The sequence below is a fragment of the Streptomyces sp. NPDC003016 genome, assembly GCF_053591455.1.
In genome coordinates, this window is record NZ_JBSFTV010000030.1 from 1 (window position 1) to 105098 (window position 105098).

Annotated in this window: 103 protein-coding genes, 1 tRNA gene, 4 pseudogenes and 1 riboswitch; of the genes and pseudogenes, 62 read left to right on the plus strand and 46 right to left on the minus strand. The window is 71.7% G+C overall.

The window, feature by feature from the left end:
* The 10 genes and pseudogenes from ACWDZ4_RS24305 to mshD all read right to left on the minus strand — a co-directional run.
* Positions 1-448 (minus strand): annotated as a pseudogene (locus ACWDZ4_RS24305) (phosphate ABC transporter permease PstA); the annotation flags it as partial.
* Entirely contained in the window at positions 445-1446 is a 1002-nt protein-coding gene (pstC, locus tag ACWDZ4_RS24310; protein ID WP_451510501.1) for a phosphate ABC transporter permease subunit PstC, read from the minus strand. The pseudogene ACWDZ4_RS24305 and the gene pstC, both read right to left, overlap by 4 nt.
* A 97-nt stretch (positions 1447-1543) precedes the next feature.
* Positions 1544-2677 carry a phosphate ABC transporter substrate-binding protein PstS gene (gene pstS, locus ACWDZ4_RS24315; protein WP_451510502.1) on the minus strand — a complete coding sequence of 378 codons (1134 nt, stop codon included), beginning with the start codon at positions 2675-2677 and terminating at the stop codon, positions 1544-1546.
* 374 nt (positions 2678-3051) lie between these two features.
* Positions 3052-3522, minus strand: a pseudogene (locus ACWDZ4_RS24320) (NUDIX hydrolase); the annotation flags it as partial.
* Positions 3519-4565 (minus strand): CHAD domain-containing protein, encoded by a 1047-nt coding sequence (locus ACWDZ4_RS24325; RefSeq protein ID WP_451510588.1) that lies wholly within the window; start codon positions 4563-4565, stop codon positions 3519-3521. The gene ACWDZ4_RS24325 and the pseudogene ACWDZ4_RS24320, both read right to left, overlap by 4 nt.
* A gap of 94 nt (positions 4566-4659) precedes the next feature.
* On the minus strand, positions 4660-6900 hold the full coding sequence (locus tag ACWDZ4_RS24330; RefSeq protein ID WP_451510503.1) for an RNA degradosome polyphosphate kinase: 2241 nt from the start codon (positions 6898-6900) through the stop codon (positions 4660-4662).
* A 213-nt stretch (positions 6901-7113) separates the two neighbouring features.
* Complete coding sequence (locus ACWDZ4_RS24335) at positions 7114-8127, minus strand: ABC transporter permease (protein ID WP_451510504.1); 1014 nt, start codon at positions 8125-8127, stop codon at positions 7114-7116.
* Complete coding sequence (locus tag ACWDZ4_RS24340) at positions 8124-9029, minus strand: ABC transporter ATP-binding protein (protein WP_451510505.1); 906 nt, start codon at positions 9027-9029, stop codon at positions 8124-8126. Before ACWDZ4_RS24340 ends, ACWDZ4_RS24335 begins: the two co-directional genes overlap by 4 nt.
* Positions 9026-9412 carry a GntR family transcriptional regulator gene (locus ACWDZ4_RS24345; protein WP_451510506.1) on the minus strand — a complete coding sequence of 129 codons (387 nt, stop codon included), beginning with the start codon at positions 9410-9412 and terminating at the stop codon, positions 9026-9028. Before ACWDZ4_RS24345 ends, ACWDZ4_RS24340 begins: the two co-directional genes overlap by 4 nt.
* Before the next feature lie 97 nt (positions 9413-9509).
* Complete coding sequence (mshD, locus tag ACWDZ4_RS24350; RefSeq protein WP_451510507.1) at positions 9510-10436, minus strand: mycothiol synthase; 927 nt, start codon at positions 10434-10436, stop codon at positions 9510-9512.
* A gap of 321 nt (positions 10437-10757) precedes the next feature.
* Between mshD and ACWDZ4_RS24355 the strand changes: the two genes are divergently transcribed.
* Positions 10758-12605: a bifunctional metallophosphatase/5'-nucleotidase gene (locus ACWDZ4_RS24355; RefSeq protein ID WP_451510508.1), complete on the plus strand. Its 1848-nt coding sequence runs from the start codon at positions 10758-10760 to the stop codon at positions 12603-12605.
* Positions 12606-12710: 105 nt separating this feature from the next.
* Here the strand turns inward: ACWDZ4_RS24355 and ACWDZ4_RS24360 are convergent, their stop codons facing one another.
* The 5 genes from ACWDZ4_RS24360 to ACWDZ4_RS24380 form a co-directional block, all read right to left on the minus strand.
* The gene (locus ACWDZ4_RS24360; protein WP_451510509.1) at positions 12711-14165 is read right to left on the minus strand and encodes a sensor histidine kinase; all 1455 of its coding nucleotides are present in this window, start codon (positions 14163-14165) and stop codon (positions 12711-12713) included.
* Positions 14162-14881, minus strand: coding sequence for a response regulator transcription factor (locus ACWDZ4_RS24365; RefSeq protein ID WP_451510510.1), 720 nt, complete (start codon positions 14879-14881; stop codon positions 14162-14164). Before ACWDZ4_RS24365 ends, ACWDZ4_RS24360 begins: the two co-directional genes overlap by 4 nt.
* A 67-nt stretch (positions 14882-14948) precedes the next feature.
* Complete coding sequence (locus ACWDZ4_RS24370; protein WP_451510511.1) at positions 14949-15971, minus strand: S1C family serine protease; 1023 nt, start codon at positions 15969-15971, stop codon at positions 14949-14951.
* An 89-nt stretch (positions 15972-16060) separates the two neighbouring features.
* A complete protein-coding gene (locus ACWDZ4_RS24375) occupies positions 16061-17089 on the minus strand; it encodes a LacI family DNA-binding transcriptional regulator (protein ID WP_344497919.1) in 1029 nt (342 codons plus the stop codon).
* A 24-nt stretch (positions 17090-17113) separates the two neighbouring features.
* Complete coding sequence (locus tag ACWDZ4_RS24380) at positions 17114-17923, minus strand: response regulator transcription factor (RefSeq protein ID WP_451510512.1); 810 nt, start codon at positions 17921-17923, stop codon at positions 17114-17116.
* A gap of 276 nt (positions 17924-18199) precedes the next feature.
* Here ACWDZ4_RS24380 and ACWDZ4_RS24385 point away from each other — a divergent pair.
* From ACWDZ4_RS24385 to ACWDZ4_RS24420, 8 genes and pseudogenes are all read left to right on the plus strand, one after another.
* Positions 18200-19093: pseudogene (locus ACWDZ4_RS24385) on the plus strand (alpha/beta hydrolase).
* 33 nt (positions 19094-19126) lie between these two features.
* Positions 19127-19381, plus strand: a complete 255-nt coding sequence (locus ACWDZ4_RS24390; protein ID WP_344497917.1) for a MoaD/ThiS family protein — start codon at positions 19127-19129, stop codon at positions 19379-19381.
* Positions 19382-19391: 10 nt separating this feature from the next.
* Positions 19392-20702 carry a hypothetical protein gene (locus ACWDZ4_RS24395; RefSeq protein ID WP_451510513.1) on the plus strand — a complete coding sequence of 437 codons (1311 nt, stop codon included), beginning with the start codon at positions 19392-19394 and terminating at the stop codon, positions 20700-20702.
* Between the two features lie 81 nt (positions 20703-20783).
* The gene (locus ACWDZ4_RS24400) at positions 20784-21482 is read left to right on the plus strand and encodes an LmeA family phospholipid-binding protein (RefSeq protein ID WP_451510514.1); all 699 of its coding nucleotides are present in this window, start codon (positions 20784-20786) and stop codon (positions 21480-21482) included.
* A gap of 164 nt (positions 21483-21646) precedes the next feature.
* Complete coding sequence (locus ACWDZ4_RS24405) at positions 21647-21730, plus strand: putative leader peptide (RefSeq protein ID WP_355254274.1); 84 nt, start codon at positions 21647-21649, stop codon at positions 21728-21730.
* A gap of 185 nt (positions 21731-21915) precedes the next feature.
* Entirely contained in the window at positions 21916-22755 is an 840-nt protein-coding gene (locus ACWDZ4_RS24410; RefSeq protein WP_451510515.1) for a sulfurtransferase, read from the plus strand.
* A gap of 36 nt (positions 22756-22791) precedes the next feature.
* Positions 22792-23079, plus strand: coding sequence for a DUF1416 domain-containing protein (locus ACWDZ4_RS24415; protein WP_450262901.1), 288 nt, complete (start codon positions 22792-22794; stop codon positions 23077-23079).
* Positions 23080-23170: 91 nt separating this feature from the next.
* On the plus strand, positions 23171-23431 hold the full coding sequence (locus ACWDZ4_RS24420) for a DUF3099 domain-containing protein (RefSeq protein WP_451510516.1): 261 nt from the start codon (positions 23171-23173) through the stop codon (positions 23429-23431).
* Positions 23432-23435: 4 nt separating this feature from the next.
* Here ACWDZ4_RS24420 and ACWDZ4_RS24425 read toward each other — a convergent pair whose 3' ends face one another.
* Positions 23436-23798, minus strand: a complete 363-nt coding sequence (locus ACWDZ4_RS24425; RefSeq protein ID WP_451510517.1) for a DsrE family protein — start codon at positions 23796-23798, stop codon at positions 23436-23438.
* Between the two features lie 104 nt (positions 23799-23902).
* On the opposite strand from ACWDZ4_RS24425, the gene ACWDZ4_RS24430 reads away from it, so the two are divergent.
* The 6 genes from ACWDZ4_RS24430 to ygfZ all read left to right on the plus strand — a co-directional run bounded on the left by ACWDZ4_RS24430 (position 23903) and on the right by ygfZ (position 28589).
* Entirely contained in the window at positions 23903-24691 is a 789-nt protein-coding gene (locus tag ACWDZ4_RS24430) for a hypothetical protein (RefSeq protein WP_451510518.1), read from the plus strand.
* Entirely contained in the window at positions 24688-25464 is a 777-nt protein-coding gene (locus ACWDZ4_RS24435; RefSeq protein ID WP_451510519.1) for a hypothetical protein, read from the plus strand. Before ACWDZ4_RS24430 ends, ACWDZ4_RS24435 begins: the two co-directional genes overlap by 4 nt.
* The gene (locus ACWDZ4_RS24440) at positions 25461-26306 is read left to right on the plus strand and encodes a hypothetical protein (RefSeq protein WP_451510520.1); all 846 of its coding nucleotides are present in this window, start codon (positions 25461-25463) and stop codon (positions 26304-26306) included. The genes ACWDZ4_RS24435 and ACWDZ4_RS24440 overlap by 4 nt, the downstream gene beginning before the upstream one ends.
* Before the next feature lie 222 nt (positions 26307-26528).
* Positions 26529-27092, plus strand: coding sequence for an FABP family protein (locus ACWDZ4_RS24445; RefSeq protein WP_451510521.1), 564 nt, complete (start codon positions 26529-26531; stop codon positions 27090-27092).
* 68 nt (positions 27093-27160) lie between these two features.
* Positions 27161-27598, plus strand: coding sequence for a Fur family transcriptional regulator (locus ACWDZ4_RS24450; RefSeq protein WP_451510522.1), 438 nt, complete (start codon positions 27161-27163; stop codon positions 27596-27598).
* Positions 27599-27608: 10 nt separating this feature from the next.
* Positions 27609-28589 carry a CAF17-like 4Fe-4S cluster assembly/insertion protein YgfZ gene (gene ygfZ, locus ACWDZ4_RS24455; RefSeq protein WP_451510523.1) on the plus strand — a complete coding sequence of 327 codons (981 nt, stop codon included), beginning with the start codon at positions 27609-27611 and terminating at the stop codon, positions 28587-28589.
* 59 nt (positions 28590-28648) lie between these two features.
* Here ygfZ and dtd read toward each other — a convergent pair whose 3' ends face one another.
* Positions 28649-29074, minus strand: a complete 426-nt coding sequence (dtd, locus tag ACWDZ4_RS24460; protein ID WP_451510524.1) for a D-aminoacyl-tRNA deacylase — start codon at positions 29072-29074, stop codon at positions 28649-28651.
* A 116-nt stretch (positions 29075-29190) separates the two neighbouring features.
* Here dtd and ACWDZ4_RS24465 point away from each other — a divergent pair, with 116 nt between their 5' ends.
* The 4 genes from ACWDZ4_RS24465 to ACWDZ4_RS24480 all read left to right on the plus strand — a co-directional run bounded on the left by ACWDZ4_RS24465 (position 29191) and on the right by ACWDZ4_RS24480 (position 33080).
* Positions 29191-29814 carry an RsiG family protein gene (locus ACWDZ4_RS24465; RefSeq protein ID WP_451510525.1) on the plus strand — a complete coding sequence of 208 codons (624 nt, stop codon included), beginning with the start codon at positions 29191-29193 and terminating at the stop codon, positions 29812-29814.
* A gap of 74 nt (positions 29815-29888) precedes the next feature.
* Entirely contained in the window at positions 29889-30854 is a 966-nt protein-coding gene (locus ACWDZ4_RS24470; protein WP_451510526.1) for an asparaginase, read from the plus strand.
* A gap of 117 nt (positions 30855-30971) precedes the next feature.
* Positions 30972-32219, plus strand: a complete 1248-nt coding sequence (locus ACWDZ4_RS24475; protein ID WP_451510527.1) for a GNAT family N-acetyltransferase — start codon at positions 30972-30974, stop codon at positions 32217-32219.
* 117 nt (positions 32220-32336) lie between these two features.
* Positions 32337-33080: an HAD family hydrolase gene (locus tag ACWDZ4_RS24480; RefSeq protein WP_451510528.1), complete on the plus strand. Its 744-nt coding sequence runs from the start codon at positions 32337-32339 to the stop codon at positions 33078-33080.
* Positions 33081-33808: 728 nt separating this feature from the next.
* Here the strand turns inward: ACWDZ4_RS24480 and ACWDZ4_RS24485 are convergent.
* On the minus strand, positions 33809-34789 hold the full coding sequence (locus tag ACWDZ4_RS24485) for a zinc-binding dehydrogenase (RefSeq protein WP_451510529.1): 981 nt from the start codon (positions 34787-34789) through the stop codon (positions 33809-33811).
* Positions 34790-34885: 96 nt separating this feature from the next.
* On the opposite strand from ACWDZ4_RS24485, the gene ACWDZ4_RS24490 reads away from it, so the two are divergent.
* The 7 genes from ACWDZ4_RS24490 to ACWDZ4_RS24520 all read left to right on the plus strand — a co-directional run bounded on the left by ACWDZ4_RS24490 (position 34886) and on the right by ACWDZ4_RS24520 (position 42413).
* The gene (locus tag ACWDZ4_RS24490) at positions 34886-35497 is read left to right on the plus strand and encodes a TetR family transcriptional regulator (RefSeq protein WP_451510530.1); all 612 of its coding nucleotides are present in this window, start codon (positions 34886-34888) and stop codon (positions 35495-35497) included.
* Positions 35498-35544: 47 nt separating this feature from the next.
* Entirely contained in the window at positions 35545-37623 is a 2079-nt protein-coding gene (locus ACWDZ4_RS24495; RefSeq protein ID WP_451510531.1) for a HelD family protein, read from the plus strand.
* A gap of 362 nt (positions 37624-37985) precedes the next feature.
* On the plus strand, positions 37986-38729 hold the full coding sequence (locus tag ACWDZ4_RS24500; protein WP_451510532.1) for a hypothetical protein: 744 nt from the start codon (positions 37986-37988) through the stop codon (positions 38727-38729).
* A gap of 533 nt (positions 38730-39262) precedes the next feature.
* Entirely contained in the window at positions 39263-39832 is a 570-nt protein-coding gene (locus tag ACWDZ4_RS24505; protein WP_451510533.1) for a hypothetical protein, read from the plus strand.
* A 258-nt stretch (positions 39833-40090) separates the two neighbouring features.
* The gene (locus tag ACWDZ4_RS24510) at positions 40091-40960 is read left to right on the plus strand and encodes a helix-turn-helix domain-containing protein (RefSeq protein ID WP_451510534.1); all 870 of its coding nucleotides are present in this window, start codon (positions 40091-40093) and stop codon (positions 40958-40960) included.
* Positions 40957-41199 carry a DUF397 domain-containing protein gene (locus ACWDZ4_RS24515; protein WP_451510535.1) on the plus strand — a complete coding sequence of 81 codons (243 nt, stop codon included), beginning with the start codon at positions 40957-40959 and terminating at the stop codon, positions 41197-41199. The genes ACWDZ4_RS24510 and ACWDZ4_RS24515 overlap by 4 nt, the downstream gene beginning before the upstream one ends.
* Before the next feature lie 191 nt (positions 41200-41390).
* Complete coding sequence (locus ACWDZ4_RS24520) at positions 41391-42413, plus strand: hypothetical protein (protein ID WP_451510536.1); 1023 nt, start codon at positions 41391-41393, stop codon at positions 42411-42413.
* Between the two features lie 103 nt (positions 42414-42516).
* On the opposite strand, the gene ACWDZ4_RS24525 is transcribed toward ACWDZ4_RS24520, so the two are convergent.
* Positions 42517-42990: a nitroreductase family deazaflavin-dependent oxidoreductase gene (locus ACWDZ4_RS24525; protein ID WP_451510537.1), complete on the minus strand. Its 474-nt coding sequence runs from the start codon at positions 42988-42990 to the stop codon at positions 42517-42519.
* 137 nt (positions 42991-43127) lie between these two features.
* Here ACWDZ4_RS24525 and ACWDZ4_RS24530 point away from each other — a divergent pair, with 137 nt between their 5' ends.
* The 4 genes from ACWDZ4_RS24530 (at position 43128) to ACWDZ4_RS24545 (ending at position 45248) form a co-directional block, all read left to right on the plus strand.
* Positions 43128-43631 carry a DinB family protein gene (locus ACWDZ4_RS24530; RefSeq protein ID WP_451510538.1) on the plus strand — a complete coding sequence of 168 codons (504 nt, stop codon included), beginning with the start codon at positions 43128-43130 and terminating at the stop codon, positions 43629-43631.
* A 117-nt stretch (positions 43632-43748) separates the two neighbouring features.
* Positions 43749-44165: a helix-turn-helix domain-containing protein gene (locus ACWDZ4_RS24535; RefSeq protein WP_451510539.1), complete on the plus strand. Its 417-nt coding sequence runs from the start codon at positions 43749-43751 to the stop codon at positions 44163-44165.
* Positions 44166-44190: 25 nt separating this feature from the next.
* The gene (locus ACWDZ4_RS24540; RefSeq protein WP_451510540.1) at positions 44191-44778 is read left to right on the plus strand and encodes a hypothetical protein; all 588 of its coding nucleotides are present in this window, start codon (positions 44191-44193) and stop codon (positions 44776-44778) included.
* 125 nt (positions 44779-44903) lie between these two features.
* Positions 44904-45248 carry a DUF2516 family protein gene (locus ACWDZ4_RS24545; RefSeq protein ID WP_451510541.1) on the plus strand — a complete coding sequence of 115 codons (345 nt, stop codon included), beginning with the start codon at positions 44904-44906 and terminating at the stop codon, positions 45246-45248.
* A gap of 72 nt (positions 45249-45320) precedes the next feature.
* Here ACWDZ4_RS24545 and ACWDZ4_RS24550 read toward each other — a convergent pair whose 3' ends face one another.
* The 3 genes from ACWDZ4_RS24550 to ACWDZ4_RS24560 form a co-directional block, all read right to left on the minus strand.
* Positions 45321-46703, minus strand: a complete 1383-nt coding sequence (locus ACWDZ4_RS24550; RefSeq protein ID WP_451510542.1) for a PP2C family protein-serine/threonine phosphatase — start codon at positions 46701-46703, stop codon at positions 45321-45323.
* A 249-nt stretch (positions 46704-46952) separates the two neighbouring features.
* The gene (locus ACWDZ4_RS24555) at positions 46953-48011 is read right to left on the minus strand and encodes an NlpC/P60 family protein (protein ID WP_451510543.1); all 1059 of its coding nucleotides are present in this window, start codon (positions 48009-48011) and stop codon (positions 46953-46955) included.
* A gap of 196 nt (positions 48012-48207) precedes the next feature.
* Positions 48208-49014 (minus strand): class I SAM-dependent methyltransferase, encoded by an 807-nt coding sequence (locus ACWDZ4_RS24560; RefSeq protein ID WP_451510544.1) that lies wholly within the window; start codon positions 49012-49014, stop codon positions 48208-48210.
* A gap of 168 nt (positions 49015-49182) precedes the next feature.
* On the opposite strand from ACWDZ4_RS24560, the gene mshA reads away from it, so the two are divergent.
* The 3 genes from mshA (at position 49183) to ACWDZ4_RS24575 (ending at position 52270) form a co-directional block, all read left to right on the plus strand.
* Entirely contained in the window at positions 49183-50529 is a 1347-nt protein-coding gene (gene mshA, locus ACWDZ4_RS24565; protein ID WP_451510545.1) for a D-inositol-3-phosphate glycosyltransferase, read from the plus strand.
* Positions 50522-51025 carry a YbjN domain-containing protein gene (locus ACWDZ4_RS24570; RefSeq protein ID WP_451510546.1) on the plus strand — a complete coding sequence of 168 codons (504 nt, stop codon included), beginning with the start codon at positions 50522-50524 and terminating at the stop codon, positions 51023-51025. Before mshA ends, ACWDZ4_RS24570 begins: the two co-directional genes overlap by 8 nt.
* 252 nt (positions 51026-51277) lie before the next feature.
* Positions 51278-52270: an LAETG motif-containing sortase-dependent surface protein gene (locus tag ACWDZ4_RS24575; RefSeq protein WP_451510547.1), complete on the plus strand. Its 993-nt coding sequence runs from the start codon at positions 51278-51280 to the stop codon at positions 52268-52270.
* Between the two features lie 145 nt (positions 52271-52415).
* Here the strand turns inward: ACWDZ4_RS24575 and ACWDZ4_RS24580 are convergent, their stop codons facing one another.
* Positions 52416-53783, minus strand: coding sequence for an MDR family MFS transporter (locus ACWDZ4_RS24580; protein WP_451510589.1), 1368 nt, complete (start codon positions 53781-53783; stop codon positions 52416-52418).
* 132 nt (positions 53784-53915) lie between these two features.
* Between ACWDZ4_RS24580 and ACWDZ4_RS24585 the strand changes: the two genes are divergently transcribed.
* Positions 53916-54677, plus strand: a complete 762-nt coding sequence (locus tag ACWDZ4_RS24585) for a phosphoglyceromutase (protein ID WP_451510548.1) — start codon at positions 53916-53918, stop codon at positions 54675-54677.
* Between the two features lie 117 nt (positions 54678-54794).
* Complete coding sequence (locus ACWDZ4_RS24590) at positions 54795-55136, plus strand: hypothetical protein (RefSeq protein WP_451510549.1); 342 nt, start codon at positions 54795-54797, stop codon at positions 55134-55136.
* Between the two features lie 125 nt (positions 55137-55261).
* Here the strand turns inward: ACWDZ4_RS24590 and ACWDZ4_RS24595 are convergent, their stop codons facing one another.
* On the minus strand, positions 55262-55420 hold the full coding sequence (locus ACWDZ4_RS24595; protein WP_451510550.1) for a hypothetical protein: 159 nt from the start codon (positions 55418-55420) through the stop codon (positions 55262-55264).
* A gap of 101 nt (positions 55421-55521) precedes the next feature.
* On the minus strand, positions 55522-56205 hold the full coding sequence (phoU, locus tag ACWDZ4_RS24600) for a phosphate signaling complex protein PhoU (RefSeq protein ID WP_344497861.1): 684 nt from the start codon (positions 56203-56205) through the stop codon (positions 55522-55524).
* 190 nt (positions 56206-56395) lie between these two features.
* Here phoU and ACWDZ4_RS24605 point away from each other — a divergent pair, with 190 nt between their 5' ends.
* Together ACWDZ4_RS24605 and ACWDZ4_RS24610 are read left to right on the plus strand one after the other, a co-directional pair.
* The gene (locus ACWDZ4_RS24605) at positions 56396-57721 is read left to right on the plus strand and encodes a sensor histidine kinase (RefSeq protein WP_451510551.1); all 1326 of its coding nucleotides are present in this window, start codon (positions 56396-56398) and stop codon (positions 57719-57721) included.
* The gene (locus ACWDZ4_RS24610) at positions 57718-58398 is read left to right on the plus strand and encodes a response regulator transcription factor (protein WP_344497859.1); all 681 of its coding nucleotides are present in this window, start codon (positions 57718-57720) and stop codon (positions 58396-58398) included. Before ACWDZ4_RS24605 ends, ACWDZ4_RS24610 begins: the two co-directional genes overlap by 4 nt.
* A 137-nt stretch (positions 58399-58535) precedes the next feature.
* Here the strand turns inward: ACWDZ4_RS24610 and ACWDZ4_RS24615 are convergent, their stop codons facing one another.
* Positions 58536-59207, minus strand: coding sequence for a DUF461 domain-containing protein (locus ACWDZ4_RS24615; RefSeq protein WP_451510552.1), 672 nt, complete (start codon positions 59205-59207; stop codon positions 58536-58538).
* A gap of 590 nt (positions 59208-59797) precedes the next feature.
* Here ACWDZ4_RS24615 and ACWDZ4_RS24620 point away from each other — a divergent pair.
* The 6 genes from ACWDZ4_RS24620 (at position 59798) to ACWDZ4_RS24645 (ending at position 66522) form a co-directional block, all read left to right on the plus strand.
* Entirely contained in the window at positions 59798-60280 is a 483-nt protein-coding gene (locus ACWDZ4_RS24620; RefSeq protein WP_006380568.1) for a CarD family transcriptional regulator, read from the plus strand.
* 323 nt (positions 60281-60603) lie between these two features.
* On the plus strand, positions 60604-61383 hold the full coding sequence (gene ispD, locus ACWDZ4_RS24625; protein WP_451510553.1) for a 2-C-methyl-D-erythritol 4-phosphate cytidylyltransferase: 780 nt from the start codon (positions 60604-60606) through the stop codon (positions 61381-61383).
* The gene (gene ispF / locus ACWDZ4_RS24630; protein ID WP_451510554.1) at positions 61373-61876 is read left to right on the plus strand and encodes a 2-C-methyl-D-erythritol 2,4-cyclodiphosphate synthase; all 504 of its coding nucleotides are present in this window, start codon (positions 61373-61375) and stop codon (positions 61874-61876) included. Before ispD ends, ispF begins: the two co-directional genes overlap by 11 nt.
* 193 nt (positions 61877-62069) lie before the next feature.
* Positions 62070-63473 carry a cysteine--tRNA ligase gene (gene cysS, locus ACWDZ4_RS24635; protein ID WP_451510555.1) on the plus strand — a complete coding sequence of 468 codons (1404 nt, stop codon included), beginning with the start codon at positions 62070-62072 and terminating at the stop codon, positions 63471-63473.
* Positions 63474-63531: 58 nt separating this feature from the next.
* Positions 63532-64488: a 23S rRNA (guanosine(2251)-2'-O)-methyltransferase RlmB gene (gene rlmB / locus ACWDZ4_RS24640; RefSeq protein WP_344497854.1), complete on the plus strand. Its 957-nt coding sequence runs from the start codon at positions 63532-63534 to the stop codon at positions 64486-64488.
* 306 nt (positions 64489-64794) lie between these two features.
* Complete coding sequence (locus tag ACWDZ4_RS24645; RefSeq protein ID WP_451510556.1) at positions 64795-66522, plus strand: DoxX family membrane protein; 1728 nt, start codon at positions 64795-64797, stop codon at positions 66520-66522.
* 166 nt (positions 66523-66688) lie between these two features.
* On the opposite strand, the gene ACWDZ4_RS24650 is transcribed toward ACWDZ4_RS24645, so the two are convergent.
* The 3 genes from ACWDZ4_RS24650 to ACWDZ4_RS24660 all read right to left on the minus strand — a co-directional run bounded on the left by ACWDZ4_RS24650 (position 66689) and on the right by ACWDZ4_RS24660 (position 69301).
* Positions 66689-67411 carry a nucleotidyltransferase family protein gene (locus ACWDZ4_RS24650; RefSeq protein WP_451510557.1) on the minus strand — a complete coding sequence of 241 codons (723 nt, stop codon included), beginning with the start codon at positions 67409-67411 and terminating at the stop codon, positions 66689-66691.
* 98 nt (positions 67412-67509) lie between these two features.
* Positions 67510-67926: a hypothetical protein gene (locus ACWDZ4_RS24655; protein WP_344497851.1), complete on the minus strand. Its 417-nt coding sequence runs from the start codon at positions 67924-67926 to the stop codon at positions 67510-67512.
* Between the two features lie 238 nt (positions 67927-68164).
* The gene (locus ACWDZ4_RS24660) at positions 68165-69301 is read right to left on the minus strand and encodes an ABC transporter ATP-binding protein (protein WP_451510558.1); all 1137 of its coding nucleotides are present in this window, start codon (positions 69299-69301) and stop codon (positions 68165-68167) included.
* A 177-nt stretch (positions 69302-69478) separates the two neighbouring features.
* On the opposite strand from ACWDZ4_RS24660, the gene ACWDZ4_RS24665 reads away from it, so the two are divergent.
* Together ACWDZ4_RS24665 and ACWDZ4_RS24670 are read left to right on the plus strand one after the other, a co-directional pair.
* Positions 69479-69555, plus strand: a tRNA-Thr gene (locus tag ACWDZ4_RS24665).
* Positions 69556-69880: 325 nt separating this feature from the next.
* Positions 69881-71323 (plus strand): FG-GAP repeat protein, encoded by a 1443-nt coding sequence (locus tag ACWDZ4_RS24670; RefSeq protein WP_451510559.1) that lies wholly within the window; start codon positions 69881-69883, stop codon positions 71321-71323.
* A gap of 99 nt (positions 71324-71422) precedes the next feature.
* Here the strand turns inward: ACWDZ4_RS24670 and ACWDZ4_RS24675 are convergent, their stop codons facing one another.
* Entirely contained in the window at positions 71423-72814 is a 1392-nt protein-coding gene (locus tag ACWDZ4_RS24675; protein ID WP_451510560.1) for an NAD(P)/FAD-dependent oxidoreductase, read from the minus strand.
* 162 nt (positions 72815-72976) lie between these two features.
* Here ACWDZ4_RS24675 and ACWDZ4_RS24680 point away from each other — a divergent pair, with 162 nt between their 5' ends.
* Positions 72977-73891, plus strand: a complete 915-nt coding sequence (locus ACWDZ4_RS24680; protein ID WP_451510561.1) for an aminoglycoside phosphotransferase family protein — start codon at positions 72977-72979, stop codon at positions 73889-73891.
* On the plus strand, positions 73888-74364 hold the full coding sequence (locus ACWDZ4_RS24685) for an N-acetyltransferase family protein (RefSeq protein WP_451510562.1): 477 nt from the start codon (positions 73888-73890) through the stop codon (positions 74362-74364). The genes ACWDZ4_RS24680 and ACWDZ4_RS24685 overlap by 4 nt, the downstream gene beginning before the upstream one ends.
* Here the strand turns inward: ACWDZ4_RS24685 and ACWDZ4_RS24690 are convergent.
* Together ACWDZ4_RS24690 and ACWDZ4_RS24695 are read right to left on the minus strand one after the other, a co-directional pair.
* A complete protein-coding gene (locus ACWDZ4_RS24690; protein WP_451510563.1) occupies positions 74274-74921 on the minus strand; it encodes a phage terminase small subunit in 648 nt (215 codons plus the stop codon). The two genes, ACWDZ4_RS24685 and ACWDZ4_RS24690, sit on opposite strands and share 91 nt — an antisense overlap.
* A gap of 20 nt (positions 74922-74941) precedes the next feature.
* Positions 74942-75517, minus strand: a complete 576-nt coding sequence (locus ACWDZ4_RS24695) for a TetR/AcrR family transcriptional regulator (protein ID WP_451510564.1) — start codon at positions 75515-75517, stop codon at positions 74942-74944.
* Positions 75518-75626: 109 nt separating this feature from the next.
* Here ACWDZ4_RS24695 and ACWDZ4_RS24700 point away from each other — a divergent pair, with 109 nt between their 5' ends.
* A complete protein-coding gene (locus ACWDZ4_RS24700) occupies positions 75627-76496 on the plus strand; it encodes an alpha/beta fold hydrolase (RefSeq protein WP_451510565.1) in 870 nt (289 codons plus the stop codon).
* A 30-nt stretch (positions 76497-76526) separates the two neighbouring features.
* On the opposite strand, the pseudogene ACWDZ4_RS24705 reads toward ACWDZ4_RS24700, so the two are convergent.
* Positions 76527-76787 (minus strand): annotated as a pseudogene (locus ACWDZ4_RS24705) (NAD(P)-binding protein); the annotation flags it as partial.
* A gap of 206 nt (positions 76788-76993) precedes the next feature.
* Between ACWDZ4_RS24705 and ACWDZ4_RS24710 the strand changes: the two are divergent.
* On the plus strand, positions 76994-77683 hold the full coding sequence (locus ACWDZ4_RS24710; RefSeq protein ID WP_451510566.1) for a pentapeptide repeat-containing protein: 690 nt from the start codon (positions 76994-76996) through the stop codon (positions 77681-77683).
* Positions 77684-77712: 29 nt separating this feature from the next.
* Here the strand turns inward: ACWDZ4_RS24710 and ACWDZ4_RS24715 are convergent, their stop codons facing one another.
* The 3 genes from ACWDZ4_RS24715 to ACWDZ4_RS24725 all read right to left on the minus strand — a co-directional run bounded on the left by ACWDZ4_RS24715 (position 77713) and on the right by ACWDZ4_RS24725 (position 80491).
* Complete coding sequence (locus ACWDZ4_RS24715) at positions 77713-78216, minus strand: hypothetical protein (protein ID WP_451510567.1); 504 nt, start codon at positions 78214-78216, stop codon at positions 77713-77715.
* A 374-nt stretch (positions 78217-78590) separates the two neighbouring features.
* Positions 78591-79241, minus strand: a complete 651-nt coding sequence (locus ACWDZ4_RS24720) for a response regulator (protein WP_451510568.1) — start codon at positions 79239-79241, stop codon at positions 78591-78593.
* Between the two features lie 14 nt (positions 79242-79255).
* On the minus strand, positions 79256-80491 hold the full coding sequence (locus tag ACWDZ4_RS24725) for a sensor histidine kinase (protein WP_451510569.1): 1236 nt from the start codon (positions 80489-80491) through the stop codon (positions 79256-79258).
* Between the two features lie 224 nt (positions 80492-80715).
* On the opposite strand from ACWDZ4_RS24725, the gene ACWDZ4_RS24730 reads away from it, so the two are divergent.
* Together ACWDZ4_RS24730 and ACWDZ4_RS24735 are read left to right on the plus strand one after the other, a co-directional pair.
* A complete protein-coding gene (locus ACWDZ4_RS24730; RefSeq protein WP_451510570.1) occupies positions 80716-81273 on the plus strand; it encodes a GlcG/HbpS family heme-binding protein in 558 nt (185 codons plus the stop codon).
* 141 nt (positions 81274-81414) lie between these two features.
* Positions 81415-82989, plus strand: a complete 1575-nt coding sequence (locus ACWDZ4_RS24735) for a M1 family metallopeptidase (RefSeq protein ID WP_451510571.1) — start codon at positions 81415-81417, stop codon at positions 82987-82989.
* Between the two features lie 151 nt (positions 82990-83140).
* Here ACWDZ4_RS24735 and ACWDZ4_RS24740 read toward each other — a convergent pair whose 3' ends face one another.
* Positions 83141-83716: a TerD family protein gene (locus ACWDZ4_RS24740; protein ID WP_451510572.1), complete on the minus strand. Its 576-nt coding sequence runs from the start codon at positions 83714-83716 to the stop codon at positions 83141-83143.
* Between the two features lie 170 nt (positions 83717-83886).
* Here ACWDZ4_RS24740 and arfB point away from each other — a divergent pair, with 170 nt between their 5' ends.
* Positions 83887-84312 carry an alternative ribosome rescue aminoacyl-tRNA hydrolase ArfB gene (arfB, locus tag ACWDZ4_RS24745; protein ID WP_093800286.1) on the plus strand — a complete coding sequence of 142 codons (426 nt, stop codon included), beginning with the start codon at positions 83887-83889 and terminating at the stop codon, positions 84310-84312.
* A gap of 106 nt (positions 84313-84418) precedes the next feature.
* On the opposite strand, the gene ACWDZ4_RS24750 is transcribed toward arfB, so the two are convergent.
* Entirely contained in the window at positions 84419-84919 is a 501-nt protein-coding gene (locus tag ACWDZ4_RS24750; RefSeq protein ID WP_451510573.1) for a flavin reductase family protein, read from the minus strand.
* 319 nt (positions 84920-85238) lie between these two features.
* Between ACWDZ4_RS24750 and cdgB the strand changes: the two genes are divergently transcribed.
* Both cdgB and ACWDZ4_RS24760 read left to right on the plus strand, forming a co-directional pair.
* On the plus strand, positions 85239-86906 hold the full coding sequence (cdgB, locus tag ACWDZ4_RS24755) for a diguanylate cyclase CdgB (RefSeq protein WP_451510574.1): 1668 nt from the start codon (positions 85239-85241) through the stop codon (positions 86904-86906).
* Positions 86907-87016: 110 nt separating this feature from the next.
* Positions 87017-88036 (plus strand): carbohydrate-binding protein, encoded by a 1020-nt coding sequence (locus ACWDZ4_RS24760; RefSeq protein ID WP_451510575.1) that lies wholly within the window; start codon positions 87017-87019, stop codon positions 88034-88036.
* A gap of 18 nt (positions 88037-88054) precedes the next feature.
* On the opposite strand, the gene ACWDZ4_RS24765 is transcribed toward ACWDZ4_RS24760, so the two are convergent.
* The 4 genes from ACWDZ4_RS24765 to ACWDZ4_RS24780 form a co-directional block, all read right to left on the minus strand.
* Positions 88055-88906 carry a class II fructose-bisphosphate aldolase gene (locus ACWDZ4_RS24765; RefSeq protein ID WP_451510576.1) on the minus strand — a complete coding sequence of 284 codons (852 nt, stop codon included), beginning with the start codon at positions 88904-88906 and terminating at the stop codon, positions 88055-88057.
* 57 nt (positions 88907-88963) lie between these two features.
* Positions 88964-89890, minus strand: coding sequence for a 1-phosphofructokinase family hexose kinase (locus ACWDZ4_RS24770; protein ID WP_451510590.1), 927 nt, complete (start codon positions 89888-89890; stop codon positions 88964-88966).
* Between the two features lie 163 nt (positions 89891-90053).
* Positions 90054-91199 carry an N-acetylglucosamine-6-phosphate deacetylase gene (nagA, locus tag ACWDZ4_RS24775; protein WP_451510577.1) on the minus strand — a complete coding sequence of 382 codons (1146 nt, stop codon included), beginning with the start codon at positions 91197-91199 and terminating at the stop codon, positions 90054-90056.
* A complete protein-coding gene (locus ACWDZ4_RS24780) occupies positions 91199-92158 on the minus strand; it encodes an ROK family protein (RefSeq protein WP_451510578.1) in 960 nt (319 codons plus the stop codon). Before ACWDZ4_RS24780 ends, nagA begins: the two co-directional genes overlap by 1 nt.
* A gap of 248 nt (positions 92159-92406) precedes the next feature.
* Here ACWDZ4_RS24780 and ACWDZ4_RS24785 point away from each other — a divergent pair, with 248 nt between their 5' ends.
* The 3 genes from ACWDZ4_RS24785 to otsB all read left to right on the plus strand — a co-directional run bounded on the left by ACWDZ4_RS24785 (position 92407) and on the right by otsB (position 94898).
* The gene (locus tag ACWDZ4_RS24785; RefSeq protein WP_451510579.1) at positions 92407-93624 is read left to right on the plus strand and encodes an ABC transporter substrate-binding protein; all 1218 of its coding nucleotides are present in this window, start codon (positions 92407-92409) and stop codon (positions 93622-93624) included.
* Between the two features lie 70 nt (positions 93625-93694).
* Positions 93695-93964: a DUF3263 domain-containing protein gene (locus ACWDZ4_RS24790; RefSeq protein ID WP_451510580.1), complete on the plus strand. Its 270-nt coding sequence runs from the start codon at positions 93695-93697 to the stop codon at positions 93962-93964.
* A gap of 64 nt (positions 93965-94028) precedes the next feature.
* Positions 94029-94898, plus strand: coding sequence for a trehalose-phosphatase (gene otsB, locus ACWDZ4_RS24795; protein ID WP_451510581.1), 870 nt, complete (start codon positions 94029-94031; stop codon positions 94896-94898).
* A gap of 157 nt (positions 94899-95055) precedes the next feature.
* On the opposite strand, the gene ACWDZ4_RS24800 is transcribed toward otsB, so the two are convergent.
* Together ACWDZ4_RS24800 and ACWDZ4_RS24805 are read right to left on the minus strand one after the other, a co-directional pair.
* Positions 95056-96450, minus strand: a complete 1395-nt coding sequence (locus ACWDZ4_RS24800; protein WP_451510582.1) for an alpha,alpha-trehalose-phosphate synthase (UDP-forming) — start codon at positions 96448-96450, stop codon at positions 95056-95058.
* 64 nt (positions 96451-96514) lie between these two features.
* A complete protein-coding gene (locus ACWDZ4_RS24805) occupies positions 96515-97465 on the minus strand; it encodes a glucosyl-3-phosphoglycerate synthase (RefSeq protein ID WP_451510583.1) in 951 nt (316 codons plus the stop codon).
* Positions 97466-97642: 177 nt separating this feature from the next.
* Positions 97643-97770: riboswitch (SAM riboswitch) on the plus strand.
* Between the two features lie 17 nt (positions 97771-97787).
* Here ACWDZ4_RS24805 and thrC point away from each other — a divergent pair.
* The 5 genes from thrC to ACWDZ4_RS24830 all read left to right on the plus strand — a co-directional run bounded on the left by thrC (position 97788) and on the right by ACWDZ4_RS24830 (position 103356).
* A complete protein-coding gene (gene thrC, locus ACWDZ4_RS24810; RefSeq protein ID WP_451510584.1) occupies positions 97788-99092 on the plus strand; it encodes a threonine synthase in 1305 nt (434 codons plus the stop codon).
* 73 nt (positions 99093-99165) lie between these two features.
* A complete protein-coding gene (locus ACWDZ4_RS24815) occupies positions 99166-99441 on the plus strand; it encodes a MoaD/ThiS family protein (protein WP_451510585.1) in 276 nt (91 codons plus the stop codon).
* A gap of 420 nt (positions 99442-99861) precedes the next feature.
* Positions 99862-100065: a cold-shock protein gene (locus tag ACWDZ4_RS24820; protein WP_005315736.1), complete on the plus strand. Its 204-nt coding sequence runs from the start codon at positions 99862-99864 to the stop codon at positions 100063-100065.
* A 314-nt stretch (positions 100066-100379) separates the two neighbouring features.
* Positions 100380-102002, plus strand: coding sequence for a chaperonin GroEL (gene groL / locus ACWDZ4_RS24825; protein WP_344500203.1), 1623 nt, complete (start codon positions 100380-100382; stop codon positions 102000-102002).
* 190 nt (positions 102003-102192) lie between these two features.
* Complete coding sequence (locus ACWDZ4_RS24830; RefSeq protein ID WP_451510591.1) at positions 102193-103356, plus strand: S8 family peptidase; 1164 nt, start codon at positions 102193-102195, stop codon at positions 103354-103356.
* 251 nt (positions 103357-103607) lie between these two features.
* Here ACWDZ4_RS24830 and ACWDZ4_RS24835 read toward each other — a convergent pair whose 3' ends face one another.
* Together ACWDZ4_RS24835 and ACWDZ4_RS24840 are read right to left on the minus strand one after the other, a co-directional pair.
* Positions 103608-104432, minus strand: a complete 825-nt coding sequence (locus tag ACWDZ4_RS24835) for a hypothetical protein (RefSeq protein WP_451510586.1) — start codon at positions 104430-104432, stop codon at positions 103608-103610.
* A gap of 291 nt (positions 104433-104723) precedes the next feature.
* The coding region (locus ACWDZ4_RS24840) for an alpha/beta fold hydrolase (RefSeq protein ID WP_451510587.1) at positions 104724-105098 on the minus strand (375 nt) is incomplete at its 5' end.

The window sequence follows — 105098 nt, forward strand, 5'->3', positions numbered from 1 at the left end:
CGACCTGCTCCAGGGTGCCGAGCAGGGCGTGGTAGATGCCGCCGCCCTCGTCGGTGTCGAGCAGGCCGCTCATCGAGTGGGTGAGGAAGTACCCGTCGATGACCTTGATGCCCTTGGTGACCGTCACCCAGGCCAGGGAGAGCAGCGGGACGAGGGCGAGGATGAAGCAGACCCAGACGACGCTGGTGGCCACGCGGTCCTTGCCCTGGCGGCTGCCCTCCACCTTGGTGGTGATCGCGAAGGTGGCCAGTACGAAGAACAGGGCGGCCAGCATGCCCCACTGCACGCGGCTGTGCCAGCCGGCGACGAGGCCGAGGCCGATGCCGGCCGTGACGGATCCGGCGGCGATGGCGGCGGGGGCCCAGCGGGGGAGGCGGGCGTGGGCGAGCGACGCGTGGAGCGCGGGGGAGGCCGGGCGCTTGTCCGTGGTCGGGCTTGTCAGGCTCATGCGTTGGCCCCCGAGTACTCCTTGCGGCGGCCGATGATCCAGCGGGCCGCGCCGTTGACCAGCAGCGTGATGACGAAGAGGACGAGACCGGAGGCGATCAGGGCGTCGCGGCCGAACTCGTCCGCCTCGTTGAACTTCGCGGCGATGTTCTGCGCGAAGGTGCCGCCGCCCGGGTCGAGCAGCCGGCCGGAGATGATGAAGCTCGGGGAGAGCACGACGGCGACGGCCATCGTCTCGCCGAGGGCGCGGCCCAGGCCCAGCATCGAGGCGCTGATGATGCCGGAGCGGCCGAAGGGGAGGACAGACATCCGCATGACTTCCCAGCGCGTGGCACCGAGGGCCAGGGCGGCCTCCTCGTGCATCTTCGGCGACTGGAGGAAGACCTCACGGGTGACGTTGGTGACGATCGGCAGGATCATGATCGCCAGCAGGATGCCGACCGTGAAGAGGTTGCGGGCGACGCCGTCGCTCGTCTTGTCGAAGATGTAGGTCCAGCCGAGGTACTCGTCGAGCCACTTGTTGAGGCCGTCCAGGTACGGGACCAGGAAGACGGCGCCCCAGAGGCCGTAGATGATGCTCGGTACCGCCGCCAGCAGGTCGACCACGTACGCGAGCGGTGTGGCCAGCCTGCGCGGGGCGTAGTGCGAGATGAACAGTGCGATGCCGATGGCGATCGGCACGGCGATGGCCATGGCGATGACCGAGCTGACGACCGTGCCGAAGAGGAGCACCGCGATGCCGAACACCGGCGGGTCGCCCGCCGGGTTCCACTCGGAGGTGGTGAGGAAGTTGGCTTCGTCCTTCGAGACGGCGAGGCCGGTGCGGTAGGTGAGGAAGGCCGCGATGGCGGCCATGATCACCAGGAGCGCGATTCCCGAGCCGCGGGACAGGCCGATGAAGACGCGGTCACCGGCGTGGCTGCTGCCCTTGGAGGCCAGCGTGGTGCCGGGTCCGGGCGGGGGCGGGGAGGGCGAGGTGGTTTCGGTTGCTATATCCATCGGTTTTCTCCGGTCTGCGGAGCCGGTGGGGGCTCCTGGCGGCGGTGCACCGGAAGGCGCGGCCGGCCCCGGGCGGCGGGGCCGGCCACGGCCGGGGTCAGGAGAGGGTGGGGATGGTCTCGCGGACCTTGGCCGCGATCTCGGCCGGGATCGGCGCATAGCCGGCGTCGGCCAGGACCTTCTGGCCGTCCTCGCTGGCGGCGTAGTTCAGGAACGCCTTCAGGGTGGGCAGGGTCTCGGCCTTGTTTCCCTTGTCGCAGGCGATCTCGTACGTCACCAGAACGATCGGGTAGGCGCCCTCGGCCTTGGTGGCGTAGTCCAGGGCCAGGGCGAGGTCCTTGCCCTGGCCCTCGATCTTCGCGGCGGCGATGGCCTTGGAGGCGTTGTCCGTGGTGGCCTCGACCGGGGCGGAGGCGCCGGTGTCGATCTTGACGGTGTCCAGCTTGTTGGCGGTCGCGTAGGACAGCTCGAAGTAGCCGATCGCGCCGTTGGTGTCCTTGACGTTGGAGACGACGCCGGAGGAGCCGTTGGCGGCCTGACCGCCCTTGGCCGGCCAGGACTTCGACTTCGGGTCGTACTTCCAGTCCTTCTCGGCGGCCGTGCTCAGGTACTTGCCCAGGTTCTGGGTCGTACCGGACTCGTCCGAGCGGTGGAAGGCCTGGATCGTGCTGGACGGGAGCTTGGCGTCCGGGTTGAGCTTGGCGATCGCCGGGTCGTTCCACTTGGTGATCTTGTTGTCGAAGATCTGCGCGAGCGTCTTGGCGTCGAGGACGAGGTCGTCGACGCCCTCCAGGTTGTAGCCGATGGCGACCGGGCCGCCGACCATCGGGAGGTTGATGCCCTGGCCGCTCTTGCAGATCTTCTTCGACTCGGTGACCTCCTCGGGCTTGAGCGCCGAGTCGGAACCGGCGAAGGAGACCTGGTCCTGGTTGAACTTGGTGATGCCGCCACCGGAGCCGATGGCCTGGTAGTTGATCTCCACGCCTTCGCAGGCGGCCTGGAAGTTCTTGACCCAGAGGTCCATGGCGTTCTTCTGGGCGGTCGAGCCGGCCGCGAGGAGCTGGCCCTTGGCGTCGTCGCACTTGATGGTGCTGGCGGCCTTGGTCTCGCCGGAGCCGCCGGTGGAACCGCTGTTGTCGTCCGAGCCGCACGCCGTGAGGACCAGGGCGCCGGAGACGGCGAGGGCGCCGAGCGCGGTGGCGCGAAGCCGGTTCTTGCGCTGAAGCTTCACTGTTCGGGTGTTCCTTCCAGGAGCCGCCGGTCCTGTGTGGTGGCGGCGTGCGAAGAGGTAGGTGTTCTCGGGTCCCAGCTACCCAGTGGGGCGGCGTCCTGCGACGTGCCTCGCACCGCGTACGTCCGAAATTAGGCAGAACAGGTGAAGCCACCGGCGGGGGAGGGTGAACGGGAGGTGAACCGTGCCGAACGGTGTGGTGCGCGGGGTGCCTCGCGGCGGGGAGGAGAGGGGTGGGGTGCGGATCGGTGGCCGGGGGAGGCTCCCCTGCGGGTGATGCCCGAAACGCGGGGTTATACTCCGCTGCGCGGTGTTTCCCGCCGGTCCGTCGGCTCGTCCGCTCTCCGGTTTTCCTGGCCTTCCCGGTCTTCCCGGGCCGTGCGCAGGACGCGGAGAAGGGCGGCGACCAGCTTTCCGTCCCTGTCCCGCGTCAGTCGCTTTTGCGCCGCGTCGGGACGCAGCCACAGCACGCGGTCCACCTCGTCGTTCGGCTCGAACGAGCCGCCGGTGGCCTCTGCCGCCCAGTAACGGACCACCTTGGGGCGGCCGTCGGCCGTATAGCGGACCGAGGGCAGTTCCGGCCCCGGGGCGCAGGTCATGCCGGTCTCTTCCCGCACTTCGCGGACCGCCGCGTCCCTGGCGTCCTCCCCGGACTTGAGCTTGCCCTTGGGGTGCGACCAGTCGTCGTACTTGGGGCGGTGGACGAGGCAGATCTCCCAGGGGGCCTCTTCCGCGCGCACGGAGCCGAGAGCCCGGGGAACGCCGTCGGACGGCGACCGGCGCCACAGCACGCAGCCCGCGGCGAGCACGGGGCCGGGGTCCGGGGCGCCGGCCGTGCCGGTCATGGCGCTGTCGCCGCCGTCCGCTGCCACACCTGCTGGAAGGCGAAACGGGCCGCCTCGACCTCGTGGCGCTGGTCGGCGTGGAGGACGCCCAGGGCGTACGCCGTCGCCGGGGCGATGCGCGGGGTGCGGGCCGCCGACGCCGCCGCGCCGGCCGCCTCCGCCGCGTCCCGGTGGCGGTCGAGCGCCTGCGCCGCGAGGCACGCGCCGGCGGGGGCCGCGGGGACCGCGAAGGTCTCCTGGGCGTAACGGTGCAGGCGCAGCAGGAGCCGTACCTGGTGCCAGGGGGCGTCCTGCGCCTCGCTCGTGGGCGTGGCGGCCAGGCCGTGGACGAGTGCCTCCGCGTTGTACGGGTGGGCGGCGCGCCCCAGCGGAAGTGCGGCCACCGCCTCCTTGAGCCGCTGTTCGGCGCCCACCGCGAGCGGTGCGAGCACCTCGGCGGCGGGCGCGGCGGCGGCGGGCCCGAGCGGAACGTCCGAGGCCAGTAAGGCCACGGCGTCGGCGACCGCGTGGAACCGCGAGGAACCCAGCGCCTGCAGAGCGGCCGAGTGCGCCCGTGTCCTGGCCAGCGTCAGCTGCCGCTCCAGCAGCGCGCCGGCCCGCGCCGCGCCCACGGTCAGCGTCCCGCCCGGCTGCGCCCGCGACGCGGCGCTCCCCCGGGCCCCCGGCGTCGCGGAGGTCCCGCCGCCCGCCCCGCCGCCCGCGCCCGAGAGCCGGTTCAGCGCCTCCAGCAGCCGGTTCAGCCGCCCCGCGTAGGCGTGCTCGCGGGCCAGGGTGCCCGAGAGCCAGGCCAGCTCGCCGCGCAGGGTGTCCGCCCACCCCGTGTCGGTCAGGGGCCGGAACGTGTGCAGCGTCCCGCTGATCCGGCGCGCCGCGCCGCGCAGCGCGCGGGTCGCCTCGGCCGCCTCCGCCGTCCCCTGCGGGTCCTGGCCGCTCTCGCGGTGCAGGCGCAGGGAGCGCAGGAAGTCCGCGGCCAGGGAGTGGAGGTACGGAGCCAGGAGGTCGCGGGCCAGGAGGTCACCGGCCCGGAGCTCCTGCGCGCGCAGCCGGCTGGACAGGTCCTCGGGGGGCAGCGCCTCGCCCCCCGCCGGCGGAAGGACGGGGCCGGTGTCCGGCCGGGGGCGGGTTCGGGATGCGGTGTCACGGTGTTGCACGCCGGCGCCTCCGGGCCTCTATGAGCATTTCCTGTACGTGCCGCAGCGGCTGTCCCTCGGCGTCCGTCGCGTGCCGCGTCCAGTTGCCGTCGGGGCCGAGGTGCCAGGAGGACGTGGTGTCGGACATGCCGGTTTCCAGCAGCCGGCTCAGGGTCGCGCGGTGGGCCGGGTCGGTGACCCGGACCAGTGCCTCGATGCGGCGGTCGAGGTTGCGGTGCATCATGTCGGCGCTGCCGAACCAGACTTCGGGCTCACCGCCGTTGCCGAACGCGAAGAGCCGTGAGTGTTCGAGGAAGCGGCCGAGTATGGACCGGACCCGGATGTTCTCCGAGAGGCCGGCCACTCCGGGACGTATCGCGCAGATCCCGCGCACCCAGATGTCGACCGGCACGCCCGCCTTCGCCGCCCGGTAGCAGGCGTCGATGACCGCCTCGTCGACCATCGAGTTGACCTTGATCCGGACGTACGCCGGACGCCCCGCCTGGTGGTGCGCGGCCTCCTTGTTGATCCGGGCGACCAGGCCGTCCCGCAGCGACTTGGGCGCGACGAGCAGCCGGCGGTACGTCTCGCGGCGCGAGTAGCCGGAGAGCCGGTTGAAGAGGTCGGAGAGGTCCGCGCCGACCTGCGGGTCGGCGGTGAGCAGGCCGAGGTCCTCGTAGAGGCGGGCCGTCTTGGGGTGGTAGTTGCCCGTACCGACGTGCGAGTAGCGGCGCAGGGTCTCGCCCTCCTGGCGGACCACCAGGGAGAGCTTGCAGTGGGTCTTGAGGCCGACGAGCCCGTACACGACGTGGCAGCCGGACTCCTCCAGCTTGCGCGCCCACTTGATGTTGGCCTGTTCGTCGAAGCGGGCCTTGATCTCGACGAGGACCAGGACCTGCTTGCCGGACTCGGCGGCGTCGATCAGGGCGTCCACTATCGGCGAGTCGCCCGACGTCCGGTACAGCGTCTGCTTGATCGCCAGCACGTCCGGGTCGGCCGCCGCCTGCTCCAGGAACGCCTGCACGGAGGTGGAGAAGGAGTCGTACGGGTGGTGCAGCAGGACGTCGCGCTCGCGCAGCGCCGCGAACACGTCCGGCGCGGACGCCGACTCGACCTCGGCGAGGTCGCGGTGCGTGCCCGCGATGTACTTCGGGAACTTCAGCTCCGGCCGGTCCAGCGCCGCGATCCCGAACAGGCCGGTCAGGTCGAGCGGGCCGGGCAGCGGGTACACCTCGGCGTCCGACATCTTCAGCTCGCGGACGAGGAGGTCCAGGACGTACGGGTCGATGGACTCCTCGACCTCGAGCCGCACCGGCGGGCCGAAGCGGCGCCGCATGAGCTCCTTCTCCAGGGCCTGGAGGAGGTTCTCGGTGTCGTCCTCCTCGACCTCCAGGTCCTCGTTCCGCGTCACCCGGAACATGTGGTGGGCCAGCACCTCCATCCCCGGGAAGAGCTCTTCGAGGTGCGCGGCGATGACGTCCTCCAGGGGTACGTACCGCTGCGGCGACGCCTCCAGGAAGCGGGACAGCAGCGGCGGCACCTTGACGCGCGCGAAGTGGCGGTGGCCGCTGACCGGGTTGCGCACGACGACCGCGAGGTTCAGGGAGAGACCCGAGATGTACGGGAAGGGGTGCGCGGGGTCCACCGCGAGCGGGGTGAGGACCGGGAAGATCTGCTGCCGGAAGAGCGTGAACAGGCGTGCCTGCTCCTTCTCGGTCAGGTCGGGCCAGCGGATGAGGTGCACGCCCTCGTCGGCGAGGGCGGGGCAGATGTCCTGCTGGAAGCAGGCGGCGTGCCGGGCCATGAGCTCGCGCGAGCGGGTCCAGATCAGCTCCAGGACCTCGCGGGGCTGGAGGCCGGACGCGGACCGGGTGGCGACACCGGTCGCGATGCGGCGCTTCAGGCCGGCGACGCGGACCATGAAGAACTCGTCCAGGTTCGAGGCGAAGATGGCGAGGAAATTCGCTCGTTCGAGGAGCGGGGTGGCCGGGTCCTCGGCGAGCTCGAGCACCCGCTCGTTGAACGCCAGCCAACTGCGCTCCCGGTCGAGGAAACGGCCCTGCGGCAGCTCGATGTCCGCCGCAGAACCTTCTGCGTACTCCACGTACGCGTCCGGGTCCGCGTCGATGTCGGGGTCCAGGTCGGTCACCGGCGACCCGGCCAGGGTGTGCGGGCGGTGCGCGGCGATGGCACCGACGGACGGCTGAGCATGCTGGACAGGGACATCGGCGCTCGGCTGCTGGCTCATGGACCCATTGTTCCGCGCGTGAGGGCCCCCGGGCACGCCGAAGAAGGGTGATGTGCGGGGAGATCTCCCGTTCGGGGAGGGTGGCACGGCGGGCTGCATTCCGAGAGGGTCGCAAGCGTGTCTGAATGCGCGGTAACGGAGACATGACATGCAGGATGCGACCACCGGGGCCCGGGGGGTGTCTTCCCGGGCCCCGGCGTCCCGCCGGTCTGCTCAGGCCGCGCGGTGGCGCAGTACCCGGAAGGCGGCGTAGACGGCCGCGGCGGCGAGGGCCAGCACGATGCCGGTCTCGATCAGCTGGACGTACCAGAAGTGCGCGTAGGGGTGGAAGTCCACGTACCAGTTGGTGACCCCGAGGTCGGTGGGGCAGTACGCGCCCGTCATCCTGTCGGGGAGGCACTGGGGGAGCACGAAGCGTTCACCGGCGGCGTTCTGCACCCCCGTGTCCGTCATGAAGGCGTCCACGGGCATGCCCCGGCCCCTGAACTGCTCGCCGGGCCCGGTGACCGTGCGCACCGGAATCAGGCTCCACCGAGCGTTGCCCATGACCATCAGCACGGTGCCGGTGACCACGCCCGTGATCGACATGGCGAGCAGGGTGCGGCGTACGAGCAGGCCGGCGAGCGCGCCCACGGCGACACCGAGCAGGCCGTACGCGACGAGGGCCGGTCCGGTCGCCTCGTACACGCCACGGTCGGCCCAGGACAGGTTCCACCGGCCCAGCAGACCGGTCGCGCCGAGCCGGAAGACGCCCATCAGGGCGAGCGTCCCGGCCACGGCGAGCGTCGCGGCGGTCGCGAGCTTCGACGCGAGCCAGCGCGCGGGGGAGACCGACTGGGTCCAGACGAGGCGGTGCAGCCCCGACTCCAGCTCGCGGGCGACGACCGGGCCCGCCACGAAGGCTCCGATCAGCAGGGGGAGGAGCAGGAGGGCGGTGGATCCGCGCGTCATGTACTCGGTCAGGAGTTCCCGGGCGCTGGTGAACCCGAGGAAGGTGTCGTAGCAGGGGCCGCCGTCGGAACAGTCGAGCTCCTTCTCGGGGAAGGCCGAAGCCGCCCAGCGCAGGAAACCGGTGACCGCTGCCGCCAGCACGATGAGGGCGAGGGCCGAACGCAGGGCGGTGCGGTGGAGCCGCAGGAGTACCCGCCGGGGGCCGCGCAGGGCGCCGCGCGGGGTGGCTTCCGGGGCATGCGGCGCCGTGTCCGGGGAGGACAGGGTGGTGGTCACGCGGTCACCTGCCGTGCCTCGTCGCGGACCGTCGTGCTCGGGGTGAGCAGCGGGGGAGCGTCCGGGGAGCGCAGGTGGGCGAGCAACAGTTCCTCCAGGGACGGTTCTTCGGTCTGCCAGCCGTCGCCGACCGGGCCGTCGGGGCGGATCAGGGCGGTGGTCCCGCGTCCGGTGGCGCGGGCCTCGACGACGGTGTGCGGGGCCAGGTCCTCCGCCGGGGCCAGTCCGGTCACCAGGGTGTGGGCGGCGGTCAGGTCGTCGATCCCGCCGCCGAGCCGGATGCGGCCGCCGGAGACGAGCAGGAGGTGGTCGCAGGCGTCCGCCAGCTCGCCGATGATGTGCGAGGACATCACGACGGTGGTGCCGTGTTCGACGGCCTCGGCCATCAGGGCGCCCATCAACTGGTGCCGGGCAAGGGGGTCGAGGTCAGCCATCGGCTCGTCCAGGAGCATGAGTTCGGGCCGCTTGCCGAGCGCGAGGGCGAGCGCGACGCGGGTGCGCTGGCCGCCGGAGAGCGTGCGGATCCGCGCGCCCGGGTCGAGCTCACCGCTTTGTACGACGCGGTCCGCGACGCGCGCGTCCCAGCGGCCCGGGTTGAGTTCGGCGCCCAGGCGCAGGGTGTCGGCGATGGTGAGCTGCGGGTAGAGCGGCTTCTCCTGCGCGACGTACGCGATGCGGTCGCGGGCCGTCGCCGGGTCGGTGCCGAGCACGGTGAGGGAGCCCTCGGTGGGGCGGAGCAGTCCGGCGGCCTGGGCCAGCAGGGTCGACTTGCCGGCGCCGTTGGGGCCGACGACCGCGCAGACGCGCCCGGCGGGCAGCCGGAAGGAGCACTCGCGCAGGGCCCAGCCCCGCCGCCCGTAGCTCTTGCCCAGCGCGGCCGCCTCGATGGCGGTGTCCGTCATGCGTGATCTCCCTTGAACTGTTCGTCGAGTACGGAGGTGAAGAGCGCGGCCACGTCGTCCTTCTCCAGCCCGGCTTCGCGGGCCCGCGCCGCCCACTCCACGAGCTCGCCGCGCAGGGGTGAGTCGGCCGGGGCGCTGCCCAGCGACTTCCGTACGAAGGTGCCCAGGCCGCGCCGCGCCTCGACCAGCCCCTCGCGTTCCAGTTCGCGGTACGCCTTGAGCACGGTGTTCGGGTTGATGGCGGTGGCTTCGACGACCTCGCGGGCCGTCGGGAGCCGGTCGCCGGGCTCCAGCAGACCCAGACGGAGGGCGTGTTTGGTCTGCTGCACGATCTGTACGTAGGTCGCGACGCCGGTGCGCCGGTCGATGCGGAATTCGACCACGTCGTCTGTACCCCCCTTTCACTAGTTAAGTAGTGGAAGAGTGGTGCAAGGAAAGGGGCGGTGTCAACCGACGCCGCCCCCTCGGCCGTTCCCGGCCCTACGACTCCGTGCGGTACATCAGGTCCGTCTCGTGCGTGGTGAAGCCGATCCGCTCGTACACCGTCACCGCCGCCGTGTTGTCCGCGTCGACGTACAGCATCGCGGTCGGCAGCCCCTGCGCCGCCAGGTGCCGCAGGCCGGTCGCGGTCAGGGCCTTGCCGAGGCCGCCGCCCTGCGCGTCGGGGCGGATGCCGAGGACGTACACCTCGCCGAGCTGCTCCTCGGCGTGCGTCTTCGTCCAGTGGAAGCCGACGAGTTCGCCGTCCCGCTCGGCCAGGAAGAAGCCCTTCGGGTCGAACCACGGCTCGGCCTTGCGGTCGTCCAGGTCGCGCTGCGTCATGCCGCCCTGCTCGGGGTGGTGGGCGAACGCCGCCGCGTTCACGGCGAGCCAGGCCGCGTCGTCCTGTCCCGGCACGAAGGCGCGGACCTCGACCCCCGCCGGGTACACCGGCTCGGGGATGTCCAGCGGGCTCAAGGGCCGCCGCATCTGCCGCAGTTCGCGGAAGAGGGTGAGCCCGAGGACCTGGGCGAGGTGGCGCGCCGCCGACTTCCCGCCGTGCGCCCAGACCCGCAGCCGCTTCCCCGACGCGTCCAGCACGGCCGTCCCGAGCGTGCGGCCGTGCCCGGCGCCCCGGTGCGCGGGGTGTACGACGAGCTCGGCGGCCGGTGCCTCGACGGGGTCGGTGTCCTCCAGCTGCGCGTATCCGAGGAGGGGCCCTTCACCGACGTACAGCAGGAAGTGCCGGACGCCTTCCCGGTGTCCGCCGCGCAGCTGGAGCCGGCCCTGCTCGGAGACGGCCTGCACGCCGTCCGCGCGGGCGGCCTCGTCGAGGAGCGCCAGGACCTCCCGGGCCTGCTCCTCGGCGAGCACGTCGAGGGTCTGGATCTTCCTGAGGAAGGCGGGGGTGGCGGGGTCAGTCGTCATGGGTACGAGCGTACGGCGACGGTGGTGCGACAGGGCGTCGAACGGATCCGGTCCCCGCCGACCGGCCGCCCTGCTCCCCGCGCCGGGCGCACTCGGCGGCCCCGGCCGCGCTCCCGTCGTCCCCCGCGCGCGGACTGCCCGGCCCGCCCGGCCGTCTCATCGCGCTCCGTGACGGAAGGTCCCGGCCGTACGGGCGACGGCCGGGCAGCAGCCGATGTACCGCCGAAGGCAACCAGCTTGTGACCCGTCACCCCCTGTTGCGCTACGCGCGTTGACTTTAGGCTGCGGTTCGTCCGTCACGCTGAACTCACAAGGGGACAGATGTCAGCGAACCCTCGTACCACCCGCACCCACCGCGCGACCCGGCGCGTGCTCGCCTCGGCCGCCGGTCTCGCCACCCTCGGCGCCCTCGTCGCGGCGATGCCGGCCGGCGCGCAGGAAGGCGACCGGGCAGCAGCCGGCGGCGGGCAGCACAGGCCGAAGTCCTCGCGGACCGTGGACGTGCAGCTGTTGTCCTTCAACGACCTGCACGGGAACCTGGAGCCCCCGGCGGGCTCGGCCGGCACGGTCAACGAGAAGCAGCCCGACGGCACGGTGAAGGCGGTCCCGGCCGGCGGCATCGAGCACCTGGCGACCGCGCTGCGCAAGGCGCGCCAGGGTGAGCGGTACTCCGTCACCGCCGCCGGCGGCGACATGATCGGCGCCAGCCCGCTGATGTCCGGGCTCTTCCACGACGAGCCGACGATCGAGGCGCTGAACAAGCTCGACCTCGACGTGTCGGCCGTCGGCAACCACGAGTTCGACGAGGGCGCCACCGAGCTGGCCCGCATCCAGAACGGCGGCTGCCACCCGGTCGAGGGCTGCTTCGAGGAGGGCAGGGAGTTCGAGGGCGCGGACTTCCCCTACCTCGCCGCGAACGTCACGGACGAGAAGACCGGCAGGCCGGTCCTCGAGCCGTACACGGTGTGGAAGAAGAACGGCGTCAAGATCGGCTTCATCGGCGTGACCCTCGAAGGCACGCCGAACATCGTCACCGAGAACGGCATCAAGGGCCTGAAGTTCCACGACGAGGTCGAGACGGTCAACAAGTACGCCAAGGAGCTCGACCGCCAGGGCGTCAAGTCGATCGTCGCGCTGATCCACGAGGGTGGCTCGCCGGCCTCCTCCACGTACGACTACGACTGCGACTCGCCGGGCGCCGGCGACGGCATCTCCGGTCCGATCGTCGACATCGCCAAGGGCATCACGCCGACGGTCGACGCGCTGGTCACCGGCCACACCCACCAGGCGTACGTCTGCACGGTCCCCGACCCGGCGGGCAAGCCGCGCATGGTCACCTCGGCCTCCTCGTACGGAAAGCTCTACACGGACACCACGCTCACCTACGACCGCCGCACCAAGGACATCGTGCGTACGGGCGTGAAGAGCGCGAACCACATCGTCGTCCGCGACCAGGAGCAGGCCAGGATCTGGGCGCCGGACATGACCTCGCTCATCGGCCGCTGGAACGCGCTGGCCGCCCCGATCGCCGGCAGGCCGCAGGGCTTCATCTCCGCCGACATCAACGGACGCGGCTCCACGGCCCCCGAGAAGCCGCTCGGCGACCTGATCGCGGACGCGCAGCTGGAGGGCCTGGCCCCGGCCGACAGGGGCGGCGCGCAGATCGCCTTCATGAACCCCGGCGGCATCCGCTCCGACCTCGTCTTCAAGGCGAGCGGCAAGGAGGGCGACGGTGTCGTGACGTACGGCGAGGCGTTCACCGTCCAGCCGTTCACCAACATGATGAACGTCGTCGACCTGACCGGCGCCCAGCTGATCACCGCGCTCCAGCAGCAGGTCAGCGGCGGCAACGAGGCGTCGCCGAAGATACTCCAGGTGTCGAAGGGCTTCACGTACACCCTGGACATGACGAAGGCGGGCGCCGCCCGCGTCGACGTCTCCTCGGTGAGGCTGAACGGCACCCCGCTCGACCCGGCGAAGACGTACCGCGTCGCGATGAACGAGTTCCTCGCGGGCGGCGGCGACGGCTTCCCGGTCTTCAAGGAGCACAAGAACAAGCTGGTCGGCGCCTCCGACCTGGACGTCTTCAACGCCTACCTGGCGAAGAACTCCAGCGCGACGGCCCCGATCGCCCCGCCGGCGGCCGACCGGATCACGATCGTCAAGTAGTCACTGAGTTCAGGCGGCCCGGCGGGGCGGCACCCGGGCCGGGTGCCGCCCCGCCGGGCTGTCGCCGGGGCCGGACGGCGCCGCGAGGACGCTTCCCGCGGAGGTCTAGGCGGTGTCGGGCGGTGGCGCCGGTGCGCCCGGCAGCCTGATCAGGGCCTCCGTGCCGCCGCCCCCGTCCGCCGGGCGCCGCAGCACGACCGTGCCGCCCGCCTGCTGGACCGTGCGGGCCACGATGGACAGGCCGAGCCCCGAACCCGGCAGGGACCGGGCGGACGGCGAGCGCCAGAAGCGTTCGAAGACGTGCGGGAGTTCGGCGTCCGGGATGCCGGGGCCGTGGTCGCGCACCGCCAGCTCGCCGTGCCGGTCCAGAGCCACGTCGACCGCGCCGCCCGGCGGGCTGAACTTCACCGCGTTGTCCAGGACGTTGACCAGCGCCCGCTCCAGCGCCGCCGGCTCGGCCCGTACGTACCAGGGGGAGAGGTCCGCCCCGATCGTCAGCTCGGGGCCGCGCAGCCGGGCGCGCGCCAGCGCGGCGGCCGCGATCTCGTGCAGCGCGACGATCCTCGGCGGGCTGCCCTGGTCGGCCGTGTCGGGCCGCGCGAGCTCCTGCAAGTCGCCGATCAGCGAAGCCAGTTCGGTCATCTGCGCCTTGACGGACGCCATGAGCGCGGCCCGGTCGGCGGGCGGGATGGCCCGCCCCGTCTCGTCGCTGCGGGCCAGCAGTTCCACGTTCGTACGCAGGGACGTGAGCGGGGTCCGCAGCTCGTGGCCCGCGTCGGCGATCAGCTGCGCCTGGCGGTCGCGGGAGGAGGCGAGGGCGGTGGCCATGGCGTTGAAGGAGCGCGAGAGGCGGGCGATCTCGTCCTCGCCCTCGACCGGGATGCGTACGGTCAGGTCCTCCGTGCGCGCCACGTGCTCGACGGCGCCGGTGAGCTTGTCGACGGGGCGCAGGCCCGCGCGGGCGACCCAGAGGCCGGCGGCGCCGGCGCCGACGACACCGATCCCGGACACCGTGAGCAGTACCCAGGCGAGGGAGCCGAGCGGCTCGTCGATCTCGCTCACCGGGCGGGCCACGGAGAGCGCGAACCGTTCGGCGGCGGGGCCGCCGCCGATGCCGCCCAGCGGCCGGGTGTGGACACGCATCCGCGTGCCGGCCTTGTCGGCCGTCGTGTGCAGCGCGTCGTCCCGCAGCCCGCCCGCCACGGCGATGTCGTCGCGCTGCGCGGGGATCGGTGAGGACCCCGGGGCGGTACAGGTCCGGCCCGACGCCGCCACGATCTGCACGGAGTACTCGCTGGGGAACACCGGGGCCGGCAGGGCTCCGCCGCTCAGGCAGGACGCCAGCAGGTCCGCGGTCGCTTTCCCGTCGAACTTCGCGTTGCGCAGCGAGTCGTCCGTCTGCTCCTGGAGCTGGGCCTTCGTCACGAACCAGCACGCCGCCGCGACCGCCGCCACCGCGACCGCCACCGCCGTGGCCGTCAGCAGCGCCAGCCGGGACCGCAGCGCCGACGGGCGGAACCTGCGCAGTGACGCCGAGGCCGGCGCCGGCGTACCGCTCACGCCTCACCGCCCCGCAGCGCGTACCCGACCCCCCGCACCGTGTGCACCAGGCGCGGCTCGCCGCCCGCCTCCGTCTTGCGGCGCAGGTACATCACGTACACGTCCAGGGAGTTCGAGCTGGGCTCGAAGTCGAAGCCCCACACCGCCTTGAGGATCTGCTCGCGCGTCAGCACCTGGCGCGGGTGCGCGAGGAACATCTCCAGCAGCGTGAACTCGGTGCGGGTCAGCTCCACCGGCCGGCCGCCCCGCGTCACCTCGCGCGTCACGAGGTCCATCCGCAGGTCGGCGAAGGACAGCACGTGCCCCGGCGCCTCCTCGCCGGCCGCTGTCCCGGCGGCGTACGCACTGCGCCTCAGCAGCGCCCTGATGCGGGCGAACAGCTCGTCCAGCTCGAACGGCTTCACCAGGTAGTCGTCGGCGCCCGCGTCGAGCCCGGTCACGCGGTCGCCGACCGTGTCGCGTGCGGTGAGCATCAGGATGGGCAGCGTGTCGCCGGACGAGCGGATGCGGCGGGCCGCGGTCAGGCCGTCCATGCGGGGCATCTGGATGTCGAGGACGATCAGGTCCGGTGCGTACGACGCCGCCTTGGCGAGCGCGTCGACGCCGTCGACGGCGACCTCCGTCCCGTACCCCTCGAAGGCGAGACTGCGCTGGAGCGCCTCGCGCACGGCGGGCTCGTCGTCGACGATCAGGATGCGCTCGGCGGGGCTGTTCATCGGTCTTCCTCGGGATCGGTCGCTGCGTGGCGGCGTACGTCGCCTTCAGCCTCGCACGGTAGGGACGTCAGCTGTCGCCCCCGGCGCGGAGCCCGTCCAGGTCGGCCTTGACCGTGTCGACGGGGATGGCGAAGCCGAGGCCGACGCTGCCGGAAGCGGAACTGCTGGCTCCGCTCGGGGCGTACATCGCGGAGTTGATGCCGATGATCTCGCCGTCCATGCTGATGAGGGCGCCGCCGGAGTTGCCGGGGTTGAGGGAGGCGTCGGTCTGGATCGCCTTGTACGTCGTCTTCGACGAACCGGTGTCGCCGTTGAACTGCTGCCCACCGAACTCGAACGGCCACCGGCCGCCGCCCTGTCCCTGCTGTCCCTGCTGTTCCTGGCCCGGGTTCCCGTCCTTCGACACGGTCACGTCCCGGTCCAGCGCCGAGACGATTCCGCTGGTCACCGTCCCGGTCAGGCCCCCGGGCGAGCCGATCGCCACCACCTCGTCGCCGACTTCGACGTCGTCGGAGTTCCCGAGCGCCGCCGCCTTCAGGCCGCTCGCGCCCCGGAGCTCGATCAGCGCGAGGTCCTTGTCCGGGTCGGTGCCGACGACATCGGCGGTGTACGTCCTGCCGTCGCTCAGCTCGACCTCGACCGACGAGGCGCCCGAGACGACGTGGTGGTTCGTGATGATCTCGCCGTCGGCGGTGACGATCACGCCGGAGCCGGTGGAGGCGCCGGAGGCCGACGTCGCGCTGATCTCCACGATGCTCGGGCTCACGGCCTGCGCGACCCCGGAGACGGTGCCCTCGCTGCTCTGCGAGACGGTCGTGCCGGAGACGCCGTTGCCGCCGGTGGCGGTCTCCGCGGCGGTGAGGCGCTCGGCGAGGACCGCCGCTGCGCCGCCGACCGCCGCGGCGGCGATCGCGACGGCGGCGAGGAGGGCGACCGGCCGCCGCGCCCGCCGGGGCGCGGCCACCGGAGGTGCGTACGCCGGCGGAGGCGGGTACGCGGCACCGTGCGAGTCGTGCGAGTCGTGCGAGAAGGAGGAGGGCTGCTGCTCGGGCTCGGGGTGCTCGCCGCTGCGGCGGGGGCTCTCGGTCATGCCCCAGAGCTTGGTCGGTGCGTATGAGAACGGTCTGAGGAGCCGCTGAGAAGCCCGGCAGAAGTGCGTATGCCCCGAATGAAGAGGGGCTACGTCGCCGGGCAGCCGCAGGAGCGCCGTACCACCAGCGCCGACGGGAACTGCTTCAGCCGCTCGCGCCGCGACCCCGCCACCCGCAGCGCGTCGTCCAGCACCAGGTCCACCGCCGCCCGCGCCATCGCCGGCCGGTCGGAGTACACGGTCGTCAGCGGCGGATCGGTGAGCGCCGCTTCCTTCACGTCGTCGAAGGCGGCCACCGCCAGCTCGCCCGGTACGTCGATGCGCAGCTCCCGCGCGGCCCGCAGCACGCCGATCGCCTGGTCGTCCGTGGAGCAGAAGATCGCGGGCGGCCGGTCCGGCCCCGCGAGCAGCCCCAGGGCGACCTGGTAGGCGTCGTACCTGTTGTACGGCGCCTGGAAGAGGCGGCCCTCGGTGGACCGCCCCGACTCGCGCATCGCCCGCCGCCAGCCCACGACGTGGTCGGCCACCGGGTCGCCGACCATCGGCGTCGACTCCATGCCGCCCAGGCAGGCGACGTACGGGTGACCGTGCTCCAGGAGGTGGCGGGTGGCGAGCTGCGCGCCGCCGATGTTGTCCGTGACGACCGCCACGTCGTCGATCGTCTCGGGCCGCTCGTGCAGCAGCACCACCCGCGCGTCCCACGCCTCGATCTCGGCGGCCGCCCACTCGCTCGGGCCCTGGCTGACCAGGATCAGACCGGAGACCCGCATGCCGAGGAAGGCCCGCAGATAGTGGACCTCGCGCTCGTCGCGGTAGTCGGAGTTGCCGACGAGGACCATCTTCCCGCGGTCGGCGGCGGCCTGTTCGACCGCGTGCGCCATCTCGGCGAAGAACGGCTGCCGCGCGTCGGGGACGATCATGCCTATGAGGTCGGTGCGGCGGGACGCCATGGCCTGCGCGACCCGGTCCGGCCGGTAGCCGAGCTCCTTGATCGCGGCGAGGACACGCTCGCGCGTGGCCGGGGCGACCGGCCGGGGTCCGTTGTTGATGACGTAACTGACGACCGCGGTCGAAGTCCCCGCCAGTCGCGCCACATCGTCCCGCGTCACCTTGGCCACGCGCGGCAGTCTACGCGGGGTGAACTACCGCTGGGCAGGCCGTACGGCGGCTTCCTCCCGGGGGGTGGTGTCCGCGGCGGTGTCCGCCGCACGGGTGACGGCCCCGGGCGCCGTTTTCTGCCCGGCCTTGGCCCGGACCTCCTCGGCCGCCGCCCGCTCGACCTTCTCGGGGGTCACGAAGCGGTAGCCCACATTGCGTACGGTCCCGATCAGCGACTCGTGCTCGGGGCCGAGCTTCGCGCGCAGCCGCCGTACGTGCACGTCGACCGTGCGCGTACCGCCGAAGTAGTCGTAGCCCCACACCTCCTGGAGGAGCTGTGCGCGCGTGAAGACCCGGCCGGGGTGCTGCGCCAGGTACTTCAGCAGCTCGAACTCCTTGAAGGTCAGGTCCAGGACCCGCCCCTTCAGCTTCGCGCTGTACGTCGCCTCGTCGACCGACAGATCACCGTTGCGGATCTCCATCGGGGAGTCGTCGGAGGTGATCTGCCGGCGGCCCGTCGCGAGCCGCAGCCGCGCCTCGACCTCGGCCGGGCCCGCGGTGTCGAGCAGTACGTCGTCGATGCCCCAGTCGGCGGTGACGGCCGCCAGGCCGCCCTCCGTCACGACGAGGATCAGCGGACAGCCGGGTCCGGTGGACCGCAGCAGCTGGCACAGCGACCTGACCTGCGGGAGGTCGCGGCGGCCGTCGATCAGTATGACGTCGGCACCAGGGGTGTCGACGAGAGCCGGGCCCTCGGCGGGGGCCACCCGCACACTGTGCAGAAGCAGGCCGAGGGCGGGGAGCACCTCCGTCGACGGCTGGAGGGCATTGGTCAGGAGCAGCAGAGAACTCATCGTCGGCCACCTGCCCGGGTCGTCCGATCATGCACGGTTCGCTCGCCCATTACGTCGGTTCCTCCTCGGTCCCTGCGGAGGGGGTCCCACCCGCGCCCTCAAGGCGTGGGGGAGTATGCGGCACTGCTTCGTACTTCCTTCGCACTTCGTCCTTCGTGCGGTGCGGTTCCGCGCCCTGGAACCGCACCGCGTCATCTGTCCGTAACAACGGTCAGAAAACACAAAAGGACCCGGGGGCAACGTTGCCCAGGTCCTATGCCCAGCACAATAGCTCACATGAGTTCCGTGCCGGAGGGCCGGTTCCGCAGATCACTTGTTCCCTTGATCACGCGCGGGGCCCGGCGCACGGTCCTGCGGGCGGCCGACGGGGTGCGGACCGAGGCGCTGTACGAGCCGTCGCCGGGCGGTGGGACCGACGGCCCGGCGATCGCCGTCGCGCACGGCTTCACGGGCTCCCGGACCGGCCCGCGGTGCGGCGCGCCGCCCGGGTGTTCCGGCAGTACGCAGCCGTGATCACGTTCTCGTTCCGGGGCCACGGAGGCTCCGGCGGACGCTCCGCGGTCGGCGGCCGCGAGGTCCTCGACCTGGCGGCGGCGGTCCGCCGGGCGCGCTCGCCGGGGCGCGGGCGGGTGGTCGCGGTGGGCTTCTGAGGGCACGTCCCCCGCCGAAGACCGTGGGGGGAGGGCGGCTCGGTGGCCGTCCGGCACGCGGCGCTGTACGGGGGACGGGAGCGGCTTCGCGCACGGGGGGCGCACAGAAGTGAACACAGCCGCGCACGGGTCCGCGCACGCCGACGCGGTGGCGGCCGTCAGCGCCCCCGCCCGCTGGTACTGCCGGGGCGCGGCGCCGATGCGGCGACTGCACCGGGTGGTCACCCGCCCCGCCGGGCGGCTCGTCGGGCGGGCAGGGCTGCGCACCCGGATCCACCCCCGGGAAGGGGACCTCGTGCCGCCCCCGCCGGCCGAGGCGGCGGCCCGGCTCGGTACGACGCCGCTGCTGGTGGTGCACGGCGACCGCGCCCCGTACTTCCCCCTGGACCGCCCGCGCATGCGCGCCGGGGCCGCGGGCGACCGGGGCGAACTGTGGCTCGAGCCCGGCATGGGCCACGCCGGGAACGCGGCCGAGGAGACACTCCTCACCCGCACCGGCGCCTGGCCGGTGGCGGCATAGCCCATCATGGAAGCCGACGAAAGGAGCGCCGTTATGGCAGCGGGCACCATCCGCTACTGGGCCGCGGCCAAGGCCGCAGCCGGGACCGCCGAGGAGCCGTACGCGGCCGGGACGCTCGCCGAGGCGCTCGACGCGGTGCGCGACCGGCACCCCGGGGAGCTGACGCGGGTACTCCAGCGGTGTTCGTTCCTCATCGACGGTGATCCCGTCGGCACCCGCCCTCATGAGACCGTACGGCTGGCCGAGGGCGGCACGGTCGAGGTGCTCCCGCCGTTCGCAGGAGGATGACCCCCACACCATGAGCAACCAGCAGCCGTACCCGTATCCGTACGACGGACACGACGGACACGACGGACACGACGGACACGACGGACGTGAGGGGCGCGACGGGCGCCAGGAGCCGCACCCGTCCGCGCAGGAGCCCTACACCCAGACGTGGGAGGGGCCGACCTGGGACACCCAGTACCAGCCGGTCCAGCAGTACCAGCCGGTCCAGCAGCCGTACCGGCCGCAGGAACAGCCCGCGGCCGACCCGGCGTACCCGTCCCACCCCTCGGACCCGTCGTCCCACAACGGCGCGTACGCTCCGCCGCCCGGGACCCCGGGCGCGTACGACCCGTACCCGCAGGACCCGGGCGCGTACGGCCCCTACCCGCAGAACCCGGCGGCGTACGGCCCCTACCCGCAGGACCCGGCGGCGTACGAGCCCGCCCCGGCGCCCGCGCCCGCGGCGGCCCCCGCTGCCGCGTCCCCCTCCACCGGCCACGCGGCGTACAGCGCGCCCACCACCCTGGGCAACGCACGTCCCCAGGCTTCCCGGGCTCCCGGTTCCGCCCGGACGGGAGAGGCCCCGCTCACCGCCGCCCAGCGCGCCCGCGCCGAAGGCCGGTCGCCGGTCATCGCGCCCGGCATGCAGCCGGCCGCCCTGACCGCCGGGCTCTCGCTGCTGCTCGCCGGCGCGGCGACCGTCGGCCCGTACGCCCTGCTCGTGCCGCTCGTGCTGCTCCAGGCCGTCACCGCGGCCGGCTGGTTCCGGCTCAACGGCATGTGGCCCGCCCGCCAGGGCATCGCGCTCGCCTTCCTCGGCGGCGTCACCGCCGACATCGTGCTGCTGGCCGTCGACGCCGAGCACGCGCCCGCCGCGATCATCGGCACGCTCGGTGTCTGGGTGCTGCTCGCGCTCGTACTCCAGCTGCGCAACCGCGCCCCCGCCGACGAGCGGATGTACGGCCTGACGGCCACCATCACCTCGGCCGCCCTCGCCGTACTCGCCGCGGGCCACCTCGCGGCGGTCCCCGAGGCCGTGACCGTCGGCGGCGTGGCCGTCGCCGTCGCCGCACTGGCCCGCGCGCTGCCGCTGTCCGGTGTCGTGTCGGTCGTCGTCGCGCTGCTCGCCGCCACCGGCGCCGGAGTCGCGGCCGGCGGGGCGGCGGACGTGGGCGCCGGGGGCGCTCTGCTCGGGTTCGCGGCCGGAGTGTGCGCGCTGACCGGTCTGCGCGTGGCCAGCTACGACTACCCGTCCCGGTTCGTCCACATGACGGCCGGAGTGGCCCTGCCCCTGACCGCCGCCGCCCCCGCCGTGTATCTGATCGGCCGGGTCATCGCCTGATCCTTGCCTCATCCTTCCGCTACCTGGCAGTAGGCTCGTGATCGTCAGAGCGGGCCGGGCGACTCGGGGGATCCGTAAACAATGCGTGCGTTGCGAATACTGCTGGTCGTCGCCGTGATCCTCGGCGGCATCTTCGTCGCCCTGGACCGCCTGGCGGTCAACATGGCCGAGTCCGAGGTCGCGAAGCGCATCCAGAGCCGGCAGGGGCTGACCGGCGCGCCCGACGTGTCCATCAAGGGATTTCCCTTCCTGACCCAGGTCGCCGCCAAGCGTTTCGACCGGGTCGACGTCACCCTCGAGGACATCGAGGCGAGCGCCGCCGGCCACCGGCTCCGGATCGGCGAGATGACCGCCGAGCTCCACGACGTGCGGGTGCGGGGCAGCGTCACCGGCTTCTCCGGCGCGACGGCGGACCGCGCCACCGGCCGGGCCCTCATCTCGTACGAGGACCTGTCCGAGGCCGCCGAGGACGATGTTTCCCTCTCCTACGGCGGCAACGGCAAGGTGAAGGTCACCGGCTCCGCCGAGATCCTCGGCCGCAAGATCACGCGCAGTGTGCTGTCCAGCGTGAGTCTGGTCGACGGCGACACGATCCGGGTGCGGGCGGACGAGGTGCCCGGCGAGGGCATCCCCGGGCTGGAGGGGATGATCCGGGAGAGGACCGACTTCGACCGGCAGGTCAGCGGGTTGCCGGAAGGCATCGAACTCGAAAAGGCCGAAGCGACGGAGGACGGGGCGAAGATCTCCGTCACCGGCACGGACGTGGCCCTCGCCGGATAGTGAGACACCCGCGTCCGCCCCTCAGGAAGCGGACGGGCGCGGGCCGTGCGAACGCCCGGGAGAGCGGCCTCGCTCCCTCTCCCCGTCTCGCATCGCGGACGATCGCGTCTCATCATCCGACACGCCGGTGACATGCCGGTCGTGACGTCCCTACGATCGGTCCCATGCAGCAGCGACAGGCGGACCTCACGAAGCGGCGGGCAGTAGACCTGTGCCGCGTCGCCGCCATGCTCTGTCGCACTGCCTGAGCGGGTTCTGGCCGCAGCAGCCTCTGGCCACCCGCCTTCCCCCCGGCCCTCCGACCTACCGAACCGGTGCAGTCGAAGTCAGGGCCGGCACCCCGTGCGGTCGTACGCCGTCCCGTTCCGCGTACCGGCGTACCCGCACACGCCCCTCGCGCATAACCGCCGCACCTGCCCCGGAGGAGAACAGCATGAGCCGCAGCGATGTCCTGGTAGACGCAGACTGGGTCGAGGCCCACATCGACGACCCGAAGGTCGCCATCGTCGAGGTCGACGAAGACACCTCCGCGTACGAGAAGAACCACATCCGCAACGCGATCCGCATCGACTGGACCAAGGACCTCCAGGACCCGGTCCGCCGCGACTTCGTCGACCAGGCCGGCTTCGAGAAGCTCCTGTCCGAGAAGGGCATCGCGAACGACACCACGGTCGTCCTCTACGGCGGAAACAACAACTGGTTCGCGTCGTACGCCTTCTGGTACTTCAAGCTCTACGGCCACCAGGACGTCCGCCTGCTCGACGGCGGCCGCAAGAAGTGGGAGCTCGACTCCCGCGACCTGGTCGCCGAGGTCCCCCAGCGCCCGGCCACGCAGTACAAGGCCAAGCCGCAGGACACCTCGATCCGCGCCTTCCGCGACGACGTCGTCTCCGCGATCGACCACCAGAACCTCGTCGACGTGCGCTCGCCCGACGAGTTCAGCGGCAAGCTGCTCGCCCCCGCCCACCTCCCGCAGGAGCAGTCGCAGCGCCCGGGCCACGTCCCGTCCGCCCGCAACATCCCGTGGTCGAAGAACGCCAACGACGACGGCACCTTCAAGTCCGACGAAGAGCTGAAGGCCCTGTACGAGGCCGAGCAGGTCGACCTCGCGAAGGACACCATCGCGTACTGCCGCATCGGTGAGCGCTCGGCCCTGACCTGGTTCGTCCTGCACGAGCTGCTCGGTGTCGACAACGTCAAGAACTACGACGGCTCGTGGACCGAGTACGGCTCGCTGGTCGGCGTGCCGATCGAGCTCGGCGCCAACAAGTAACCCCTCTCGACCGCGACTTGAAGGACGGATTTCAACATGTGTGGAGCACAGGCCGGCGGCCCCGACGCCTCGACGATCAAGCCCGGTGAGACCACCATCCAGGGCAGCGTGACCCGCGACGGCGAGCCCGTCACCGGCTACGTCCGCCTCCTGGACTCGACCGGCGAGTTCACCGCCGAGGTCCCGACCTCGGCCACGGGCCAGTTCCGCTTCTACGCGGCCGAGGGCACCTGGACCGTGCGCGCGCTGGTCCCGGGCGGCACGGCCGACCGTACGGTCGTCGCCCGGACGGGCGGCCTCGCGGAGGTCGCGATCGCCGTCTGACGAGGCGCTTTCCACTGGCCGAAGGGCCGCACCCCAGGGGGTTGGACGCTTACCTGGACCGGGTGCGGCCCTTCGGTCGTACCGTGGAGGTATGTACGCGCGACGCCGTCACGCTTATTTCCTGCTGATGGGCGGATGCATCGTCCTCTTCGTCTCCGCCTGGTCCCTCGTACGGTTGTGGTCCATGCCGGTGGCCGTGGGGATGTGCTTCGTCGCCATGGTCATTCCGCCGGTCGCGGCGGTGGTCGCCAACCGGCGGGGGCCGGAGGACCGCTGGTGGGACGATCCTTCCGGGGATCCGAAGTCCGACGACTGGTGGGACGAGCTGGACGGCAGGAAGCCCCGTCGGTGAGGGCTCAGTAGACGAGGGACTGGACGCCGTCCGCCATGATCTCGCTGACGAAGACCTGGGCGCCCGCGATCCGTACGCCCTCGATCACGTCCTTCTCGGTGATCTCGCGGCGCGCCGCGCACTGCGTGCACAGGGTGATCTGTCCCGCCGCCGTGATCGCCTCGATCAGGTCCGGCAGCGGCGCCGCGTGCGGCAGCTCGAACTCCGCCGCGCGGCCCGGCAGCGCGAACCACGCGGACTCGCCGGTCAGCCAGAGCGAGACCTCGACCCCGCTGGCCACGGCCACCGCCGCCACCGTGAACGCCTGCGAACACCGCTCGGGGGCGTCGGCCCCGGCGGTCACCTTGATCACGAGCTTCTTCGCCATGCCCGAACTGTAATCCGCCGCCGTACAACCACGGTCGCCCCTCGCGGGTCTGTACTGCGCCGCAGGTGAACGGAGCCTGCGCCTCAGGTCTCGTGGGGGCCCCTTTGGAAGCGCAGGAAGACGTTCCTGACCAGCAGGAACGTGAACGAGAAGAATCGCGGGCCGTCCGGTCGTGCGCCCGTACGCCCCTGATCATCGCTGCCGCAACGGCGCTGGGCATCGTCGGCGGGCTGGCCGTCGGCTACACCGTCCAGGCCGAGCGGCCGCCGACGCCGCTGCCCGCGCTGGCGCAGGACGGTCTGGCGTACCCGGCCGAGCCACTGCCCAAGGGCAGGGAGCCGGAGCCGCTGTCCGCCAGGGACGACCACCGCGTCAGGACGGACGGCGATCTGCGCAAGCTGCTCGTGCCGAAGCCCGCCGGGGCGCGTGACGCGGACGTGTCCGGCCTGGAGGACGGCTGGAAGGAGATCGGGGCGTACGCCCTCGAGTTCGACAGACCGGACGGTATGTTCGGTGAGCTCGCGGACGCGGACTTCCGCCGGATGGCGGCGGTCGCCTGGCAGCCCTCCGCGCACCGGGAGGTGTACGTCCGGCTCGTTCAGTACCACTCGGGGCCCGTGCACGGGGCCGCCGAGCATGCCGAGGGCCAGCAGGGTTACATGGGCGGGAACGAGGACGGGGCCGGCAACGCCGGCGAGGCCCTCGAGGGCAGTGGTAACGGCCGCTACTGGCTCTTCCCGGTCGAGAACAGGGCCGGCCACCTGCCGCAGTACCGCGCCCGCGCGCTCTTCCATCGCGGTGACGTCATGGTCGACATCAACATCCTCGACACCCGGCGGATCAGTGAGCGCGACATCCGCGTGCTGGCCGAGCGGCAGCTGGAGCGCCTGTGAACAAGACGCCTGTGGACAGAAACGTGACGCGCCGGCTGTTCGGTACGGTGCTGCCCGCCGTGCTGGTCGTGGGCGCCCTCGGCGGCGGAGCGGCGTACACCGTGAACACCGCCGGCTCCGCCGACGTGACCGCTCCCACCACGGTGTGGAAGGAGTCCGACCGCGAGCCCGCCGAGGACCCGGCGGGCGACGTCGCCAAGGGCAGGGACTCGACCGAGCTCAGCAGACTCCTGCTGCCCGTCCCCGAGACGTATCGCCTCGGCCCCGACATCGACTCGTACGGCAACGACGGTGAGCTCAGCAGCGCGCAGGCGGTCGCTCTCCTCAAGGAGCAGGGGGGCGAGATCTACGGGAAGAACCGCCGGGAGTACGAGCGGAGAGTCGACAAGCTGGGCGTACAGGGGATCGCCGTGCGGTCGTACACGTCGAACGCCGGTGATCTCGTCGTCCAGACCCAGATCGTGCGGATCAAGGACGAGAAGCAGGTCCACGACCTGTACAAGTTCCGGACGGAGCTGCTCCGCTTCCTGGGCGTCCCCAAGGGCCCGAAGGTCGGGGGACACAAGGAGGCGTCCTGCGTCATGGCCGCGCCCACGGGCCGGTCCGGCACCGAGGAGAAGCCGGGGCTCGACGGGATGTTCTGCATGGCGTACGACGGCGAGCTGATGGTCAACGTCACCGCCTCCGGCACCGAACCGTTCTCGAAGTCCGACGTCACCAGGCTGGTCGAGGACCAGCTCGACCACGTCGTGTCCCCGGGGGAGTACATATGACCGAGCAGCTCACGTCCTCGGCACGGGCGACCGCCGCCGAAACGGCCCCCGTCCAGCAGGTCGCCGAAGTCCCCGCCGCGCCCGAGCCGCCGCGCAAGGCGCTGCGGGCCGTCGCCCGGTGGACCGCAGCCGTGCTCGTGTGCGGCGGCATCGGGACCGGCACCGCCTTCGGCGTCGCGTCGACGGAACGTACCGACGTACCCGGTCTGACCACCCGGAGCGACGGCCGCTGGGACTACCCGGTGCTCTCCGTGCCCGCCCTTCCGGCCGGCTCCCCGCGCCCCTTCAACGACGGCAACCGGGGAGAGATCCACCACGCCGACCTGCGCGAACTGCTGCTGCCTCTGCCGGCCGGCGCCACGCGGGACAAGGAGCTCGACGGCGGCTGGGTGGCCTCCGAGCGGTTCACGGAGGCGTATGAGAAGGACAGGCGGAGCGAGCTGCGGCTCGCGCTGTCCGACTACGCCGTACGCCATGTCGCCGCGCGCGGCTGGACCATGCCGGACGGCACCACGTCCCGGGTCTACCTGCTCCGGTTCAACTCGGTCGGCATCGCCGAGCGCTTCAGGAACCACGTGCTCGCCGTCGGCATCGACAGCGGAGTACCGCTCGCCGGGTCGCCCACCCTGGAGCTCGACCCCGACTGGACGAGCTCGGGCCTGGTCGAGAACACCATGGCGTACCTCTTCGCCGAGGAGAAGCCGTACGACGGCGAGCAGGTCCGGCTGGCCTACGTCCAGGCCGGCGACACGGTCGCGCTGCTCACGCACTCCAGGAAGGGCGGCGCCCCCGGGGTGCCCTTCCACCAGTCGGTGATTCTCCAGAACCAGCTGCTCGGCTGAAGCCCCGGGACGGCCGTGCCGGGCCCCGCCGACTAAGCTGGGGCCCGGCCCCGTACCGCCCACCGCTCGTGCAAGGAGCACCCCCGTGCTGACGATTTTCTTCGAAGCCCTGCTGGTTCTGGTCTGCGTCGGTGTTCTGGCCTTCGCCGGTCTGACCGTGAAGAAGCTCTACCAGGGTCAGCGCTAACCCATCCCTCCCCTCACAGATCGTCTGAGCAGCTCATGATCGAGATCCCGTCCGACCTCCACCCGGACCTCGTCCCCCTCGTCTTCCTCCTCGGAAACTGGGAAGGCGCGGGCGTCTTCGACTTCCCCGGTGACGAGAAGGCCAATTTCGGCCAGGAAGTCACCTTCTCCCACGACGGCCGGGACTTCCTCGAGTACGTCTCGCGCACCTGGGTGCTCGACAACGAGGGCAAGAAGGTCCGCCCGCTGGAGAGCGAGACCGGTTACTGGCGCGTCGACAAGGACCGCAAGGTCGAGGTCGTCATGATCCGCGACCAGGGCGTCGTCGAGATCTGGTACGGCGAGCTGGCGGACCAGAAGCCGCAGATCGACCTGGTGACGGACGCCGTGGCGCGTACCGCCGCCTCGGGGCCGTACACCGGCGGCAAGCGTCTCTACGGCTACGTCAAGAGCGACCTGATGTGGGTCGGCGAGAAGGCGACCCCGGACGTCGAGCTGCGCCCCTACATGTCGGCGCACCTGAAGAAGGTCGTCGACCCGAGGGAGTGGGCGAAGGACCTCAAGGACCTGCCCGACGACGGAATCGCCTTCTTCAAGTAGGCGAGTTCCACGGGGCGGGACAGGACGACGTACGGCCGGTTGCTCGCCGCGCTGCCTACACTGGGCACGTGGTGAGCACCGACTGGAAAAGCGACCTGCGGCAGCGCGGCTACCGGCTGACGCCCCAGCGCCAGCTCGTCCTGGAGGCCGTGGACGCCCTGGAACACGCGACGCCCGACGACATCCTCGTCGAGGTGCGCAGAACCGCGTCCGGCGTGAACATCTCCACGGTGTACCGGACCCTGGAGCTCCTGGAGGAGCTGGGTCTGGTCAGCCACGCGCATCTGGGGCACGGGGCCCCGACGTACCACCTGGCGGACCGCCACCACCACATCCACCTGGTGTGCCGCGACTGTACGAACGTGATCGAGGCCGACATCGGGATCGCCGCCGACTTCACCGCCAAGCTGCGCGAGACGTTCGGCTTCGAGACGGACATGAAGCACTTCGCGATCTTCGGCCGTTGCGAGAAGTGCGCCGCACAGGCTTCGGCCACCGAGTCGTAGGCTGGCCCTCATGCTGCGACACTCACCGACCAGCCCCTTGTTGTCCCTGCCCGGCGCCGTTTCCGCCGAAGGGCGTGACGAAGGCGTCGCCGCGCACTACGGAGACCTGTTCCGCGAGCAGCGCGCGCTCGCCGGCGGTACCGGTTTCGTCGACCTGTCCCACCGCGGCGTCGTCACCGTCACCGGGGACGACCGGCTCAGCTGGCTGCACCTCCTGGTCACGCAGCACGTCAGCGAGCTTCCGGCCGGCCGGGCCACCGAGGCGCTGATCCTCACCGCGCACGGCCATGTCGAGCACGCGATGTACCTCGTCGACGACGGCGAGACCGTGTGGATGCACGTCGAGCCGGGCACGCAGGGCGATCTCCTCGCGTACCTGGAGTCGATGAAGTTCTTCTACCGGGTGGAGACCGCCGACCGCACCGAGGACTTCGCGGTCGTCCACCTCCCGGCCGGCTCCATCGCCGACGTGCCCGAGGGGGTGGCGGTACGGCAGACTCCGCACGGCCGGGACCTCTTCCTGCCGCGGGGCGAGCTGGAGGCGTACGCCGGGGCCCACGGTCCGGCGGCCGGCATCCTGGCGTACGAGGCGCTGCGCGTCGAGGCGCACCGGCCCCGGCTGGGCTTCGAGACCGACCACCGCACCATCCCGCACGAAGTGGGCTGGATCGGCAGCGCCGTACACCTCCAGAAGGGCTGCTACCGGGGCCAGGAGACCGTCGCCCGGGTCCAGAACCTGGGGAAGCCGCCGCGGCGCCTGGTCTTCCTGCACCTGGACGGCAGCGAGGTCCTGCTGCCGCCGCCCGGTACGCCGGTGCGGCTCGCGGCGGACGGCGAGGAGGGCCGTCAGCTCGGCTTCGTCACCACTTCGGCCCGCCACCACGAGCTGGGGCCGATCGCCCTCGCGCTGGTCAAGCGCAACGTGCCGGTGGACGCGGAGCTGATGGCGGGGAACACGGCCGCGGCGCAGGAAGTCGTTGTGGAGCCGTAGAGCGGTAGAGCGGTAGAGCCGTAGAGCCGTAGCGGTCCTTTTCCGCCTTCTTTTCCGCCTCAGACCTCGATCAGTACCGTGAACGGGCCGTCGTTCGTGAGCGAGACGCGCATCTCCGCTCCGAACCGGCCCGTCTCCACGTGGGCGCCCAGGGTGCGGAGCTGCGCCACGACCTCGTCGACCAGGGGCTCGGCGACGTCGCCGGGGGCCGCGGCGTTCCAGGTCGGGCGGCGGCCCTTGCGGGCGTCCCCGTAGAGGGTGAACTGCGAAATGACCAGAAGTGGCGCATTCACGTCGGAGCAGGATTTCTCGCCCGCAAGGATCCGAACCGACCACAGCTTCCGGGCGAGCTGTGCGGCCTTGTCCGTCGTGTCCTCGTGGGTCACTCCCACCAGCACACACAGCCCTTCGCCGGCGATCTCGCCGACCGTCTGCCCCGCCACGACGACGCTCGCGCCGTCGACTCTCTGCACCACTGCACGCATGTGGACCAATCTATCGGGGGCCGAACGGGCGTAGAGCGCCTGCAGGGTGGCAGTCAGGAGTGGCACGATGCACAGAGGCGGTGCGCGCCGCACCGGTCGAGGGGACGGAACACTTCATGAGCACACCTGGTGCCGGGCAGCCGCCCGGGCCCGTACCTATGCCGATGAGCCGGCTGACGGCTTCCGCTTCCGCTTCCGCCGCACGACCACCGGCGCAGCGGTCCGGCGAGAGTACGGGCAACGTCTTCGCGGCCGACCGCAACAAGCCCGATCTCGCCCTGCTGGGGCTGCCGGAGCTGCGCGCTCTGCGCCGTGACTCGCAGCGCGACGAGGCGGACCTCAGCTATGTGCGGCGTCTGCTGCACGGGCGGATCGACATCCTGCGGGCCGAACTGGCGCGGCGTACGGGGCCGGATTCCCCGGTCGTCGACCGGCTCTCGGAGATCCTCGCGGACGCCCCGTCGCAGCACCGTTCCTCCGCCCGGCACGTCACGCTCTCCACACCGCGCAGCGAGGAGTCCCGGCAGCTGGCCGCCGAGATGCTCGCCGAGGTCGAGCTCTCGGACCTCGGTGCCCGTACGGACGAGGAGCTGCACGCGGCCATGGTGCGGCTCGTCCGCTACGAGCAGCAGGTTTCGCGCCGCCGGCAGCTCCTCCAGCGGACGGCGGACGATTGCAGCGCCGAGATCGCCCGCAGGTACCGTGATGGGGAAGCACAAGTAGACGACCTGCTGACCTGAAGCCGACCTCGAGGCCGTGACCCGGCCGACTCTGCCTCGGGGAGTCGGGTCCTGCCCTCGGAAGGTCGATCCGCATGTCCTCCAGCACCGCTGCCGCCGCCATATCCCCGGTCCTCGCGGAAGTCGTTCGTTCCGGTTTCGTCGAGGGCTGTCATCGGGGCTCGCTCGTCGTCCTGGCGGCGGACGGCAGTGTGGAGCTGGCGGTCGGGGACCCGTACGCCCCGGTCTTCCCGCGCTCCAGCAACAAGCCGATGCAGGCGGCGGCGGTGCTGCGGGCCGGGCTCGGCCTGTCGGGGGAGCGGCTGGCGCTGGCGGCGTCGAGCCACTCGGGGGAGCGGTTCCAGCTGGATCTCGTACGGAAGATGCTGGCGGAGTCCGGATTCACGGAGGCGGACCTCCAGACCCCGCCGGATCTGCCGCTGGACCCGGTGGAGGCGGAGGCGCACCTCGCCGCGGGCGGGGTGCGTGAGCGGATCGCCATGGACTGCTCGGGCAAGCACGCGGCGATGCTGGCGGTGTGCGCACGGAACGGGTGGGACACGGGCACGTACCTGGACCCCGCGCATCCGCTCCAGCGGCTCGTGCTGAAGGTGGTCGAGGAGGCGAGCGGCGAGCGCGTCACGGCGGTCGGGACCGACGGCTGCGGCGCGCCTCTGATGGCGATCAGCCTGGCCGGGCTCGCGCGTGCCTTCCGCGGCTTCGTGCTCGCCGGGGAGGGCACGGCGGAGCGCCGCGTCGCGGACGCGATGCGCGCGCACCCCGAGTACGTCGGGGGCACGCGCCGCTTCGACACCTGGCTGATGCGCGAGGTGCCGGGCACGCTGTCCAAGATGGGCGCCGAGGCGGTGCAGGCGGTGGCCCTGCCGGACGGCCGCGCCTTCGCCTTCAAGATCGACGACGGCGCGACGCGGGCGCACGGGCCGGTGCTGGCCGGGGCGTTGCGGCGGCTCGGCGTGGACGCGCCGGTGGTGGACCGGATCGGGCGGGCGCCGCTGATGGGCGGGGCGGCCGAGGTCGGGGAGGTACGCGCGGCGTTCTGAGGCGGCGGGGAGAGGCCGGGGGCCGCCGGGGGCGGTCGGGAAGCGGGCCGCCGGGGCGACGTCGCGGAGCGCGAAATGCGGGCGACAGCCGGTGGCCGGAGTGCCTAGCGTGGGCGCATGAGTGTCGACGTCCGTACGGTCACCGCGTCCGAGTTCCCCGACTGGCTGCGCGCTCTCGCCACCGGATTCCTCCGCCCGCCCGTCGTTTCGCCGGACGAGGCCGCGGAGCGCCTGCCGCACATGGGCCTGTCGCGGATGCGGGGCGCGTTCGACGCCGGGCGCTGTGTCGCGACGTACCGCTCCTTCGCCCAGGAGCTCACGGTGCCGGGCGGCGCACGGGTGCCGGCGAGCGCGGTGTCGAACGTGACCGTGTCGCCGACGCACCGCCGCCGCGGCCTGCTCAGCCGGATGATGGCCGCGGACCTCGCGGCGGCGAAGGAGCGCGGGGACGTCCTGTCGACGCTGATCGCCGCCGAGTACCCGATCTACGGGCGGTACGGGTTCGGGCCCGCCGCCTCGGTCACCGAGTGGGAGGTCGACGTGGCCCGGGCCGGGCTCGACGCCCGCTGGGCGGGGCCGGACGACGGCGGCGGCCGGATCGACCTGGTCGACGGGGCCGACGTGCGCAAGCTCGGGCCCGTGCTGCACGAGCGTTTCCGGGCGGTGCAGCACGGTGCGGTCAGCCGGGACGAGCGCTGGTGGCAGCTCGGCACGGGGCAGGTGGTGATGTCGTTCCAGCCCTGGACCGAGCCGTTCCACGCCGTCTACCGGTCGGCGCGGGGTGAGGTCGAGGGGCTGATGACCTACCACGCCGACGAGAAGTGGGGCGACGGCAAGCAGCCGCTCAACACCGCGACCGTACGCGACATGGTCGCGGTGTCGCCGGCGGCGGAGCGCGCGCTGTGGCACTTCGTCTGCGCGGTCGACTGGATCACGACGGTACGGTCCGGATACCGCGCCGGCGACGATCTGCTGCCCCTGCTGCTCCCGGACCCCCGGGCGGCCAGGGTCGTCACGCAGGCCGACTTCCTGTGGGTGCGGCTGCTGGACGTCGTACGGGCCCTGGAGGCGCGGACGTACGCGGTGCCCGCCTCGCTCGTCCTTGAGGTGCGCGACACGGCGGGACTGGCCGGCGGGCGGTTCCGGCTGGACGCCTCGGCGGACGGGGCGGTGTGCGCCCCTTCGGCCGGGACGCCCGATCTCACACTGGACGTGAGGGAGCTGGGGGCGCTGTACCTGGGCGAGGAGTCCGCGGTGCGGCTCGTGGCGCTGGGCCGGGTCGCGGAGGAGTCGGCGGGCGCCGCCGCCGTTGCCGACGCCCTGTTCCGTACGCCCAGGCGTCCGTGGTGCCCGGACATCTTCTGACCGGGCGGGCGCGATGTCCGTGGAGCGGTCGCAGCAGTGGTGCGACACGGTCCGGAAAGACGCGGTCCGGAACGACGCGCTCTGGAACACCGTCACGTCGGACCTGACACTCTCCTAGTGACTTCTGACGCGACTCAAACCGAACAGGCGGCATCGGTGATCGAGGAACTGCGGGATCTGATCACGGGTGCGCGATGCGTGCTCTTCGACTTCGACGGCCCCCTCTGCCGGCTCTTCGCGGACCACCGGGCGCACGACGTGGCGGACAACCTGGTCGACCGGCTGGAGAGGCACGGCCGGCCCGTGCCGCTGACGGAGGAGGAACGGGCTTCCGGCGACCCGTACGCCGTCCTGCGGGCCGTGGCACGGGCCCGCCCCGGCAGTGAACTGGTGCGGGCCCTGGAGGAAGAGCTCACCCGCGAGGAGCTCCGGGCCGCCGCCACCGCCCGGCCCACCCCGTACGCCGACCCGCTGGTACGCACCTGGAGCGCGGTCGGCAGCCGTCTCGCGCTCATGACGGACAGCTCCTCGCCGGCGGCGGAGCAGTACCTGGCCGGCCGGGGCCTCGCCGGCTGTTTCGCCCCGCACATCTACGGCCGTACACCCGGCCCGAGCCACCCCGGGCCCGGCCCGGACCGCCTCGGCCGCACCCTCACCGCATGGGGAGCCCGGCCTGCCGAGACCCTGAGGGTCGGCGGTACCCCCTCGGACCTGTTCGCGGCGCGGGAGGCAGGCGTACGGTTCCTCGGCTACGCACGCGACGAGAGGCGGATGCGGCGGCTGCTCGGGGCGGGCGCGGCGGTGGTCGTGGACGATCTGGAGCCGGTGCTCCGGGTGGTGCGGGCGACGGCTCGGGTCTGACGGCCCGGAAGAGCAGCCCGGCTCCGGGCGGGGCTGCCCTGCCCTGCCCCTCGGCGACCGGCCGACGGGTACACACGTGCACGCCCGCGTCGCTGATGACGGTGGAGACCGGTTCGAGCGTGCGCCGCCCACCGCCTCCGGGACGGAGAGCGGGTGCGACCAGTCGCCGTGGGCGAAGCCGCCGTCGCCGCCCTCGCTCCGTCCCGGGCCGCATGCCTCCGGAGTGCGACGCGATCAGCCGGTCCCCGGTCCCGGTCAGCCCGAAGCGGTCGGGGAGGGCGGCGGCGCGGGCGCGTCGATCCGCAGCGGTGTCCGGCGGTGACGCGGGTGCTGGATCCGGGGGTCTTCGATCAGCCGGACGAGCCCGATTCCGAGTTCGTCTTCGGGCTCGAACGGCTGCCGGGCGGGGTCGAGGTGCTGGTGCGGAAGCGGGCGGGGGGTGATCCGGGGTACCTGCGGAGGGTCGGTTCCCCTGCCCGTTCCTTCCCGGCTGTGACATTCCGCGGCTCCCCCGCGTGGGGCTCCGCCCCGGACTCTGCTCCTCGGTCTCCCCCGGACCCCGTCCGGGGGCCCCTGGGGGGGGCTGAATACGCCCGCCGAGCGGGAAAGTCCAGCCCGTCCGGCGATCGAGGGCAGGCCCCAAGGGCGCCCGGGGCCTGGGGCTGCCCCCAGTTCCGGGCAGGGGCGGGCAGGGGAAAGCCCCCGCAGGGTGTGCCCCCCTGTACCGGTCAGACGGCCGGTGCCACCGTGAGCAGCGCCTTGCCCGCCACCGCCCGCGCCTCGATCGCCGTGTGCGCCTCCGCGGCCCGGGCCAGCGGGAACGTGGCCGCGATCACCGGGCGCAGGCGGCCCGCCGCCGCCTCCGCCAGGGCCTTCGCCGACAGTCGCGTGATGTCGGCCGCCCCGTACTGGACCTCGCTGATCCCGCGCAGCGTGATCCCCCGGCGTTCCGCCTCGCCCGCGTCGACGGCCGCGAAGCCGCCGCTGGACGCGCCGTGCGCGGAGACGCGGCCGCCGTCGGCCGTCAACGCGAAGGCCGCCAGGCCCAGTTCGCCGCCCACGCCGTCCAGCAGTACGTCCGCCCCCGCGCCGCCGAGCGCCTCGCGGGCCCGGTCGGTCCAGCCCTCCTCGGAGTAGTCCACGACCGCGTCGGCGCCCAGTTCCCGTACGAGATCCAGCTTCCGCCCGCCGCGCGCCGCCCCGACGACACGCGCCCCGGCCGCACGGGCCATCTGCACCAGAAGCGTTCCCATGCCGCCCGCCGCACCCAGGATCAGTACCCGTTCGCCGGGCCGGATGCCGGCCGCCTCGAGGATGCCGGTGCCGGTGACGCCGTCGTGCGCGAGCGCGGCGGCCTCGCGCAGGCCGAGGCCGTCCGGGACCGGGATCAGCCGGTCGAGCGGGGCGGCGACCTGTTCGGCGTACGTCCCGCGGGTGCCCGCGCCCGCCACGACCCGGCGGCCGGTCCACGCGGGGTCCACGCCGTCGCCCACGGCCAGTACCGTGCCGACGGCCGCGCCGCCCGGCACGTACGGCGGCTCGATGCCGAACTGCGGGCCCCAGCCGCCGCGGATCTGCGTCTCGATGTAGAGGGTGTCGGACACGGCGACTTCGACGACCACCTCGCCAGGGCCGGCCACCGGGTCCGGCAGCTCGGTCGCCACCAGTACCTCCGGGCCGCCGAACTCCGTCACCTGAATCGCGCGCATGGCGTCCACTCCCCACTCCGTCGATGTCTGTGTCCCTGCGTCGACAAGTCTGGGACCTCAAGTTCCGTTGAGGTCAAGCGCGTACGCTTCGTCAACATGAGTGGTTTGCGCGAGCGCAAGAAGCAGCGGACGTACCAGGTGATCTCCGATGCCGCGATCGCCCTCTTCCTGGAGAAGGGTTTCGACAAGGTCTCCGTGGCCGAGGTGGCGGCCGCGGCCGAGATCTCCAAGCCGACGCTGTTCCGGTACTTCCCCGCCAAGGAGGACCTCGCGCTGCACCGGTTCGCCGACCACGTGGACGAGGCGGCCCGGGTGGTGGCCGGCGGGCGTGCGGAGGGGCTCTCGCCACTAGACGCCCTGCACCGGCACTTCCTGGACGGGCTCCACCGGCGCGATCCGGTGACCGGGCTCAGCGACGACGCGGACGTGCTCGCCTTCCACCGGCTGCTGTACGGAACGCCGAGCCTGGTGGCCCGCTTGCACGCGTACGTGAAGCGTTCCGAGGAGGCGCTCGCCGCCGCCCTCGACGGGCCCGACCCCCTCGCTTCGCGGCTCGCGGCCGGTCAGACCGTTGCCGTGCAGCGGATTCTCGCCGAGGAGAACTGGCGCCGGATCGAGGCGGGGGAGAGCGCGGAAGAGGTGCTTCCGGGAGCGGCGGCGGCGGCGGACCTGGCCTTCGGGCAGCTGCGGACCGGGCTCCGGGCGTAAATTGAAGCTTGGTTAAATTCATTACTGAGTTACGTTATCTTGGGTGGATGACGTCACTCCACCATGCCCTCAGCCAGGAACGGACCTTCCACGACCTCTGCCGCGCGGCCCTGGCCCGGATGACCGAAGGCGCCGGCGAACAGGTCGTCACCGGCGAGGACGTCTCCGCCTCCGGTGCCGACGCCGAAGCCCTCGGCTTCCATCTGCGCTCGTACGCGAAGGAGTTGAGGCAGGAGCCCGAGAGCCCGCTCTTCTTCGGGCGGCTGGACCTGGCCGACGGCCGGAGCCACCACATCGGCCGCCGCCGCATCGCCGAACATCCCGCGGACCCGCCGCTGGTCCTCGACTGGCGCGCCCCCGTCTCCCGCACCTTCTACCAGGCGAGCGCGCGCGACCCGCAGGGCGTGGTGGTGCGCCGGCGGTTCGGCTGGGCGCCGGGGAGCAAGGGGGCGTCCGAGGACCTGACCGGACTGGAGGACGAGCGGCTCACGGCGGGGGAGGAGGCCGGCGGTGTGCCGGGGGAGGAGGCGGGCGGTGTGCCGGGGGTGGGAGCCGGCGGCGTACCGGGCAGCGGCATCCTCGCCGCCGAGATCGGGCGCCCCCGCGTCGGCCCGATGCGCGACATCGCCGCCACCATCCAGCCCGAGCAGGACGATCTCGTACGCTCCGGACTCACCGAATCCGTCTGCGTGCAGGGCGCCCCGGGCACCGGCAAGACCGCCGTCGGCCTGCACCGCGCGGCCTACCTCCTCTACACGTACCCGCAGCGCCTCAAGCGGGGCGGCCTGCTGATCCTCGGGCCCAACCGGACCTTCCTCTCGTACATCTCCGAGGTGCTGCCCGCGCTGGGGGAGAGCGGCATCAGGCAGTCGACGGTCGACGACGAGACCGGCCGTCACCCGGTGCGCGCCCGGGACACCCCCGCGGCGGCCGCCGTCAAGCACGACGCCCGGATGGCGGCCGTGCTCCACCGGGCGCTGTACGGGCGGGTGTCGGCGCCCGCCGAGACCGTCGTCGTGCCGGACGGCTCATATCGCCGGCGGATTCCGCTGGGCGAGCTGGAGCGGATCGTCGCGGAGGTGCGGGCCGAGGCACCCCCGTACGCCGTCGGCCGCGAACGCGTCCGCACGCGCGCCGTCCGGGCGCTCCAGCTCCAGGCCGAACGGCGGTCCGGGCCGCCGGGCGACGACTGGCTGCGGCGGATGGGGCGGTCCCGGGCGATCGGGGCGTTCGTCGACTCGGTGTGGCCGAAGGTCCGGCCGGAGGAGATCGTCGCCGCCGTGCTCACCGACCCGTCCGACCCGCTCCTCACCCCGGACGAGCGGCGGGCGATCCGCTGGGCGAAGCCACCGCGCTCGTGGAGGAGCGCCAGGTGGTCGGCCGCCGACCTGGTGCTGATCGACGAGGTCGCCGGACTCGTCGAGCGCCCCGAAAGCTACGGCCACGTCGTCGTCGACGAGGCGCAGGACCTGTCCCCGATGCAGTGCCGGGCGATCGCGCGCCGGGTCGGCTTCGGGTCGGTCACGGTGCTGGGCGACCTCGCGCAGGGCACGACGCCCTGGGCCGCCCGCACCTGGCCCGAACTCCTCGCCCACCTCGGCAGGCCCACGGCCGCCGTCGTCCCGCTGACCACCGGCTTCCGCGTCCCGGCCGCGATCGTGGAGCTGGCGAACCGGCTGCTGGGGGCACTGGACGTCGACGTACCGCCGGGGCGGTCGCTGCGCGCGGACGGGGAGCTGTCGGTGCGCCAGGTGCCGGACGTGGTGGCGGCGACGGTCGACGCGGTACGGGCGGCGCTGGCCCGGGAGGGATCGGTGGGCGTCATCGCGGACGCGGGGCGGGTGGCGGAGCTCAGGGAGGCGCTGGAGGCGGCGGGGCTGGGAGAGACGGTGGGGGCGGCTGGGCTGGAAGAGGCGGTGGGGCCGGGGGAGACGTCCCGGGTGTCCGTGCTGCCCGCCGTGCTCGCCAAGGGCCTCGAATACGACCACGTCGTCGCCGTCGAACCGGCCGAGATCGCCGGAGCCGAGGAGCGGGGCCTGCACCGGCTCTATGTGGTGCTGACGCGGGCGGTCAGCCGCCTCGACGTGCTCCACCGCCTTCCGCTTCCGGCGGAGCTGCGGGCCTGAGCGCCCGCACGGTGTGTCACTGCGGGTGGAGCTGAGTGTCCCGTCTCAAATGATCTGTCCTCGAGTCGGGGGCCTGATCTGCGACGACCAGTTCAGTTGAGACGCGAAGAGGCCGGGAATCTCAGGTGATGCGGTCCCCGACGGGGGGATGTCGGCCGCTGTCTCAGCTGATGTGGTTCGGCTCTGCTGTTTCGAACTGATGCCACGCCTGTGCCGTCAGCTATGCACCCGCTGATTGCCTGCATCCGGCATGGAAGCACTGTGCTGACCTGCCAGCATCCCTCATGACGTGGCAGGTTTCCGGCAGGGGAGGATACGTCGACAGGCCGGGACACCCGGCCTCTGCGGGCTGGGGGGTCAAGATGACCGGACTGAGAGAAGTGACGGCATTCCGGGCCGGGGCAAGGCGGGTCCTGGGACTGCTGATGATCCTGGTGTCCGTGGCCCCGGCGGCGGGCTGCGTCCTCGCGTTCGCTGACTGGCTGCCCGCCAACGTCGCGCGGTACGAGGAGTACCGTGCGGCCGAGCGCTGCGCGGCCGACTCGACGCCGGATGTGTGGTGGGAGGACTGCCTGCGAAAGGTCGAGTTCAACATCGTGGACACGGTGGTCGACCGCGGGGGCAGGAACAGTGCGTACCGGGCGACCGTGGACAGCGAGCGGTTCCAGGGTGAGCTGGACTTCGGCGATCCCGGACCGCTCCTGGAGACGCTCCAGGGGGGCGACAAGGCCGTCGCCACCGTCTGGCGTGGCGACATTGTCGCGCTCGCCAAGGACGGGGTCCGGCAGAAGACCTCCGACGAGCCGCGCGACGAGCCCCAGATGATTGCCGCCGGAGGCGCGGGCCTCGGTCTGCTCACGGTGCTCGGCCTCGCCTTCGGTGCGGCGCGCCTCGTCGCGGCGCGCAACCTCGGCACCTTCACCTGGAGCGGGTCCGGCAAGAGACTGTTCTTTACCAACCTGACAGCCACCTTCGGCGTGGGGCTGCCCGCAGTGTGGCTCGGCATTCCCTGGCAGCTCGTGGCCCCGGCGATCGTGGCGGTCGTGCTGGGTGTGGGCTTCTTCCTCCTGGGCAACCAGCGATCCGCCGAGGCCGACGCGCGATGACCGACCGGTGGGCTACGGCCGAGAAGTCCGCCCCGACCTCACGGCGTCCCTCACCTGACTGCCCATCACCCTGGCACTCATCGCCACGGCATGGGACTGACCTGGTACTCGGGCTGGTGCCCGACGGCCTCCGCTTCCTGGCGGGAACCCTCGGCTTTGCCGTCACAGCCACCGTTCCTCCCGGCGTGGTACGCCCGGCGCTCCGGGAGCATCGATCCGGAAAACGGACCAGATCACCTGAGACCACGAGCGAATCGGACCAGATCACCTGAGACGTGGACCAGATCCCTGGAGACGGGACACTGAGGCGTCGGACGAACTCGGTTGTGACTGTCCCCTGACAGCGGATTTGGATACTTTGTCAGGGGAGTCGGACAGCCAGTATGAGGAAGGAAGACAGCGCGAGGGCCTGCCCATCGGCACCGGCGAGTCATCTGGTCTGATTCACTGCCGGCCCGCTGACGTGCATCACCGGAGAGGCGATGTTCAGAATACGACCGGCGGTTCTCGCCCCTTTGATCATCATTCCCGCCGTGACCATGGTCGTCATAGTTGTTGACGGCACGGCGTTCGAGCCGAACTCACCGGTCTTCCCCTCCGACCCGTGCCCAGCGTCCGCTGCTTCCGGGCGTGGGGTACACCCCACGAGGTACACCGAAGACGCGAAGCCCTATACCGGGCCGGGCCCGCACCCAGTCGATCTTCATTTCCGGATGGGTAGGACCTTGCCCCCTCACTGGACGACCCCCGACAGCGAGCCGTACACCGCTCAGCTGGTCGTTTGCGAGTACGTGGAACCAATCACTCTCACGGACATCAAGTGTGACTACCGGGGATACGGTGAGGTACGGCTGATCCAGGCTCGGGCCACCTACCTGCTGCTCGAAGCGACGACCTCCAAACTGATCACCCGTTTCAAAGTCGAGGGGCAAGGCGTCTGCCCAGCCTCCTTGAACTACTCTCCCGATGGCCGCCCGGGACACGTTCGGGAGAACATGGACCCGGACAAGATCATCAAGGCACTGCGCCCCTATGTCGAAAGCGAGGCCCTCCAGAGGAGCCCGGTTCCGACCGTTTCCGACCTCGCGGAAAATAGAAAATGAAACAGCCCGGCACTACGGGCCGGGGAAGCAACCGTCGTCGAGCTGGCTCGTGGGTGCTCCATCAGTCCCACTTCGGTGACAAGCCGTCCAAGTTCGTTGTCAGAGGACAGTGACGGAAGTGATTTCGGCGTTCATGTGACAGAGCGTGTCCGCCCCGCCGTACCCTGACCGGGTATGACCGGTGGACGCTGGGTAACTGTACGGACACGCACGGCATGATGTACGGCACGTCGGCCGTGACCGGGAGAGCGGTACGGCATGACGGAATCCGTGAACCAGGAATCACGCCCCGAGCTGCCCTCGGAGGCGGACGGCACCGCGCACCTGTTCCGTGCGATCGGCAAACAGATCCGGGTGCTGCGCGAGAACCTCGCCATGAGCCAGAGGGAACTGGCCACGGCGACCCACTGCGGTCTCGACCTCATCTCCGCGATGGAACGGGGCGTACGGACGCCGCAGCCGGAGTTCCTGGACCGGGCCGACGACGCGCTGAAGGCGGGCGGGGTGCTGCGGGCGGCGATTCCGGACGTACGGGAGGCGCAGAAGAAGGCGCGGACGCGGCACCCGGACTGGTACCGGAACTACGCGAAGCTGGAGGCGGAGGCGGTTGAGCTGCACCATTACACGAACCATGTCGTGCATGGCCTGCTCCAGACCGAGGACTACGCCCGCGCGATCTTCTCCCAGCGCCGCCCGCTTCTGAGCGATGAGACTGTTGATAAGCGCGTCGTCGACCGCCTGGCCCGTCAACAGATCCTTGAGCAGTGGCCAACCCCCACCCTCAGCTACGTCATGGAGGAAGCTGTACTCCACCGTCCGATTGGTGGACGGCTCATTCATGAGGGCCAGCTGCGGCAACTCCTGCGCCTGGGAAGGCTGCGAACTGTGGAAATCCAGGTGATGCCCACTGTTCTTGAGGAACATTCGAGCCTGGACGGATCGTTCACCTTGCTAACCCCCAAGGGCCGCCAACAGGTGGCATACACCGAGGTCTACGGTCATCCCCGGTTGATCACGGACGCAGAAGAAGTGCGCGCATTCGCCGATCGTTATGGGATTATCCGGGCTCAGGCTCGCACGCCACGTGACTCGCTGGCCCTGATCGAGAAGATGCTGGGAGAACGATGAACATAGATGAACTCACTTGGTTCAAGTCCAGCTACAGCACCGGTGAAGGCGGCGAATGCCTCGAAGTCGCCTACGACTGGCGCAAGTCGAGCTACAGTGGCGGCGAGGGCGGCCAGTGCGTAGAGGTCGCCGCGCACCCCACCACCATCCACGTCCGTGATTCCAAGGTCACCGACGGTCCGCAGCTCGCGGTCGCCCCGGACTCCTGGGCCGCGTTCGTCTCGTACGCCCGCGCCTGACGCACGCACCGCAAGTGCCCTCACCCTCTGGTGGGGGCATTTCGCTGGGCATATGCGGGAGTTGGGCGCGGTGCTGTACGGTGATCGCGTCATCACGCTTCGTGTCCGTCCGGACACGGGGCGGTCCCCGGCGGTGCTACCAACACCATCCGAGGACCTTCACCTTCGAGGACCAACCAGGAGTCCCGAGGATGCTTCGGCATGCTATCGCGCCCCTTCGGCGCTACACGAAGGCTTCGCACGACGTCGTGCAACATCCGCGTCTGAACAGCGACGCGAAGATCCTGCTTCTGTACGTACAGGGTCTCCCTGAGGGCTCGACCGCAAAGTCCCTCAGCGCGCACGCGGAACGTCTCGGGATCAAGGGCCGGGCGTACCAGAAGGTCAAGCAACTCCTCGGCGCCTGCGGGTTCCTGCACGAGTGGCGGCACCAGAACGAGCGCGGCCGGTGGGTGACCGACCAGCTCCTCGCCAACGTCCGCCTCACCCCCCAGGAGGCGACGGCCGTCCGGGAGGGCGGTCTGCCGAGTACGCACATGCGGACGGTCGGTGAACCGGCTCCTCGGGTGGTCGGTGACTCCCCTCCGGGGGACAACAACGGGGAGAAGAACACTCCCCACCCACCCCCCAAGCCCCAGGAACCAGAAACGGAGGCGAAGGCGGAACCGGAGCCGGAACAGGAACAGGAACAGGAGCCGGAGGCGGAACCGGCCCCTGCCACCGGCGACGCCACCGAAGACCCCGCACGCGCGCTTGCCGAGGGCGTGCTGCTGTCGCTGCGCCAGACGCGGCGCGAACTGCACCTGGGCGAACGCGAGGCCCGTACGCTCTCCGCCGTCGCGGCCGACTGGCTGCGCAGAGGCATCAGCGCGGCGGACCTGCGTCACGCGCTGACCAGCGGACTGCCACCGACCGGTGTCCGCTCCGCCGTGGGCTTCCTGAGGCACCGACTGACCGAGAAAATGCCCCAGGAGCGGACCGCCGTACACCCACCGCACCACACCGCGCCCCGGCAGGAATCCCACCGGCCCAAGCCCCTCATCACCTGCGAGGGCTCCGGCCCCGAACACCTCTTCCGGCCGCTGGACGACGAGACCCAGTGCGGACGCTGCCGCCAGGACGCGGCCTGGGAGGCCCACGCCGCGAAGTACCCGCCCCACGCCTCGGAGCCGGTGCCGGTACCGGTGCCGGTGCCGGTGGCTACGATGTCGTGACGGTTCACGATCCGGTCGCGTACGTACGGTTCCAGGGCACGGTTCTCCGGGCGCGGGGGAACTTTCCCGGGATTCGCCGGCGCCCGCAGTCCGTCCTCGTCCGTCACATGTCCGTACGCCGGAGCCGTACCACCGGAATGTCGCGGCTGGTCTTCTTCTGGTAGCTCTCGTACGGCGCGAAGACGTCCACCAGGTGCGGCCACACCCGGGCCTTCTCCTCGGGGGAGAGGGTCTCGGCGCGGGCCGGGAACCGCTCGGTGCCGACCCGGAGTTGCACGTCGGGGTTGTCCCGGAGGTTCCGGTACCACAGCGGGTGCTCGTCGGAGCCGCCCTTCGACGCCACGATCAGATGGTCGTCGCCGTCGCGCCCGTAGATCAGCACGGTGCGCCGTGTGATGCCGCTGCGCCGCCCGACGTAGTCCAACAGCAGGCACGGCGCGCCCTGCATGGTGGTGCCCTTGGTGCCGCCGGACTCCTCGTACAGCTCGGCCTGTTCGGCCACCCAGCCGCTGGGGCTGAGCTTCACCGCACCGCTGCCGTCGCCGCTGCCGTCGCTGCTGCCGTTTCCGTGTGTCACGTGCGCCGCTCCTTCTCGCCGTATCGCCGTATCGATGTCCCGTCGTACTGCCGGACACCCTCCAGAGTCGCCCCTGGAGCCGCAGGTCGCACAAAATCGCTCGACAGCGGGCGTACGGGCGAAGAACATTCACCCCGATGACACGAACCGATGAGCCTCCCACACCCGACGAGCGCGCCTCGCTCGCCACCTTCCTCGACTACGTCCGCGACACCGCGCGCGCCAAGTGCGACGGCGTCTCGCCGGAGGACGCCCGCAAGGCGCCGCTGCCCGGTTCCCCGCTGATGACCCTGTGCGGGCTCATCAGCCACCTCCGCTGGGTGGAGTACTACTGGTTCCAGGTGGCGTTCCTCGGTGAGGAGGACGAGGGGCCGTGGACGGACGAGGACCCGGACCGGGAGATGCGCATCGCGCTCGACGTGCCCCTGGCCGACCTCCTCTCGGCGTACGAGGCCCAGTGCGCCCGCTACCGCGAGCTTGTGTCCGAGCACGACCTGGACACCGAGGCCAAGCGCGCCGGGCGCAACGGCAAGCACCCCAATCTGCGCTGGATCCTGCTCCACCTGATCGAGGAGACCGCCCGCCACAACGGCCACCTCGACATCCTGCGGGAGCTGGCCGACGGCCGTACCGGCTCGTAGGTCCGCGCGCCGGCACCTTCCTCCGCTTCCGCTTGCACGCACTCGGCCACAACGGCGCGTAACACTTTTGCAAGCATGCGCTTGCAAAAGTTAGCAACCATGGCGCACTATCGGGACATGGCATCGCTCAACGTCGGCAATCTCGGTGAGTACCTGCGCGAGCAGCGGCGCAGCGCGCAGCTGTCGCTGCGGCAGCTCGCCGACGCCGCCGGGGTGTCCAATCCGTACCTCAGCCAGATCGAGCGCGGTCTGCGCAAGCCGAGCGCGGAGATCCTCCAGCAGCTCGCGAAGGCGTTGCGGATCTCCGCCGAGACGCTGTACGTGCAGGCCGGGATCCTCGACGAGCGGGAGCGCGAAGAGCTGGAGACGCGCGCCGTCATACTCGCCGACCCGTCGATCAACGAGCGGCAGAAACAGGTTCTGCTGCAGATCTACGAGTCGTTCCGCAAGGAGAACGCGACGGACGCCGAAGCGGACGTCGTGACGGACGCCCCCGCCGACGACAGCGATACAGGCACACCACCCTCACAGTGAACTGAGATCCGGGAGGACCACAGTCATGGCCATCACCGATGACCTGCGCAAGACCCTCACCGACCCGACCCCCCTCTACTTCGCGGCCGGCACCGCGGACCTCGCCGTACAGCAGGCGAAGAAGGTGCCCGCGCTGATCGAGCAGCTGCGGGCCGAGGCCCCGGCGCGTATCGACGCCGTGCGCAACACCGACCCGAAGACCGTCCAGGACCGGGTGGCCACCCAGGCCAAGGGGGCCCAGGCCACCGTCCAGGCGAAGGTCACCGAGGTGCTCGGCGCGCTCGACACCGACCTGAAGAAGCTGGGCGAGCAGGCGCAGGACCTCGCGCTGCGGAGCGTGGGAGTGGCCGCCGAGTACGTGGTCAAGGCGCGCGAGACGTACGAGAAGGTCGCCGAGCACGGCGAGCAGAGCGTGAAGACCTGGCGCGGCGAGGCGGCCGAGGAGATCAACGAGATCGCCATCGCCGTCGAGCCCTCCCCGGAGACCGGGAAGAAGGCGGACGCGGACGAGCCGAAGGCCGCCGAGGCCAAGGCCGCTCCGGAGAAGAAGCCCACCGCGCGCAAGGTTCCGGCGAAGAAGGCCACCCCGGCCACCCCGGCCGCCGACAAGTAAGGCAAGCCGGGCGGACAGGGCAAGCGGGCGATACGAGAGCGAGCCGGGCACCTTTATGGGTGTCCGGCTCGTTGTCCGGGTACCTTGGCCGCGAGGCGCTCATCCACTCTTAGGCGGTGTACAGCATGTTGCTTTCGGCATTCGGCACTCTGTTGTGGTTGATCAACCTCGCCATGCTCGTCCTCGCCGTGGTGGCGCTGTTCTTCGCCGTGACGGCCCGCGAGGACGCGTACCGCGCCGCCGACAAGCAGACCAAGGTCTTCTGGCTGGTCCTGCTGGGCGTCACGGTCGCCGTGAACCTGTTCGTCCCGATGCTGTTCCTGCAGATCGCCGGTCTGGTCGCGACCATCGTCTTCATGGTCGACGTACGGCCCGCGGTCCGGCAGGTATCGGGCGGCGGCGGTGGCGGCGGCCGCAGGGGCGGCAGCAGCAGCGACGGTCCGTACGGGCCGTACAACGGCGGGCGTTAGGGCGCCAGGGCGTCAGTCACGGCTGCCACGGCTGGAACTGTCCCGGGCCGGCCCGCCCGGGACAGGCGCCGCTCAGCCCCGGTCCAGGAGCAGCAGCGCCACATCGTCGGTCAGTTCACCGCCGTTGAGGTCCCGTGCCTCGGTGACCGCGGCCTCCAGGAGGTCCTCGCCGCCGAGTCCGGCCGCGAGCTGACGGTTGATCATCTCGACCATTCCGTCCTGCCCGAGCCGCTGCTTCGAGCCCGGCGGGCCGACGCGGCCCTCGATCAGGCCGTCCGTGTACATCATCAGGCTCCAGGAGCCGCCCAGTTCGACCTGGCGGCGCGGCCAGCGGGCGCGCGGCAGCAGGCCGAGTGCGGGCCCCCCGTCCTCGTACGGGAGAAGCTGTGCGGCCCGGCCCTGGCGGGCGATCAGCGGGGACGGGTGACCGGCCAGGCACAGACCGGCCCGCCGTCCGTCCGGCGCGATGTCGACCGTGCAGAGTGTCGCGAAGATCTCCTCGCTCTCCCGCTCGTGCTCCAGGACCTGCTGGAGCGTGGAGAGCAGCTCGTCGCCGCACAGTCCCGCGAAGGTCAGGGCCCGCCAGGCGATGCGCAGTTCCACACCGAGCGCGGCCTCGTCCGGGCCGTGGCCGCAGACGTCGCCGATCATCGCGTGGACCGTGCCGTCGGAGGTGCGGACCGTGTCGTAGAAGTCCCCGCCGAGCAGGGCGCGCGAGCGCCCCGGCCGGTAACGGGAGGCGAAACGCAGGTTCGATCCCTCCAGCAGCGGGGTGGGCAGCAGGCCGCGCTCCAGACGGGCGTTCTCCTGGGCGCGCAGCCGTGACTCGGCCAGCTTGTGCTGCGCGGTGTCGGCGCGCTTGCGCTCGACGGCGTACCGGATGGCGCGGCTGAGCTGGCGGCCGTCGAGTTCGTCGCGGAAGAGGTAGTCCTGGGCGCCGACACGCACCGCTTCGGCGGCCCGCTCGGCGTCGGCCTCGGCGGTCAGCGCCAGAACGGGGTGCCGGGGCGCGAGGCGCAGCACGTGCCGCAGCGTCGCCAGCTCGTCCCCGTCCTCGCCGGCGGGTCCCGGCAGGGCCAGGTCGAGCAGGATGCAGTGCACGTCGTCCGTGAGCAGCCGCTCGGCCTCGGTGAGGTTGCGGGCGGTGCGGATACGGACCCGGGTGCCGGCGGCGTCGAGCAGCGACGGGACGGTGAAGGTCCCCGCCGGGTCACCCTCGATCACCAGCAGGGTCAGGTCGTTGCTGGGCGCGGACGCGACGGCGGCGGGGGAGGCGGGGGCTGTCGGAGCCGCCGGGGCTTTCGGAGCCGCCGGGGCCGCGCGGCCCGCGGCTGCCGGTGCTGCGACGGCTGCCGCGGTCTCCGGGCTGCTCCCGGCGTGCTGCTGCCTCGGCAGGACGGCCTGACCGTGCTCCACGGCCGGGTTCTCACGCTGCCGCGGTACGGGTACGGGCATCGGTCTCGGTTTCCTTCCCTCCCCCCGAGGGTGCGGCGGCACGCCGATCGACGTTCCGCCAAACGGGGACCATAGCGTCACCGGGCACCGCAACGGAATGCCGTGCGGAAGACCGCCGGCGTCACATGCCGTCTCCCGCAACGCATCCGGCGGGGTCGGCGGGGTGCGGGGTCATGACGAACATCACGCCCCGCCGCCCCCGCGCCCCGCCCGTTCGGCCGCCCCTGCGCCCCGCCCGTTCGGCCGCCGCTACTTGTCCGGACGTACGACGCCCAGGATCGGCATCGAACCGGCCCCGGCGACCGTCACGTCCCGGCCGGGACGCGGCGCGTGCACCATCGTGCCGTCGCCCAGGTACATCCCGATGTGGCTGGCGTCGTCGAAGTAGACGATCAGGTCGCCGGGCCGCATGTCCTTCACGTCGACGCGCGGCAGCTGCCTCCACTGCTCCTGCGACGTGCGCGGTATGGCACGGCCCCCCGCGCGCCACGCCTGCGCCGTCAGCCCCGAGCAGTCGAAGGAGCCCGGCCCCTCGGCTCCCCAGACGTACGGCTTGCCGATCTGCGCCATCGCGTACGCGACAGCCGCCTCGCCGTCCCGCGTCGCCTCGCCGCCCCGCGCCGCCGTGTCACCGGTGGCCTTGAGGGCGCCGGAGTCCAGCCAGGCGGTCTGCGCCGCGCGCTGCGCCTCCTGCTCCATCCTGAGGAGCCGTGCCCGCTCCTCCTTCTCCAGCGTCGCTTCCAGCTTCTCGGCGGCGGAGATCTGCTTCTTGATCTCCTTCTTCGCCGCTTCCTTCTTCTTGCGGTGGGACTCCAGCTTCTTCCACTGGGAGGTCGCGTCCTGGGTGTACGCCTCCAAGTCGTCCTGGGCCCGCGACAGTTCGGCGATGAGGGACTTGGCCGCCTGCTGGCCCTCCAGGATCCGGCTCGCCCCGTCCAGGAAGTGCTGAGGGTCGTTGCTGAGCATCAGGTGGGCCTCGGGCGGCAGGCCGCCGCTGCGGTACCGGGCGCTGGCCTCGGCCCCCACCCGCTTCTTCAGCCTCTCGATGTGCTTCTCGCCCTTGACGATCTCCTCGGCCAGTTCCTCGACCTCGGACGACTGCTTCTCGGCGCGTTCCTCGGCGAGGTTGTACGCGTCCGTGGCGGCCGCGGCCTTGCGGTAGAGGGCGTCGATCTCGCCGCGCACCTCCTGGAGGCGCTGCTCGCTCCTCGGCGGCCTGGGGTCCGCGTACGCCTGTCCGGGCAAGGCCGGCACGGCCAAGGCGCAGACCAGCACGATCGCGCTCGCGGCGCTGCGACGTCGGTTCACGAGCTCCCCCCGGATCCCAGATCCCAGATCACACATCCACATGTGATTTACCGTCAGTAACTTAGGTCTCAATGCCGCGATGCTGCCATGTCGTCCGTCAAAACGACAGGGGTCCCCGCCCACAGGTTTCTGACGAACGGCCGACGGGCCGTGTTCCCCTCCGGCAGTCACTCGTCCGAGAAGATCCGGACCGGTTTCAGGCGGTGCGGGGCTGGAGAGCGGCCCAGTCCACCGTGACTTCGCCCTGCCGCCACCGCCGTTCCCCGTCCGCCAGCGGCCAGTCGGCCGAGAGGTCGCGCACGGCCTTGATCCAGCGCTGCCGGGCGCCGAGCGAGGCGTACGGAGCGGCCGCCGCCCACGCCCGGTCGAAGTCCCGCAGGAAGGCGTGCACCGGCTCGCCCGGCACATTGCGGTGGATGAGCGCCTTCGGCAGCCGCTCCGCGAGGTCCGACGGCCGGTCCAGCGACCCGAGCCGGGTCGCGAAGGTGACCGTCCGCGGCCCCCCGGCCCCGAGCGCGACCCACACGTGCCGCCGCCCGATCTCGTCGCACGTCCCCTCGACCAGCAGCCCGCCGGGCGCCAGCCGCCCGCACAGCCGCGCCCAGACGGCGGCGACCTCCCCCTCGTCGTACTGGCGCAGCACGTTCGCCGCCCGGATGAGGGCGGGGCGGCGGCCACCGGGCAGCGGCACCTCGAAGCCGCCGTGCCGGAAGGCGAGGCCGTCGCGCTCGTACGGCTTCGCGGCGGCGACCCGGGCCGGCTCGATCTCGATGCCCACGACCTCGGCGGCGGGCACGGCGGTGCGCAGCCGGCCGAGCAGCTCGACGGCGGTCCAGGGCGCGGCCCCGTATCCGAGGTCGACCGCGACGGGATCGTGGCTGCGGCGCAGCTCGGGGCCGTGCACGGCGGCGATCCAGCGGTCCATGCGGCGCAGGCGGTTCGGGTTGGTCGTCCCGCGGGTCACGGCGCCGACAGGGCGCGAGGGGGAAGTACGGGAGGCCATGAAGCGAGGGTAAGCGAGGGAAAACGCCCGTCCGGACCCGTAAAGGTCGAGGTGGATTGAGTAATGATTTGGCAAAGCGGAAATTGGAAGGAGGCATTCCGATGTTTGCGCTCAACGGAGGGCCTCACACCCTCTCTCCGTCATGCCCGAGCGAGGAGGACCGTCGACGTGAGCCAGTACGTCTCCCGACTCGCCGGCACACTGGCGACACCGCCCCGCCTGAGGCTGCCCGGCGGCCACCACCGCAAGCCGCGCCGCATCGCCATGCTCAGCGTCCACACCTCCCCGCTGCACCAGCCGGGAACGGGCGACGCGGGCGGCATGAACGTCTACATCGTCGAGCTCGCCAAGCGCCTGGCCGCGATCAACATCGAGGTCGAGATCTTCACCCGGGCGACCACGGGCGGCCTGCCCCCGAGCGTCGAGCTCGCGCCCGGCGTGCTGGTGCGCCACGTCGACGCGGGACCGTACGAGGGCCTCGCCAAGGAGGAGCTGCCCGCGCAGCTCTGCGCCTTCACGCACGGCGTGATGCAGGCCTGGGCCGGCCAGCGCCCCGGCTACTACGACCTCGTCCACTCCCACTACTGGCTCTCGGGGCACGTCGGCTGGCTCGCCGCCGAGCGCTGGGGCGTCCCCCTCGTGCACGCCATGCACACCATGGCCAAGGTCAAGAACGCCGCGCTCGCGGAGGGCGACACGCCCGAGCCGGCCGCGCGCGTCATCGGCGAGACGCAGATCGTGCGCGCCGCGGACCGCCTCATCGCGAACACCGCGGAGGAGGCCGACGAACTGGCCCGCTTCTACGAGGCCGACCCCGGCAAGGTCGCCGTCGTACACCCCGGCGTGAACCTGGAACGCTTCCGTCCGGCCGACGGCCGGGCAGCGGCCCGCGACCGCCTGGACCTGCCCCAGGACGCGGTCGTCGCGCTCTTCGCCGGCCGCATCCAGCCGCTCAAGGCCCCGGACATCCTGCTGCGCGCGGTCGCGGTGCTCCTCGACGAGGACCCGTCGCTGCGCTCGAAGCTCGTCGTGCCGGTCGTCGGCGGTCCCAGCGGCAGCGGCCTCGCCAAGCCCGAGGGCCTCCAGAAGCTCGCCGCCCGCCTCGGCATCGCCGACGTCGTACGCTTCCGCCCGCCCGTCGGCCAGGACCGCCTCGCGGACTGGTTCAGGGCGGCATCCGTCCTGGTCATGCCCTCGTACAGCGAATCCTTCGGCCTGGTCGCGATAGAGGCCGAGGCGTCCGGCACACCGGTCGTGGCGGCGGCGGTGGGCGGTCTGCCCGTCGCCGTACGGGACGGGCAGACCGGCATCCTCGTCGAGGGCCACGATCCGGCCGGATACGCCCGCGCGCTGCGCCGCTTCATCGACGAGCCCGGCCTGGTGGACCGGATGGGCACGGCGGCCGCCCGCCACGCGCAGTCCTTCGGCTGGGACACCGCCGCGTCCGCCACGGCCGACGTGTACACGGCCGCGATGCACGAACACCGCCGTCGCGTACGCTCGCACCATGGCTGACGCACGGCAGACCGCCGCCGAGACGCTCGAACGGACGCTGAAGGACGCGGACCTGGAGTGGGAGAGCCCCGAGCCCGGCTCGTACGTGGTCACCCTCCCCGGCACGCGCAAGCTGTCCACCACCTGCTCCCTGATCGTCGGCAGGCACTCCCTCTCGATCAACGCCTTCGTGATCCGTCACCCCGACGAGAACGACGCGGCGGTGCACCGCTGGCTGCTGGAGCGCAACCTGCGCCTGTACGGGGTGAGTTACGCGATCGACTCCCTCGGCGACATCTACCTGGCCGGGAAGCTCCCGCTCTCCGCGGTGACCCCCGACGAGCTGGACCGCCTGCTGGGGAGCGTCCTGGAAGCGGCCGACGGCAGCTTCAACACCCTGCTGGAGCTGGGTTTCGCGAGCGCGATCCGCAGGGAGTACGCGTGGCGGGTGTCGCGCGGCGAGTCGACCAGGAACCTGGACGCGTTCACGCACTTGACCCGGCCCGCGGCCGACTGATCCCGACCGTCCCCGGCCGTCCCCGACCGGCTTCGGCGGACCGCCGAAGGCCCCGCGCACGGCGCGACAGTTGACAGGGGCATGCGCTGAGAACAAATATGCCTCTTGCCGCTGGGGCCGCAGTGTCCCGGCGTGCGCCTCTGTGCCTTCCTCGACCATTCGCCCGGTGCGGCGTCGCTCTTCTCTCTTCCCGGCAGTTCCCGCTGCCTCGAGCGCTCGGCCGGGCGTTGTGAAGCCATGATTGGATTCCGCATGTCCATAGCGAGTCGTGTCACCCTGTGGCGCCTGGCGGGGGTGGGCGCAGCAACTCTCGCCCTGTCCACGGCAGTCGTCGCCTCCGCCCACGCGACCGGTTCCCCCGGCGGCAACGGGTGGGACAACGGTCCCCAGGCCGCGTACAAGCCGGGCACGGGCGCAGGGGTGAAGACCGCGACCGACCGCTGCGAGTTCTCTCTCGACGGGCAGGCGTGGAACGCCTCTGTCCGGGTCGACGACCTCAACCTCAAGCCGTCCGACGACGGCAAGGTGCACGTGAAGGTCCGGGCCGCCGCGGACGCGGCGTCGTGCACGGCCTCCCTCGCCTCCTACCGTACGCACGGCGCGACGTGGCAGACCTCCGGTGAGCAGGTCTTCCACGACTTCGACACCGTGAACGTCAAGGACGGCGCGGTCGACACGCTCGACATCGCGGTGCCGGACGTGGGCTGTTTCGCCCAGGTCGACCTCTACCGCGGCAGCGTCAAGTACGACGGCAGGACCGACGCGAACGACGGCTTCGAGCACGGGGACCTGCCGGTCGGCCCCAGCCGTCCGGTCATCAAGGACAAGCTGATCGCGGCCTGGAACGGCGGCACGAAGGACTGCACCAAGCAGGAGGTCCCGGCCCCCGGGACCCCGTCCGCGACCCCGTCCGCGACTCCCTCCGACACCCCGTCGCAGACCCCTTCGGAGACTCCGGCCGAGACGGAGACCGCCCCCGCGACGGAGACGCCCGCGGCGTCCGAGCCGGCGACGCCCACGGAGGCCGGGACCGCCCCCGCCAGTGAATCCGCGACGGCCTCCCCTTCGGACGCGCCGTCCGAGTCGGCCCCCGCGAACCCGGGATCCGACGACTCCACCGGCCCGCTGGCCGAGACCGGCAGCAGCAACGTCGGCGTCACCGTCGCCGGTGCGGCCGCCCTGCTCGCCGCCGGCGGCGGAGTCCTCTTCGCCGTGCGGCGCCGTCAGGCAACGCGTCGCGGCTGACAGCTGACAGCAGTTCACCTGCCGGAAGGGGTACGGCGGATCGCCCGCCGTACCCCTTCCGCGTACCCGCACGCACTGAACGCGCCCCCTTCCCCGCGTTCGGCCTCCCCCATCCGACCCTGCTCGCAGGCGCGTTACTCGCCCCTCACCCCCGGGTGCCGGCCCCGGGCTTCGCCGCCTGCTCCCGCGTACCGGCGGCGGAGGCAGCCACCACCGCTTCCACGACCGCCGCTTCCACGACCGCCGCTTCCGCCACCGCTGTCTCCACGACCGCCGCTTCCACCACCGCTCCCTCCGCCTTCACATCCGCCGGAAGGCTCCGCATCAGCAGCCAGTACCCGGCCGCCGCCACCGTCCCCAGCACCGCGCAGGCCCCCCACAGCCACTCCGCCCCGTACCGGTCGATCAGGAAGCCGGACATCAGCGGGGCGACCAGCGCCGCCGCCGCCCACGACATCGTGTAGATGCCCTGGTAGCGGCCGCGCCCGTGCACCGGCGACAGGCGCACCACCAGGCTCGTCTGGGTCGGTGAGTTCACGATCTCCGCCAGCGTCCAGACGCACACGGTCAGCGCGTAGACGGCGATCGACCCGGCGAAAGCGGTGAGCCCGAAGCCGTACCCCGCGAGCAGCGACGAGACGATCAGCAGCCGACGCGGATCCCGGTGCTCGATGAACCTGGTCACCGGTATCTGCAGGGCCACGATCAGCACACCGTTGACCGCGATCGCCATGCCGAAGTCGGCGCTGGTGAAGCCGTCCGTGCCCATCGCCACCGGCAGGCCGACGTACCCCTGCTGGAAGATCAGCGCGATGACGAACGACAGCCCGACCACGCCCATGAAACGCCTGTCGCGCAGTACGGTCCCCAGCCCGACGTCCGGCTCGGCCGGCCTGCCCGCCGCGTCCATCACCCGTGCCGGCCTGGACTCGGGCAGTTTCACGAAGATCAGCACCGCGCACACCAGCGTCATCGCGGCCTCGCCGAGGAAACCCGCCAGATAGCTGTACTCGGCGATGAACCCGGCCCCCGCCGAGGAGATCGCGAACCCGAGATTGATCGCCCAGTAGTTCAGGGAGAAGGCGCGCACCCGGTCCTCGGGCTTCACGATGTCCGCCATCATCGCCTGCACCGCCGGGCGCGACGCGTTGCTCGTCATGCCGACGAGGAAGGCGACGGCCGCGATCGCCACCGGGTGCTCCATGAAGCCGAGCAGCGCCACCGAGAAGGCGGTCGACGTCTGCGCGACCAGCAGGGTGGGACGCCGGCCGAGCCGGTCGGTCATCACGCCCGCGCCGAGGGAGGAGACGACGCCGCCGAGCCCGTGCAGCGAGGCCACGAGTCCGGCGTACGACGCCGAGTAGCCGCGGTCCAGGGTCAGATACAGCGCCATGAAGGTCGCGACGAAGGCCCCGAGCCGGTTGACGAGGGTGCTCGTCCACAGCCACCAGAACTCCTTGGGAAGCCCGGCGACGCTCTCGCGCGCGGCCCGTCCCAAGCTCTTCACGGACATGGTGGCCATCGGGCTTCCCCCCAGGGATGTAAGCGGCTCAGCGAATAATCGCAACTTACAAGTGCCCTGCTCCGGGGTGCCAGTCAATTGACGGCAGGCGTCAATCGTGGCGCGTGGATTAGGCTCGGGCGCATGGCCGAAGCACCGTACAAGCTGATCCTCCTCCGCCACGGCGAGAGCGAATGGAACGCGAAGAACCTGTTCACCGGATGGGTGGACGTCAACCTCACCGAGAAGGGCGAGAAGGAGGCGGTACGCGGCGGTGAGCTGCTCGTGGACGCCGGCCTGCTGCCCGACGTCCTGCACACCTCGCTCCAGAAGCGCGCGATCCGCACCGCCCAGCTGGCGCTGGAGTCCGCGGACCGTCACTGGATCCCCGTCCACCGCTCCTGGCGTCTGAACGAGCGCCACTACGGCGCCCTCCAGGGCAAGGACAAGGCGCAGACCCTCGCCGAGTTCGGCGAGGAGCAGTTCATGCTCTGGCGCCGCTCGTACGACACCCCGCCGCCGGTCCTGGAGGACGGCGCGCCGTTCTCCCAGTCGGACGACCCGCGCTACGCGACGATCCCCGGCGAGCTGCGCCCGCGCACCGAGTGCCTCAAGGACGTCGTCGAGCGCATGCTGCCGTACTGGTACGACGGCATCGTCCCGGACCTCCTCGCGGGCCGCACCGTCCTGGTCGCCGCCCACGGCAACTCGCTGCGCGGTCTGGTGAAGCACCTCGACGGCATCTCCGACGCGGACATCACCGGACTGAACATCCCCACCGGCATCCCGCTCTACTACGAGCTCGACGCCGACTTCCGCCCGGTCACCAAGGGCGGCACGTACCTCGACCCGGAGGCCGCGAAGGCCGCCATCGAAGCCGTGAAGAACCAGGGCAAGAAGAAGTAACACCTACGGATCGAGCCCCCTGCCGCGGATGTCCCGCGTCGGGGGGCTCGGTGCTGCGTGACGCGGCGTGAAGGTTTCCTGCGGTCCGAGAAGTACGCGAAGAGGCGAGAGCACAGTATGAGCGACACCCTGCTGACCACACTGGCCACTGCCATGGCGCAGCTGGTCACGGCCATCGACATGACGGACCAGGACGAAATCGATCCGGACCTGGCCACGACCTGGTTCGAAGACGTCGCCTACAACCTCGGCAGGCTCTCCACCGAGGACCGTCGCCAACTCGCGGCGCTCTTCAGGGAAGCGGCCATGGAGGAGACGCGGCCCGAGTTCCGGGAGGCGATGCTGGAGGTGCCGGAGAACTTCGGCCTCGAGGACGACGAGGACGACGAACGGGACGAGCGCGACGAGCGCGACGAGGACGGCCGGTACGGCCGGTACGACGAAGGCGGCCGGGTGTAGGTCCGGTTACGGGACCGTACAGACCCGTACAGACCCGTGCAGACCCGTGCGAACAGAAAGGGCCCCGTCCTCACCGGACGGGGCCCTTTCCGCGAGCACTGGCAACACCGGCAGTGCCGACCGCACTAACCGCTGCAGCCGCCGCACTGGCACGGCGCGCCCGACTGGCAGCCGCAGCCGCAGCCGGAGCCACAGCCGCAGGCGCCGAGGACGGGCAGCGCGGGCAGGCGGACCGCCTCGGCCGGTGCGTCCTGCGGGGAACGGGATATAGGGGAATCGGCCATGGGGATCCTCCTCGAAGAGGCACGCGGCGTACTCCTGCTGCTGCCCATTGGATGCCCACGGGGGCGGGCGCATCAACGGCGCACACGCGCAATTCCCGGGCTTACTCGCCCTGCGGGGGCGTGGCGGCCGCCGCCTGGATCTCGTCCGCGTGCTCACCCGTCACCAGGTACACCACGCGCTTCGCCACCGAGACCGCGTGGTCGGCGAAACGCTCGTAGTAACGGCCCAGCAGCGTGACGTCGACCGCCGTCTCGATGCCGTGCTTCCAGCGGTCGTCCATCAGGTGCTGGAACAGCGTGCGGTGCAGCAGGTCCATCTCGTCGTCGTCGTGCTCCAGCTGGAGCGCGAGGTCGACGTCCTTCGTGGTGATGACCTCCGCCGCCTTCGCCATCAGGCGCTGCGCGAGCTGGCCCATCTCCAGGATGGTCGCGTGCAGGTCGTGCGGTACGGCCGAGGCCGGGAAGCGCAGCCGGGCGAGCTTCGCCACGTGCTGGGCCAGGTCGCCCGAACGCTCCAGGTCGGCGCTCATCCGCAGCGAGGTGACGACGATCCGCAGGTCCGTCGCGACGGGCTGCTGGCGGGCCAGCAGGGCTATCGCGCGCGCCTCCAGGTCGTGCTGGAGGTCGTCGACCTTCTGGTCGGCGGCGATCACGCTCTCGGCGAGCTTCAGGTCCGCGTCGAGCATGGCCGTGGTGGCCCGCCCGATCGCCGACCCGACGAGCCGGGCCATCTCGACCAGGGCTTCGCCGATCGAGTCAAGTTCCTCGTGGTACGCGTCGCGCATGAAAGTCCCTCTCTTGTCCTTCTGAGGTCAACCTCTGAACCCCACGCTCCCACGTTCTGTCCGTTACGCGTCCGCTTCCGGCATCCCAAGTGAACCAACTCCGTCACCTCGGTGAACTCTGGGCGACGAGTGTTCGAGCGGCCACCCTTTTGGCTGGGGCGGTGTCATCGCCCCGGCATAACCTGGGTGCATGGACGTGAACGCGGCAGTCGCCGCAGCAGCAGCGATAGCCGGTCTGTGCACCGGCGTGGTCGCCGTGCTGACGTTCCGCTGGAGCGAGCGCGAGCAGTCGAGGCCCACCCGGTCCTCGCTGCGCCCCGACATCAACGCGGTGCTGCCGCCGGGCGTCGACACCGTGCTGTCCGTGCTCCGCTCCTCCGCCGTCGTACTGGACGAGAGCGACAGCGTCGTCAAGGCCAGCTCGGCGGCGTACGCCCTCGGGCTCGTCCGGGGCGGAAAGCTCGCTGTGGACCCCATGCTCCACATGGCCCGCGACACCCGCAGGGACGGCGAGATACGCCAGGTCGAGCTGGACCTCCCCCGTCGCGGCACGGGCCGCGGCGAGGCCCTCGCCGTGTCCGCCCGCGTCGCCCCGCTGGGCTCGCGCCTCGTCCTGCTCCTGGTGGAGGACCTCACCGAGGCCCGCCGCATCGAAGCGGTACGGCGCGACTTCGTCGCGAATGTCAGCCATGAGCTCAAGACTCCTACCGGCGCGCTCTCGCTGCTCTCCGAAGCCGTCATGGACGCCTCCGACGACCCCGAGGCGGTCACCCGCTTCGCGGGCCGCATGCAGATCGAGGCGACCCGCCTCACCAATCTGGTCCAGGAGCTCATCGACCTCTCCCGCGTCCAGAACGACGACCCGCTGGAGGACGCCGAGCCGGTCCGCGTGGACGAACTGGTCGCCGAGGCCATGGACCGCAGCCGCCACGCCGCGTCCACCAAGAACATCACGATGGCCGCCGGCGGCACCTCGGGCCTGTACGTCTGGGGCAACCGCGGCCAGCTCGCCGCCGCACTCGGCAACCTCGTCGAGAACGCCGTCAACTACAGCCCGGCCCGCACCCGCGTCGGCATCGCCGGCCGCCGGATCTCCGCGCCCGGCGCCGGGGGCGCCTCCCAGGCTTTCGGCTCCGGGGGACTGATCGAGATAGCCGTCACCGACCAGGGCATCGGCATCTCCGAGAAGGACCGCGACCGGATCTTCGAGCGCTTCTACCGCGTGGACCCGGCCCGCTCCAGGGCCACCGGCGGCACCGGCCTGGGTCTCGCCATCGTCAAGCACGTGGCCGCCTCGCACGGCGGGGAGGTCACGGTGTGGAGCTCTGAGGGACAGGGCTCCACCTTCACCCTGCGGCTGCCCGAAGCAGCCGCGCCGCGCGACCGGTCACCGGTCGCCGCCCCGGACGCCCCGGACATCCCGGACGACGACGTCGACGAGTCCGCAGACGACGAAGTCGGCCCGCACAAGACCACTGATCGCGAACCCATTCCTGCCCCGGAGGTCCTTCCGTGACCCGAGTGCTCGTCGTCGAGGATGAGGAATCCTTCAGCGACGTCCTGTCCTACATGCTCCGCAAGGAGGGCTTCGAGGTCGCCATCGCGACCACCGGCCCCGACGGGCTCGACGAGTTCGAGCGCAACGGCGCCGACCTCGTCCTGCTGGACCTGATGCTCCCCGGCCTGCCCGGCACCGAGGTCTGCCGCCAGCTGCGCAGCCGTTCCAACGTCCCGGTCATCATGGTGACCGCCAAGGACAGCGAGATCGACAAGGTCGTGGGCCTGGAGATAGGAGCCGACGACTACGTCACGAAGCCCTTCTCCTCGCGCGAGCTGGTCGCCCGCATCCGCGCGGTCCTGCGCCGCAGGGGAGAGCCGGAGGAAGTCACCCCGGCGGCCCTGGAGGCCGGTCCGGTCCGCATGGACGTCGACCGTCACGTGGTCACGGTCGGCGGCGGCAAGGTCGACCTCCCGCTGAAGGAGTTCGACCTCCTGGAGATGCTGCTCCGCAACGCGGGCCGGGTCCTCACCCGCATGCAGCTGATCGACCGGGTGTGGGGCGCCGACTACGTGGGCGACACCAAGACCCTCGACGTCCACGTGAAGCGGCTGCGGGCCAAGATCGAGCCCGACCCGGGAGCGCCGCGCTACCTGGTGACGGTCCGCGGCCTGGGGTACAAGTTCGAGCCGTAGACCGAGACAGACGCCGTGGACCGGGACGCGGCGGACCGGGAAGCCGCGGACCGGGACCGTCCACGCACAGGGGCGCCCCGCCGGTACGAACCGGCGGGGCGCCCCTGTGCGTGCTGTCCGCTGTGGCCGTACGGGCCTCAGTGCTCCGCGCCGTGCTCCTCGGCGTCGTCGTCCGCGGCCTCCCCGGAGGAGCCGTTCTGCGGCGTCGACGACGCCGTGGCGCCCGCGGCACCGCCTGCCGTCCCCGGAGTGCCCGAGGGGCTCGCGGTCGCGGTGGTGACCGGCGGCTTCGGGAGCTCGCTCGGGCCGAAGTCCTTGAAGTAGTGCGTCGCCGGGAACACCAGCGCCTGCAGTTCCACCGCACCGGTCTCGCTGAGCTCGAAGACCACCGGCTGCGTGCCGCCGTTCTCCACGGCCTCGCGGCCGTTCTCGATCACGGCGGAGGCGTTGCCCTCGCCGCCCAGGACGAGCGACCCGCCGGCGGGCACGGACACCGGGCCCGCACCCTTGGCCGGCTTGAGCTTCACCTCGCCGCTCGCGCCGGGCAGCTTGACCGATTCGAGCGTCTCGGCCTTGGCGCCGTTGTTGAACAGCGTCGCGGTGACGACCGCGGGCCCCTCGGCGTCGGGCTTCGGCTGGGTGACGATCGCCGCGTTCTGGATCTTGATGTCGTCGACGGCGGTCGCGGCGTTGTCCGGCCTGATCTGCAGCGACTGCGCGTCGTTGCCCGCTCCGCAGGCGGCGAGCGAAGCGATCGAGAACACGATGGCGGTGGCGGCGAGGGCACCGCGTCGAAGGCTGCGGCTCACGGGGGCGGCATCTCCTGTCAGAGGACGGACGTACGGGCGGACCCATCAGGTGCGAGCGACGTGAAGCCGCCCCAAGGGTGTGTCGGCGCGCTTAGGTTACCGAGCCGTCGACCGGCCCTCGCACCCGACCCGCCCCACCCCGCCCGCCCGTACCGGCCCGTACCGGACCGGCGGCCTGTTCCGTACGCCGTTCACATATCCGGGGAGCGGCGGGAGCGCGCCCCGAGTGCGGATTATCTGTAAGGAATGCGGGGAGGCCCCGGAATTGATCACAGCCGCACGTGATCAATTCCGGATTCGGGCCGAACGGGTGACCGGGCGCCGAACGGAGTACACCAAGTTCACCGCCCGGAAACCGGCAAAACGGGACGTTCGGCCTCTTCGGCGGGTCCCGTGATGTGTGTAACGTACGCGTTTCTCTCCGCCCGCACAGCCGCTCCGACCTGCGAATACCCGCTTCCGGAAGGCCCGCGCAGCACGTTCCTGTCGCTGTTGTCAAGCCCCGAGATATGCCCTGACCTGCGGAAACGCCATTCAGAAGAAGCCGTTTCCGTGTTACTCTGGATAGCCACGGAAGGGGTACCTGTCACATGACGTTCAAGGTTGGCGACACCGTGGTCTATCCCCATCACGGGGCCGCGCTGATCGAGGCTATCGAAACTCGCCAGATCAAAGGCGTGGACAAGACCTACTTGGTGCTCAAGGTCGCCCAGGGTGACTTGACTGTTCGTGTGCCTGCGGACAATGCGGAGTTCGTCGGTGTACGCGACGTAGTCGGTCAGGAAGGTCTCGACCGGGTCTTCGAGGTGCTCCGCGCACCGTATGCAGAAGAGCCGACGAACTGGTCCCGACGCTACAAGGCAAATCTCGAGAAGCTCGCCTCCGGTGATGTCATCAAGGTCGCTGAGGTAGTACGCGACCTGTGGCGCCGTGAGCGTGAGCGCGGTCTCTCCGCAGGTGAGAAGCGCATGCTCGCCAAGGCGCGCCAGATTCTGGTGAGCGAGCTCGCGCTCGCGGAGAACACGAATGAAGACAAGGCCGAGGCTCTGCTCGACGAGGTCCTCGCGTCCTGACTCCGGGTCGCAGGGGCTCCTTCCCTGATACCCAGCAACGATGCCGTGGTGCCCGCTGACAAGGCCGTCCAGCCCTTGTCGCCGGGCGCTGCGGCATGTCTCGTTCCCGTGCGCCCCTGAATCGGACCGTCCCTGGTGCTCCGGCCTGCCGGACCCGGCAGCCGGCTCGACCAGTCGTCACGGAAGGGGCCGGTCGAGGCGTCGTGCCCGGCACTCCCCCAGCCTTCGGCCGGGGGCACCCCCAGGCCATACCCACGTAGGCCGCGGACACAAACCTGGCGGACCCGAACCCGTTCCCGAAGCTGTCGGCCCCGGAGCTATCGATGACAGACGAATCGCGCCACACGTCCACTCCGCAGTCCACCCCGAGATCCACCCCGCGCACCGCCGCCGTGATCCCCGCGGCCGGCCGCGGCGTGCGGCTCGGCCCCGGCGCGCCCAAGGCACTCCGCGCGCTGAGCGGCACCCCCATGCTGATCCACGCGGTACGGGCCATGGCCAACTCCAGAGCCGTCTCGCTCGTCGTCGTGGTGGCCCCGCCGGACGGCGCCGCCGAGGTCAAGAACCTCCTCGCCGAGCACGCGCTGCCCGAGCGGACGGACTTCCTCGTCGTACCGGGCGGTGAGACGCGCCAGGAATCGGTGCGGCTCGGACTCGACGCCCTGCCCGACGACATCACCACCGTCCTCGTGCACGACGCGGCCCGCCCCCTCGTGCCCGTCGACACCGTCGACGCCGTCGTCGAGGCCGTACGGGACGGAGCGCCCGCCGTGGTGCCCGCGATGCCGCTCACCGACACCGTCAAGGAGGTCGAGCCCGGGGAGAAGGACGAGCCCGAACCGGTCGTCGCCACGCCCGAGCGGGCGCGGCTGCGCGCCGTGCAGACCCCGCAGGGCTTCGACCGCGCCACCCTCGTCCGCGCCCACGAGACGATCACGGCGAAGGGCGAAGGCGCGACGGACTGCGCCGGGATGGTCGAGCGGCTCGGCGTGCAGGTCGTGGTCGTACCCGGCCACGAAGAGGCGTTCAAGGTGACCCGGCCGCTGGACCTCGTCCTGGCCGAGGCGGTACTCGCCCGCAGGAGGGCAAACGATGGCTTCTGACACCCCCTCGCTCCCCCCGCTGCCGCTGGTCGGCATCGGAACCGACATCCACGCCTTCGAGGAGGGCCGCGAGCTGTGGTGCGGCGGCCTGCTCTGGGAGGGCGAGGGGCCCGGCCTGGCCGGCCACTCGGACGCCGACGTCGTCGCGCACGCCGCCTGCAACGCCCTCTTCTCCGCCGCCGGCCTCGGCGACCTCGGCGCGCACTTCGGCACCGGCCGCCCCGAGTGGTCCGGCGCGTCGGGCATCACGCTGCTCACCGAGGCCGCCCGGATCGTACGGTCCGAGGGCTTCGAGATCGGCAACGTCGCCGTCCAGGTCGTCGGCGTACGCCCGAAGATCGGCAAGCGGCGCGACGAGGCGCAGAAGGTGCTCTCGGCCGCGGCCGGCGCGCCGGTCTCGCTGTCGGCCGCGACGTCCGACGGGCTCGGCTTCACCGGCCGCGGCGAGGGCCTCGCGGCGATCGCCACGGCACTGGTCGTCCGCACGGCCTGAGCGGGGTCCGGGGCGGAGCCCCCACGCGGCGGAGCCGCACCACGGCACAGCGGGAAGAGGCGGGGCGGGGAAGGCTCCGCAGGAGCCGCTCGGCCGGTACGGGCGAAACGGCACGGAGGGCGCCGCCGCGCCGCGACCCTCCCGTACCGGAAAGGGTCGCTGGGCACTGCCGTCCGCCCACTACCCTGGTGGGGTGACTATTCGGCTGTACGACACCAGCGCCCGGCAGACTCGCGACTTCTCCCCGCTCACTCCGGGCTGCGTCTCGATCTACCTGTGTGGCGCTACCGTGCAGGCCGCCCCGCACATCGGGCACATCAGGTCGGGGCTCAACTTCGACATCATGCGCCGCTGGTTCACCTACCGGGGCTACGACGTGACGTTCATCCGCAACGTCACGGACATCGACGACAAGATCATCAAGAAGTCGGCCGACCAGGGCCGCCCCTGGTGGTCCATCGGGTACGAGAACGAGCGCGCCTTCAACGACGGCTACGCCGCCCTCGGCTGCCTCCCGCCCACCTACGAGCCCCGCGCCACCGGCCACGTCCCCGAGATGGTCGAGATGATGCGCGGCCTCATCGAGCGCGGGCACGCGTACGAGGCCGACGGGAACGTCTACTTCGACGTCCGCTCGTACCCCGGCTACCTGGCCCTCTCCAACCAGGAGCTGGACAACCTCCTCCAGCCCTCCGGCGAGGGCGAGACCGGCAAGCGCGACCCGCGCGACTTCGCCATGTGGAAGGCCGTGAAGCCCGGCGAGCCGAGCTGGGAGACCCCGTGGGGACGCGGGCGCCCCGGCTGGCACCTGGAGTGCTCCGCGATGGCCCACAAGTACCTGGGCTCCGCCTTCGACATCCACGGCGGCGGGATCGACCTGATCTTCCCGCACCACGAGAACGAGATCGCCCAGGCCAAGGCGTTCGGCGACGACTTCGCGACGTACTGGGTGCACAACCACTGGGTCACCATGGCCGGCGAGAAGATGTCGAAGTCGCTGGGCAACTCGGTCCTCGTCTCCGAGATGGTCAAGCAGTGGCGGCCCATCGTCCTGCGCTACTACCTCGGTACGCCGCACTACCGCTCCACCATCGAGTACAGCGAGGAGGCCCTGCGCGAGGCGGAGTCCGCCTTCTCGCGCATCGAGGGCTTCGTCCAGCGCGTCGTCGAGAAGGCCGGCGGCGACGTCGAGCCCGCGGCCGAGGTCCCGCCCGCCTTCGCCGAGGTGATGGACGACGACCTGGGCGTCCCGCAGGCGCTCGCGATCATCCACACCACCGTGCGCCAGGGCAATTCGGCGCTGGCCGCCGACGACAAGGACGAGGCCGTCGCGCGGCTGGCGGAGGTACGGGCGATGCTCGGCGTCCTCGGCCTCGACCCGCTCGCCGAGCAGTGGTCGGGCGGCGGCACGGAGCGCGGCGAAGACCTGCACGGGGTCGTCGACACGCTCGTACGCCTCGTACTGGACCAGCGCCAGTCGGCCCGCGACCGCAAGGACTGGGCCGCGGCCGACGCGATCCGCGACCAGCTCCAGCAGACCGGCCTCGTCATCGAGGACAGCCCGTCGGGCCCGCGATGGACCCTCGGTCCGCGCTGACCGGCACACTTTCCCTTATACGTACGCACGTCTGAAGCAACGGAACAGGTAACAGGTCATGGCCGGGAACAGCCAGCGCAGGAACCGCCGCACGTCCAACAAGAAGGGCGCTACGGTCGGCAGCGGTGGCCAGCGGCGCAAGGGCCTCGAGGGCAGGGGCCCGACGCCGCCCGCCGAGGCACGCAAGAAGCACAAGAAGAACCGCATCGCCACCGCCAAGGCCAAGCAGGCCGCGGTCCGCCGCCCGGCTCCGCGCCGCGGCGGCGTCAAGGGCACGTCCGAAATGGTCGTCGGCCGCAACCCGGTCTTCGAGGCGCTGCGCGACGGCGTCCCGGCGACCACGCTCTACGTCCAGCAGTACATCGACAACGACGAGCGGGTGCGCGAGGCGCTCCAGCTCGCGGGCGAGCGCGGCAACATCAACCTGATGGAGGCCCCGCGCCCGGAGCTCGACCGGATGACGAACGGCCTGAACCACCAGGGCCTCGTCCTCCAGGTCCCGCCGTACGAGTACGCGCACCCGGACGACCTCACCTCGGCGGCGTACGACAAGCACGAGGACCCGCTGATCGTCGCGCTCGACGGCGTGACCGACCCGCGCAACCTCGGCGCGATCGTCCGCTCCGTCTCCGCGTTCGGCGGCCACGGCGTGGTCGTGCCGGAGCGCCGCGCGGCGGGCATGACGGCCGGTGCGTGGAAGTCCTCCGCCGGTACGGCGGCCCGCACGCCGGTCTCCCGCGTCACCAACCTGACGCGCGCCCTGGAGGGCTACCAGAAGGCCGGCCTCACGGTCGTGGGCCTGGCGGCCGACGGCGAGCACACGGTCCAGGACCTGGAGCAGCTGGGCGGCCCGGTCGTCATCGTCATCGGCAGCGAGGGCAAGGGCCTGGGCCGCCTCGTCGGCGAGACCTGCGACTACCTGGTCCGCATCCCGATGCCGGGCGGCGCTGAGTCGCTGAACGCCGGTGTCGCGGCGGGTATCGTCCTCTGGGAGGCGGCGCAGCGCAGGCGCTGATCCGGCGCCGGGCGTGCCCGGGTGCGGCTCCGGCCGGCTCTGCGCCGACGGACGGCGTCCGTCGCGGGCGGCCGAAGCCCGCGGAGCGGTGCGGGGGCGGCAGACAGGGACGCCGCTGAGCGCCGGTGTCGCGGCGGGCACCGTGCTCCGGGAGACGGGCGGCGCAGCGCAGGCGCCGGTCCGGCGCCGGCCCACCTGGGACCGCTGGAGCGAGAACGGGTGTTTTGCCCGGTAAGGGTGGCTTGACGGGTCTCGGACAGATCGAGAGCGTCAAGGCAGTGTCCTAAACGCCCATCACTCGGTTAGATGAGTGTGGACACCAGAACACCCGGGACCGACGATCAGCCCGTCCTGAGCATGGTCAAGGTGCCCTGCGACCCAGCGCAGGTCACCGCCAACCACGCCGTTTTCCGCGTGCAGTTCGCCCCGGCCCAGAGCAGGCGGCCCGTTCCGCCGTACGCGGGAGCGGGCGGTGTGGGCGCCGGCCTGGGGGACACGGGGCGGTTCCCGGCCGGGAACATCAAGGCCGTGGTGCGGCGCCGGGCGCCCGTCGTCTGGAGCGGCAAGTCCGAGCCGGGGGACCCCGGCGCCACCGGACTGCTCCAGGCCGTACGCAACTCCTCGGTCGGCGGCGAGCGCCTCGACAGCGGCGCCACGCAGGTCATTTCCCGGATCTCCGTCGGCGACGCGGGCGAGAGCGCAGAGGACACGGCGGCGCTCCCCACCGTCATCGGGCCGCGCAGCCCCGAGCCGCCCAGGACGCAGATGCTGCCCCGGACGAGGCCGGCCGTCGGCGCCTACGACGACCCCGGCCCGGACACCGGAGGCACCTACCCGGACGACCGGTTCGACGAGTACGGCGACTCCGGCGAGGACGGGGCGTACGGCGAGGACAGCGCGCGCGGCCGGGCCGCCGAGGCGACCGCCGTCCGGCACGGCTACTACCCCGGCCGGCGGATGAACCTCGGTGTGGTGCTGCTGCCGCTGAGGGTGTTCCTCGGCTTCATCTCCATCTACGCCGGCATGGGCAAGCTCTGCGACCCCGTCTACTTCGACGGCGGCGAGCGCGGCTCGATGGTCAAGTGGCTCAACTCGCTGCACCCCTGGACCCTCGCCGAACCGCTGCGCGACTTCGCGCTCACCCACCCCGTGGGCGCGGGCCTGACCGTCGCGTTCCTCCAGGTCGTCGTCGGCGTGCTGACGGTGCTGGGGCTGTGGCAGCGGGTCGCCGCCTGCTTCGGGACGCTGCTCTCCGTCGCGCTGCTCGTCACGGTGAGCTGGAAGACCGTACCGGCGTACGACGCGCCCGACATCATCTACCTCGCCGCCTGGTCCCCGCTGATCATCGCGGGCGCGCCCGTCTACTCCATCGACGGCCGCCTCGCCGGCGAAGCCTGGCGCAAGCTCGGGCCGCGCTCCGAACTGTGGGAGCTGCGGCGGCGCGTACTGCGGCGCGGCGCCCTCGTCGCCTCCCTGGTGGTCGGACTGACGCTGCTCGTCGGCTCGATGCTGGGCGGGGCCGTACGTTCCTCGGACATGGTGACCGTGCCCGGCCCGAACGACGACCCGACCAACTACCTGCCGGGAGCCCCGCTCCCCCGGGAGACCGGCAGCGGCAAGGCCCGTTCCTCGCAGCCGCCGGCGAGCCGCAAGCCCGTCCCCTCCGCCAGCAGCTCCGCCGCCCCTTCGGCCGGGGTCACGACCCCGGGCGCGGTCCGCGAGACCGTCACGGCCGGTACGGCCGGCGCGGGCGCCCAGCAGCCGAGCCGGACGCAGGGCAGCACGGCGGGCCAGGCCCCGCCCCAGCAGCAGCCCGCACCGCCGCAGGCGCCCGCCACCAGCGCCGGACCGACGTCCAGCGGCGCGGGCAGCGGCGGGACCACCAGCGGCTCCGCCACCGGCGGCTCCACCCCGGGCGGGAGCACCACCGGAGGCTCCACCACGGGCGGCTCCACCACGGGCGGCGGCGGGAGCAGCGGCAGTGGCGGAAGCGGCGGCAACGAGGGCAGAGTGATCGGCGGCCTGCTCGGCTAGGCCGCCACGTACGGCAACTACGGCACGTACGGCAGGTAAGGCGAAGGGCCCGGCGCACGGGATGGACGGATGTGCGCCGGGCCCTTCGCCTTCGGCGTACGTACGCGTGCGGGTATGGGTCCGCGTGCGGGTATGGGTGCGGGTATGGGTGCGGGTACGGAAGGGCTCAACCGCGCGCGGCCGAGAGCTCCTTGGCGGCCTCGGTGAGGTCCTTGGCGGTGTCGATGGCCCGCCAGTACGCCCCCTGCGGCAGCGGGAAGCCCGCCAGACGGCGCTCTCGGGCCAGCCGGGGGAACGTGGTGCGCTCGTGGTCGCCCCGGTCCGGGAGAAGCCCTGTGAAGGCCGCGGAGAAGACGTACACACCCGCGTTGATGAGGTACGGCGAGGGCGGCGACTCGATGAAGTCGGTGATGTGCCCGAAGGTGTCCGTCTCGACGGCTCCCCAGGGGATCCGGGGACGGGCGAGGGCGAGCGTGGCGGTGGCGTCGCGCTCGGTGTGGAAGGCCGCCATGTCGCGCAGCGAGAAGCGCGTCCAGATGTCGCCGTTGGTGGCGTACCAGGGGCGGTCGGGGTGCGGGAGGTGCGCGGCGGCGTACTTGAGGCCGCCGCCGCGGCCCAGCGGCTCCGTCTCCACCACGGTGGTGACGCGCAGCGGGAGTTCGGCGGAGTCCAGCCACTCCTGGAGGACGCCGGCGAGATGGCCGCAGGAGACGACCACGTCACTCACGCCCTCGGCGGCCAGCCAGGAAAGCTGATGGCCGATGATCGGGGTCCCGGTGCCCGGGATCTCGATCATCGGCTTGGGGCGGTCGTCGGTGTAGGGGCGCAGCCGCGAACCCTGGCCGCCTGCCAGGATCACGGCCTGCGTCGGAGACGGAGACGTAGTCATACGGGGCACGATATGCGGCGGGACGTCGACGGCCCGCCGGTGCCCGGCTCTGGTCAGCCTCTCAGCTGCTCGGTCTGCTCGGTCGGCCCGGCCGCCGTTCAGCCGGTCTGCTGGGCCACGCCGGAGGCGAAGGAGGTGTCGCAGACGGGGCGGGAGAACGACTGTGCGCGCGTCGGACCGTACTGGTTCACCGCGGCGCGGCCGAGCGAGCGGGCGATCGACATGCAGTGCTGGGCGAGCGAAGGACGCCGCTCCACCTCGCGCTGGAGGTGGGTGAGCGCGACGCCGGGGTCCTTCTCCTGGAGTTCGAGGAGGAGCTTGTCGCGCAGGATGTCCTGCGGGGCGCGGGACTTGGCGCGTACGTTCACCTTCTCGGAGGACGCGGTCAGGACCTGTGACTCGGGTCCGCTCGTGGACCACGGGACGCGGGTGACCGCGAGGGTCCCGGAGAGCACCAGGACGACGGGCAGGACGAGAGCGAGACTTCGGCCGATTCGGCGGGCTGTGTGGGTCACGCGAGCGAGCGTAGCGGGCGGTAATGATTTGGCGACATTTAGTCACCCTTGCGGGGGATGGTTCGAGGGAACTTTTCGAATGCGTGTTGACGCACGGAGTCCGAAATGGCTGTTATGCCGGGGTATTTGTCGACACCCGAGGCGCGTGCGAAGGGCCCCGCACCGGAGTGCGGGGCCCTTCGCACGCGCTGATGTCAGTCACTCGTCGGTTGCTCGTCAGCCGTTCGTCAGCCGTTCGTCAGTCGCTGAGGCGCTCGCCGGTCGACGAGGAGAAGACGTGCATCTCGCCCGCGCGCGGCACGACGTGCAGCTCGACACCCTTGTCCGGCACGGCGCGGCCGTTGACGCGGACCACCAGGTCCTGGTGCTTTCCGCCGACCTGCGCGCTGCCGTACACGTAACCGTCGGCGCCGAGCTCCTCGACGACGTTGACGGTGACGGCCAGCCCGGCCGGGGCGTCGGCGGTGGCCTTGGTGAGCGACGCGGCGGCGGCGCCGCCCTGCTCGACGATGTCGAAGTGCTCGGGGCGGACGCCGACCGTGACAGTGGTGTCGCCCCGGTCGGCCGCGGCGGAGAGCGCCTCGCGGGAGACCGGGACGACGCTGTTGCCGAACTTCACGCCGCCGTCGGTGATCGGGACCTCGACCAGGTTCATGGCGGGGGAGCCGATGAAGCCGGCGACGAAGAGGTTCACGGGACGGTCGTACATGTTGCGCGGCGAGTCGACCTGCTGGAGCAGACCGTCCTTCAGTACGGCGACCCGGTCGCCCATGGTCATGGCCTCGACCTGGTCGTGCGTGACGTACACCGTGGTGATGCCGAGGCGGCGCTGGAGCGAGGCGATCTGCGTACGGGTCGAGACGCGGAGCTTGGCGTCGAGGTTCGACAGCGGCTCGTCCATCAGGAAGACCTGCGGCTCACGCACGATGGCGCGGCCCATCGCGACACGCTGACGCTGACCGCCGGAGAGGGCCTTCGGCTTGCGGTCCAGGTACTCGGTGAGGTCGAGGATCTTCGCGGCCTCCTCGACCTTCTTGCGGATCTCCGCCTTGTTCACGCCGGCGATCTTGAGCGCGAAGCCCATGTTGTCGGCGACGGACATGTGCGGGTACAGCGCGTAGTTCTGGAACACCATGGCGATGTCCCGGTCCTTCGGCGGCAGGTGCGTGACGTCGCGGTCACCGATGCGGATGGCGCCGCCGTTGACGTCCTCAAGACCCGCGAGCATGCGCAGGGAGGTCGACTTGCCGCAGCCGGAGGGACCGACGAGGACGAGGAACTCGCCGTCCTCGATCTCGATCTCGAGCTGGTCGACGGCGGGCTTGGTGGATCCCGGGTAGAGCCGGGTCGCCTTGTCGAACGAGACAGTAGCCATGGTGATGTGCTCCTTCACCGGCAGGAACGTGCCGGACGATCCGAGTAAGGGAGTGGTCTGGTCCACATGCGTGAACCTGCCGTGACGCTACCTGGCGATGCTCCTCCTGTCAGTAGCCGGAAGACGACGGAATTTTCGATCGGGGCGCCGGGCGATCCGGTTAGACTTCTCGGACGCGCCTCCTTAGCTCAGCTGGCCAGAGCAACGCACTTGTAATGCGTAGGTCGTCGGTTCGAATCCGACAGGGGGCTCCACCAGTGGAAACGCCCCGAACTTCGAAAGTTCGGGGCGTTTTGCTCTGTGAAGTGGTGGTGGTCGGCAACGGCCTGTCGGGCGCTCTGGGCGGAGCTTTTCCCGGCTCCCGTACAACCCTCGCGTCCCGGAAACCGTCTCCTGTGCGCCGACCGCCACGCGGCTCCGTGTCTCATTCCGGACGACCGTGGAGGAAAAGCACCTTTTGGCCTGGGGGCTCCCAGACGCGCGACCTCCCCGGCCGATCCGGTCTCCACCGCAGCAACCGAACGCCCTCCGGGCCCGCACACACCGCGCGGGCCCGGATTTACCGGCATCCGGAGTCTCATGCGTACGCATGCCCTGTTCCTGACCACCGCCCTCGCCGCCGGCCTCCTCGCGGCCGCCCCTTCCGCGGCCGCCGCGCCCTCGGGCCTCAGTGGCGACTTCAACGGCGACGGACACCGCGACCTGGCCCTCGCCGCGCCGTACGCCTCCCTCCCCGGCCAGGGCATGTCCGGATACGCGGCGGTGGTGTACGGCACTTCGGCCGGCATCAGTACGGCCAAGCGCACGGTCGTGCACCAGAACTCGACCGGTGTGCCGGGCTCCGCCGAGGCCGAGGACACCTTCGGCGCGGCACTGGCCGTCGCGGACTTCAACGGTGACGGCTACGCCGACCTCGCGGCCGGAGCGCCCGGTGAGGACGTGGGGTCCGACGGCGACGGCGGCAGCGTCACCCTCCTGTGGGGCTCCGCCACCGGTCTCAAGGGCGGCACCACCGTCAAGGACCCGGCGGCCTCCGCGCACGACGAATTCGGCCGCGTTCTCACCGCCGGTGACTTCGACGGCGACGGCCGGGCGGACCTGGCGGTCGGGGCGTCGGGCTCCTTCGTTTACGTGATCAAGGGCGGCTTCACCCAGGCGGGCGCCACCGGCGCCGTTCAGAAGGTCGGGCTGCCCCAGAAGGCCAAGTACGGCATAGACGCCGCCGAGGCGGGCGAGATCAATGCCGACAACCGGTCCGACCTCGTCATCACGTACCGCACCACCACGCCCGAGGGCAAGGACTGGTCGAAGGGTGTGGCCTACCTCGGCTCGTCCGCGGCGAAGGGGGTCGACGCGGCCGTTCCCCGCCCGCTGGACGGCGGTACGTCCATCGCCATCGGCGACATCGACGGCGACGGCTACGGCGAGGTCGCCCTCGGCAACACCTTCGGGAAGGGCGACGACCACGACGGCAGCCTCGGCGGCAAGGTCGTGGTCATCCGTGGCTCCGAGGGCGGCCCGGTCAACGGGGACGTCCCGATGGCCCGGCTGACGCAGTCCAGCCCCGGCGTTCCCGGCGCCGACGAGGAGCGCGACGGCTTCGGCGGCTCGCTCTCCATCGCCGACACCAACGGCGACGGTTACGGCGAACTGGCCATCGGCGTGGTCTTCGAGGACATCGGCGAGGACGAGGCGACCGGCTCCGTGGTCGTCATGCGCGGTTCCGCCGCGGGTCTCTCCACGACCGGTGCGAAGAACCTCTCGCAGTCCACCTCCGGTGTCCCCGGCGCCGCCGAGGACATGGACTACTTCGGTTCCGACGTGCACCTCTCCGACGTGACCAGGGACGGCCGCGCCGACCTGGCCGTCACCGCCGGTTTCGAGAACGAGGGCGCCGGCGCCGTCTGGACCCTGCGTTCCACCACCGCGGGCGTCTCGACGACCGGCGCGAAGAGCTTCGGGCCCTCCGCCCTCGGGATGCCCGCGCAGTACGGCGCGTTCGGCGCCCACCTCACCAACTGACCCCGTATCACTCCCCTCGGCCGGGCGGTTCGGCGAGCCGCGGGGAAAACGCCCCGGACCTGGAGGTCCGGGGCGTTTTCCTGCCCGGGCGGCGGTGGTTCAGTGGCGGCCCGCGATGCGGTCGGCCGCTCTTGCGAGGGGGTCCGTCTCCGTCGTACGGCCGGACGCCTCGCGGCGGTCCGCGGTGCGGTAGGCGGCGTACATGCCCTGGACTCCGAGCCAGCGGAAGGGCTCGGGCTCCCATTTGCGGACCTTGTGGTTCACCCAGGGGAGCGTGGTGAGGTCGGTGGGGCCGCCCTGGCCCGAGTCCTGCTGGATCAGGTCGCGCAGGGTGCGGGCGGCGAGGTTCGTCGTGGCCACGCCGCTGCCCACGTAACCGCCGGCCCAGCCGATACCGGTGGAGCGGTCCAGGGTGACGGTCGAGCACCAGTCGCGGGGCACGCCGAGTACGCCCGACCAGGCGTGGGCGATGGGGACGCCCGCGGTGGTGGGGAAGAAGCGGATCAGGATCTCGCGCAGCGCCTCGACGGTGGCGGGCTGGGTGCGGCCGTCGTTGTCGGTGCGGGAGCCGTAGCGGTAGGGGACGCCCCGGCCGCCGAGCGCGATGCGGTCGTCGGCGGTGCGCTGGGCGTACATGTAGGCGTGGGCCATGTCGCCGAGGGTCTCGCGGCCGTCCCAGCCGATCGTTTCCCAGGTGGAGGCGGGGAGGGGGTCGGTGACGATCATCGAGGAGTTCATGGGGAGCCAGGTGCGGCGCTGGCCCTTGAGGCCGGCCGTGAAGCCTTCGGTGCAGCGCAGGATGTACGGGGCGCGGACCGTGCCGTAGGGGGTGACGGCGTGCTTCGGCTTGATCTCCGTGACCGGTGTGGACTCGTGGATGGTGACGCCGAGGGATTCGACGGCGGTGGCCAGGCCCTTGAGGAGTTTGACCGGGTGCAGGCGGGCGCCGTGCGGGGTCCAGGTGGAGCCGACGGCTCCGGTCACCCGGATCCGGCCGGCGGTCTCGCGGGCTCCGTGGAGGGTGCGTTCTTTCTCGCCGAAGGAGATCTCGGTGGCGTGGAAGCGCTTGAGGCGGGCCAGTTGGGCGGGGGTATAGGCGACTTCGAGTACGCCGCCGTGGTGGATGTCGGCGTCGATGTTCTCGGCGGCGGCGGTGCTGATGACCTCGGTGACGGTGTCGTTCATGGCCTGCTGGAGGCGGACGGCCGCGTCGTGGCCGTGGAGCTCGGCGTAGCGGTCGCGGCCGGCGATGCCGTTGTAGAGCCAGCCGCCGTTGCGGCCGGAGGCACCGTAGCCGCAGAACTTGCCTTCCAGGACGGTGATGGCGAGGAAGGGGACGGCTTTTTTGAGGTAGTACGCCGTCCAGAGGCCGGTGTAGCCGCCGCCGACGATGCAGACGTCGGCCGTCGTGTCGCCGGGCAGGGGCTCACGGGGGGCGGGTATGCCCTCGTTCGCGTACCAGTAGGAGATGCCGCCGTTGACGGTGCTCATGATCCTGTTGCCCCTGCGTTCGTTTCTCGCTGCTGCTCAGTGGTGGTGGCGCGGACGCTAGCGGGCGGGGGCGGGGTGCGGCAATGGCGGGGTGCGCGGTGGGGTGTGCGGTGTGGTGTGCGGTGTGGCGTGCGGTGGAGTGAGCGGTCGTAGGATCCGGGCGTGATCGGGATTCCGGAAGCTCTGGTCGAGACTCAGGTGGAGTTCAACGGCGAGGCGGGGCGGAAGTGGATCGCCGCGCTGCCCGGGGAGGCCGCGGCGTATCTGGAGCGGTGGCGGCTCCGGCTCACCGGGCCGTCGATGCACGGTGCGGTCTCGCTCGTACTGCCGGTGGAACGGGCCGACGGGACGCCGGCCGCCCTCAAGCTCCAGCTGCTGGACGAGGAGAGCGCGGGCGAGGCCGCCGCGCTGCGGGCGTGGGACGGGAACGGTGTCGTACGGCTGCTGGAGCACGACGCGCACAGCGGCGCGATGCTGCTGGAGCGGCTGGACGAGAGGCGGCACCTGTCGGTGGTGGCGGACACCATGGCGGCGGCGCGGGTGGTCGCGGAGCTGCTGGCGCGGTTGAACGCGGTGGCGGCGCCCGAGGGCGTACGCCGCCTCGGGGACCTCGCGGGGGCGATGCTCGACGACGTACCGCGACGGGTGCGGGGGGCGGCCGATCCGGCGGAGCGGCGGCTTCTCGAACGGTGCGCGGGGGCGGTGCGGGAGGTCGCGGGGGAGCCGGGCGGGCAGTTGCTGCACTGGGATCTGCACTACGACAACGTGCTGGCGCCGCTGGCGGGGTCCGGGCGCGGTGAGCCGTGGGTGGTGATCGATCCGAAGCCGCTGGCCGGTGATCCGGGGTTCGAGCTGCTGCCCGCGCTGGTGAACCGTTTCGAGGCGGAGCAGGTGCTGTCGCGCTTCGATCTGATGACGGAGGTGCTGGGGCTGGACCGGGGGCGGGCGCGGGCGTGGACGCTCGGGCGCGTACTGCAGAACGGTCTCTGGGAGTTGGAGGACGAGGAGGAGGGAGAGGGCGGGCTGCCGGGGGAGCTGGTGGCTGTCGCGCGGGCACTGCTTACGCTGCGGGCATGATTCGAAACGCGACGCCCGCTGATGTTCCGGCTGTTCACGAGATGATCCGCGAGCTCGCGGAGTACGAGAAGGCGCTGCACGAGGTGCGTGCGAGCGAGGAGCAGCTGCGCGAGGCGCTTTTCGGGGAGCGGCCCGCCGCGTACGCGCACATCGCGGAGACGGCGGAGGGGGAGGTCGTCGGCTTCGCGCTGTGGTTCCTGAATTTTTCCACCTGGCGCGGGGTGCACGGGATCTACCTGGAGGACCTGTACGTGCGGCCCTCGCAGCGCGGCGGCGGGTACGGCAAGGCGCTGCTGGCGTCGTTGGCGCGGATCTGCGTCGAGCGGGGGTACGAGCGGCTGGAGTGGTCGGTCCTGGACTGGAATTCGCCGGCCCGCGAGTTCTACAAGTCGCTCGGGGCGGTGTCCATGGACGAGTGGACCGTGAACCGTCTGACGGACGACGCTCTCCATAGGCTGGGGACGGGCGCGTAGGCGTCACCGGGGTGACCCCGCCGACCGTGAACGCCCGTCCGGGGCATCCCAGGGCGGGCGTCGGCGTATGCGGCAATCCGCGACGGCCCCGGCCATCCGCCTCCACGGGGGACCGGCGCCGGGCCCTCTGCGCGGTCAGGGTCTGCCATCGCGGACATGGCCGGCTGGAAGAGCTGGGTGGAGAACGCGGTGGACGCCAGGTTCCGGGACGTGGCCTCCGCCGCGTACACGGCCGTCAGCCGGTCCGGCGATGCGTGGAACCGGGACTGGCCGAAGTCCTTCAGCGACTGGAACCAGCGCTTGGCGATGGGGTGCCGGTCGCCGGACGCGCGGGGGCGGCCGGGACCTTGTCCGCCTCCGCCTTCACGGTCGCGGGGCCGTCGGTGTCGCGCCTTCGGTGCTGGTCGGACCGCTTGGGCGCAGGTCCGGGCGTGGCTGGTCACCTCCTGGGCTGGGCGATGGACGCAGGGTCCACAGTGCCGTCGGGCGGCTCTCCGCCAGGCGGCACGGCGGGGTGTTTCACCAGGCCGCCGCCACCGGCCACGCGGAGCCGTCACGCACGTGGCCGAACGCCGCTTCAGGAGCGTACGTTCGCCGCGTCGAGGAGGGTCTTCGCCGCGTCGCGGGCGTGGCGGGCCGGGTCCTGGGAGCCGGTGATGCCTGCCGTGGCCATCGCGCCGTTGGCCAGGACGGCGAGCTGGGCGGCGAGCCGGTCCGCGGGCCCGGGAGGCGTGCCGGCGGCTGCGACGAGTTCGGCGAAGTGGTCCTGGAGCGAGCGCTTGTTGGCGCGGGCGATGTCGGTGACGCCCTGGGACACGCCGCCCAGCTCGCCGAAGGTGTTGATGAAGGAGCAGCCGCGGAACGTGTCCCGGCCGAACCACTCCTCCAGGTGGTCGAAGACGGCGAGGACGCGCTCGCGAGGGCTCTCGTGCGCGGCGCTGGCCCGCTCGATTCCGCTGCGGACGGTTTCGTCGCGGCGGCGCAGTACCGCTTCGAGGAGGTCGTCCTTGGAGGGGAAGAGCTGGTAGAGGCGCTTGAGCGACACGCCGGACGCGGAACGGATGGCGTCCATCCCGACGGCCTGTACGCCGCGTTCGTCGAAGAGGGTCTCGGCCGCGTCCAGCAGGCGGGCCTCGGCGGTTCCGGCGTCCATTCCTCGATCACCTCTTGCGTGGAGAACCATCGTTCTCCTACTCTACACGGCATCGAGAGAACGATCGTTCTCCGTCGATTCGTCCGTCTCACGCTGCCCGGGAGTAGCTGTGTCCGTGTTCGGTACGCGCCACCACACCGTCGACATCGACGGACTGGACGTCTTCTACCGCGAGGCGGGCGACCCGTCCCGCCCCACGCTCGTCCTGCTGCACGGCTTTCCGTCCAGCTCGCACATGTACCGGGGGCTGATCGCCGAACTCGCCGACGAGTTCCACCTGATCGCCCCCGACCACATCGGCTTCGGGCGCTCCGCCGCCCCGGACGCCGGTGAATTCACGTACAGCTTCGAGAAGTTGACCCAGGTCACGCTGGCGCTGCTCGACAGGCTGGGGGTGGAGAGGTTCGCGCTGTACCTCCACGACTACGGCGCCCCGATCGGGCTGCGCATCGCCAGTCGCGATCCGGGGCGCGTGACCGCGCTGATCAGCCAGAGCGGCAACGCCTACCGGGAGGGCTTCACGCCCTTCTGGGACGTGCTGTTCGCGCACGCCCAGGACCGCGCGACGCACGAGCCCGCCGTACGCGAGCTGCTGACCGCCGGGGCGACCAGATGGCAGTACGAGCACGGGGTGCCGGCGGACCGGCTCGACCGGATCGGCCCCGAGACCTGGACGCTGGACCAGGCCGGACTCGACCGGCCGGGGAACAAGGAGATCCAGCTCCAGCTCTTCTGGGACTACCGGTTCAACCTCGACGGTTACCCGGCCTTCCAGGAGTACTTCCGCATCCACCGGCCGCCGGCGCTCGTCGTGTGGGGGCGGGGCGACGAGATCTTCGGGGTGGCGGGCGCGGAGGCGTTCGCCCGGGACCTGCCCGACGCGCGGATCCATCTGCTCGACGCCGGGCACTTCGCGCTGGAGACGCACGGCGGGGAAATCGCGGCTCTGGCGCGGGACTTCCTGCGGGACGTGCGATGAAGAGGACGCACGTGCCCGCCGTGGCGGCTTCCGCCGCGACCGGGCTCGCGGACCCGGGCGCCCGGTACGCGGGCCGAGCAGGCCGCGCTGCTTGAGCCAGGGCCCAGAGGGGCCCGCCGTTGCAGAGGGCGTGCGGGCCCTCGTCGGCCCTGTACGGGCCCTCGGCGGTGCGGGCCGGCCGCCGAGCGTGGGGTGGGCCTCGCGCAGGGTCACCTTGGCGCCCGGTTCGGCCGTGGTGACGGTTGCGGTGAGGCCGGCCACGCCGCTGCCGGGGACAGTGATGCGGAGCATTTTCCTGTTCCCCTTTCCTGTGCCGTCGTTGGTCGCTCTCACGGGTCGTACGGGTCTCACGGGTCGTACGGGTCTCACGGGTGAGGACGGACGGCGGGGGCGCGGATGCGACATCGGGGCCGGGGGGCACCGGGGATCACCGGGAGCCGCCGGGAGCACCGGGTATCGCCGGGTGAGTTGTCAGTGGGGTGGTACAGCATGGGCGGATGGCACGGAACGCGAAGCAGACGCAGGCAGTGGTACGTCCCGTACGGCGCCCCGAGGTGCGGCTGCCGCCGCTCGCGCCGTTCGGGCCCGATGGGCTGGAGCCCGAGGGGGACTACGACGGGTTCGAGTTCCGGGACCTCGACCTGGGCGGCCAGGAGGGGCGCGGGGCCCGCTTCATGGACTGCGGTCTGTACGGTGTCGCGCTCGACGGGACGGGGCTGAGCCGGGCGCGCATCATCGACTCGGTGCTGGACGGGGTGCGGGGGGTGGGCACCGACCTGGCGGAGGCGTCACTGCGCGATGTGGAGGTGACCGACGCCCGGCTCGGCGGGGTCCAGCTGCACGCGGCGTCCCTGGAACGGGTGCTGGTGCGGGGCGGGAAGATCGACTACCTGAATCTGCGCAGGGCGCGCCTGAAGGACGTCGTGTTCGAGGGCTGTGTGCTGGTCGAGCCGGACTTCGGCGGGGCCCGCCTGGAGCGGGTGGAGTTCCGCGACTGTGTGGTGCGGCGGGCGGACTTCAGCTCGGCCACGATGGTCGGTGTGGATCTGCGTACGGTCGCGGAGCTGGACATCGCGCGGGGCGTGGACCGGCTGGCGGGGTCGGTGATCAGTCCGTCGCAACTGTTCGAACTGGCCCCGGCGTTCGCGGCGCAGATCGGGGTGCGGGTGGAGAGCCCCGGGGAGTAGGAGGGGAGGAGGGAGCAAGGGGGCGCGGGTCAGGGGGAGACACGGGGGAAGCGGGCCTGGAGGTCCCACACCACCGGGTTGTCGGCGAGGCCGTCGTGCAGGTCGGTGAGGTCCGCGATCAGGTCGTGCAGGAAGTCGCGGGCCTCGCGGCGCAGCAGCCGGTGACTGAAGGTGATCGGGGGCTCCTCGACCGGCATCCAGTCGGCGGCGATGTCGACCCAGCCGAAGCGGCGCTCGAAGAGCATCCGGTCCGTCGACTCGGTGAAGTCCAGCTCGGCGAACTGCGGCTGCGAGGCGCGGCTGCCACGCGGGTCCCGGTCGAGCTGCTCGACGATGTCGCACAGGGCCCACGCGAAGTCGAGCACGGGAACCCATCCCCAGGCTGTGGACACCTCCCGGTCCGACGTGGTGTCGGCGAGATAGACGTCCCCGCAGAAGAGGTCGTGCCGCAGGTCGTGGACGCCGGCGCGCCGGTAGTCGGTCTGCGGGGGGTCCGGGAAGCGCCGGGAGAGGGAGTAGCCGATGTCGAGCACGTGGTCGATGGTGTCACGTCTGCCGGACGGGCTCGCCCCGGCCGGTTCTGGCCCGCGAAAACGTCACCGCTCGCGCGTTCGGGTGAACGGTTCCAGGTTCCGGCTGGGTGAGGGCGCCTACTCCGGGAGTGTCGCTCTGCGCGGAAGAGGTCCGCCGTGGCACTGCCCGTACCGGAGCGCGCGCGTGGTGTGAAACCGGGCTCAACGGTGATGAGCTCGATCGCGTACAAGCTGTCGGAGACCGTCCCGCTGCCCGAGCCCCTCGGTTCCGGCCTCGACACCGGCGAGTTCCGGCCCCGCGAGACCTGCCTGCCGACTGCCGACTGCCCACTGCCGAATACCCACTGCCATCTGCCGGCTGCCTGTTGCCGGCGTTACGGCAGCAGGCGCTGTTCCTTCGCCACCGCCACCGCGCCCGACCTCGTGTCCACGCCGAGTTTCGCGTAGATGCGGCCCAGGTGGGTCTTCACCGTCGCCTCGCTGATGAACAGCGCGCGGGCGATCTCCCGGTTGCCCAGGCCGTGTGCCAGCTGGCCGAGGATGTCCGTCTCCCGTTCCGTCAGGGCCGGGCGGGCCGCACCGCGCATGCGGTCCATGACGCGGCTGGCGACCGGCGGGGAGAGCGTCGTGCGGCCCTGGGCGGCCGAGCGGATCGCGGTGAAGAGCTCCTCCGGGCGCTCGGCCTTGAGCAGGTAGCCCGTCGAGCCCGCCTCGATCGCCCGCGTGATGTCCGCGTCCGTGTCGTACGTCGTGAGGACCAGGACGTGGACCCCGGTCGGAGCGATGCGCCGGGTGGCCTCCACGCCGTCGATGCCCGTGCCCAGCTGGAGGTCCATCAGGACCACGTCCGGGGTCAGCTTGGCGGCCATCGCCACCGCTTCCTCACCGCTGCCCGCCTCCCCGACGACCTCGATGTCGGGTTCGCTGCCCAGCAGGGCGAGCAGTCCGGCGCGTACGACCAGGTGGTCGTCGCAGAGCAGGATGCGTACGGGACGGGCGGGGCTTACGGAACGTGCGGGACTCATCGGACGCGCCGGGTTCATGACGGGGGCTCCAGGGGGATCGCGGCGGAGAGCACGGTGCCCTCGCCGGGGACCGACTCGATCGTCAGGGTGCCACCGAGCTGGCGTACGCGGGCACGCATCGCGGGCAGACCGTGGCCGCGCACACCAGCAGGGGAGGGGGAGGCGGCCGGGGTCTGTGCGAAGCCCGTGCCGTCGTCGGCGACGTCCAGCACCACCTGGTCGCCCAGGTAGGTCAGGGTCACCGCGGCCGCCCGCGCGTTCGCGTGTTCGCGTACGTTCGCCAGCGCGCCCTGCGCGATCCGCAGCAGTGCCGACTGCACCCGGTCCGGCAGGCCGCCGTTCGGCGCCCCGTCCACCCGGAACGCCGCCGACTCCCGCGCGGCGAGCATGCGCAGTGCCTCCTCCAGGCTGCCGCCCTCCGCCAGGTCGGCCGGGGCCAGGTCGTGGACGAAGCGGCGGGCCTCGGCCAGGTTGCGCTCCGCGATGGACTCGGCCGTACGGACGTGACGGCGGGCCGTCGCCGGGTCGGCGTCCCACTGCCGGTCCGCCGCCTGGAGCAGCATCTGCTGGCTGGACAGGCCCTGCGCGAGCGTGTCGTGGATCTCCATGGAGAGGCGCTGGCGCTCGGCGAGCGTGCCCTCGCGCCGCTCGGTCGCGGCCAGTTCGCGGCGGGTGCGGATCAGGTCGTCGATCAGCGCCCGCTGCCGGGCCGCCTGCCGCTGCATGCAGAGGAAGACGGCGGTCGCGACCGCCGCCACCGCGGGCGGCGCCAGCACCAGGTTGGGGTCGAAGCCGCCGTGCGCCAGCTGGAGCTGCGCGGCGACCACGAAGGCGGTGAGCAGGCCGACCAGGAGGAGTGCGGCGCGGGAGGGGAGCGTACGCAGCCCGGTGTAGAAGAGCGGCACCGCGCACCACGCGAAGCTCGGGGCCAGCACCACCAGCACCATCCAGACGGTGACGACCCCGCCCAGCCAGACCAGCCGGCGGGGCGCGGGGCGGGCCGCGCCGGGGGCGGCGGGGCCCAGGACCGGGCCCAGTACGTACAGCAGCGCCAGCGTGATGCTCAGCGCGATGATCCAGGGGGTGCGGGCCTCACCGGGGTGTCGCAGCAGGAAGCGGGTGAGCGAGGCGCCCAGCAGCAGGAAGAACGCGGCGTGCATCACGGGGGCGAGCCAGCGGGCGTCGGGGTCCGGCTGCTCGGGCCGTTCCCGCCGCGGTGGATCGGTCTTCCGCTCCTGGTCCTGGTGCACCGTTCGCTCCTCGCTGACCTGCGCGTACGTGTCCCCATGGTGACCCGGTGGGACCAGACCCGCATCAACCGATCGGCTGACGGACGGGTCGGCCGTCCCGCACGCGGTATGCAGCCGGTACACCGACGGTACGGGCCCGGAAGCGGCCGGAGGATCGACAACAGAGCCGAAGCGGGGCGCCACCGGACCCCACTCGGAACCTTCCCAGCCCCAGGAGCCACACCATGAAGAAGCTTTCGCTGCGCACCCGTGTCCTGACCGGTGCCGTCGCCGCCGCCGCCCTCAGCGCCGGCACCTTCGGCGCGATGTCCGCCAACGCCACCGAGCCCGCCGCCCCGCCGGCCGTCGCGGTCAAGGCCGACGCCGCGAACAAGAACCTCCAGCAGTCCACCCACCTGACCGTCGCCGCCGCCACCCAGGCCGCGCAGGCCACCCTGGACGCCGCCGAGGAGGAGAACCAGCGCATCACCGTCGCCGTCGTCGACCGCAACGGCAACACCGTCGTGACGCTGCGCGGCGACGGCGCCGGACCGCAGTCGTACGAGTCCGCCGAGCGCAAGGCGTACACGGCCGTCTCCTGGAACGCGCCCACCTCCGAGCTGGCCAAGCGCCTCGCCCAGGCCCCCAACCTGAAGGACATCCCCGGCACCCTCTTCCTCGCGGGCGGCGCCCCGGTCCAGGTCAAGGGCGCCCCGATCGCGGGCATCGGGGTGGCCGGCGCGCCGAGCGGCGACCTGGACGAGAAGTTCGCGCAGGCGGGCGTCGCGGCGCTGGGCAAGTAACGCCCTGACACCGCGCCGTGCCCGTGCAGCATCTGTGCCATGCCCGTGCCGCGTCCGTGCCATGCCCGTGCCGCGTCCGGCTGTGCGGGAGACGCCCGTCTGGCCGGGTGAGCGGGGCATTCCGCGCATATGATCCTCTCTGTGGATCAATGGTCTCGTGTACGACGCGCAGCCCCCGCCGTCGCCACCCTGCTCGCGCTCACCTCGTGCACCGGCGCCGGAGCCGGCGGGCTCGGCGGGCTCGGCGACGGCGCCCGCGGCGAACCGGGCGCGTCGGGCGTACGCGACCCGTACTTCCCCGGGCTCGGCAACGGCGGCTACGACGTCGAGCACTACACCCTGACCCTCGACTACGACCCCGAGCCCGGCGGCGACCGTACGGAAAGCACGGGCAGCACGGGCAGCACGGGCAGCACGGGCAGCACGGAAAGAACGGGCGGCGCAGGCCGTGCCGGCACCGCGGACCGTGCCGGCCGCGCGGACCACGGAGGGCCCGCGGGCCGCCTCACGGGCATCGCCGAGATCACCGCCCGCGCCACCCAGGACCTCAGCACCTTCAGCCTCGACCTCCACGGCCTGGAGGTCCGTTCCGCCACCGTCGGAGGGGCCGAGGCCGCCGTCAGCCGTGCGGGCGACGAGCTGACGCTGCGCCCCGCCGCCGGGCTCGCGAAGGGCCGGACCTTCACCACGGTCGTCCGCTACTCCGGCACCCCGGCCACGATCACCGACGCCGACAGTTCGCGGGAGGGCTGGCTGACCACCGTGGACGGCGCACTCGCGCTCGGCCAGCCGTCCGGGTCGATGGCGTGGTTCCCCGGCAACAACCACCCCAGCGACAAGGCGTCGTACGACATCACGGTCACCGTTCCCGAGGGCCTGAAGGCCATATCGAACGGCGAGTTGAAGAGCGCGCGCACCCGGGGCGGCCGCACCACCTTCGCCTGGCACAACGGCGAGCCGATGGCCAGTTACCTCGCCACCGTCGCCATCGGCGCGTACGAGACGAAGACTTCGCGCACCCCCTCCGGCCTGCCCGTCCACACCGCCGTCGACCCGGCCGTCGCCGAGGGCAGCACCGAGATCCTGGCCACGGTCCCCGACGTCATGGAGTGGGCCGCCGGGAATTTCGGCCCGTACCCCTTCTCCTCCACGGGTGCGATCGTCGAGCGCGGGAACGACGCGGGATACGCCCTGGAGACCCAGACCAAACCGGTCTTCCCCGGCGTGCCCGACCAGGGACTGCTCGTCCACGAGCTGGCCCACCAGTGGTTCGGCAACTCCGTGACGCCCAGGACCTGGCAGGACATGTGGCTCAACGAGGGCTTCGCGACGTACGCGGAGTGGCTGTGGGACGAGGACTTCGAGGACATCCCCGCGGACGACAGCTTCGCCGTGGCCTTCGCCGACCCGGACAACTGGGCCTTCCCGCCCGCCGATCCGCCCACCGCGGCCGAGATCTCGCGGGCGCCCGTCTACGGGCGCGGCGCGATGGTGATCCACAAGGTCCGTGAGGCGGTGGGCGACGACGCCTTCTTCGACATCGTGCGGGGCTGGACCGCCGCCCACCGCCACGGCAACGCGTCCACGGACGACTTCACGGCGTACGTCGAGAAGAAGTCCGGCAAGGACCTGAAGGACCTCTGGGAAACCTGGCTCCACGGCCGGGAGAAACCCGCCGCCCCCACCGCTCCGGGCCCTCCCCGGTCCGCCCGGTGACCGGAGGGTGCCCCGCCCCCCGGGGGCGGAGCGCGGACCGAACCCGCCTCTCGACCGCGTGGCTGTGTTACTGCGTTACTGCGCAACAACGCGGCAGGGCCCCGGCCGTCGTGGCCGGGACCCTGCTCGACAGGCGTGCGCGCGCCAGGTGTCAGACGCTGACGCCGAAGTCCGAGGCGATGCCCGTGAGGCCGGACGCGTAGCCCTGGCCGACCGCGCGGAACTTCCACTCCGCGCCGTTGCGGTAGAGCTCGCCGAAGACCATCGCGGTCTCGGTGGCGGCGTCCTCGCTCAGGTCGTAGCGGGCGATCTCGGCGCCGCCGGCCTGGTTGACGATGCGGATGTACGCGTTGCGCACCTGGCCGAAGTTCTGGCTGCGGGTCACGGCGTCGTAGATCGAGACCGGGAAGACGATCTTGTCGACGTCGGCCGGCAGGCCCGCCAGGTTGACGTTGATCGCCTCGTCGTCGCCCGCGCCCTCGCCACTGCGGTTGTCGCCGGTGTGGACGATGGTCTGGTCCGGCGTCGACTTGTTGTTGAAGAAGACGAAGTGGCCGTCGGAGTAGACCTTGCCGGTCGGGTTGACCGCGATCGCGGACGCGTCGAGGTCGAAGTCGGTACCGGTGGTCGTACGGACGTCCCAGCCGAGGCCGACCGTGACGGCGGTCAGGCCGGGGGCCTCCTTGGTGAGCGAGACGTTGCCGCCCTTGGACAGACTTACAGCCATCGGGATGTCCTCTTCCTTGAAGTCGTGCGGGCCGGTCGGACCCGTGGGGTCCGAAGCTACCGTCACCCGTCCTAACGCGGGCAGGTGGCCGCAAGGTTCCACGTCCGCGGGGAAAGGGGGAAGGGGAAAGCGGGTGACGCGATGCCTGTGGACACGGGATCATTGGACGCATGTCCGGGCCTCATGTCATTCGCGGTGCTGTCTCCCTGCCGGAGGCAGAGCTCATGTGGCGTTTCTCCAGGTCCTCAGGGCCCGGCGGACAGCACGTCAACACCACCGACTCCCAGGTGGAGCTCCGCTTCGACCTGGCGAAGACCGAAGCGCTGCCCCCGGTCTGGAAGGAGCGGGCGCTGGAGCGGCTCGCTCCCCGGCTGGTGGGCGGCGTCGTCTCCGTACGGTCGTCCGAGCACCGATCCCAGTGGCGCAACCGCGAGACCGCGCTGGTCCGCATGGCCGCCCTGCTCGCCGAGGCGACGGCCCCGCCGCCCAAACCGCGCAGGGCGAAGAAGATCCCCCGGGGCATCAACGAGCGCCGGCTGCGCAACAAGAAGGCGCGCGGCGAGACGAAGCGCGGCCGCGCCGGCGGCTGGGACTAGGCCCGCCCCGGAGCCGGAGCCGGAGCCGGAGCCGGAGCCGGAGCCGGAACCAGGCCCGGAGCCAGGTCCGGACCCGGAACCAGGTCCGGACCCCAGGTCCGGCCGGTCAGGCCAGGTGCCGGTAGCGGCCCCTGAAGTACGTGAGCGGGGCGCCCTCCGCGTTCGGCAGGCCCACCGCGAGCACCCGGCCGATCACCAGCGTGTGGTCCCCCGCCTCCACCCGCTGCTCGGTCCCGCACTCCACCACCGCCAGCGCGCCGTCGATCAGCGGCGCCCCGGACACCGCGCCGCGCGTATGGGCGACGTCCTCGAACAGCAGGCGGTCGCTGAGACGGCCCTTCATCGCGAACCGTCCCGCGATGTGCCGCTGGCTCTCCGAGAGCAGGGAGACCGCCCACAGCGGCTGCTCGGCCAGCAGGTCGTCCATGCGGGAGCCGTTCCGTACGCTCACCAGCACCAGCGGCGGGTCCAGCGACACCGACATGAAGGCCGTCGCGGTCATGCCGGCGTCCTCGCCGCGCGCACCGCTGTCCGGATCGTGCGCGGTCACCAGGGTGACGCCCGCGGTGAACCGGGACATCGCGGCGCGGAACTCGTCGTTGCTCACCCCCTCAGAATGGGGGATCGGGGCGGGGGACTGGGGGGAGGTCGTAGGGAACACACAGGGAACGCTATGCCCGGGGCCCGCACCCGCACCATCGGGCACAGGGACCAGGAGGGGACCGTGCGAGGTCCTAGGACCGCGGCAGCGCCCGCACACCTCCTGTGCCGCTCATCATCTGACGTGACTTGAGTCACAGAGGCCACAATTTGCTGACCCTGTGTACCGGGTGGGCAGCTCGCTGTGATTCAGTGGCCGTGATAGTGCAACACGTGCGGCTATGGGAATCCTGGAGTTGCTGTCGAGGTCTCGGGGAGAGCGAACAATGGAGGCCGAGTCCGAGCCGTACGTCCGCCTGGCGACGATGCGGCAGCTGCACCAAGTGGTCGCCGATCTCAACCGGGCCACCAGCCTGGCCGACACCTTGCAGGCCGTCGCCGACGGAGTCGTCACGGGCCTCGGGTATGAGCTGGCCTGCGTCAATCTCGTCCAGCCCGACGGCGACCTGGTCATCGCCGCCTTCGCCGGCAACGCGGCGGCCGAAGCCCTGATCACCGGCCGCGTCGGCTCGCGCGCCTCCTGGGAGCGCCGCCTCTCCATGGGCGAGGCATGGGGTGACCTGCACTTCATTCCGCACACCGAGGGCTGGGTCCTGATGGAGGACGACGTCCCCCAGTGGCACACCGACGGCCCCGAGCCCCGCTTCGCCGGCGAATGGCACCCGCAGGACCGCCTGTACGCCCCCATGTACGCCTCGGGCGGCGGCCAGGAGCTCCTGGGCGTCATCTCCGTCGACCGCCCGCGCAACGGCAGGCACCCCGGCGCGTGGGGCCAGGAGGCGCTCCAGATGTACGCGTCCCAGGCGGCCATCGCGATCAGCAACGCCCGGCTGCGCGCCAACATGCAGCGCGCCCTGGTCCGCCTGGAGCGCGAGCAGCAGGCCCTGCGCGCCAGTGAGGAATCCTTCCGCCAGGCTTTCGAGTACGCCCCGAGCGGCATGGCCATCGCCGAAATGGGCGGCGACCAGCACGGCCGCCTGCTGCGCACCAACGACGCCCTGTGCCGTCTCCTCGGCCGCCCCGCCTCCGCGATGCGCCGCTACTCCTTCGCCGACCTCGTCCACCCCGAGGACATCGGCACCCTGCTGCGCACCTCCGCCGAGGGCGGCCGGGCCGAGCTGCGGCTGGCCCGGCGCGACGGCACGTACGTCTGGGTGTCGCTCCGCAACTCCGTCGTCGCCGACACCACCGACGGACCGCGCTTCCTCCTCACCCACGTCGAGGACATCGAGGAGCGCAAGCGCCACGAGCTGCACCTCGCCCACCGCGCCTCGCACGACCAGCTCACCGGCCTGCCCAACAGCGCCGAGCTGCGCACCCGCCTCGCCTCCCGGCTGTGCCGCCGCCCGCACGCGCACTCCGCGCGCGCCACGGCCGTGGAGGCCCTGGACGCGGCGTACGGCGAACCGGCCGCCCGGGGGACGGCCGTGCCCGAGCACGACTTCGACTACAACCCGCACACGGACGCGGGCTCCTACGACCACCACGTCCACATGGTCGCGCCCACCTCGGACTCCGGTGGCCCCGACGACGGCACGAAGGGCCTCGCCGTCCTCTTCTGCGACCTCGACGGCTTCAAGTCGATCAACGACCGGTTCGGGCACCACACCGGTGACGCCGTCCTGATCGAGGTCGCCCGCCGCCTGACGACGTGCGTGCGCGACGGCGATACGGTCGCCCGCCTCGGGGGTGACGAATTCGTCGTTCTCGCCGACGGTCTCGGCAGCGCGGACGCCGCCGACCTCGCCGTACGCTTGCGAAACGCCATCATTCCGCCCATCCGCATCGACGGCAGGGCGGTCCGCGTCGGGGCCAGCTTCGGCATCGGCTGGGCGAGCTGCGGGATGACGGCCGAGGAAGTGTTGCAGTCGGCTGACCAGCGGATGTACGTGGAGAAGCGCTCCCGCGCCAAGGTTCACAGGCGAGCGGGCTGAAGGACGCCCTACTACCGCACTGTGACCCACGCCAAACCTTCGGCTTGCCGGTTCGAGGTAGGCTCGCCGGGTCGGCGACGGCTGGCGAACATGGTGAGGAGTGACCAGGGATGACGGCCGCGAACAACGGCACGAGCACGCCTGAGGACGACGATCCGTTCGGCTACCTCTACGAGGACGGACAGGCGGCGGGCGCCGTCTCGCCCCGCTCGGGCGGCTACGGCTACCCGGGCCCGGCCGCGCAGCCCGGGGTGCCCAGAACCTCGTACCACCAGGTGGGAACGGTCGGCCAGCGGCAGTACGGGCAGCAGCAGTACGGCCAGCAGGTGCCCCCGCAGCAGCAGTACGGCCAGCAGGTGCCCCCGCAGCAGGCGTACGGCCAGCAGAACTACAGCCAGCCCAACGCCCACTACGCGGCCCCCGAGACGCAGCCCGGCGGTGCCCCCACCCGCCCGGTGCCGCCGGTGGGCGGCGGTGGCGGCGGCCGCGGTGGCGGCGGCCGCAGTGGCGGACCCAACACCAAGGGCCTGCTGATCGGCGCGGTGGCGGTGGTCGCCGTCGTCGTCCTCGGCATCGGCATCGCCCTGATCACCAGGGGCGGCAAGGAAGACAAGAACCCGCAGGCCGGCGGGGTGGGCGGCTCGACGGCCGGCGCGACGGCCGAGCCGAGCAGGGAACCGGCCAAGAAGGACGGGAAGCCGGCGGCCGCGCTGCCGAAGCAGGACGCGGCGCTCCTCAAGCTCTCCCCCGGGATCTCCACGGACAAGACGATTCCCGGCGCGAGGTCGTCGAGCGGCGCGTACGTCCCGCTGAACGCCCCGGGTGCCTCGGCGACCTGGAAGGTGAAGGTGCCGAAGGCCGGGGCGTACACGCTGTCGGTCGACTACGGCGTGCCCGGCAAGGACGCCAAGACCTCGCTGACGGTCAACGGCAAGCCGCACGGCGGCGGCCTCAACATGGAGAACTTCGCGCACGCCGAGGAAGGCGCCTGGGACAAGGGCTGGACCAACACCTTCGCCTGGGTCAACCTCACCGAGGGCGAGAACACCTTCGTGATCTCCTGCGGCGACGGCGACCAGTGCGAGGCCAACCTCGACCGGCTGGAGCTCAAGGCCGGCCACATCAAGTGACCTGCGTGTTCCAGCGCTCTACGGGCGCATCAGCCCCAGGAAGTGCGCCACCGTCCCGGTCATCGCCTCGCGAGCCGGGACGAGGTACTTCCTGGGGTCGACCGTCGTGCGGTGCGCGTCCAGGTAGGTGCGTACCGCGCCCGTGAAGGCCGTGTTCAGCGCCGTGCCCACGTTGATCTTGACCATGCCGGCCGCGACCGCCCGGCGGATCTCCCCGTCCGGTACGCCCGACGAGCCGTGCAGGACCAGCGGCACCGGCACGGCGGCGCGCAGGGCGGCGATCAGTGCGTGGTCCAGGGCCGCCGTGCGGTCCGTCATCGCGTGCGACGAGCCGACGGCGACGGCCAGGGCGTCCACGCCCGTGTCGGCCACGTAGGCCGCCGCCTCCGCCGGGTCCGTGCGGACGCCGGGCGCGTGGGCGCCGAGCGGGGCCTCGCCCTCCTTGCCGCCGACCTTGCCGAGCTCCGCCTCGACCCAGATGCCGCGCGCGTGGCCCCAGCGGACCGCCTCGGCGGTGGCCTTCACGTTGTCGCCGTACGTCAGCTTCGAGGCGTCGAACATCACCGAGCTGAAGCCCGCCGGGTGCGCGGCGCGCAGCAGCCCGACGGACTCGACGTGGTCGAGGTGGAGGGAGAGAGGGGCCGAGGACGCGCGGGCCACGGCCGTCGCCGCCGCCGCGACGGCGGTGAGGTCGCCGCCGTGGAACTTCACCGCGTTCTCGGAGATCTGGAGGACGGCCGGTGCGCCCGCCCGCTCCGCGCCCGCCGCGATCGCCTCCGCGTGCTCCAGCGTGATGACGTTGAAGGCGGCGACGCCGTGACCGGACTCCCGGGCGGCGGTGACGAGTTCGCCGGTGCTGACGAGTGGCATGCGGTCCCCTGTTGCTCGTGTGCGGGCGTCGTGTGCGGGTGTCGTGTGCGGGCGCGGTCACGCCGCCGTGGCGCGTGTCGTGACGTCGATCCTCGGCAGCAGGTCCTCGTACGCCACCACGTCGAACTCGCCCGCCGCCGGGGCCAGTACGGTCGCCGCCGACAGCGCCACCGCCCGGGCGAGCCGCTGAGGCCAGGGGAGTTGCTCGACCAGGCCCGAGAGCAGCCCGGCCACCGCCGAGTCGCCCGCGCCCGTCGGGTTGCCCTTCACCCGGGCGGGCGGGGCCGCCCGCCACAGGCCGCCGGGGGCGGCGGCCAGCAGGCCGTCCGGGCCGAGCGAGGCGACCACGGCGCAGGCGCCCCGGCGACGGGCGTCGTGGACGGCGCGCAGGGGGTCGCGGGAGCCGGTGAGCTGGGCGAGTTCGTCGGCGTTGGGCTTGGCGAGGTCGGGGCGGGCGGCGATGCCCCGGCGCAGCGGTTCGCCGCTGGTGTCCAGGAGTACGGGGACGCCGGCGGTGCGGGCGCGGCGGATCAGCTCGGCGTACGCGCCGACGGGGACGCCGGGGGGCAGGCTGCCGCAGAGGGCCACCGCCCGGGCGCCGCGCAGGAGCCGGCCGTACGAGGAGAGGAAGGCGGCCCACTCCTGGGGGGTGATCACCGGGCCCGGCTCGTTGAGCTGGGTCGTGTCGCCGGTGGCGGCGTCGACGACGGCGACGGTGCGGCGGGTGGCGCCGGTGACGGGGACGAGCGCGTCGACGGGGGCGAGGGGCGCGAGCAGGTCGCGCAGTACGGCGCCGGAGGAGCCGCCGGCGAAGCCCGTCACGACGGTGTCGTGGCCGAGGGCCGCCAGTACGCGCGCCACGTTGATCCCCTTGCCGCCGGGGCGTTCGGCGACGTCGCTCACGCGGTGGGAGGCGTGCGGGGTGAGGGCCGGGACGCGGTAGGTGAGGTCGAGCGCGGTGTTCAGCGTGACCGTCAGGATCACCCGCGTCACCCCCCGTGCCCTGTGGAAAACGCCTGCCGTGTGCGTGGTGCCGGGGCGATCATGCCAAAAAGAAAGCGGTTGGCCCAGGGCCCGGGGCCAACCGCCGCATGTCGCTTTGATATCAACTGGTGCAGAAATCACCCCAGTTGGGACGGCTGGGGCCTTACGGCTCCCTCAGCCAGACGCCCTTGCGCATCACACCCTTGAGCGTGAAGTCCGCGTCCAGCACCACCAGGTCCGCGTCCTTGCCCGGCTCCAGCGAGCCGACCCTGTCGTCGACGCCCAGCAGGCGGGCGGGGTTGGCGGAGATCGACCGTACGACGTCCTCGACCGGCAGCCGGTCGACGGTCACCGCCCGCTTGAAGGCGGTGTCGAGGGTGAGCGTGGAGCCGGCGATCGAGCCGCCTTCGGCGAGGCGCGCGACGCCGTTCCTGACCTCGACCTCCAGCGGGCCGAGCAGGTACGTGCCGTCGCCGAAGCCCGCCGCGTCCATCGCGTCGGTGATGAACGCTACCCGGCCGGCGCCCGCCCGGTGGTACGCCAGCTCCAGCGCGGCCGGGTGCAGGTGGGTGCCGTCGTTGATCAGCTCGACCGTGACCCGCTCGTCCTCCAGGAGCGCGGCGATCGGGCCGGGCGTGCGGTGGCCGAGGGCGGGCATCGCGTTGTAGAGGTGCGTGGCGACGGTGGCGCCCGCGTCGATGGCCTCGGCGGTCTGCTCGTACGTCGCGTCCGTGTGGCCGATCGCGGCGATCACGCCGTGCTCGGCGAGCAGCCGCACCGAGTCGATGCCGCCGGGCAGCTCGGTCGCCAGCGTGACCATCTTCGCCGTGCCGTGCGCGGCGTCGACCAGCTTGCGGACCTCCGCCGGATCGGGGTCGCGCAGCAGGTCCTCGCTGTGCGCGCCCTTGCGGCACGGTGAGATGAACGGGCCCTCGAAGTGGAGGCCGGCCAGGTCGCCCTGCTCGACCAGCTCGGAGAGCAGCGCGGCCTGCCGGGCGAGTACGTCCGTCTCGCCGGTCACCAGCGACGCGGCGATGGTCGTCGTGCCGTGCTCGCGGTGCGTCCGTACGCCCTTGAGCACCTCCTCGGCGGTGCCGGAGGTGAAGGACGCGCCGCCGCCGCCGTGCACGTGCATGTCGACGAAGCCGGGCACGATCCAGTGGCCGGAGAGGTCCAGGGAGGGGGTGTCCGCCGGGGCGGAGCCGGCGATGCGGCCGCCCTCGACGATGACCCGGCCGTTCTCGACGGTCCCGGTCGGCAGCACCACCCGGGCGCCGGAGAGAACCTTGGTTGCAGCGCGTCCGGCCATCAGGCGGATACCTCCGTGGCTTCTGTGGTTGCTGGGGCTTCCGTGGCGAGAAGGTCCCAGGCGAGGAGCCCCGCGCCCAGGCATCCGGCGGTGTCCCCGAGGGCCGCCGGAACGATCGGGGGCAGCTTCTGGAACGTGACGCGTTCCGCGACGGCCGCCCGCAGTGGTGTGAACAAGGTTTCCCCGGCCTCGGCCAGTCCGCCACCGATGATCAGCGTGCCGGGGTCCAGGAGGGTGAGCGCGGTGACCAGCCCGTCGGCGAGCGCGCCGACGGCTTCGCGCCACACCTCCCGGGCCCGCGGATCGCCCGACTCGACGGCCTTCGCGCAGTCCGCGGCGTCGGCGTCCGGGTCGCCGGAGGCGGCGGCCCAGGCGGCGGACACGGCGGAGGCGGAGGCGAAGCGCTCCAGGCAGCCGCGCTGGCCGCAGCCGCACAGGATGCCGCCGGGGCGTACGACGATGTGGCCGATCTCGCCGGCGCAGCCGTGTGCTCCGGCCTCGATGACGCCGTTGATGCCGATGGCGCCGGCGATCCCGGTGCCGAGCGGTACGAACAGGAAGCGGTCCGCGTCCCGGCCCGCCCCGATGCGCCCTTCGGCGAGGCCGCCGGTGCGTACGTCGTGACCGAGGGCGACCGGCACCCCGCGCAGCTTCTCGCCGAGGAGTGCGCGCAGGGGCACGTCGCGCCAGCCCAGGTTGGCGGCGTACACCGCGATCCCGTTCTCGGCGTCGACGATGCCGGGCACGGCCACGCCGGCGGCCGAGGCGCTCTCGCCGTACCGCTCCTCGCCGTACGCGCGCAGCTCGGCGGCGAAGCCGGTGATCGACTCGACGACGGCCTCGGGCCCCCGCTCCCTGCCGGTGGCCCGGCGGGCCTCGTGCAGCAGCGTGCCGTCCGCGCCGACCAGTGCGGCCTTCATCCCGGTGCCGCCCACATCGAGGGCGATGACGTGTTTCACGGACACAGTCTCGCGCGTCAACCGGGGAAAGGTCTAGTCCACTTGCGCCTGTTCTCCCGTCCGCCCTGCCGCCCGCCCTTCACGCAGGTGTTGCAGAAGCGATATCCGGGTGGTGTAGACCTCCTGGCGCGGAATAGGAGAAAATCGCAGCTCGCACGCATGTCGGACAACAAATTGATGAATCAGGGTGGGACAGGGCTGTGCACCGGCGCTTCTTGGGTTTGACCGCGACAGTCGCCGCACTCGGCATGACAGTGGCTCTGTCGGGGTGCGGAAGCAGCGGCTCCGAGGGTGAGGTCACCCTCAAGCTCGTCGCGGCGGACTACGACCCCGAAGGCGGCGACAGCACCAAGCGGTACTGGGACGGCGTCGCCACCGCTTTCGAGGCCAAGAACCAGGGCGTCAAGATCGACGTCACGGTCTACGACTGGAAGGACGTCGACCGCAAGGTCGCCGAGATGGTCGCGGCCGGCAAGGCCCCCGACATCGCCCAGATCGGTGCGTACGCCGACTACGCGGCCAAGGACCAGCTCTACTCCGTCGACGACCTGCTCTCCATCCCCGTGCAGGCCAACTTCCTCGCCCCGCTCGCCGACGCGGGCGAGGTCAACCGCGTACCGTACGGCCTGCCGTTCGTGGCCAGCACCCGCCTGCTCTTCTACAACGAGACGCTCTTCACCCGGGCCGGCCTGAAGGCCCCCAGGACGTGGGGCGAGATCGAGAGCGCGGCCGCCGCGCTCGAGCAGCGCGGCGTGAAGTACCCGTTCGCGCTGCCGCTCGGCAACGAGGAGGCCCAGGCCGAGACCATGATGTGGATGCTCAGCGCCGGTGGCGGTTACACCGACGCGGTCGGGACGTACCAGATCGACTCCGAGCCGAACGTCAAGGCCTTCGAATGGCTGAAGGACGACCTGGTCGGGAAGGGGCTGACCGGGCCCGTCGCCCCGGCCAAGCTCAACAGGAAGTCCGCCTTCACCGCGTTCGCGGACGGTGAGGTCGGCATGCTCAACGGCCACCCCTCCCTCCTCCAGCAGGCCGAGAAGAAGGACGTCAAGGTCGGGATGGTGCCGCTGCCCGGACCGGACGGCAAGCCGGAGTCCAGCATGGGCGTCGCCGACTGGATGATGGGCTTCAAGCAGAACGGCCACGGCAAGCAGATCGGTGCCTTCCTCGACTTCGCGTACAGCGACGACAACGTCCTGGAATTCGCCGACCAGTACGACCTGCTGCCGGTCACCGTCTCCGCCTCCGAGGCGATGAGCGACGACGCCGAGCACAAGAAGCTGTGGCCCTTCCTCGAAGCGCTGCCGGAATCGACGCTCTACCCGGTGGACAAGACGTCGTGGGCGAAGGTCAGCGAGAGCATCAAGAAGCAGATCGGGTCCGTGGTCGGCCCCGACGGCGATCCGGCCGGGACCCTCGGCTCCATCGGCCGTGAGGCGATGGCGACGGAGAACGCCGAGTAGCACGAGGTAACGCCGAGTAGCACGGGGTAACGCCGAGTGGGGCGTTTTCGAGCCGTTCTAGACTGCTCATATGCCTTACGACTCCGACGAAGAGGACGAAGAGGACGCGCACGGCCCCGAGCTCTCCGAGCGGGACCGTGCCCTCCTCGCCGTGGAGCGGCGCTCCTGGGCCGGGCCCGGAGCCAAGGAACGGGCGATGCGCGAGCAGCTCGGCATCTCGCCGACCCGCTACTACCAGCTCCTCAACGCCCTGCTCGACGACGCGCGCGCGCTCGCCCACGACCCCGTCACCGTCAACCGCCTCCGCCGGGTGCGGGACGCCCGCCGCGAACGCCGCTGACCCGGCGCCGGGGGTCCGGCACCGCCGGTGCCCGGCCCGGCGTGCGCCGGTAGGGTCGGGGGGCATGGGCAGCCAACCGCAACCGCAACCGCATCCCCTGCCGACCGACCTCACGCCGGCGACCCCCGCCGGCCGCGACGGCCTCGCCGCGCTGCTGGACGCGCCGGGCCGGACGCTGATCGCCCTCGACTTCGACGGCACGCTCGCCGACATCGTCCCCGACCCCGAGCAGGCCCGCGCCCACCCCGGCGCGGCGGAGGCGCTCGCCGCCCTCGCGCCCCACGTCGGCGCCCTCGCCGTGATCACCGGCCGCCCGGCCGCCGTCGCGGTCCGCAACGGCGGCTTCGCGGGGGTCCCGGGCCTCGAACACCTCGTCGTACTCGGCCATTACGGCGCCGAACGCTGGGACGCCGGCACCGGAACCGTCAGCGCCCCCGACGCCCACCCCGGCGTGGAGGCCGCCCGCGCCGAGCTCCCCGGCTTCCTCGACGGCGTCGAAGCCTGGCGCGGCGCGTGGGTCGAGGAGAAGGGCCGGGCCGTCGCCGTACACACGCGCCGCGCCGCCGACCCGGTGACGGCGTTCGAGTCCCTGCGGGTCCCCCTGGCCGAGCTCGCGGCCCGCCACGGCCTGATCGTCGAACCCGGCCGGCTGGTGCTGGAGCTGCGCCCGCCCGGCATCGACAAGGGCGTGGCACTGACCGAGCACGTGCGCGAAACCGGCGCGGGCTGTGTCCTGTACGCCGGGGACGACCTGGGTGACGTGGCCGCGTACGCGGCCGTGGAGAAGCTGCGCACGGAGGGCGTCCCTGGCCTGCTGGTGTGCAGCGGCAACGAGGTCCCCGCCCTCGCGGACCGGGCGGACCTGGTGGTCGAGGGCCCGTCGGGAGTGGTCCGGCTGCTCACCGCCCTGTCCTCGATCGCCGGAGGGGCTTGATCGCCGCCCCGGCACCCTTCGGCCCGTCGGGGGTCCCCCGGGCTTTGCCCGGGGAGTCCGGGGCCCGGGGCCCGGGGCCCGGAGGGCGGGCCGGGGACAGCTCCGCAGGACCCGCCCCCGGCCGGGGGCGGGTCCTGATCCGAGGCCGGCGCCCCGCCTACTCCGAGGCCAGCGCCGCGAGCTGGTCCAGGAACCAGGCCGCCGGCGGCAGCGCCGTCGCCGCCGCGGCCAGCCGCTTCGTCCGCTCCGCCCGCTCCTGCGGCTCCATCACCAGCGCCTCGTGCAGCGCGTGGGCCGTCGCCATGACGTCGTACGGGTTGACGACGATCGCGTCCTCGCCCAGCTCCTCGTACGCCCCCGCCTCCCGCGAGAGCACCAGCGCGCACCCCTCGTCGGAGACGACGGGCACCTCCTTGGCCACGAGGTTCATGCCGTCCCTGATCGGGTTGACCAGCGCCACGTCGGCCATCCGGTACGCCGCCAGGGACCGCGCGAAGTCGTCGTCCAGCTCCAGCAGCACCGGCTGCCAGTCGTCCGTCCCGTACGCGGCGTTGATCTCCTCGGCGAGGCGTCGCACGGAGGCCATGTAGTCGCGGTAGACCGCCAGGTCCTGCCGCGACGGATACGCGAACGCGATGTGCACCACCCGCCCGCGCCACTCGGGCCGGTCCGTGAGCAGCTGCCGGTAGGCGAGCAGCCCGCGCACGATGTTCTTCGACAGTTCCGTACGGTCCACCCGGACGACGGTCCTGCGCCCGGCCCCGACCCGCTCCCGCAGCCTGACCAGCCACTCCTCCACGTCCTGCCGCTGCGAGCGCGCCCGCAGGAAGTCCGCGTCCGCGCCCAGGCCGTGCACCCCGAGCGCCGTGCCGTCCAGCGCGCCGGCGCCCAGCACGTCCACCGCGCACGCCGCGAAGGCGTCCGCCCAGCGCCGGGTCAGGAACGCCACCCGGTCCGCGCCCAGCAGGCCGCGCAGCAGCTGCCGCGCGATGTCGTCGGGCAGCAGGCGGAAGTAGTCGACAGGCGCCCACGGGGTGTGCGAGAAGTGGCCGATCCGCAGGTCCGGGCGCAGCTCGCGCAGCATGCCGGGCACCAGACACAGGTGGTAGTCCTGCACCAGCACCACGGCGCCCGGCGCCGCCTCGGCCGCCAGCGCGTCGGCGAAGGCGCGGTTGTACGTCTCGTACGCCGCCCACTGGCGCCGGAACTCCGCGTCGAAGGCCGGCTCCAGCGGGGTCTGGTAGAGCATGTGGTGGACGAACCACAGCACGGAGTTCGCGATGCCGTTGTACGCGTCCGCGTGCACCCCGGCGTCGATGTCGAGCATCCGCACGCCCGGCTCGCCGGTCCCGCGCCGCACCGCCTCCCGGTCGCCGTCCCCGAGCGCCGCGCACACCCAGAGCGAGTCGGCGCCCTGCCCGATCGCCGACAGGCCGGAGACGAGACCGCCCCCGCCGCGCCTGGCGTCGAGCGAGCCGTCCTCGCGGAGGGTGTACGCGACCGGGCCGCGATTGGAAGCGACAAGTACCTGTGCAGCGTGCTCGGAGACCATGTGCCGAACCTAGCCAGTCCTGGATGCCCTCAAACGTGCGTACGGTCGGAGCCTCCGGCGCCCGTCACGCCGCACGGCGCGCCGCGTACTCGTCGATCTCGCACATCGGCGGCCGCTCCTCCGTGTCCACCGCGTAGGTCCGCGGTACGAACCCGTACCCGTCCTCGCCCCGCTCGAACTGCGTCAGCACGGGCCGCACCAGAGTGCCGCGCGAAAGCCGCTGCTGAGCGGTCCGGTAGATCGTGGCGGCCATCCGTCCGAGCGCCTGCCCGTCCTGGTGGCGGTGTTTGCGTACGCCCACGTCGACCTGGGCCAGCGCGTCCAGACCCACCGTGTGGAGCGAGTCGACGAGCAGGCCCAACTCCACTCCGTAACCGACGGGGAAGGGCAGCCGCTCCAGGAGCGAGCGGCGCACGGCGTACTCGCCGCCCAGCGGCTGGACGAACCCGGCCAGCTGCGGCCAGTGCAGATTGAGCAGCGGGCGGGCCACCAGCTCGGTCACCCGACCACCCTGACCTGTGGCTTCGCCGAGCGGACGGTCGTACATCGCCTTCACGAAGTGCACGTCGGGTTCGGTGAGCAGCGGCCCGACGATGCCCGAGACGAACGAGGCGGAGAAGTCCCTCAGGTCCGAGTCGATGAAACACACGATGTCACCACTGGTCACCAGCAGTGACCGCCACAGCACCTCGCCCTTGCCGCGCAGGGCCGGTATGCGGGGCAGCACGGCGTCACGGTGGACGACCCGCGCCCCCGCCGCCGTCGCGACCTGCGCCGTGCGGTCCTTCGAGCCGGAGTCGACGACGACGAGCTCGTCGACGAGCGGCACGGCCTCCATCAGCTCATGGCGTATCGCCGCGACGATGTCACCGACCGTCGACTCCTCGTCGAGGGCGGGCAGCACGACGCTGACGGTGTGGCCACGTCCGGTCTTGGCCGCGATCAGCCGGTCCAGCGACCGGTCGGCCGTGGTCCAGGACCGCAGTTCCAGCCAGCGCTCCACCTCTTCGAGCACGTGCCTCTCCCTTGCGTGCCATGCCGCAAATACGGCATATCGATACAGTCATCTCGCGGTGCGGACGACTGTCTCCGCCGCCCGGGGCTTCGGTTACAGTCTTGAACAACGCGGACCGCCCTCGCATCTCGGGGGGCTCGCGGAACAAACGCGCCGGGCCCAGACCCGCCGCCATAGCGCTCATCCAGAGGGACAGAGGGAACGGCCCGTTGAAGTCCCGGCAACCATCCTGCCGACCGCGAGGTCGTGGTGGGGACGGTGCCAATTCCGTCTCACGGCGAAACGCGCCGTGGGGAAGATGAGGAGAAAGGGCCTCGCCACCATGGCTGTGCAGACCGTCGAAACCGATGCAAGCGCCACCGACTCGCATTCCCTGCCCGTAGACCTGGGCCCCGCCACCGCGCTTTCCTGCCGCGAGTGCGGAGAACGATTCGAACTGGGCCCGATCTTCGCCTGCTCTTCCTGTTTCGGTCCTCTCGAGGTCGCCTACGACCTCCCGCTCGGCGACGCCGAGGCGCTGCGCAAGCAGATCGAGGCCGGACCGAACAACATCTGGCGCTACGCGCCGCTGCTGCCCGTGCCCGCCGACGTGGCGTCCAAGCCCAGCCTGAACCCGGGCTTCACCAAGCTCGTCAAGGCCGACAACCTGGCCCGCGAGCTGGGTGTCACCGGCGGTCTGTACGTCAAGGACGACTCCGGCAACCCGACGCACTCCTTCAAGGACCGCGTCGTCGCCATCGCCGTCGAGGCCGCCCGCGCGTTCGGCTTCACCACGCTCTCCTGCTCCTCCACCGGCAACCTCGCCGGCGCGGTCGGCGCCGCCGCCGCGCGGGCCGGCTTCCGCTCGTGCGTGTTCATCCCGCACGACCTGGAGCAGGGCAAGGTCGTGATGGCCTCGGTCTACGGCGGCGACCTGGTCGGCATCGAGGGCAACTACGACGACGTCAACCGCTTCTGCTCCGAGCTCATCGGCGACCCGCTGGGCGAGGGCTGGGGCTTCGTCAACGTCAACCTGCGCCCGTACTACGGCGAGGGCTCCAAGACCCTGGCGTACGAGATCTGCGAGCAGCTCGGCTGGGAGATCCCGGACCAGCTCGTCATCCCGATCGCCTCGGGCTCGCAGCTCACGAAGATCGACAAGGGTCTCAAGGAGCTCATCGCCCTCGGCCTGGTCGAGGACAAGCCGTACAAGATCTTCGGCGCCCAGGCGGAGGGCTGCTCCCCGGTGTCGACGGCCTTCAAGGCCGGGCACGACGTCGTACGGCCGCAGAAGCCGAACACGATCGCCAAGTCGCTGGCGATCGGCAACCCGGCCGACGGCCCGTACGTCCTGGACATCGCCCGCCGTACGGGCGGCGCGGTGGAGGACGTCGACGACGAGCAGGTCGTGGAGTCGATCAAGCTGCTGGCCGAGACGGAGGGCATCTTCGCGGAGACCGCGGGCGGCGTGACCGTCGGCGTCACCAGGAAGCTCATCGAGGCCGGTCTGCTGGACCCGACCCTGACGACCGTGGTGCTCAACACGGGCGACGGCCTGAAGACCCTTGAGGCGGTGGCCCCGACCACGGGTCAGTCCGCCGTCATCCGTCCCAACCTGGACTCTTTCCGAGAGGCTGGCCTCGCGTGAGCGGGCGCAGCGAGCGAACCAAAAAGGAGGCGCGTCACGCTGTGCGTCTCCGAGCGCTAGCGAGGAGAAAAGCATGAGCGTCAACGTCCGCATCCCCACGATTCTCCGTACGTACACGGGCGGCAGGGCCGAGGTCGCGGCCGAGGGCGCGACCCTCGCCGAGGTCATCGCCGACCTGGAGAAGAACCACGCGGGCATCGCGGCCCGTGTCCTGGACGACCAGGGCAAGCTGCGCCGCTTCGTGAACGTGTACGTGAACGACGACGACGTGCGCTTCGAGCAGGGCCTGGAGACGGCCACGCCGGACGGCGCCGGCGTCTCGATCATCCCGGCCGTCGCCGGAGGCTGATCCGCCGCCGTACACCCGTCGTCACGCGCATTGCCCCCTCCGCCACAGAAGCGGAGGGGGCAATTCTGCATGGTTGAGCGGGGTAGAGTTGGGGAAGCCCCTTCCGCTGCCTTTGCCGGGCGCATATGAGAATGCGTCCCCGTGCGACAAGAAGCAGCCAAAGTGTTCGAGCCGATTGCCGCCAATGCGCGCCTTGTCCGGCCCGACTTGCCCTGAAAACCAGGGACTTCCTCATATTCGAGCGTTCGGCCGCGCCCAGTTTTCTCGTCGAATTGACCTGTTGCAGAGGGCAGTTGGGCAGATACATTCAGCCGCGGTCGACGCGTTCCGGCGCACGCCCTCTCCTGTCGGAGGGTGGAGATCTGACCCGGGTCCGCGAAGTGCGGTCCCGTGCAAGGGCCAGTAATAGGGGAGTTAGGCATGGCTCAGGGCACCGTCAAGTGGTTCAACGCGGAGAAGGGGTACGGCTTCATCGCGGTCGACGGTGGTGCGGATGTTTTCGTCCACTACAGCGCGATCCAGATGGACGGGTACCGCACCCTTGAAGAGGGGCAGCGAGTCGAATTCGAGATCTCGCAGGGCCAGAAGGGTCCGCAGGCGGACATGGTCAAGCTCGCCGTCTGATCCCGGCGCGATCGGCCACCGACGCACTCACGCAGGAAGGGCCTGTACCCACACCGGGTACGGGCCCTTCCTGCGTGCCGCGCGCCCCGGGGACGCCTGTCCACATCCGAGGGGGACGCTTGCACTCGAGGGGGTCGAGTGCTAATCATTGGCGTTAGCACTGTTAGCACTCTCCCAGTGAGAGTGACAGAAGGACCGGGCCGGTGAGGCCCGCAGGCCGGGTGGGACAAGGAAAACCACCCGGCAGGCTGGCCGTCCGTCGCGGGCGCCACTCGGTCCGGAGAATCCACCCCAGTCCGGGAGGACCACTTCACATGGCCAAGATCATCGCGTTCGACGAGGAGGCACGGCGCGGTCTCGAGCGCGGGATGAACCAGCTCGCCGACGCCGTCAAGGTCACCCTCGGCCCCAAGGGCCGCAACGTCGTCCTCGAGAAGAAGTGGGGCGCCCCCACGATCACCAACGATGGTGTTTCCATCGCCAAGGAGATCGAGCTCGAGGACCCGTACGAGAAGATCGGCGCCGAGCTGGTCAAGGAAGTCGCGAAGAAGACCGACGACGTAGCCGGTGACGGCACGACGACCGCGACTGTCCTCGCCCAGGCTCTGGTCCGCGAGGGCCTGCGCAACGTCGCCGCCGGCGCCAACCCGATGGCCCTCAAGCGCGGCATCGAGAAGGCCGTCGAGGCCGTCTCCGCCGCTCTCCTTGAGCAGGCCAAGGACGTGGAGACCAAGGAGCAGATCGCTTCGACGGCCTCCATCTCCGCCGCCGACACCCAGATCGGCGAGCTCATCGCCGAGGCGATGGACAAGGTCGGCAAGGAAGGCGTCATCACCGTCGAGGAGTCGCAGACCTTCGGTCTGGAGCTTGAGCTCACCGAGGGCATGCGCTTCGACAAGGGCTACATCTCGGCGTACTTCGCCACCGACATGGAGCGCATGGAGTCGTCGCTCGACGACCCGTACATCCTGATCGTCAACTCCAAGATCTCCAACGTGAAGGACCTCCTTCCGCTGCTGGAGAAGGTCATGCAGTCGGGCAAGCCGCTGCTGATCATCGCGGAGGACGTCGAGGGCGAGGCGCTGTCCACGCTCGTCGTCAACAAGATCCGTGGCACCTTCAAGTCCGTCGCCGTCAAGGCTCCGGGCTTCGGTGACCGCCGCAAGGCCATGCTCGGCGACATCGCCATCCTCACCGGTGGCACCGTCATCTCCGAGGAGGTCGGCCTCAAGCTGGAGAACGCCGGTCTCGACCTGCTCGGCCGCGCCCGCAAGGTCGTCATCACCAAGGACGAGACGACGATCGTCGACGGCGCCGGTGAGAGCGACCAGGTCCAGGGTCGCGTCAACCAGATCCGTGCCGAGATCGAGAACTCCGACTCGGACTACGACCGCGAGAAGCTCCAGGAGCGTCTGGCGAAGCTGGCCGGCGGCGTGGCCGTCATCAAGGCCGGCGCCGCCACCGAGGTCGAGCTCAAGGAGCGCAAGCACCGCATCGAGGACGCGGTGCGCAACGCCAAGGCCGCCGTCGAGGAGGGCATCGTCGCCGGTGGTGGCGTGGCTCTGCTCCAGGCCACGGCCGTCTTCGAGAAGCTCGAGCTCACGGGTGACGAGGCCACCGGCGCCAACGCCGTGCGTCTCGCGCTGGAGGCCCCGCTCAAGCAGATCGCCGTCAACGGTGGTCTCGAGGGTGGCGTCATCGTCGAGAAGGTGCGCAACCTGCCGATCGGTCACGGCCTGAACGCCGCGACCGGCGAGTACGTCGACATGATCGCCGAGGGCATCATCGACCCGGCGAAGGTCACGCGCTCCGCGCTGCAGAACGCCGCGTCGATCGCCGCGCTGTTCCTCACCACGGAGGCGGTCATCGCCGACAAGCCCGAGAAGGCCGGTGCCCCCGCGGGCGGCGGCATGCCGGGCGGTGACATGGACTTCTGATCCCTCCAGGATCAGCAGCTCCATCGCTGTACCGCTGTACGCGACCGAGGGCGGCACTCCCACTGCGGGGGTGCCGCCCTCGGGCGTTTCCGCCCGCATGCGTTTCACTACTCTGTGTATTCAAACCACCGCACCGAGCGATTGTGAGTGATCGTTTCTGCATGGTGCCATCGTGACCATGCCACATCCCATGAGGATCGCCCTCGCGGCCGCCGTCACGGCGGTCCTGGCGCTCGCAGGTCCGTTGTCCGCCGCAACAGCACAGCCCGCCGATACGGCTCCCGCCCCGCTCCGTCTCGCCGACCGGCCCGTCCCGGGCCAGTACCTCGTCGCCATGAAACCCGCGTCGGACGTCGCCGGAGCCGCGCGGAAGGCCGGCGTCACCCCCCTGTTCAGCTTCGAGAAGGTGCTGAACGGCTTCGCGGCCGAGCTCACGGACGCCCAACTCGCCACCGTACGGGCCGACCCGAACGTGACGGCCGTGGAGCAGGACGCCGAGGTCACCGCGTCCGCGCCCGCCGCGTCCTGGGGCCTGGACCGTATCGACCAGCGCACCCTGCCGCTCGACGGCCGGTTCACCACCGAGGCGACCGGTGCCGGAGGCACCGCGTACATCCTCGACACCGGTATCGACTACCGCCATGCCGAGTTCGAGGGGCGCGCCAGGTCCGGCTTCGACGCCTTCCCGGCCCAGCGGAGGTTCGGAAGGGACTGCAACGGCCACGGCACACACGTCGCGGGCACGGTGGGCGGCGCGACGTACGGCGTGGCGCGCGAGGCGGACCTCGTCAGCGTCCGGGTCCTCGACTGCGAGGGCAGGGGCAGCAACGCCACGGTCATCGCCGGATTCGAATGGACGGCGTCGCACGCCGCGCAGGACCCTGCGCGGCCGGCCGTGCTCAACGGATCGCTCGGCGGCGAGCGCTCCCGCCTGGTGAACAAGGCCGCCACCGCCCTCTCGGACAGCGGCGTCCTGCCGGTCGTCGCGGCGGGCAACGAGGCGGCGGACGCCTGCGGCGTCTCCCCGGCGTCGGCGCGGCGCGTGGTCACGGTCGCCGCGTCCGACCGCTCCGACACGCAGGCGCCCTTCTCCAACCACGGCCCCTGCGTGGAGCTCTACGCACCGGGCACCGACATCGTCTCGGCCAGGCTCGGTGGCGGAAGCGCCACCCTGAGCGGCACGTCCATGGCCTCTCCCCACGTGGCCGGGACCGCCCTGCTCTACACCACCGTCAACCCGGCGGCCGAACCGGCGGAGATCGCGGACTGGATCGACGACACCTCCACCAAGGGCGTACTGTCCGGCGTCACCCCGGGCACGCCGAACAAGCTCCTGTTCACGGGCGGTATCTGACCCCCACTGCGGCGCTCTGCCCTCCGCCCCCGGCTCGGGGGAGGCGGAGGGCAGGCGTCGTTTCAGTGGGCGTGCTCCTTGAGCTCCTCAGTGTCCAGGGCGGTCCCGACGGGGGCGGGGAGCTCGACATCGGCGCCGTACGGACATAAGGCTTTCTGCTGGTACCTGCCGTTCTCCGGGTCGCTGTACACGCATGGCGTCGCCTCTTCCCCCCCATCGCGCCCCGGTTCCGGCGCGAGTGGGCTGCACCGTCACGCGCGGGTCCTTCCGGGTGGGCGGGTCGCGGCCGCCCGGACCCTGGCCGCGTGGGCGCGGACCTCGGCGGGGGAGAGCCCGGCGGCGCGGCGGCCGGGGACGGGCTCGCCCCGGCAGGGGCCGCACTCGCCGCCCGGCAGGGCCTCCGGGGGCCCGGGGACGCCGCACGTGGCGCATTCCAGGACGCGCAGCGCTGGGCGGGGAGCCGGTGGGGGCGGGAGGGGCGCGCCTTCCGGCGGGAGCTTGGCGGTCAGGCGGGTGCGGGCGAGCGAGGCGGCGTGGTGGACGGGGACCGGCAGCCCGGAGGTGAGGGCGAGGAGTACGTCCTGTTCGGTGGCGCCCCGGGCGAACCATTCACCGACCAGCGGCGCCAGCTCCGCGCAGTCGGCCGCCGACAGCGACATCGCCGGGGCGGTACGGCCGAGCGCCGCCAGCAGGATGTGGGCACGGGAGCGGGTGGGGCGCGGCGGGGCGTCCGCCGGTACGTCGCCCCTGGTGAAGGCGGTCCACCACGCGTCGTCCCGTGCCGTACGGGAGAACCAGGTGCGGGTCACCCAGCGGGCGCTGCCCGAGCCGACGACGTGCTCGCTGCCCCGGCGCAGGTGGCCGGCGTTCTGGAGGCGGTTGAGGGCGGTACGCAGGGCGCACTGGCCGTACGGGAGCACTTTGGCCAGGGTTTTGACGGACATGTCCGCGCCGTCGGGGAGCCGGTCGACGTACGCGGCGATGGCGGCCTCCCGGGGAGGGAGGTGCGCGAAGTCGTGGGCCGCGCGGGGGAGTTGGGAGGGGGCGGACCGTTTTCCGTAGCCGGGACCGGCCATCGGGTGCGGGTCTGCCTGTGTCGGGCACGGGGCAGCACTAAGCTGGCTGACAGCCATGGGATCGCTCGATTCGATCTCGTTGGTCAGGCCCTCGACAGGTGTTGGCGCACCTGGCGGGGGCCGTTCGTTATTCGGGGACGTTAGAGCGTGATGACCGTGCGTGGCAAGCCGGACGCGGAAAGTCAACCGGCGGGGAGGGTGGGTGGGTTGAGGCCCTCCACCCCTTCCTTGAAAAGAGGGCTCGGGGCGCGGGGCTTGAGCTCCGGGCCCGGATCTGCCGCTTCTGGGTCCTCAGGCCGGGGCGGCGAGGAACGGCAGGACCGACCCGGCCAGCAGCGGGGAGTTCAGGAGGTCGTAGTGCGTGGTGCCCGGCAGGATGCTCAGCCGGGACGCCGGACGCCCGCTGTTGTCCCAGCCCGGGTCCTTCAGCCCGCCACCGAGCAGAGCGAAGAACTCCACCATGTGCGCGGGCCGCACGGCGTCGCCGTCGCCGAAGACCAGCAGAACCGGGGCGGCGATCTCCGCGATCTCGGCGGTCCAGTCGTAGTCCCGCCGGTTCAGCTCGGCGATCTTGCCGATCAGGACCGGCCAGTCCGCCGGCCGGGGCGCCAGCCGCGCGTACAGCTCGTACATCGGTGACTGCTTCATCACCTCCGCGACCGCCGG

Bases quoted from the DNA above. Each gene is read 5' to 3' on its own strand.
- arfB (WP_093800286.1), top strand. From the start codon at position 83,887: ATGTCCGGGCCTCATGTCATTCGCGGTGCTGTCTCCCTGCCGGAGGCA.
- ACWDZ4_RS24490 (WP_451510530.1), top strand. From the start codon at position 34,886: ATGAGTGGTTTGCGCGAGCGCAAGAAGCAGCGGACGTACCAGGTGATC.
- ACWDZ4_RS24790 (WP_451510580.1), top strand. From the start codon at position 93,695: ATGCCTTACGACTCCGACGAAGAGGACGAAGAGGACGCGCACGGCCCC.
- ACWDZ4_RS24675 (WP_451510560.1), bottom strand. From the start codon at position 72,814: ATGAGCACCGTCAACGGCGGCATCTCCTACTGGTACGCGAACGAGGGC.
- ACWDZ4_RS24340 (WP_451510505.1), bottom strand. From the start codon at position 9,029: ATGACGGACACCGCCATCGAGGCGGCCGCGCTGGGCAAGAGCTACGGG.
- ACWDZ4_RS24580 (WP_451510589.1), bottom strand. From the start codon at position 53,783: ATGTCCGTGAAGAGCTTGGGACGGGCCGCGCGCGAGAGCGTCGCCGGG.
- pstC (WP_451510501.1), bottom strand. From the start codon at position 1,446: ATGGATATAGCAACCGAAACCACCTCGCCCTCCCCGCCCCCGCCCGGA.
- groL (WP_344500203.1), top strand. From the start codon at position 100,380: ATGGCCAAGATCATCGCGTTCGACGAGGAGGCACGGCGCGGTCTCGAG.
- ACWDZ4_RS24695 (WP_451510564.1), bottom strand. From the start codon at position 75,517: ATGGACGCCGGAACCGCCGAGGCCCGCCTGCTGGACGCGGCCGAGACC.
- ACWDZ4_RS24495 (WP_451510531.1), top strand. From the start codon at position 35,545: ATGACGTCACTCCACCATGCCCTCAGCCAGGAACGGACCTTCCACGAC.
- ACWDZ4_RS24765 (WP_451510576.1), bottom strand. From the start codon at position 88,906: ATGCCACTCGTCAGCACCGGCGAACTCGTCACCGCCGCCCGGGAGTCC.
- ACWDZ4_RS24685 (WP_451510562.1), top strand. From the start codon at position 73,888: ATGATTCGAAACGCGACGCCCGCTGATGTTCCGGCTGTTCACGAGATG.
- mshD (WP_451510507.1), bottom strand. From the start codon at position 10,436: ATGACGACTGACCCCGCCACCCCCGCCTTCCTCAGGAAGATCCAGACC.
- thrC (WP_451510584.1), top strand. From the start codon at position 97,788: ATGGCTGTGCAGACCGTCGAAACCGATGCAAGCGCCACCGACTCGCAT.
- ACWDZ4_RS24440 (WP_451510520.1), top strand. From the start codon at position 25,461: ATGACCGAGCAGCTCACGTCCTCGGCACGGGCGACCGCCGCCGAAACG.
- ACWDZ4_RS24395 (WP_451510513.1), top strand. From the start codon at position 19,392: ATGAGCAACCAGCAGCCGTACCCGTATCCGTACGACGGACACGACGGA.
- ACWDZ4_RS24400 (WP_451510514.1), top strand. From the start codon at position 20,784: ATGCGTGCGTTGCGAATACTGCTGGTCGTCGCCGTGATCCTCGGCGGC.
- ACWDZ4_RS24410 (WP_451510515.1), top strand. From the start codon at position 21,916: ATGAGCCGCAGCGATGTCCTGGTAGACGCAGACTGGGTCGAGGCCCAC.
- ACWDZ4_RS24595 (WP_451510550.1), bottom strand. From the start codon at position 55,420: ATGGCCGATTCCCCTATATCCCGTTCCCCGCAGGACGCACCGGCCGAG.
- ACWDZ4_RS24740 (WP_451510572.1), bottom strand. From the start codon at position 83,716: ATGGCTGTAAGTCTGTCCAAGGGCGGCAACGTCTCGCTCACCAAGGAG.
- ACWDZ4_RS24520 (WP_451510536.1), top strand. From the start codon at position 41,391: ATGCTTCGGCATGCTATCGCGCCCCTTCGGCGCTACACGAAGGCTTCG.
- ACWDZ4_RS24760 (WP_451510575.1), top strand. From the start codon at position 87,017: ATGACGGCCGCGAACAACGGCACGAGCACGCCTGAGGACGACGATCCG.
- ACWDZ4_RS24500 (WP_451510532.1), top strand. From the start codon at position 37,986: ATGACCGGACTGAGAGAAGTGACGGCATTCCGGGCCGGGGCAAGGCGG.
- ACWDZ4_RS24365 (WP_451510510.1), bottom strand. From the start codon at position 14,881: ATGAACAGCCCCGCCGAGCGCATCCTGATCGTCGACGACGAGCCCGCC.
- ACWDZ4_RS24415 (WP_450262901.1), top strand. From the start codon at position 22,792: ATGTGTGGAGCACAGGCCGGCGGCCCCGACGCCTCGACGATCAAGCCC.
- ygfZ (WP_451510523.1), top strand. From the start codon at position 27,609: ATGCTGCGACACTCACCGACCAGCCCCTTGTTGTCCCTGCCCGGCGCC.
- ACWDZ4_RS24470 (WP_451510526.1), top strand. From the start codon at position 29,889: ATGTCCTCCAGCACCGCTGCCGCCGCCATATCCCCGGTCCTCGCGGAA.
- ACWDZ4_RS24585 (WP_451510548.1), top strand. From the start codon at position 53,916: ATGGCCGAAGCACCGTACAAGCTGATCCTCCTCCGCCACGGCGAGAGC.
- ACWDZ4_RS24645 (WP_451510556.1), top strand. From the start codon at position 64,795: ATGAGTGTGGACACCAGAACACCCGGGACCGACGATCAGCCCGTCCTG.
- ACWDZ4_RS24405 (WP_355254274.1), top strand. From the start codon at position 21,647: ATGCAGCAGCGACAGGCGGACCTCACGAAGCGGCGGGCAGTAGACCTG.
- ispF (WP_451510554.1), top strand. From the start codon at position 61,373: ATGGCTTCTGACACCCCCTCGCTCCCCCCGCTGCCGCTGGTCGGCATC.
- ACWDZ4_RS24820 (WP_005315736.1), top strand. From the start codon at position 99,862: ATGGCTCAGGGCACCGTCAAGTGGTTCAACGCGGAGAAGGGGTACGGC.
- ACWDZ4_RS24830 (WP_451510591.1), top strand. From the start codon at position 102,193: ATGAGGATCGCCCTCGCGGCCGCCGTCACGGCGGTCCTGGCGCTCGCA.
- ACWDZ4_RS24380 (WP_451510512.1), bottom strand. From the start codon at position 17,923: ATGAGTTCTCTGCTGCTCCTGACCAATGCCCTCCAGCCGTCGACGGAG.
- ACWDZ4_RS24835 (WP_451510586.1), bottom strand. From the start codon at position 104,432: ATGGCCGGTCCCGGCTACGGAAAACGGTCCGCCCCCTCCCAACTCCCC.
- otsB (WP_451510581.1), top strand. From the start codon at position 94,029: ATGGGCAGCCAACCGCAACCGCAACCGCATCCCCTGCCGACCGACCTC.
- ACWDZ4_RS24370 (WP_451510511.1), bottom strand. From the start codon at position 15,971: ATGACCGAGAGCCCCCGCCGCAGCGGCGAGCACCCCGAGCCCGAGCAG.
- ACWDZ4_RS24605 (WP_451510551.1), top strand. From the start codon at position 56,396: ATGGACGTGAACGCGGCAGTCGCCGCAGCAGCAGCGATAGCCGGTCTG.
- ACWDZ4_RS24815 (WP_451510585.1), top strand. From the start codon at position 99,166: ATGAGCGTCAACGTCCGCATCCCCACGATTCTCCGTACGTACACGGGC.
- ACWDZ4_RS24620 (WP_006380568.1), top strand. From the start codon at position 59,798: ATGACGTTCAAGGTTGGCGACACCGTGGTCTATCCCCATCACGGGGCC.
- dtd (WP_451510524.1), bottom strand. From the start codon at position 29,074: ATGCGTGCAGTGGTGCAGAGAGTCGACGGCGCGAGCGTCGTCGTGGCG.
- ACWDZ4_RS24425 (WP_451510517.1), bottom strand. From the start codon at position 23,798: ATGGCGAAGAAGCTCGTGATCAAGGTGACCGCCGGGGCCGACGCCCCC.
- ACWDZ4_RS24550 (WP_451510542.1), bottom strand. From the start codon at position 46,703: ATGCCCGTACCCGTACCGCGGCAGCGTGAGAACCCGGCCGTGGAGCAC.
- ACWDZ4_RS24390 (WP_344497917.1), top strand. From the start codon at position 19,127: ATGGCAGCGGGCACCATCCGCTACTGGGCCGCGGCCAAGGCCGCAGCC.
- ACWDZ4_RS24800 (WP_451510582.1), bottom strand. From the start codon at position 96,450: ATGGTCTCCGAGCACGCTGCACAGGTACTTGTCGCTTCCAATCGCGGC.
- ACWDZ4_RS24560 (WP_451510544.1), bottom strand. From the start codon at position 49,014: ATGGCCTCCCGTACTTCCCCCTCGCGCCCTGTCGGCGCCGTGACCCGC.
- ACWDZ4_RS24720 (WP_451510568.1), bottom strand. From the start codon at position 79,241: ATGAGTCCCGCACGTTCCGTAAGCCCCGCCCGTCCCGTACGCATCCTG.
- ACWDZ4_RS24670 (WP_451510559.1), top strand. From the start codon at position 69,881: ATGCGTACGCATGCCCTGTTCCTGACCACCGCCCTCGCCGCCGGCCTC.
- ispD (WP_451510553.1), top strand. From the start codon at position 60,604: ATGACAGACGAATCGCGCCACACGTCCACTCCGCAGTCCACCCCGAGA.
- nagA (WP_451510577.1), bottom strand. From the start codon at position 91,199: ATGGCCGGACGCGCTGCAACCAAGGTTCTCTCCGGCGCCCGGGTGGTG.
- ACWDZ4_RS24330 (WP_451510503.1), bottom strand. From the start codon at position 6,900: ATGAGCCAGCAGCCGAGCGCCGATGTCCCTGTCCAGCATGCTCAGCCG.
- ACWDZ4_RS24530 (WP_451510538.1), top strand. From the start codon at position 43,128: ATGACACGAACCGATGAGCCTCCCACACCCGACGAGCGCGCCTCGCTC.
- ACWDZ4_RS24650 (WP_451510557.1), bottom strand. From the start codon at position 67,411: ATGACTACGTCTCCGTCTCCGACGCAGGCCGTGATCCTGGCAGGCGGC.
- ACWDZ4_RS24465 (WP_451510525.1), top strand. From the start codon at position 29,191: ATGAGCACACCTGGTGCCGGGCAGCCGCCCGGGCCCGTACCTATGCCG.
- ACWDZ4_RS24515 (WP_451510535.1), top strand. From the start codon at position 40,957: ATGAACATAGATGAACTCACTTGGTTCAAGTCCAGCTACAGCACCGGT.
- phoU (WP_344497861.1), bottom strand. From the start codon at position 56,205: ATGCGCGACGCGTACCACGAGGAACTTGACTCGATCGGCGAAGCCCTG.
- ACWDZ4_RS24475 (WP_451510527.1), top strand. From the start codon at position 30,972: ATGAGTGTCGACGTCCGTACGGTCACCGCGTCCGAGTTCCCCGACTGG.
- ACWDZ4_RS24535 (WP_451510539.1), top strand. From the start codon at position 43,749: ATGGCATCGCTCAACGTCGGCAATCTCGGTGAGTACCTGCGCGAGCAG.
- ACWDZ4_RS24785 (WP_451510579.1), top strand. From the start codon at position 92,407: ATGACAGTGGCTCTGTCGGGGTGCGGAAGCAGCGGCTCCGAGGGTGAG.
- ACWDZ4_RS24710 (WP_451510566.1), top strand. From the start codon at position 76,994: ATGGCACGGAACGCGAAGCAGACGCAGGCAGTGGTACGTCCCGTACGG.
- ACWDZ4_RS24730 (WP_451510570.1), top strand. From the start codon at position 80,716: ATGAAGAAGCTTTCGCTGCGCACCCGTGTCCTGACCGGTGCCGTCGCC.
- ACWDZ4_RS24420 (WP_451510516.1), top strand. From the start codon at position 23,171: ATGTACGCGCGACGCCGTCACGCTTATTTCCTGCTGATGGGCGGATGC.
- ACWDZ4_RS24510 (WP_451510534.1), top strand. From the start codon at position 40,091: ATGACGGAATCCGTGAACCAGGAATCACGCCCCGAGCTGCCCTCGGAG.
- rlmB (WP_344497854.1), top strand. From the start codon at position 63,532: ATGGCCGGGAACAGCCAGCGCAGGAACCGCCGCACGTCCAACAAGAAG.
- ACWDZ4_RS24485 (WP_451510529.1), bottom strand. From the start codon at position 34,789: ATGCGCGCGATTCAGGTGACGGAGTTCGGCGGCCCGGAGGTACTGGTG.
- ACWDZ4_RS24575 (WP_451510547.1), top strand. From the start codon at position 51,278: ATGTCCATAGCGAGTCGTGTCACCCTGTGGCGCCTGGCGGGGGTGGGC.
- ACWDZ4_RS24445 (WP_451510521.1), top strand. From the start codon at position 26,529: ATGATCGAGATCCCGTCCGACCTCCACCCGGACCTCGTCCCCCTCGTC.
- ACWDZ4_RS24545 (WP_451510541.1), top strand. From the start codon at position 44,904: ATGTTGCTTTCGGCATTCGGCACTCTGTTGTGGTTGATCAACCTCGCC.
- ACWDZ4_RS24570 (WP_451510546.1), top strand. From the start codon at position 50,522: ATGGCTGACGCACGGCAGACCGCCGCCGAGACGCTCGAACGGACGCTG.
- ACWDZ4_RS24590 (WP_451510549.1), top strand. From the start codon at position 54,795: ATGAGCGACACCCTGCTGACCACACTGGCCACTGCCATGGCGCAGCTG.
- ACWDZ4_RS24660 (WP_451510558.1), bottom strand. From the start codon at position 69,301: ATGGCTACTGTCTCGTTCGACAAGGCGACCCGGCTCTACCCGGGATCC.
- ACWDZ4_RS24355 (WP_451510508.1), top strand. From the start codon at position 10,758: ATGTCAGCGAACCCTCGTACCACCCGCACCCACCGCGCGACCCGGCGC.
- ACWDZ4_RS24540 (WP_451510540.1), top strand. From the start codon at position 44,191: ATGGCCATCACCGATGACCTGCGCAAGACCCTCACCGACCCGACCCCC.
- cdgB (WP_451510574.1), top strand. From the start codon at position 85,239: ATGGAGGCCGAGTCCGAGCCGTACGTCCGCCTGGCGACGATGCGGCAG.